This is a genomic window from Streptomyces minutiscleroticus, from assembly GCF_014650875.1.
In the GTDB taxonomy this organism is placed as follows: domain Bacteria; phylum Actinomycetota; class Actinomycetes; order Streptomycetales; family Streptomycetaceae; genus Streptomyces; species Streptomyces minutiscleroticus.
Genome location: NZ_BMVU01000006.1, coordinates 55,629 through 170,427, shown reverse-complemented (window position 1 = coordinate 170,427; position 114,799 = coordinate 55,629). Strand labels below are relative to the sequence as shown.

The window sequence follows — 114,799 nt, the reverse complement described above, 5'->3', positions numbered from 1 at the left end:
ACTCCAGGCAGACCCTGCTGTGCACCTACTTGTCCGCCGTCCTCCTGCTGGGCCTGGTCCTCGACGCCGCCCTCGGCCAGTCCTGGGCCGACCCGATCGCCGCCCTGGTCATCGCAGCCGTAGCCGTCAAGGAAGGCCGCGACGCATGGCAGGGCCGGGGCTGCTGCGCGGCCCCGGCCGGCACGGTGCCACCGCCCGCCGCCACCGAGGCCGACCCGTGCGGCTGCCGACCCGGCTGCGCCTGCTGCGACTGAGCCCCACCGCCGAGGAACGCGCGCTCCCGGCCGCGGACGGCCGGACCGGGGCCCCGGCCGGCCCACCCCTCCGGACGGGGCCGCCCCATGATCACCCTGTTGGCCGAGCATGGGGCGGCGGGACCGGGAGATCCGACAGTGGCATGGTGCGGGATTCTCCTGCGCGTGCGTGGGGTGGTCGGTGCTGCGGCCGGTTTCCTGGGCCGGTCGCAGCACCGCCGACCACCGCCCGCCACGGTGCGCTCCTCCGGGCCGTTCCGAAGCGCTCACCAGGGGAAACGTCCCGTGATCGGGTTATTCTCGTTCACATGACCGACACCGCCTCCCACAGCACCGATGCCCCGTTCGATCCGTTCGACTTCCCGGCCGACCTGATCGCCGCGCAGCGGGAAGCGGCCGAGCTGCACGCGGAACTGCACCGCTTCCAGGCCACACTGCCGTGGTCGCGGGAGCCGCACGAAGGGTGGGAGGCGCCCGAGCAGAACGGCGGACCGCAGGGCCGCCGGTCGGCCCGGCCGGCCACGGAGGGCTGGACGGAGGAGCAGGCGGAGACGTACGACACGCTGTGGAAGCGGTGGCGCGACAAGAGCACCGAGGTCCACATGCACGCACACTGGAAGCGGTGCACCGGCGCCGTCGCGTACGAGGCCCGGCAGGCGCTGAAGCGTCTGCCGGAGGCCCGGCCGGTCGTACCGGTGGAGACGGCGGAGCCGACACAGGACGATGTGACACTGACCCGCTGAGCACCCGCAGACGGCCTCGGACGGCGACGTTCCGGAGCCCGGCCCGCGAAGCCCGCCCCTTCGGGCGTCCCCGCCCTTCGGAGTGGCCCCCGACCGGACCCGGAACACCCTCCGGCGCGTGCGCAAGGAACATCACCGGAGAGGACACGGCCGAGGAGAAGCAGCCGACAAGCCCGCGGATCCGGGCCCGCCGGGCTCCCGGCCCGCGGGGCTCCGCTCTCCCGGCGTACCTGCTCACGGGGTCGCCCACGCGACGGCACCGGACCCGGGTCCTAGGTCTCCGGCCCGTTACGGCACGGTGGCGCCTCGCCCAGCGTTCGCGCCATGGATACGACAGGGACCCTGGACGAGGCGCTCCAGCGGCTGCACGGCTCGGGGCCCGAACGGCTCGGGCGGCTCACCGACCACGCGCCGATGGCCGTCGAGGCCCTCGCCGCCCGCGGCCCGGCACGCGCGGTGCACCGCTGGCTCGATCTGTACGCCCGCAAGCTGGAGGAGTTCCCGTCCGGCGTCGCGCCGGTCACGGACGCCGACTGGCGCCGCGCGCTCGGTGATCCGCGCCGCGTCGCCGACTGGATCGCCTACTTCGAGCGCGAGGTCACCGAACACCCCGGGCGCGAGGTGCTCGCGCGGTGGTGGCCCCGTCTGCTGCCCGGCCTGTACGGCGGCTCGACGCACCCGGTGATCCGGGTGGGCCACGCCGTACGCACTCTTCCGGCCGGTGAGAGCACCGCGCCGCGTCTGGCCGAACTCGCCCACGGCCTCGGTTACTGGGCCGCCCGCCACCGCCCCGGCCGCGTACACCCCGCCGGGCACCCTCACCGCGGAGGAGGTCTTCGGGCAGGCCCTCGCGCACGGCGACGAACACGTCATCAAGCTGACCGACACCGCCCTCGACGTCGGCGACGAACAGGCCCTGGCGGCGGCCCTGCGCTCCGTCGAGCTGAGCGAACCGTCGGGGTAGGCGGCCGGCGCCGAGCCGGAGGAGGCGGAGGCTCCCGCGACCCCGCCTACGCGGGCACCGCCCCGCTCCGTTCCGCCCTGCGGTGGCGCGCGGTGAGGCGGGAGCCGGACTCGCGGCGGGCGGATCGTCGCGGCGGTTCCGGCGGGGCGCCCCCTGGCGGAACGGCGGCGGGTCACTCTGCGGGACCTGGCCGCCCGCCCGATCGTGTGCATGCCCCCCCGGTACGGGGCTGCGCACGGTGCTCGACCGCGCCTGCGCCGCGCAGGGCCTTGAGCCCTCGATCGCGCTGCAGGCCAGTGCCGCGGACGCCATCGCCGACCTGGCCGCCCGCGGACTCGGCGTGGCCGTCCTCAGCGCCTCGATGGCGGAGGGCCACCGCGACCGGCTCACCACCCTCACCGTCGAGGACATCATCACGCCGGCCCTGCTCGCCCTGGTCTGGAAGAGCGCGCACAGCCCCTCGGTACGTGAGCTGCTCGTGCACAGCCGACGGGCATTCACCGACCCCGCGTCCGCTCGGGATCAGCCCTTCGGGATCTGCCCGGCCGCCCGCGGAGGAGACGGCGACCGGGGCCGAAGAGGCGGCCGACGTGGTGGCTGCGCGGCGCGAGGCCGCGCTGCGCGGGTCCGCCGGCAACGAGCACTTGGACGTACGGCGGTGCATCGTCCCTGGGCTGCCCCGTGACTACGGCGCGGGCCGGTTGCCGCGGACGTGTACGGCCCGGTCCGGTTCGCCCAGGCCGGAGCGGTTGATCCGTCCCCGGCCCCGGACGACGCCCTCGGCCGCCAGGCGCTCTTGCACCTCGGGTGGCGCGAGCGGGTCCTCGAAGCCCTCGCCGAGACCTCGGCCCGTGTCCGCGTACTCGTATCGGACGGCATACACCTTTCCGGCGTGCAGCCATTCACGGCGGACCAGAGGCCGCGCGAGGATCGCCTCGAACCAGTCGGCCGCCCGGTTCGCCACGGCCACCGCATCTCCGGTGGCCGCGAGGGCGAACTCCGTCGCGAGCCGCGGAAGTGCGAAGTCCTGGTTGTGGAGCTTGTCCCCGCGGACGGTGCTGCCGTCGAAGTGGCAGCCCACGGTCAGAACACCTCGGTCGCGCTCCGGGCCGTCGATGTCCAGGTAGGCCATCAACCGGCGGTACGGGGTACGGGGCGCAGGCATCAGGACGGTGCTGAGCGGATCCACGTTCCACGAGCCCGCGCGGTCGGCGAGAACGTCCGCGAACGCGCGTTGCGTGGCGTCCAGGTCGTCCTCGTCGTACTCGGACCAGGGAATCGTCTCCTCCATGGCCGCACCCTACGTGTGAACCGGCCCGCCCCCGCTGAGGGCGGAGCCGTGGAACCCGGGCGGTCGCACGGTGCGGTCCGCCCGCTGCCACGGTGTGATCCGGGGCCTACCGGGGCAGTTCGAGCGACATGTGCGCGGACAGGGCGCGGAGGAAGTCGGGTGCGTCGAAGAGCGCGCCGGCGGATGCGACGCCGACCGTCCTGGTCCGTCCGGTGAGGACGCGGTGGACCGCCTCCACCGCGAGCGGCGCGCTGACGGCGTAGATGTCCCGGCCGCTCACGGCGGCGCGCCGTTCCGCGCCGCCGGAGCGCACGACGACGTCGACGAGGAAGGTCTGCGCGGACCGCCCGCGCCCGTCGGCCGCGGTCGGCGCCGGTGTGTCCGGGGCCGCCAGGTCCCCGGCCGCCTCGACCGTCATGTAGGTGCACACCTCGGGGACGCTCAGGTGACTGGGGACGGTGACGACGTCGGCCATGGTGAACTCCCCGATCACCGTCCGGGTGCCCATCGGGTCGGGGAAGGGCCACTTCAGGGTCGGCGGGGCGTCGTCGCGGTACTCCAGCCGCCCTTGGTGGTAGCGGACACGCCGGCCGTTCCTGCGCTCCCGGGAGACCGTGCCCGAGGCGCGGGTCCCGGCCGTGGGGTGCCAACTGCTCAAGCCGTACGCGATGTGCGCCTCGTCGGCCGCCGTCCAGTCGCCCATCGCCGCGGTGACCAGCAGGTCGCCGAGGCCGCCGAAGAAGGCCATGGCGGGGACGACCACGGTGCCCGCGGCGCGAGCGGGGTCCGCGAAGCGCGTGAACGTGTCGAGGTTGGCCTCGATCTCGGCCGCCACGTCCACGTACGGGATCCCGGCGCGCAGCGCCGCCTCGACCACCGGCCCGGCGGTCGCGGCGAAGGGGCCGGCGCAGTTGACCACGGCGGCCGCGCCGGCCAGCGCGCGGTCGAGCGAGGCCGGGTCCTCGGCCGAGGCCGGCCGGGTGTCGAGCCCCGGGTGCGACGCCGCGAGCGCCCGCAACTTGTCCGCGTCGCGTCCCGACGGCAGCGGGACGAACCCGCGCTCCCGCAACTCCCGCACCACGAAGCGCCCGGTGTGCCCGTAGGCCCCGAAAACCGCCACCGTGTGACCCGATCCCATCGTCTCTCCCACCGTCCTCGAAGAACCGAACGCGGACATCCTGATGCCCGCGGCCGACCGGGGCGAGTGTCCGGAACGACAGGGCACGTACACTTTCGGACATGGGCACTGTCGCGCTGGCCGTCACCGACGGGATGCTGCACTTCGAACTGTCCCTGGCCTACGAGGTCTTCGGCGCCGGCCCGTCCGGCACGGCAGATCCCTGGTACGACCTCGTCGTCTGCGGACCGGGAGCCGTGCGGGTCGGCCGGTTCCGGCTGGAGCCCGACCACGGACTCGACCGGCTCCCGCACGCCGACACGGTGATCGTCCCCGGGTGGGCCGACGCCGACCAGGACCCGCCCGCCGACCTGGTCGACGCGGTACGCGCGGCCCACGAGGCGGGCGCGCGCGTGGCCTCCCTGTGCACGGGCGCGTTCGTGCTGGCCGCGGCCGGCCTGCTGGACGGCCGACGCGCGACCACGCACTGGGCGCACACCCGGGCCCTCGCCGCCCGCCACCCCCGGGTGACGGTCGATCCGGACGTGCTCTACGTGGACAACGGCAGCGTGCTCACCTCCGCCGGCAAGGCCGCCGCGATGGACCTGTGCCTGCATCTGGTCCGCCTCGACCACGGCTCGGCGGCCGCCAACGCGGTCGCCCGCCGCCTCGTCGTGCCTCCGCACCGGGCCGGCGGCCAGGCCCAGTTCGTCCCCGCCCCGGTGCCCGCCCGGGAGGACCACCCCCTCACCGACCTGCTCCCCTGGGTGATCGAACGACTCGACCGGCCGCTGACCGTGGAGGACCTGGCCCGCCGGGCGAACATGAGCGCGCGCAACCTGAGCCGCCACTTCAGGGCGGCGACGGGCACCACCCCGCTGCGGTGGCTGCTCACCCAGCGCATCCGGCGCGCCCAGGAACTGCTGGAGACAGGCGACGACAGTGTCGAGGCCATCGCGGCGGCCACCGGCATGGGCACCGCCACGACACTGCGCCGGCACTTCAACCGCACGGTCGGCGTGCCCCCGGACACCTACCGCCGCACCTTCCGCGACGCGCGGTCCGGCACGCGCTGACGAGCCGCCACCGCGCTCGCCGGGGCCGCACCCGGCCCGCGCACCGGCACGGGCGGAGGTCCCGCGTCACACGGCGGGACCTCGCCTCCGCCGCCCGTCCGCGGGGCCGGGACAGGGCGGGTGGTGCTCCTCCCGCCGTTTCATTCCGTGGGCCGGGGAACTCCGGGAAGGACTGACTCAGCTGCTACGCCGGAGGAATTCCATGAAGAAGGCGTTGTGGGCTCTGCCGGTCGTCGCCGCCGGGGTCGCGGTGGCGCGGAAGGCCCTTCCGGCCGGCCGCGCCGACGACCGGGCGGGCGACCGATGGCTCACGGTGACGATCAACCGTTCACCCGCGGAGGTGGGGTCCGCGGGAAAGCCGCCCGCCCCGCTGGACCGGTTCGGCGAGGACATCGACGTGCGGGTCCGCCCGGCGCCGGGGGACCGCGGCACGGAGCTGGCGGTCCGGCTGAAGGAGCCGCCGTCCGCCCTGGCGTCCTCCGCGCCCGCGCGGCTCGCGGGCGAGGATCCGCGCCAGGAGGTCCGGCTCGCGCTGCGGGAGGCCAAGGCGCTGCTGGAGGCCGGTGAGGTGATGCTGCCCGACAGCCCGCCCACGACGCACGCGACACCGGGCGGCAAGGCGCTCGGACTGCTCGCCCGCAGGTCCGGTGGGGAGGGAGTGCTGTGAAGGCGCTGTGCTGGGAAGGCGTGAACAAGCTGTCGGTGGAGAACGTCCCCGACCCGGAGCTGCGCAACGACCAGGACATGATCGTACGTCTCGTGGCGGGCACGACGTGCGGCTCCGACCTCCACCTGATCGGCGGCTACATCCCGGCCATGCGCGCCGGCGACGTCATCGGGCACGAGTTCATCGGAGAGGTCGTGGAGACCGGCCCGGGCGTGCGCCGCCACAAGGTGGGGGACCGGGTCGTCGTCTGCTCGTTCGTCGGCTGCGGACGGTGCTGGTACTGCGCCAACGACCTGTGGTCCCTGTGCGACAACACCAACACCAACCCCGGGATCGGCCAGGCGCTCTTCGGATACGAGACGGGCGGCATCTTCGGGTACTCGCACGCCATGGGCGGCCTGCGCGGCAGCCACGCCGAGTACGTCCGCGTCCCCTTCGCCGACTACGGGGCCTTCCCCGTCCCCGAGGGCATCGACGACACCAGCGCCCTGTTCGTCTCCGACTCGGTGCCCACCGGGTGGATGGGCGCCGACCTGGCCGGGGTGAAGCCCGGTGACGTCGTCGCCGTGTGGGGCTGCGGCGCCGTGGGCCAGATGGCCGCCCGGGCCGCCATGCTGCTCGGCGCGGAGCGCGTCATCTCCATCGACCGCATCCCCGAGCGGCTGGCCATGACCGAGCAGCACGTCGGCTCCGAGACCATCGACTACACGAGCACGGACGTCGCCGCCGAACTGCGCGAGCGCACCGGCGGCCGCGGTCCCGACGTGTGCATCGAGGCGGTCGGCATGGAGGCGCACAGCGACGGCCCGATGCACCTGTACGACCAGGCCAAGCAGCAGCTGCGGCTGCAGACCGACCGGCCGACCGCCGTACGCCAGGCCATCCACGCCTGCCGCAAGGCGGGCACCGTCTTCGTCCTGGGCGTCTTCGCGGGCGCCGTGGACAAGTTCCCGCTCGGTGCCGTGATCAACAAGGGGCTCACCCTACGCGGCGCGCAGCAGCACGGGCAGCGCTACATCCCCATGCTGCTGGAGCGGATGGCGGCCGGCGAGCTGAAGACCTCGCACCTGGCGACCCACACCGTGTCGCTGGAGGAGGCGCCGAAGGCCTACGACATGTTCAAGCGCAAGACGGACGGCTGCGTGCGCGCCGTCATCCGTCCGGGGGCGTAGCGCTCCCGGACACGGAGCGTCACGGCTTCTCGTGTCCCGCCCCTGGGACCGCACCCTCCGTTCGGCCCCAGGGGCGCGACATCCCGGCGCGGGAAGGGCCGCGCACCCTGCGAGCCGGTGTCGGCGGTGTGCCAACGGTGCGGGCCGGTGTCAGGGGCGGAGACGGCCGGGGAGGTCGGCGAGCAGACGAGCGAGCGTCTCGGCGCCCTGGAGCAGCGCCTGTACCTCGGCCTTCTCGTCGGAGTCGTGCCAGTGGTCCTCGGGCAGGCCGGTGCCGTAGAAGAGGACCGGTGTGTGCAGGGCCGCGGCGAGCAGGGCGGCCGGGGCCCCTCCGCCGTTGCGTATGCGGCGCGCGGGACGCCGCAGGGTCCTGCTCATCGCGTCCTCCAGCGCCGCGAGCGCCGGGTGCCCGGCGGGGGTGGCGTAGGGGTCCTGGCTGGTGGGGGAGATGGTCAGCTCGTACTCGAAGCCGTCCCGGATCCGCTCGTCCACCCACCGCCGCAGCTGTTCCACGACCTGGTCGGCGCGCTGGTCGGGGACCAGGCGCAGGGTGAGGTCCGCGGAGGCGACGGCCGGGATGACGCCGCGGCTCGGATCGCCGGGGTCCCCGCCCAGGAGCGTGACCACTTCGGCCGCGGGCCGGGCCCATACGCGTTCCAGCACACTGTGGCCGGACTCGCCCTGCACACTGCGGCTGCGGGTGCGCTCCAGCCACGCGTCGGTGTCGAAGGGGATCGCCGCGATGCCCCGGCGCTCCTCGTCGGACAGGGGCGCGACGGTGTCGTAGAAGCCGGGCAGGGTGATCCGGCCCCGGTCGTCGTGGAGCGTGCCGGCCAGGCGGCAGATCTCGGTCAGCGGGTTGGGCGCGCTGCCGGCGACGACACCGCTGTGGACGTCCCTGCGCGGGCCGCGCACCTCCAGGTGGGCGCCGACGGAGCCGCGCACCCCGGTGCAGACCGCGGCCTCCTCCAGCGACCACAGCATGGTGTCCGACACGATGACGACGTCGGCCGCCAGCCGGTCGGCACGGGTGCGCACCAGGTCGGCCAGGTGGGGGGAGCCGATCTCCTCCTCTCCCTCGATCAGGTACTTCAGCGTGACCGCGGGCGCCGTGCGGCCGGTGGCCTCCAGGTGGGCTCTGAGCGCCCAGACGTGGCACAGCACCTGGCCCTTGGCGTCGGAGGCACCGCGCCCGTACATGCGTCCCTGGCGCAGTGCCGGTGCGAAGGGCGCCGTCTCCTGCCACTCCTGGTCCTTGGCGGCGCGTACGTCGTGGTGGCTGTAGACGAGCACGGTCGGCGCGTCGGCGTCCTCGGCCGGCCAGTGGGCGAAGACGGCCTGCAGCCCGTCGGTGTCCCACTCCTCGACCTCGGGGAACCCCGTCTCGAGCAGGTGGGCCCGCAGCCAGCGCGCCGAGCGCGTCACGTCCCGCTCGTGGGCCGGATCGGCCGACACGGACGGGACGCGCACCCAGTCGGCCAGGTCCTCCAGCAGTACGTCGATCCGCTCGTGCAGCCAGTCGTGGACCGCGTGATCGGGTTCCTTGTCCATGGTGATCCCTCCACCACGTGAAGCCGCGCAGGCCCGCTGGCCACTGTGGGGATGCGGTGTCCTCGAGCCTGCACAAGATGTTGTGATCACGTTCCCGCGAGCGGAACAGGTCTCCCGGGTACCCGTCGGGTGCCATGCGTACCACGAGGAGCGGGGCGAACTTCGTCACCGGCCGGTACCGGACCCCGAGCCGCGCCGGGCACGCCGGGCGCGACTCCCGCTCCCCACGGTTCGGGCGGAACAGCCGCGGGACCGGGGCCGTGAAGCGTCGGCAAAAACTCTGTGGAAGCGGTGTCGGTGGGGACCTTCGTCCTGCTCCGGACGATCATGCGGACCAGGGGAGGGCGCGGCATGTTGGGCAAGCTGTTGGGCAGGGGCGGAGAGAGACCGGAGGCGGATCCGCACGCCCTTCCCGCCGTGCGCAGGCGGAAGAACGGGACGTACACGCTGCGCGCGCTCGGGGACGCGCGGGTGCTCGCGCTGGTGGAGGCGGCCGACGCGGGCGCCTGGGAGGCGGTCAAGGAGGCGCTGGTCCCCTTCGACCTCGGGCGCGACCACCATGTCCTCGGTGAGCTGGCCGATCTGGACGGTGTGCGGGACTGGATCGGCCGGGCCGTCGAGGAGGACGAGGAGCACCGGGCCACGGCCCTGCTGATATCCGGGGTGCGCCACATCGGCCGGGGCTGGGAGGCGCGCACCTCCGCGCGTGCCGTGGACGTCACGCGGGAGCAGTGGCGCGTCTTCCACGAGCGGCTCCGGATCGCCGAGGAGCAGCTGTTCGAGGCCGCCGAACTGCGGCCGGAATGGATCACGCCGTGGCGCCGCCTCCTCACCTCAGGCCGCGGCATGTCACTGGGGCCCGCCGTCAACGAGACCCGGCGAGACGCCGCCCTGCGCCGCGACCCGCTGGACCTGGAGACCCACATCGAGTGGGTGTCGCAGCTCCAGCCCCGCTGGGGCGGCGAGCCCGGCCAGGCCCTGGCGTTCGCCCGCGAGGCGCTCGCCGCGGCGCCCGAGGGGCACCGCCTCGGCTGCGTGATCGCCATGGCCCACATCGAGGAACGGGTGGAGTCGGGGAACGAGGACTGCCTCGACACGCCCGAGATCCAGGCCGAGCTGCGGGACGCGGCCAGGCACAGCGTCCTCCACCCCGCCTACGAGCGGCGCCCGGGCTGGCAGGTCGACTTCAACACGTTCGCCATGGCGCTGTCGCTGGCCTCCGAGAGCATCGTCGTTCCGCGCGTCTTCCACGAGCTGGACGGCGCCTGCACCGCGTGGCCCTGGAGCTACATGGCGCAGCCGGAGAAGACGTACGCCCGCTTCCGGCGCGTCGCCTGAGCCCGCCGCCCCACCTGCCACTCCCCGTTCACCCCACCCCGGACTCCCCATGACTCTGCCCGACCCCGCCGCAGGCCCGGCCGGCGCCGCCCGCACCTTCCAGGTGGATCTGCGCGGCCTCGTCGGCCTCCTCTCCCACCACCTCTACTCCAGCCCCCGCGTCTACCTGCGCGAACTCCTGCAGAACGCGGTGGACGCCCTGACCGCCCGGCACGGCCTCGAACCCGCCGCGCCCGCCGGTGCCTTCGGTATCCGCCTGTACGCCGACGGCTCGGTGGTACGCGTCGAGGACGACGGTGTCGGCCTCACCGAGGCCGACGTGCACACCTTCCTCGCCACGATCGGCCGCAGCGGCAAGCGCGCCGCGGGGATCCCCGCGGACGAGCCCGTCCCGGGCTGGGGGAGGATCGCCGAGCAGCGCGGCGACTTCATCGGCCAGTTCGGCATCGGCCTGCTCTCCTGCTTCCTGGTCGCGGACGAGATCCACGTCCTGAGCCGCTCCGCCCGCACCCCCGACGCGCCCGCCGTGGAGTGGCGGGGGCGCGGCGACGGCAGCTACACCGTCCGTACCCTGCCCGCCTCCGCCCGCCCCCGGCCCGGTACCACCGTCACACTGACACCGCGCGCCGACGCGGGGGAGTGGACCCGGCCGGCGCAGGTGCACGCGCTCGCCCGGCACTCCGGCTCCCTGCTGCGCCACCCGGTGACCTTCGACGACGGTACGGGTGCCACGGGCGGCCCCGGTGCGGCCGTCAACCCCGAGCCCGCGCCCTGGACGCGCACGTACCCCACGCCGGGGGCCCGCTCCCGCGCGCTGGCCGCGTACGGCGAGGAGGTCTTCGGGTTCGTACCGCTGGACACCATCGAGCTCGGCCTGCCGGCCGTGGGCCTGAAGGGCATCGCGTGCGTGCTGCCCGAGGCGGTGCCGGCCGGGCGCCGCCACGGCCACCGGGTGCACGTCAAGGGCATGCTGCTGTCCGAGCAGGCCGAGGAGATCCTGCCCGAGTGGGCGTTCTTCGTGCGCTGCGTCGTCGACGCCGAGAGCCTGCGCCCGACCGCGTCCCGCGAGTCCCTGTACGAGGACGACGCGCTCGCCGCCGTCCGCGACGCGCTCGCCGAGCGGCTGCGCGCCTGGATCGCCCGGGCCGCCGCCAGCGACCCGGACCTGCTCGGCCGCTTCCTCCAGGTCCACCACCTGGCCGTGAAGTCGCTCGCGGTGCACGACGACGAGATCCTCAGGATGCTGCTGCCCTGGCTGCCGTCCGAGACCACCGACGGGCACACCACCCTCGACGAGTTCGCGCGCACCCACCGCACCGTGCTGGTGACGTCCAGCGTGGAGGAGTTCCGGCAGGTCGCGGCGATCGCCTCGGCCGCCGGGCTCGGCGTCGTCAACGGCGGCCACACCTACGACCGCGAACTGGTCCACCGGCTGCCCGAGATCAGGCCCGAGGCCACCGTCGCCGACCTCGACCCGGCGACCCTCACCGCCCACCTCGACCCCGTCGACCGGGAGACGGAACTGGCCGCCGCGGCCTACCTCGCCCTGGCCCGCGACGCCCTCGCCGTCTTCGACTGCGACGTCGCGCTGCGCACCTTCCAGCCCGCCTCCGCCCCCGCCCTTCTCGTCGACAGCCGCGAGGCCCGGCACGAGCGCACCCGCTCCCGGCTCGCCCGCGAGCAGGAAGGCGGTCTGTGGGGCGACATCCTCGGCGCCCTGCGCCAGGAGGCACCGCGGGCTCAGCTGATCCTCAACCAGCTCAACCCGCTGGTGCGCACCGCCGTCGCCATCGACGAGCCCGAACTGGCCCGCACCAGCGCCGAGGCGCTCTACGGGCAGGCCGCGCTGCTGTCCCGGCGCCCGCTCAGGCCCGCCGAGTCGAGCCTGATCAACCGCTCCTTCCCCGGCCTTCTCGCCCACGCTCTGCGCAAGGACAGCTGACGATGCCGACCGCACCCCACGCCCACCCCCAGAACACGGACGAGCTGTACCAGGCGCTGCGGGAGAACGACCGGCGCCCCTACGGCCGCACCCGCACCGTCACCGCCGAGGAACTCGTCGACGCCGCCGAGCGGTTCGAGGAGCCTCTCCCGCTCGTCCACGCCCTCCTCGAACTCCAGGAGGCGTACACCTACGGCGCCGAACCCCGGAAGTCGCCCGTCGTCTTCGCCCGCCTGCTCACCCTCTTCGACGAGCAGCCCGACGTCTTCGACGAGCGCCTGCGCCACACGCTGTTCTGGCGGTTCAAGTGGGTGGCCGGCACCCTGCGCGCGCTGCCCGAGATACCGCTGACCGCCCTGCGCCAGTGGCTGACGGAGATGCGCGACCGGCTGGCCGAACCGGACGTCGCCGCCGGGGAGCTGGACGACCGGCTCGTCGCCCAGCTGCGCCTGACCCGCGCCCGCGCGCTGCACGCGGGGGAGGGCCTCAAGGCCGCCACGGCGGAGTTCGTCGCCCTCGCGGCCGAGTCCGCCGACTGGGACGACGACCCGGGGAGCCACGTCATGATCGCCGCGGAGACCGCCGTACTCCTCGGTGAGTCCGGCGCGTTCGGCCGGGCCCGCGAAGCCGCGGACCAGGCGCTCGCGGCCCACGCCCGGACCCCGCGCCACGAGCAGCTCAGCAACTGCCTGCGCGAACTCGCCCGCCTCCAGGCCCAGCAGCAGGGCGCCGACGGCCTGCCCGGCGCCCGCGCCTTCCTCGCCGACGCCGGCCGGATCGCCGACGAGGCGCGCGCCGCCGGGTACGAGGCCCGCGGCCGCTCCCTGGACAGCGCCCTGGCCTACGAGCACGGGCGGGTCGACGCCTACGCCGGTGCGTACGAGGACGCCCTGGCCGCCCTGGAGAAGGCACTCGCCCTGCTCGGCGAGCCGGGACCGGAACAGGGCGGCGTCGGCGAGCGGGCCGAGTGCGTCCGTCTCGCGGGTGTCGTGGAGGGCGTCTACCTGGAACGCCCCGCCCCTGCCCTCACCCGCCTCGACGCGGCCGTCTCCCGCCTCACGGCCCTGGGCCACACCGAGGAGGCCGAAGCGCTGACCTCCTTGGCGGCCCGGCTGCGCGACGAGGAGTGACGGGACGTCATCGGTGCCGGGGCGACCGCTCGCCCCGGCACCACGGGTACCGCAGGCCGTGGCCGACCGGCCGTCGCCGGGCGACGCCGTACGAGCTGACCCCCGGCCACTGCCCGTGCCCTGGTCACGGCCCATGCCCCGGTCGCTGTCCATGTCCCGGTCACCGTCCGCTCCGTCGTTGTTCATCGCCGGCACCACAACTCCGCCGTCGGCTCCCTGATCTGACCGGGTGAACGCACGCACACGACGTACCTCCGTTCCGAAGGGTCACTTCCGTATGCGCACCTACCGCACCATCGGCGTCACCGCAGCTCTCACCCTCGCCCTCGGCGCGACCGCCTTCGCGGCGCCGGCCGTGCAGGCGGCCCCAAACGGCACGGCCGTCGTCGTCCACGAGGACGGCGAGCTCTGGTACAAGGCGGCCCCCGGCCAGCAGAACCGGCTGACGGTCGACGAGGAGACGGAACAGCGCGGTGAGTTCGAGTCGTTCTACGTCCTGACCTTCCGCGACCGGTACGACATCGCCATCGACCCGAGCGCGGCGGAGCTGGACGAGTGCTCGTACCCGGCCCAGGACGACCGCACCGTAGTGCGCTGCGCGGTCGGGATCCCGCTGAACTCGGACGACTCCGACGACTACGACGTCGACCTCGGTGACGAGGACGACACCGCGACGCTCGGACCGGACAGCGACGCGTGGGCCGGGGTCCACGGCGGCGCGGGCGACGACGTGCTCACGGGGTCCGCGTCCGCCATGCTCCACGGCGAGGACGGCGACGACCGCCTGAACGGTGGCGGCGGCCCGTTCGGCTTCGGCTCGTACGGCGGCCCGGGCGACGACGTCCTCACCGACTGCGGGCAGGACTGCTTCGGCGGCACCGGGAACGACTCCCTGACCGGCACCGGCGAGGAGAACAACCTGCACGGCGACGACGGCGCCGACGTCCTGTACGGCCGGGGCGGCGCCGACGTCCTCTACGGCGGCAAGGGCGACGACGAGCTGTACGGCGAGGACGGTGACGACACACTGTGGGGCAACAGCGGTGACGACGTCCTGTGGGGCGGCCCGGGAACCGACCGGCTCTCCGGCGGCCCCGGCAGCAACGAGGTGCACCAGAACTGAGCCCGGTCCCTGCCGTGGGGAGGGGCCCCGGACCGGGCCGGTGACCCGTCGCACGTCGGTGAGAACCCGTGCGCGCCGGTCCGCCGGGGCGCGCCCGGTGACATGGCGGGCCCCGGGCCCGCCACGGCCGGCCGGAACAGCCGGCCGGCCGGAACAGCCGGCCGGCCGGCCGTGTCCGCCGGGTCGGCTGACACGGGCGGTCACCGCACGCCCGGGGACCGACGACGGGGCGCCGGTGCGCAGGACGGCGGCACGGCACCGTCCTCGCCGGACGGGCCGTTCCCGGCCGCCCGGTGGTCAGTGCCGGTACCGCCGCGCCCGCTCCAGCAGGATGTCGTGCAGATCCCGTGCCGCGCGGGGGTGGGAGGCCGAACGGCGGCGCTGGACGACCATGAGCACCTCGGTGTCCGTGTCCGTCCCGTCGTCGACGAGCGGGCGCCAGGTGAGGGCGCCGCTGCGCTCCAGCGGGTCGCCGATGACACTGAAGTCGGGCAGCACGGTGGCACCCAGCCCCTCCGCGACCATCAGCTTGCCCATCTCGGCGCCGTCGGTGGAGTACGAGAAGGCGGGGCTGCGCCCGCGCAGCAGCCGGTGCACGTAACGGTGCATCACATAACCGGCCCGCATCACGACGAGGGGCTCGGACAGCAGCGCGTCGACGGTCACGGCGGAGTGGGCGGCCAGTGGGCTGTCCGGGCGGACGCAGACCACCGGGCGGCCGCGCAGCAGCCCGGTGGACTCCAGGTCCGGCGGGAGGTCGTCCCCGGTGAGGTAGTTCACCAGCCCCAGGTCGAGGCCGCCCTCGGACAGCAGCCGATGGATCTCGGCCTGCTGGGCGGTGACCACCTCGACCTGGGTCTGCGGATGCGCCTCGCGGAAGTCGTGGACGGTGGGGACGAGGAGGGGGACGGTCGCGGCGTGCACGGTGCCGAGCCTGACCGTGCGGCTGACCCGGTGCTGGCGGTCGGCGGCCTGGCGCAGCCGGTCCACCGCCTCCAGGACGGCGGCGACGTGCGGCAGCAGTTCGCGCCCGGCGTCGCTGGCCCGGGCGCCGGACCGGCGGCGGTCCAGCAGCCCGACGCCGAGCTCGCGCTCCAGATTGCGGACGGTCTCGCTGAGCGCGGGCTGCGAGAGGTGCAATTCCTCGGCGGCGCGGCGCAGGGAACCGAGGCGCGCCACCGTCTGGAAGTACTCGAGCTGTTCGATCCGCATGAAAGGGGAACCCTATCAGGGCATCGCGGATCCGTGACGGTGCCGTACTCGACGGGTCCGCCCATGACCTGCTTGAATCGTGGCCATGATGATGCGCAACGACCTCACGCGGCGACGCCACGTCGACCTCGTGCGTGTGTCCAGCGCCCTCTGTGCGTGCTGTCGCGCCGCGCGCTGACGCGCCCCGCCCCCGCGCTTCCCCCCGCCGGCGGCCGCCTGCCCTGACGGGCTCCGAGGAGTCCTGACCCCCGGCATCCGCCGCAAGTCCGCCGTCCTGCCTCCCGGCCGGGAGGTGTCTCCGCCTGCCCGCCCGCTCTCCGGGGCGCCCGCGTGCCGTCGGGCGACACCGAACCCGTTCGCGGCCGCGGTGCCGTCCGGGGCCGCGCGCTTCGTCGCCCGGCCCCGGAGCGCGTGCGGCCGGCCGGCACGCCGACCCGTCCCGCGGACGTGCCGGGCGTCCCGCTGACGGGGCGGGCGGACGCGCCGGGCGCCGTGCCCGCGCCGGCTGCCGCGCCCGCGTCGGAGTCAAGGACACGCGCGGGGCGGACCGGCCGCCCCGCCCCGCCCCGTTCAGTACCGCTCCGCATCCCGCCCACCCGACCAAGGAGTGCTCCCTCATGCCCGTCGTGCTCTCCGTCTCCGGAAGTCCCTCCCCGGTCTCGCGCACCGGCCGTCTGCTGCGCCACCTCGACACCCGGCTGACCGCGCAGGGGCACGAGGTGGTCCCCCTCGACGTGCGCGCCCTGCCCGCCGACGCGTTGCTCGGGGCGGACCTGACGCATCCGGAGATCCTGGACGCGGCCCGGCTGTTCGAGCGCGCCGACGGCGTGGTGATAGGGACACCCGTCTACAAGGCCGCCTACTCCGGTCTGCTCAAGACACTCCTCGACCTGCTGCCGCAGTACGCGCTGGCCGGCAAGGCCGTCCTCCCGCTGGCCACCGGCGGCAGCCCGGCGCACATTCTGGCCGTGGACTACGCACTGCGGCCGGTGCTCAGTTCCATGGGCGCCGACCATGTGCTGCCCGGCAGGTTCGTACTGGACCGACGGATCACCGTCGCCGCCGACGGGGCGGTGTCCCTCCCGCCGGAGACCGCCCGCGAACTGCACCAGGTCGTCGACGGGTTCTCCGCCGTCCTCGCGGCCCGCCGCCCCCTCGCCGTCGCCGGCTGACACCGAGGCGTCCGCGAGCCGGCGCCCGAAGGACCGGCGACGACCGGTCCGCACGATCCGCCACGACGACACCCACACGGCCCGCCAAGACGACCGGCCCACACGGTTCGCCACGACGACCGGTCCGCACGATCCGCCACGACAACACCCCGCCCGATCCCGCCCTCCGCACCCGACCGGAGCCTCCCAGCCGTGACCAGCACAGTCCCCTCCGCCGCCACGGTCATCAGAACCGATGACGAAGCGCTGGCCGCCGCCCGCGCCCTGGCCGCCGAGTTCGCCGCCGGAGCCGAGCGCCGCGACGCCGAACGTATCCTTCCCACCGCCGAACTCGACCGGCTCTCCGCCGCCGGCCTGCTCGGCATCACCGTCCCCGCCCACTACGGCGGGGCCGACGTCTCGCTCACGACCCTGGCCGAGGTCTTCCGCCTGCTCGCCGCGGCCGACCCGAGCCTGGCGCAGATCCCGCAGAGCCACTTCGCGTACGTCAACGTGCTGCGCGACCGGGGCACTCCGGAGCAGCAGCGCTTCTTCTTCGCGGAGATCCTGGCGGGCAAGCGGTTCGGCAACGCCCAGTCCGAGGCCGGGACCAAGCACGTGCAGGACTACCGGACGCGGCTGACCGCCGGCCCCGACGGGGACCACGTCCTCACCGGCACCAAGCACTACAGCACCGGCGCGCTCTTCGCGCACTGGGTGCCGGTGCTGGCCCGCGCCGAGGACGAGCTGCTGTACGTCGCCTACGTCCCCCGGGACGCGCCCGGCCTCACCGTGGTCGACGACTGGGACGGGATGGGCCAGCGCACCACCGCCAGCGGCACGGTCCACCTGGACGGTGTCCGCGTACCGGCCGGACACGTCGTCCCGCACCACCTCACCTTCGACGGACCGCAGGTGCACGGCGCGGTGGCGCAGCTGCTGCACGCCGCGATCGACGTCGGCATCGCCGGGGGCGCGCTCGCGGAGGCCGCGGAGTTCGTCCGCACCCGTACCCGCCCCTGGTTCGAGGCCGGGGTCGAGCGGGCCACCGAGGACCCGCTGCTGATCCAGCGCTTCGGCGAGCTGGCGGTGCGGCTGCGCGCGGCCGAGGCGCTGCTGGAACGCGCCGCCCGTGAGGCGGACGCGGCCCGGGCCGACCTCACCGACGCCTCGGCGGCCGCCGCCTCGATCGCCGTGGCCACCGCGAAGGCCTTCGCCGACCCGGTCGCGGTGGAGCTCTCCTCCGCGCTCTTCGAGGTCTCCGGCACCCGCTCCGGCCTGGCCTCCCTGAACCTGGACCGGCACTGGCGCAACGCCCGCACCCACACCCTGCACGACCCCTCCCGCTGGAAGGTCCAGCACATCGGCCGCTACGTCCTCAACGGCACCCCGCCGCCCCGCCACGGACTGCTCTGACCCGCCCGCCCCACCGACATCCGGCCACCGACATCCGGCCACCGGCCACCGGCCACCGACCACCGACCACCGACCGAGGATCCCGTCATGTCACTCACCTTCCACTGGTTCCTGCCCACCAACGGCGACAGCCGCGACATCGTCGGCGGCGGCCACGGCGTGCGCACCGGTGCGGCCGGCGGCGACCGCCCGCCCACGACCGCCTACCTGGGCCAGATCGCGCGCAGCGCCGAGCAGCTGGGGTTCGTCGGCGCGCTCACGCCCACCGGCGCCTGGTGCGAGGACGCCTGGCTGAGCACCGCGATGCTCGTCGGGGTGACCGAGCGGCTGAAGTTCCTGGTGGCCTTCCGGCCGGGCCAGATATCGCCGACCACCTCGGCCCAGATGGCCGCCACCTACCAGCGCCAGTCCCACGGCCGCCTGCTGCTCAACGTGGTCACCGGTGGCGAGTCGCGGGAGCAGCGCGCCTACGGCGACTTCCTGGACAAGGACGCCCGCTACGCCCGCGCCGACGAGTTCCTGGGCATCGTCCGCGCGCTGTGGCGCGGCGAGACGGTGAACCACGAGGGCACGCACCTGCGCGTCGAGGGGGCGCAGCTGCACCGGTTGCCCGAGACGGCCCCGCCGATCTACTTCGGCGGCTCGTCGGCCGCGGCCGGCCCGGTCGCCGCCCGGCACTCGGACGTCTACCTCACCTGGGGCGAACCCCCGGCGCAGGTCGCGGAGAAGATCGCCTGGATCCGCAAGCTGGCCGCCGGGGAGGGCCGGGAGGTCCGGTTCGGCATCCGGCTGCACGTCATCACCCGGGACACGGCCGCCCAGGCCTGGGCCGAGGCCGAGCGCCTGCTGTCCCGCATCGACCCGGACACCGTCGCCCGCGTCCAGGCCGGCCTTGCCCGCAGCGAGTCCGAGGGCCAGCGCCGGATGCTCGCCCTGCACGGCGGATCCACCGCCGACCTGGAGATCCACCCCAACCTGTGGGCGGGCGTCGGCCTCGTGCGCGGCGGCGCGGGCACGGCCCTGGTCGGCAGCCACACCGAGGTCGCCGACCGGATCGCCGAGTACCACGCGCTGGGCATCGAGGAGTTCGTGCTCTCCGGCTACCCGCACCTGGAGGAGGCCTACTGGTTCGGCGAGGGCGTGCTCCCGCTGCTCGCCGCGCGCGGACTGTGGCGGCACCCCGCCGGGCCGCGGAGGGCGGAGCCCGCGACCGTCCCCTTCGCGGGCCGCTGAGCGGCGCGGACCGGTACGGACCGCACAGGGAGACGGCACCTCGGCATACCCGGGACACCCCGCACCCTCCCGGCGCCTCCGACGCCTTCGCGGTCGGCGCTTCGTGGCGCGACCGATCGGGGACCTGCCGTCCGGCCGCACCGGGGACCGGATCGGCCGGCGGCGGACCGGTCTTCGCCATGGGCCTGATGGGCGCCTCCACCGCGTTGATCGGCCCCCTGCCGGTCCACCAGCGGCGTGGTCGTCCCTTCGTGCGAAGCTGTGCGCCATGGAGCGCTCGACAGTCCGTGGACTTGCCCTGCCGGGCCTGCTGACGGCCCTGATGGAACGCGGCCTCTGGCGTCATCCGGGTGACGAGGTACTGGCGGAGGCCGTCCCATGGTTCCAGGACCCGCTGGTCCTCGTGTCGAGCGCGGAGCAGATGGAGTCGGCGTCCCGCTCGATGGACATGTTCGCCGACGACCCGTACTGCGCCTTCTTCCGCGAGGCACGCGGGAGCAGGGCGGACACCCCGCTCGAACTGCCCTGGCTCGACGTCGAGCAGGCCGTGCTGATCGCCGTCACTCGCGACCCCGGCGCCGACGGTGCCCTGGCACTCGACTACCGCACCGATCCCTCGGATCCCCGCGTCGTCGGCAGTGACTTCTGGACGGACCCCCTCCTGTGCCGGTGGCGGGTCGTGGCGCCCACCTTCTCGGCCTTCGTCACGAGCATGGGCCTGTAGATCTCTCCGGCCCTGCCGGTGGGGGCGGGAGGGGCGGCGGCCCGGGCGCCCGGGCCGCTCAGCCGACCCGCAGTACCGCCTTGAGGACCTCGCCGCTCCTGGCCGCGGCGGTGGCGTCGTTGATCGCGTCGAACGGGTAGTGCCGGATCAGCTTCTCCAGCGGCATCCGGCCCTGCAGGACCAGCTCGACCAGGGCGGGCAGGAACAGCTGCGGGACGGAGTCGCCCTCGGTGATGCCGACGATGCCGCGGCCGTTGAGCAGGAAGTTGACGTCGAAGGCGGCCGTGGTGCCCGCGGCCGGGGCGCCGATCACACCGATGGTGCCCATCGGGGCCAGGGCCCGGATGCCGGCCTCCAGCAGGCGGGCGAGGCCGGTCGTCTCCGCCGCGTACTCCACCCCGCGTCCACCGGTGAGGTCCTTCAACGCTGTCTCCAGGTCGGTCTCGCCGGAGTTGACGACGTGGGTGGCGCCGAGTTCGCGGGCGAGTTCGAGGCGGGAGTCGACGAGGTCGGCGACGATGATGCGCCGGGCGCCGGTGAGCGCGGCGGCCATGACCGCGGACAGCCCGACCGCGCCGGCGCCGAGGACGGCGATGCTGCTGCCCGGGGTGGGTCTGAGCACGTTGAAGACCGCGCCGGCGCCGGTCTGCACGCCGCAGCCGAGCGGGGCGAGCACCGCCAGGTCGGCGTCCTGGGAGACGACGGTGACGTTGCGCTCCTCGGCCAGCGCGTACGTGGCGAAGGACGACTGGGCGAAGAAGTGGGCGTTGAGGTCGCCGTCGGCACCGTGGACGGGGCTCGAACCGTCGGGACGGGCGCCGCCGACCAGGTTGCGGGGCAGGAACGTCTCGCAGTAGGCCGGGTGACCGGCCAGGCAGTTGGGGCAGGTGCCGCAGCTGGTGAAGGTCAGCAGCACCTTGTCGCCGGGGGCGGCGGTGGTCACCGACGAGCCGACGGCCTCGACGACGCCGGCGCCCTCGTGGCCCAGTACGCCGGGCAGCGGGAAGGGGATGTGCCCGGCCTGTACGCCCATGTCGGTGCCGCAGACGCCCGCGGCGACGATCCGGACGAGGACCTCGTCGGGACGCGGGTCGTCGAGGGTGACCTCCTGCAGGGCGAACGGCTGCCCGGTGGCGGGCAGGACGGCGGCGGTGGCCGTGGTGCTCATCGGTGTTTCCCTCCTTGCGGCGGGCCGGGTCGCCGACCGGGCCGCGTGCGATGGTGGACGGGTTGGGCGTGGCGGCCGGGGCCGGACCGGGGTGCGGTGCCCGCGCCGGTGGAGCGGAGCGGCGGGGCGGCCGCCGGCCGGGGCGTCGAGCGCGGTGGGCATCCGGGCCGGGGAGCCGGTTCCGCCGCTGTGCGCGGGCGAGCGCGGTGATCGCATGATCCGCGGGGCGGGCGGGGGACAGGACGCGGCGGACGAGGTGACGGGGGAGGTCCGGGGCCCGGCGTCCATCAGTATCAGACGGGTGCGGGGTCCGGTGTGTGCGACGCGCACGCCGGGACGGTGCGCGCGTCGCACACACCGCGGGCGACGGCGTGGGCGGACGGCCGCTGGGCGTTCCGCCGCGCCGGACGACCGGGCCGGACGACTTCCTCGTGTGTCGGGCGGCTCCGGGGACGCCCCGCGGACCGCGTCCCGAGGAACGGGCAGCCCGGACGGCCCCCTGGCCCATCAGGGACTTGTCAGGGGCTCGGCACCGGCGAGCCGGCGCCGCCGGCCGCCCGGCGCCACGACCGGTGCTTCGGCCGGCCCGGTGTTTCGGCCGGGGCCGGTGCTTCAGCCGATGCGGGTGCCCGCGCCGCCGACGCGGACGCGCGGGTCGTCCGCGCGCAGCGTCACCGTGAGCTCGCCGGGGCGTCCCAGGTCCTCGCCCTGGTGCAGGGTGAGGACGGCGTCCTCGGGTACCAGGCCGAGCTCACGGGCGTACGCGCCGAACGCGGCGGCCGCGGCACCGGTCGCCGGGTCCTCGACGACGCCGCCGACGGGGAAGGGGTCACGGACGTGGAAGACGGTGGCCGACTCCCGCCACACCAACTGGACCGTGGTCAGGTCCAGTCGGTGCATCAGGGCCTCGAGGCGCGCGAAGTCGTACGCGAGGTCCGCGAGGCGGGCGCGGGTCGCCGCGGCGAGAACGAGATGGCGGGCACCGGCGAAGGCGATACGGGGCGGGAAGGCCGGGTCGAGGTCGGCGGCCGGCCAGCCGAGCGAGGCGAGCGCCTCGTCGAGGAGATCGCCGGCGATCTCCTCGACGTGCGGCTCGACGCTGGTGAGGGTGGCCCTGACGGTCCCGTCCCGCTCGGTCACCTCCACCGGCACGGTGCCGGCGGGTGTCGCGAACAGCAGCTCCCCTGGGCCCGTGCGCTCGGCGAGCGCGACGGCGGTCGCCACGGTGGCGTGCCCGCAGAACGGCACCTCGGCCTTGGGGCTGAAGTAGCGGATGCTGTACGCCCGCCCCTCCCGGCCGCCGAGGCCCTCCGGGGGCGCGGTCAGGAACGCGGACTCCGAGTACCCGAGGTCGGCGGCGATGGCCAGCATGTCGCTGTCGTCCAGGCCGGTGGCGTCCAGAACGACACCGGCGGGGTTTCCGCCGTCGGGAGTGCTGGAGAAGGCGGTGTAGCGCAGCACCTCGGGCCGTGGCGCGGTCGTCGTCATGCCCGTGGCAACGCGGGGCGGTCCCGCGGCCATTCCCGGACGCGGGCGGAGGCGAGGGCCGGCGGCCGAGGGGGCACGGCGGTCCGCCCCGCCGGAGGGAGCGTTCCGCTACGCACCGGCGGACCGCTTCCTCAGCCATGCGTCGAACTCCGTGGCCACGATGCGCTCCCCGGTCACCCCCTCGGCGTCCGCGGAGCACAGCCAGCGGATGGGGGCGGCCATGACGGCCGGGTCGAGCAGCGAGTCGGCGACCTGGGCGTACGTGTCCTCCGGGATCATCCCGGTGGCCGTGGCACCGCCCGGCAGCAGGACGTTGACGGTGACTCCGGACCCGGCGAGGTCGGCCTCCATGATCGCGGACAGGGACTCCGCGCCGGCCCGGGACGGACCGTACGGCACGAAGCCCCGGCGCCGCATGGTCTCGTGGTTCATCGAGATGTTGACGATCCTGCCGTGCCCCTGCGCGACGAAGCGCGGCGCGATCTCGCGGGCGACGAGGAAGTAGCCGGTCAGATTGGTGTCGACCACGTCACGGAAGCCCTCGGGCGCCACCTCCCAGAAGGGCCGCGGTTCGGTGAGGAAGCGGGGATTGACGTGCCGCATCCCCAGGCCGGCGTTGTTCACCAGCACGTCCAGGCCGCCCAGTGTGCGCCACGCCTCCTCGGCGCCGCGTCGCACCGAGTCCTCGTCGCGGACGTCCATGACGATCCCGTCCGCCCGGCCGGTGCCCCCGGCCAGCGAGGACACCGCCGCCCGCACCCGCTCCCCGCCGCGGCCCGTGATCAGCACCCGGGCGCCTCCGTCGACCAGGGCCCGGGCCATCGCCAGCCCCAGTCCGCTGCTCCCGCCCGTGATGAGTACGCGCACATGCGCCAGGTCCGACACGGCACTCTCCCCTTGCTCGGAGTGGTCCGCCCCGGTCCTGCGCAGGGCGCGTCCACTGGTGCAAAGGTACGTGACGCGCGCTGAGCCGGCTCTCTGCGCGGAGAGGGACACGGTGTTCGCTGGAAAAGCCATCCGTGCAGCTCAACGGTTCGCCGGGCGAGGGCTGCAAGGCGGTCGGCCTCGTCCTGCGTCCGGCGGCGGCCGGCGTGCGCGACGTGTCGCGCCCGGTGCGGACGACCGGCTCGGCGGGCACTCCCGGTCGGGCGCGTCACCGCTTCGCCGCGCTCGTCGGCACACCCCCGGTCTCCAGGCCGGCCAGCGCGGACTCGCCCCGGTACAGCAGGTGTCCGCCCCGGCTGACGGTGAGACGGATCCGCGCCGTCAGATGCTGCCGGGAACGGGCATGACGGCGTTCCCGCGGCACCGGGACGGGCAGGAGGAGCGGTCGCGCACCGTCGCCGCGGCCTTCGACGCGTACGCGGTATCTCGCGTCCCGGGCCCGGAGGTGCCATCCGGTGCCGTCGGAGGCGCCGTGGACGACGGCGAGGGGCGGCACCAGGCGCAGGACCCGGCTGCCCAGGCGCACCACGACGCCGTTGACGGCCGTCTCGAAGGGGCCCAGCGCGAGGTGGCCGCCCGCGAAGGCGACGCACACGTCCTCCCGGTCGAAGCCGTGGGCCTGACCCCACCACCAGGCGGTCGGAAAGCCCCGGCCCCAGCTCTTCTCCGCGTAGACGTGGCACCCCGACAGGTCCCAGACGTCCGCGCCGACGCGCGCCCACCCCGTCACCCGGGCGTCGAAGAGGTACGGGTGCCAGTAGTGGTTGAGCCCCGGGACGAGGGAGAAGACGCCGCTGCCGTGCAAGGCCCTGCGCGGCCAGGCACGGGTGGCGGCGAGCCGCACGTCGAGCGAGGCCTTGCGGCCGAGGTCCGCCGTCAGCCTCCCGTCTTCGTAGCGCAGCGTCCGCCCGGCACGCACCTGGTGGCGGTCGGGGTGGCTCCAGGCGTGGTCGTCCGTGGCCGAGACGACCGTGCCGCCGGGCTCGGCGGCCAGGACCACCGTGCCCCAGGGGCCGTCGGCGTGCCGGTTGACGCCGCAGGCCACCACCAGTACCCGGCGGCGCGGGGGATCGGTGAAACGCCACAGGTAACCCTCCATGTGCGCGCCGTGCGAGGGGAGGGGATCGCCGAAGGGGAGGTCGCAGCCGGTCCTGCGCCAGGTGCGTCGAACCGTGTTCCACACGTGGTCAGCCCGCCTTTCGGAAGCCGTGCGGGTGGTTCACGGGGTGGCCGTGTCCTGGGCGGCCGTGTCCGGCACCGTGTGCGGCCGGTCGTGCTTCGGGACGCGCGCCGTGCGCCACAGCCAGATCGTGAAGACGGCGATCGTGACGGTCTGGACGGCCAGCCAGCCGGTGCTCGCCGGGCGGTGGTGAAGAAGGCCGTCGGCGGTGAGTCCGGCCATCAGCGCGCACGAGGTGAGCGGCATGTGCATGGACGCCCAGAACGCCACCGCGTCGGCCCGCCGCTGGTCCTTCGGCGCGGCGCCGTACAACTGCCGGCCCACCCACCCGGGTACGGGAAGGAGGACGAACAGGGCGATGCCGACGGCGGCGGGCAGGACGTGCGCCGCCGTCATGGCGGCGATCGCGAGATGGACGCCCACCTGGCCCGCGCCGTAGACGTGGGCGACGCCCCGCCTGCCGAGGGCCCCGGCGCCGGTGCGTTTGCCGACCTCCTGGTCGCCGGCGATGTCGGACAGGTTCATGATCAGACACCGCAGGACCTGGAGCGCGAAGAGTACCCCCACGCAGGCCCACAGGGCGGGTGGCATGCCTCCGCCCTGCAGCCGGTGGGCGAGGACCGGTCCCAGGGCGTACAGCACGGTCGCGCAGGTGACCTCGCCCAGCGCGTGGTAGTTCAGCCGCAGGGGCGGTGCCGTGTAGAACCAGGCCAGTGCCGTGATGGCCACGGCGACGAGACGGTCGGCGGTGCCGGGCATCACGGCGATGAGGACCAGCGCCGTGAACAGCAGGACGAAGGCGGCGCCGAGACCGGCCACGGGCGGCAGCAGGCCGCGCACCAGGATGCGGCTGCCCCCGGTCCAGGAGGTGGGCGTGCGGTTGGCGCGGTCCGCCTCCAGATCGAAGTACTCGTTGCAGTAGTGCGTCATGAGGTGGGTGCACCAGGCGAACCCCAGGGTCAGCGCGTACGCGCCGGCGCCGAAGCGGACGCCGGTGTGCACGGCGACGGCCACACCGGCACCGGTGACCAGCATGCTCTGGAAGAGGAACTTCGGCCGCCCCAGGGTGACGAAGAGGGCGACCCGTTCGGGGAGGACGGTCACCGGGGCGGCTGCTTCGTGGCGATGATCAGGCCGTGCGGCGTCCATCCCGGGCAGGTGACGCGCCGCGGCTCCGCGAAGCCCGCCTCGCGCAGGGCCTCCTCGTGCTGCGCCCAGGAGTAGATCATTCCGCCCTCGGCCGGCAGCGAGGCGAAGTAGACGCTGTCGAGCGCGGCGACGACGGGGCCGTCGCCGGTGTCGTCGGACATCGAATTGAAGATCACCACATGGCCGCCCGGCGGCAGCGCCTCGTACGCCTTCCGCAGCAGCAGCACGTTCTCCTGCGGGGTCCAGATCACCAGTTGGTGGGCGAAGAGCACACAGTCGTGCCCTCCGGGAAAGGCGTCGGCGAACATGTCGCACGGAACGACCCGCACCCGGTCACCGGCACCGGAATTGATGATCTGCTTTTCGGTGACCGGTACGGAGTTGGCGATTTCCAGAACCGTGACCTGAACACCGGGGAGAGAGCGGGCCAGGGCGAGTGCGTTGACGGCGTCACCGCCACCGCAGTCCAGGACGCGTTCGACGCCGATTTCCCGCAGGGCGTCCGTCAGATGCTCATTGGCCAGCTCGGACCAGGAACGCATGTACCGGTAGAAGACTCTTTCCAGCCGGGGATGGCCGGCGAGCCGGTGGTACAGGTCCCGGCCCTGCCCGGAAATGCGCCGCAGCCCCACGTTCGAGTTCTCCCGCAAAGACTCGGTGAAATCCGCCTGGGCCTCGTACACGATGTGCTGTTCGAAGGCGACGGTGTCCTTGAACCGCTGCCAGTCCCCGGCGTCCAGCAGGGAGCGGATCGCGTCGCCGAGCGCGTAGCGCTCGCCGGACTTCCCCAGGAGCCCCAGTGACGTGCAGCCGAGCAGCAGGATGTCAGCGGCGCGCCCTTCGAGGCTCAGAGCGGGGCCGATCTCCCGCTTCTCCAGCGGCCCGCGGTCCGCCAGCAGGTCGAACAGGCCCAGTTCGCATCCGGCGTTGAGGTACTGGAATGCGGCGTGCCCGAAAAGGATCCGCGCGAGCGGTTCCATGACGGCCGGATCCGGTGTTCCACGGTGCTCGGCGGTACCGGCCGTGACATTGAGGCCCATGGGCGGTGCTCCTTGGCGGAATGGGTGGGGGCGGCCCGCTTTTCGAAGTCGGCAAAAACGCTAGCAGTCGCGTGCGACGGGCAGAGGGATGTCGTACTGCGCGTCCCGGCAAGGCGAAAACGCACTTATCCATACTTACTCGCGTGCGGTCGGGTCCCGCGCCGGAAAGGGGCCGCCATGTGATTGGTTTCGAATGCCCTGCCGCGATCGTCCGTGCCGAGATCATGAGGATCACCCGTGCTCGAGAACGTCACCTCCGCCGACACGCCGACCACCACCGCGTCCTTCGAACTGAACGGCATCGACCACATCCGCTTCTGCGTGGGCAACGCGCAGCAGACGGCGTTCTACTACACACGCGCCTTCGGCATGAGCCCGACCGCCTACCGCGGACCCGAACACGGACCGTGCGACCACGCCGAGTACGTCGTGGAGGCGGGCCAGGTGCGTTTCGTCCTCGCCGGCGGAGCCCGGCCCGGCGCCCCCGCGGCCCGCTGGGCCGCCGAGCACGGCGACGGCGTCAGCGACATCGCCCTGGACGTCCCGGACGTCGACGCCGCCTACCGCCGCGCCCTGGCCGGCGGCGCGGTCGGACTCACGGCACCGCACGACCTGACCGACGCGTACGGGACGGTGCGGACCGCGGCCCTCGGCACGTACGGCGAACTGCGGCACACCCTGGTCGACCGGTCGCGCTACCGGGGCCCTTTCCTGCCCGGCTACACGGCCCGGCGGGGGGACCCCGCCGCCCGCCCGCTGTTCCACCGGATCGACCACGTCGTCGGCTGCGTGGAGGAGGGGCGGATGGACCACTGGGTCGACTTCTACCGCAGGGCCATGGACTTCACCAACATGGCGGAGTTCGTCGACGGCGCCATCACCACCGACTACTCGGCGCTCATGAGCAAGGTCGTCGCCGACGACCGGCGCCGCGTCAAGCTCCCCCTGAACGAGCCGGCCGCCGGGCCCCGCCGCTCGCAGATCGACGAGTACCTGGAGTACCACGTGGGGCCGGGCGTGCAGCACATCGCGCTGGAGACCCCCGACATCCTCGCCGCCACCGACGCGCTGCGGGCCGTGGGGGTGGACTTCCTGGCCACCCCCGACACGTACTACGACGATCCCGGGCTGCGCGAGCGCATCGGCCGGGTGCGCGTCCCGATCGAGGAGCTGAAGCGCCGCCGCGTCCTGGTGGACCGCGACGAGGACGGCTACCTGCTGCAGATCTTCACACGGCCGCTGCTCGACCGTCCCACCTTCTTCGTCGAGCTGATCGAACGGCACGGCTGCGAGGGGTTCGGCAAGGGCAACTTCAAGGCCCTGTTCGAGGCCGTGGAGCGCGAACAGGCAGCGCGCGGCAATCTCTGACGCTCGCGCGGCCCTCCCCGGCACTCCCGCCCGCCACCGTCCACCGGAGACAGAATGAACGCCCGCCCCCGTGTCCGCACCCCCTCGGCCTCGAAAGCGCCGGCGGCCGCCCCGCCGCCCGGAGCGGACGACCGCGACGAGGCCCAAGTGATCGTGGTCGGGGCGGGGCCCGGCGGTTCCGCCGCCGCCTTCCACCTGGCCAGGCACGGCGTCGACGTGCTGCTCCTGGAGAAGAGCGAGTTCCCCCGCGAGAAGGTGTGCGGCGACGGTCTCACCCCGCGCGCGGTCCACCAGCTCGTCCGGATGGGTGTCGACACCGCCGCCGAGGGCTGGTCGCGCAACCGGGGGCTGCGTTTCGTCTCCAACGGCCGCCAGCTGGAGGTGGACTGGCCCGAGACCGCCCGCTTCCCCGGCTACGGGCTGACCCGCACCCGGCACGACTTCGACGACCTGCTGGCCCGCCGGGCGGCGGGGGCCGGTGCCAGGCTCCGCACCCTGACGAAGGTCACCGCGCCGGTGTGCGACCGCACCGGGCGCGTCGTCGGCGTCCGGGCGCTCGCCGGCACGGAGCGACGGGAGGTCACGCTCACCGCACCGGTGGTGATCGCCGCCGACGGCGCCTCCGCCCGCCTCGCGCTCTCCCTCGGGCTCGAACGGCGCAAGGACCGCCCCGTGGGCACCGCCGTGCGCCGCTACTACCGCAGTCCCGCACGCCACCAGGACGACTACCTGGAGTCGTGGCTGGACCTGCGCCGGCGGGAGGACGACCGGGTCCTGCCCGGGTACGGGTGGATCTTCCCGCTCGGCGACGGCCGGGTCAACGTCGGCCTGGGCGTGCTGAACGAGTCCCGCACCGGCACCGGTGACACCCGCCGGATGATGGACGACTGGCTGGTCCGGACACCGCCCGAGTGGGGACTGCGGGAGGAGAACGCCGACGGGCCCCTGCGCGGCGCCGCTCTCCCCATGGGCTTCAACCGCGTCCCGCACTACCTGCCCGGCATGATGCTCATCGGCGACTGCGGCGGCATGGTCAACCCCTGCAACGGAGAGGGGATCCCCTACGCCATGGAGGCGGGGGAACTGGCCGCGGAGATCGCCGCGCAGGCGCTCGTACGGCCCGAGGGGCCCCGCCGCGAGAGGGCGCTCGCACACTACGCACAGGAGATCAACCGCCGCCACGGCGGCTACTACCGCCTGGGCAACGCCTTCTCCGCGCTGATGGCCCGTCCCCGGTTCACCTCGGCGGTCACCCAGAAGGCGGTGAAGTCCCCGGCCGTCACCCGGGCCATGGTGCGGATGCTGTCCAACCTCACCGACGACCCGGCCGCCGACGCGACCGACCTCCTGATGCACGTCCTCGTCCGCGCCGTTTCCACCGCGGCCCCGGCACGGCACGCGTCCGCGCGCTCGAACCCGCGTGCGGTCACGCGATGACAGGCTTCACGGAGGCGGCCGCCGAGGGCGGTCACCCGGCCGGTGTGAACCTGTGGGGCAAGCGGGACGACATGGTGGTGCACGAACGGGACCCGTTCAACGCCGAACCACCGCGCACCGCGCTGGCGGGCCGGGCGACCACCCCCACCGGCACCTTCTACAGCCGCAACCACGGCCCCGTCCCGGACATCGATCCCAGCGAGTGGCGGCTGCGCGTGGACGGCCTGGTCGAGCGGCCGCTGGAGCTGTCCCTGGAGGAGCTGCGGACCGGGTTCGAGGAGGTGGAGACGGTGGTCACCCTCCAGTGCGCCGGAAACCGGCGGGCGGGACTGAACGAGGTCCGCGACATCCCCGGCGAGGCGCCGTGGGGGCCGGGCGCCACCGCCACCGCCCGCTTCGCCGGAGTGCGGCTGGCCGACGTCCTGGCCCGCGCCGGCCTGCGGCCCCGGGCCGCCCACATCGCCTTCACCGCCCCCGACGTCTCCCGGCTCGCCGACCCGCCGCAGCCCTACGGCGGGTCCGTCCCGGTCGGCAAGGCGCTGGGGCCGGAGGTGCTGCTGGCCCGGGCCATGAACGGGGCGCCGCTGCCCCGTGTGCACGGGGCGCCGGTGCGCGTGGTGGTGCCGGGCTGGATCGGCGCCCGCAGCGTCAAATGGCTCACCCGCGTCACCGCCCGGAGCGAACCCTCGGAGAACTACTTCCAGGCCGTCGCCTACCGCGTACCGCCTGCCGACGCCGATCCCGGCGGGGCCGGAGCCGCGGACGGCGTCTCCCTCGGTCCCCTCGCCGTGAACTGCGACATCCTCGATCCGGACGACGGCGCCCGCCTGCCGGCCGGCCCCACCGGCGTCACCGGCTACGCCCTGGCGGGGGAGGAGCGCACCGTGGCACGGGTCGAGGTCTCGCCGGACGGCGGCCGCTCCTGGGTCCGGGCCGACCTCGACGAGCCCGCCGGGCCGTGGGCGTGGCAGCACTGGCGCACCACCCTGGACCTCCCCGCCGGCGAGGCGGAGGTCGCCGCCCGGGCGTGGGACTCCGCCGGCGCGGTCACGCCCGAGTCACCCGCCCTTCTGTGGAATCCCAAGGGCTACGCCAACAACTCCTGGGCACGCGTCCGCCTGACCTGCCGGTGAGCGACCGCGGCAGGACGTCCTCGGCGGGCTCCCACCGTCTGCCACCGGGCACGTGGGAGCGGGTGGGCCCCCGGGGGACACGCCCCCGGGGGCCGCAGGACCCGGACCCGCCGGAACGGGTCAGGGGAACTGCACGACCTTGGAGGGGACGGTGTCCGTTCCCGACGTGGCCGCTCCCGTGTCGTTGACGACGTGGCGGTACTGGCCCTTGCCGCCCAGGGAGATCACCATCAGGTGACGCATCTTGATGCCCGGTCTGACCGGCACCTGGAAACCGTGGTGCTGGACGATGGTGTCGTCGCTCGTGTAGTTGCAGTAGCTTCCGAGCGCCCAGGCCTCGTGCTCGTTCACCGTGTCGGCGACCTTGTAGGCCGCGTACCCGACGATGCCGTCGTGGGTGATGGCGGCCGCGTCGGGCGCGTCGTACGCCTTCTCGTTCTGGAAGAAGATCGTGCGGCCGCGCTCTCCGCTCCAGACCACGTCGTACTTGTTGAAGTGCTCCACGAACAGGCCGGTGGTGAGCACGTCGTCGCCGTTGACGCGCAGCCCGTAGTCGGCGCGGTTGGTCTCCCAGCCGACGCCCTCACCGTGGTCGGCGCGCCAGATCCAGGTGTGGTCGATCAGCACGTCGTCACTGTTGACCACGACGGAGTCGGTCGCGCGCCCCGGTCCCGCGCCGCCGATGCGGATGAACACGTCCTGCATGGTGGTGGGGTTGGCGGAGTGGTCGGCGGACGCGCCGGGCGGTCCGATCCGCAGCAGCGTGTCCGAGGTGGCCGGGCCGGCGTCGATCAGGAAGCCGGCGAGCCGGACACCGTCCACGTCCGCCACGTGCATGGCGTCGACGCCGCCGTCGGGGACGATCGTGGCGAGCCCGAGACCGAGCACCACGGTGTCGGCGCGGTCGATCTCGATGGTCCGGTCGATGTGGTAGACGCCGGGTGTGAACAGCAGGTTGAGGCCCTGGTCGAGGGCCGCGTTGATGGTCGCGGCCGTCGCGCCGGGCTTGACCACGTAGAACCGGTCCAGCGGCAGGGACGTGCCCCCCGCGTTGGCCGGCCAGGACACCCCGCGGGAGCTGGTGCGCTTGGCGGGCACGAACACCTTGTACGTACTGCCGTCCAGGTAGAGGAACGGCTTCTCCCGGGAGATCGGGGTGGTGTCGAACGTGGTGTACGGTCCGGTGGCGAAGTCGGTCGCGGGCGCGCCCTCGACGCCGGTGAACGTCATGTTCCACACACCGTTGGTCCAGCCGCCCACGGAGCTGTTGCGCGTGTACCACTGCTGCTGCGAGTAGGGGCCGACGGTGCCGTCGATCTTCGAGTCGGCGATGTAGCCGCCGGAGGCCCAGCCGTAGCCGTTCGGGGCGAGGTTGAGGCCGCCCTTGACGTGGATCCGCCGGAACGGCGCGGCCTGGGCGACCGCCCACCGGTCGGTGCCGTTGACCGGGTTGAGGGCCAGGTTCTCGGCCGAGCGCCAGAAGTTCTGCGTGGCGTTGCCGTTGAACCAGCCCGCGTCCACGGTGATGTCGCCGTTGATCTGGACGTCGTCGGGGTTGAGGCCGAGCCCGGAGACCGAGGTGTAGAAGCCCAGTTGGGCGTTGAGGCCGTTGTAGGTGCCCGGCTTCAACAGGAACTGGTAGCGGCCGTCGCCGAACTGACTCCTCTCCTGCTGCGCGAAGACCTGGTCGAACTTCTGCTGCAGGCCGGGCGTGGACGGGTCCACCACGATGACGTTGGGGCCCAGGTCGCCGCCGCCCTGGATGGGACCGGTGCCGCCGGTGGTCCCGAAGACCTGGAACTCCCACAGGGAGTAGCCCCACTGCGTGGCCCGGTGGAGTCCCTGCATCCGCACGTAGCGGGCCTGCCCCGACACGTCCACGGTGTCGACGCCGCCGTCGCCGCCGGTCACGGTCCCGGCGTCGCGCCAGCTGCTGCCGTCCGGCGAGAGCTGGATCTTGTAGTCCTTGCCGTAGGCGGTCTCCCAGTCGAGGACGACACGGGTGACGGAGGCCGTGGTGCCCAGGTCCACCTGCAGCCACTGGTCGTCGCTCGCGGCGGAGGACCACCTGGTGCCCTTGTCGTCGTCCACGGCGTTCTGCGCGGGCGTCCCGGCGTTCTCGGTCGACGACGAGGTGGCCGTCCTGCCCTGGGACAACGGGGTCTCGGCCGCCGCGGCGGGTGTCGGGCCGGGGAGGGTGACGAGCGCCGCGGTGGCGATCAGCGCGACGCCCAGGGATCCGCGTCTGAGGCGTCTTGTGAGATTCGTGTGTCTCATGCGTCAGCTTTCTGCGGGTGCGATGTGGGGTGCGGGCGGGCCCGCCGTGTGCAGTGCAGGATGAGCGCTCCGGTCCTGTTCCGGGACAGGCCGGGTGAGCAACACGGCGACGCGGCCGCTTAGTTCATGCTTTGATTTAAGTCATGACACAAAAGGTGGGCAAGCCCTCGGACGCAAATTGCCGCGCCCGCCGCGAAAACCGTGGGTGGGACGGGCCCGGCGGGCCGCCCCCGCCTCTTCGTCTGGACGGCCGTCATCGGTCATCCACGTTCGGAAGCCGAACGCGCGCCGAGGAAGGGCCTGCGTGCCGGCGCATCGACCCCCCGATGCGGCAGCCGGGCACTCGGCGGGTGTCACGGACCGCGCGAGCACGCTGCCGCGTCGGACCCCGGGGACGCGTGTGACGGCGTTCCGGCCGACGGACGCGGAGCCGGAGGGCAGAATGGCCGCATGACAAAACTGTCCGCGCGGTCGACCTGTCGCACCTCCTCCGGCTCGGTGCTGTCGCTGTGGTCGCAGGACTCCGTGCTGTCGATCGGCTCGGTGGGCTCGGTACTGTCCATAGGGTCGGTCGGTTCGGCCCTGTCGGTCGGCTCGATCGGAAGCGCCCTCTCGGCCGGCTCGATCGGTTCCGCCCTGTCACTGGTCTCGACCGGGTCGTGGCTGAGTACGGGGTCGTTGTTCTCCGCGCACTCGCGGTGGTCGGTGCTGTCCTGGCGCTCCTCCGGCGGTTTCCTGGCGGCCGGAACGGTGGGGGCGGCAGCCGGAGGCGCCCTGCTGCTGGCACGGGCCCTGCACAGGACCGGTACCGCCACCGGCCGGAGCTGACGGCCGGCGCGGCTCCCCGCCCTGCCGCCCGTGTGTCGGCTCGCGGGGGAGGGCGGGACGCGCGTACGCGGTGGGGGCATCTCGCGGGACCGGAGAGAGGTGTTCCCCGGAGGCGGATGCCGCCTCCGGGGAACCGGTGGTCACGTCGGGTTCACGGCCCGAGGGGCCGTGGGGCCGCTCGGCCGGTCACGGGACGATCTTCAGCAGCCGGTTCGGGGAGCCCGTGCCGGGGCTGGTGACCTTGCCGGCGGTCGCGCCGTTCGTCAGGGCCGTGGCGACCTGGGCCGGGGCGGCCGAGGTGTGGTTCGCCAGGTAGACGGCGGCCGCGCCCGCGACGTGCGGGGTCGCCATCGAGGTGCCGGAGATGGTGTTGGTCGCGGTGTCGCTGGTGTACCAGCCCGCCGTGATGGAGGAGCCGGGCGCGAAGACGTCGAGCGCCGAGCCGTAGTTGGAATAACTCGCCCTGGCGTCCGTACTGGTGGTGGCGCCGACCGTGAGGGCCTCGGTCACGCGGGCGGGGGAGCAGGAGGAGGCGTTGGCGCCGCTGTTGCCCGCCGCGACGGCGTAGGTGAGTGCGCGCGGTTGCTCGCGGCGCCGGGCCATCGTGGGCTCGGTTCGCCCGCGGTCCTGGGGTCGGGCCGCCGGAGTCCGTTCCGCGCGGACCGCGTCGGCGTCACGCCGCGGGAGCGCTCCGAGGTCGCGCGCCCGGCCGCCTCGGCGTGCGCGGGTGCGGCGGGCGCGAAGCGCGTGTGGACGGCATTTGACATTAGATCCGCTTATGGTAAATAAAGGAGCTGCTTTGGCCATCCATTCGCGAAGTCGATCCTCGCCGGGAGGCCGACGGTCCGTCTACGCGAATGAGGTCGACCTTGTCCCACGGCACCACCGCTCCGTCCCCCGCCGTCGCGGAGTGGCAGGCCTGGCGCGCCCGGCGCCACCAGGCCCTGACCTCGGCCACCGGTAACCTCGCCCTGGTCGAGACCCGCTGGCTGCCGTCCGGCGAGCTCCCGGACGCCGAGGCGGCCCGCGCCGGGCAGCCCGGCACCGTGACCGTCACCACGGTCCAGCGGTCCGACCTCGTCAGCGGCGAGCCCGAGCACGGCCTGCGCTTCTGGGACGCCGACTCGCCCGCCGTCCGCCACTTCGACCGGGTCGACACCTTCCCGTACGACCCGGCCTGGGTCTTCGAGGCCGCCTACGTCCCGGTGCCCGGCGCCCGGCGGGTGCCCTTCGAGCACATCCGGGACAACGGCGGCACCCGCGACCTGGTCGTCCCCGGCGACATCACCCTCACCGTCGACGGCCGCGCCTACACCCTCAGCGCCTTCGACGACGACGGCACCCTGCTGCTCGTCTTCGGCGACCCCACCAACGGGGACACCACCTACGGAGCGGGCCGTTTCCTCTTCGTGGAGCGCACCGACGACGAGAGCCGGGTCGTGCTCGACTTCAACCGGGCCTTCGTGCCGCCCTGCGGATTCTCCGATCAGTACAACTGTCCGATGCCGCCGCGGCAGAACCGCTTCCACCTGCCCGTCGAGGCGGGCGAGAAGCTTCCCCTCTTCCGCGACGGCTTCTCCGCCCAGCACTGATCACCCCGCAGCTCCGCACGAAAGCACCCCGAGACCATGAGCACCAAGAAGACCTCCCTGTTCGGCACCGCCACCCTGGCCGCCCTCGCCGTGACCCTGACCGCCTGCGGCGGCGGTTCCGGCTCCGGCGGCAGCGCCTCCGGCGGTACCTGGGACAAGAACGCCACCGTCGACATCGGCTCCCTCTACGAGCCGCAGAACCTCGACAACACCGCGGGCGGCGGCCAGGGCGTCACCGAGGCCCTCAACGGCAACGTGTACGAGGGCCTGTTCAGGCTCACCGACGACGGCGACGTCGAGAAGCTGCTCGCCCGGGACTACAAGGTCGGTGACGACGGCCTGACCTACACCTTCACCCTGCGCGACGGTGTGAAGTTCCACAGTGGCAAGGAGCTGACCAGCCAGGACGTCAAATACAGCCTGGAGAAGGTGCTCGCGGACGACTCCCAGTCCGCCCGCAGGAGCAACCTCGAGGTCGTCAAGGACATCGCCACCCCCGACGCGCGGACCGTGAAGGTCACCCTGTCGAAGAAGTCCATCTCCTTCGTCTACAACCTCTCCTACGTCTGGATCGTCAACTCCGAGGCGAAGGACCTGAAGACGAGCGAGGACGGCACCGGCCCGTACAAGCTGAACAAGTGGACCCGCGGCTCCGCACTGAGCCTGGACCGCTACGCCGGCTACTGGGGCGACGCGGCCGCCAACGGCAAGGTCGTCTTCCACTACTACAAGGACGCCACGGCGCTGAACAACGCGCTGCTGACCAACGCCGTCGACGTGGTCACCAGCGAGCAGTCGCCCGACGCCCTGGAACAGTTCAAGAGCAACCAGAACTACAAGGTCAACGACGGCGACTCCACCACCAAGCTGCTGCTGGCCTTCAACGACAAGGCCAAGCCCTTCACCGACGTCAAGGTGCGCCGGGCGGTCTCCGCCGCCATCGACGACAAGAAGCTCCTGGAGTCCGTCTGGGGCGGTCACGGCAAGCTCATCGGCTCGATGGTCCCGCCCACCGACCCCTGGTACGAGGACCTCACCGACGTCAACGCCCACGACGTCGCCGAGGCCAAGAAGCTGCTCGCCGAGGCCGGCTACGCCAAGGGCTTCGGCTTCACCCTCGACACCCCCAACTACGACCCGCACCCCACCGCCGCGACCTTCATCAAGTCGCAGCTCGCCAAGGTGGGCATCACCGTCGAGATCAACACGATCACGCCGGACGAGTGGTACACCAAGGTCTACAAGAACCACGACTTCACGGCCACGCTCCAGGAGCACGTCAACGACCGCGACCTGGTCTGGTACGGCAACCCCGACTTCTACTGGGGCTACGACGACAAGCAGGTCACGAAGTGGGTGGAGCAGGCCGAGGAGGCCGACACCACCGCCGAGCAGACCGAGCTGCTGAAGAAGGTCAACCGGAAGACCGCCGAGGACGCGGCCAGCGACTGGCTGTACCTCTACCCGCAGATCGTGGTCGCGAGCAGCAAGCTCTCCGGCTACCCGCTCAACGGCCTGAACTCGCAGTTCTTCGCCTACGACATCAAGAAGAAGGGCTGATGGCGCGCTACCTGCTGCGCCGGCTCGCCTTTCTGCTGGTGTCGCTGGCCCTGGCGAGCGTGGTGCTGTTCGTGCTGCTGCGCATGCTGCCCGGCGACCCGGCCAACGCGCTCACCTCCGTCGGGGCCAGTCCCGAGCAGATCGCCGCGGCCCGGCACTCCATCGGCTCCGACCGGCCGCTGCCCGAGCAGTTCACCCACTGGCTCGGGCAGCTGGCGAGCGGCGACCTCGGCACCTCCTTCGTCAGCTCGCTGCCCGTCGGACCCGAGGTCGGCGCCCGGCTGAACGTCACCGTGCCGCTCACCCTGGCCGCGTTCGTGCTGGCCGTCCTGGTCGCCGTACCCGCCGGGTTCGCCGCCGCCCACAAGCGGCACACCTGGTACGGGGCGCTGCTGAGCGGCGTGTCCCAGCTGGGCATCGCCGTCCCGGTGTTCTGGCTCGGCATGATCCTCATCGCGGTGTTCGCGCTGAACGCGGGCTGGCTGCCCTCGGGCGGCTTCCCGCAGGACGGCTGGGCCGCCCCCGCCGAGGCGGTCCGCTCCCTCGTCCTGCCGGTCGTGACCATCGCCCTGGTGATGAGCGCGTCCCTGATCCGCTACGTCCGCTCCGCCACCCTCGACGTGCTCGGCAGCGACCACCTGCGCACCGCGCGCGCCCTGGGCTCCTCCTTCGGCCGCGCCATGTGGCGGCACGGCCTGCGCAACGCCTCCGTGCCGGTGATCTCCGTACTCGGCATCGAACTCGCCTCGACGCTGCTCGGCGCGGTGGTCGTGGAGTCGGTGTACGCGCTGCCCGGCCTCGGCTCCCTGCTCGCCACCGGCATCGCCCAGCACGACTACCCGGTCGTCCAGGGCGTGCTGTTCCTCTCCACGCTCGCGGTGCTGCTCATCGGCTTCGCCGCCGACCTGGTCCAGCGCATCGTCGACCCGCGGCTGCGCGGACGGCTCTCCGGAGGCGCCCGATGACCACTCCGGACGTACTCCGGCCCGTGGAGCCGCAGACGGTGCCCGGCCGCCGCCGCACCCGGCGCTCCGTCACCCTCGCCGTCGGCTGCGTCCTGGCCGGCCTGATCGCGCTGCTCGCCGTGGTGTCGCTCCTCTGGCTGCCCTACGACGCCGACGACACATCCGGCGGACGCCTCGCCGGCCCCGGGGACGGGCACCTGCTCGGCACCGACAAGCTCGGCCGCGACCTGTTCACCCAGCTGATGACCGGCTCGCGCATCGCGATCGGGGCGGGCCTCGGCTCGGTCCTCGTCGCCGCCGCCCTCGGTGTCACGCTCGGCGTCCTGGCCGCGTTCGCGCAGGGCTGGCTCGACGACACGCTCTCCGCGTTCCTCGACATCCTGATCGCCTTCCCGACGCTGCTGCTCGCGATGCTCATCGTCGCCGCGCGGTCGGCCACCCTCGGCTCGGCGGTCCTCGCGATCGGCCTCGCGCAGGGCGCCGTCGTCGCCCGGCTCACCCGCATCCTGGTCAAGCGGGTGCTGGCCCAGGACTACGTCACCGCCGCCCGCACCTCGGGCACCTCCTGGCCGCGTACCGTCCTCGGCCACGTGCTGCCCAACGTCTGGCCGACCCTGGCGGTCAACCTGGCCCTGCAGTTCGGACTCGCCGTCCTCGCCGAGGCGGGCCTGTCCTACCTCGGCCTCGGCGCACCGCCGCCGAACGCCTCGTGGGGCCGCATGCTCCAGGAGGCCCAGGCCACCTTCACCACGGCCCCGGCGGGCGCGCTCGCCCCCGGCGTCCTGCTCGTCCTGCTCGTCATCGGCGTGAACCTCATCGCCGACGGCCTGCGCGACACCCTCGACCCCGCGACCCGGCGGAGGAGCACGTGACCCTCCTGGACGTACGCGGCCTGACCGTCCGCACCTCGGACGGCCGCACCCTGGTCGACGACCTGTCCTTCACCCTGGCGGGCGGCGAGCGGCTCGGCCTCATCGGCGAGTCCGGCTCCGGCAAGTCGCTCACCACGCTGGCCGTACTGGGGCTGCTGCCCGATGGCATGAGCGCCGCCGGCAGCGTCGAGCTCGCCGGCGTCCAGATCGTCGGCGTCCCCGAGAAGCGGCTCACCGGCGTGCGCGGCCGGGACGCGGCCGTCGTCTTCCAGGAGCCGCTCACCGCGCTCGACCCGCTGATGCGGGTGGGCCGGCAGATCGCCGAACCCCTCGGCCGGCGCACCGGCCTGAAGGGCAGGGACCTGCGGCGTGCCGTCGCCGACGCACTCGCGCAGGTGCGGCTGCCGGACCCCGACCGCATCGCCCGCGCCTTCCCGCACGAGATCTCCGGCGGTCAGCGCCAGCGCGTCGCCCTCGCCATGGCCCTGGCCTGCGAGCCGAAGCTGCTCATCGCCGACGAGCCCACCACCGCTCTGGACGTGTCCGTGCAGGCGGAGATGCTGGAGCTCATGGACACGCTGGTCCGGGAGCGCGGGATGGCCGTGCTGTTCGTCAGCCACGACCTCGCCGTCGTCGCCCGGATCACCGACCGGGCCCTGGTGATGAAGGGCGGCCGGGCCGTCGAGGAGGGCACCGTGGACGCCCTGGTCCGCTCGCCCCGCGAGGAGTACACCCGCACCCTGGTGGCCAGCGCCCGGCGCCTGGAGTCCGCCCTGGACCTGAGGAGCAGCCGATGACGCCGCCCGTGCTGGAGCTGAGGAACGCGGGACTGCGCTACCGGGGCGGCGCGGCCGACGTCGTGCGGGACGTCTCGCTCACCGTCGGGACCGGGCGGAGCCTCGCCCTCGTCGGCGAGTCCGGCGCGGGCAAGACGACCCTGCTGCGCCTGCTGCTGGGCCTGGCCCGGCCCACCGCCGGGAGCGTCCGCTTCGACGGCGACGAGCTGTCCCTGCGCGACCGCGCGCAGCTGCGCCGCTTCCGGCGCAGCGTCCAGTGCGTCTTCCAGGACCCCTACTCCTCGCTCGACCCGCGCCGCCGGATCGGCGCGATCGTGGCGGAGCCGCTGCGCTCCCTCGGCATCGACGGCAGGGCCGGCGCCGTGCCCAAGGTGGCCGCCGCCCTGGAACGCGTCGGTCTCCCGGCCGACGCGGCGGACCGCTACCCGCACGAGTTCTCCGGCGGTCAGCGCCAGCGCATCGCCATCGCCCGCGCCACCGTCTGCGACCCGCGCGTCCTGCTCGCCGACGAGCCCGTCAGCGCGCTCGACGTCACCACCCGCGTCAAGGTCGTCGACCTGCTCGCCGAGCTCAAGCAGGAACGGGGACTGACCCTGGTGATGGTCTCCCACGACCTGTCGGTGGTGGCGTCGCTGTGCGAGCGCACCGCCGTGCTGGAGGGCGGGCGCGTCGTCGAACAGGGTGACACCGGGCAGGTGCTGGGCGCCCCCGCGCACCCGTACACCCGCCGTCTGATCGACAGCGTGCCGCGCCTGCCCTCCTGACCGTGCGGCCGGGCCGGGCCGGTCACAGGCAGGAGCTGCCGCCGTCCGCGCTCCACGTCACGTCCGTGACGAAGACGGGCACGACGAAGTAGCTGCCGCCCTTCGCGCCGACGCAATCCGTGTACACGCGTCCCTGCCCCCCGTCCCGCTGGAGGACGTACGTCATCGTGGCGGCCCGGGACGTGTTGTTGTAGAAGATGTGGGCGGGAGCGCTGCCGGACCAGTCGCTGTCGATCGTCAGCGACGGGGTCTCGTCGGTGTCGCCGTACCAGTAGTTCTGCCAGGTGCAGAACTTGTCCTGCGGACAGTTGCCGGGTGCCCACGCCGACGCGGTGGGCGCGGCGGCCATCACACCCAGGAGGGCGGCGGGTACTGCTGCGAGGGCGATCGACTTCACACGCATGGGGGGCTCCGTTCTCGAGACGTCACGGTGACGCTAACGACGAAGATATTGAAAGGTCAAGTATCAGGTTTCCGACTTTTCGTCCTTCCCGGGAGCAGTCAACTTCTCTCTTTCACCCCGGTGTTGAGGACGTCCGGCCGGGCTCCGGTGGGGCGCGGAGTCGTTCGAGACGGTGACGGGCGGCCGGCAAAAAAAGTGACCAGACAACGTCTGGTCACTTTTCGGCGTCGCGTGGAGTCGCCCGGCGGCGACTCGTGATCCGTCCGTGGACTACCGGGCGGTCCGGGCGTCGGCGCGTCCACGGGTGAGCGCGGCGGCCAGGCCGATCATCCCCAGGCCGAGCACGAGGTGCAGCCAGTTGTCGGCCGTGTTCAGCGGCACGAAGTTCGCGGCGCTGTCGTGGTCGATGATCAGTCCGTACAGCCACAGCACCAGGTAGACGGCCCCGCCGGCGAAGAGGTACATCGTGGCCTGCGACGCGGTGCGCGACAGTGCCAGCCCCGCGACGCCGAAGGCCAGGTGCACGAGGTTGTGCAGGATCGACACCTGGAAGATGCCCAGGAGCTTCGCCTCGGAGTGGTGGGCCGCGAACTGCATGGTGTCGTAGTGCGTCGTGATGCCCGGGATGAAGCCGAGGATGCCGACGAGCAGGAAGACCGCTCCGACCACCAGTGCCGCCTGCTGGACCGGCGTTCGGGAGGTACGGGTGGCGTGGGTGGTGGACATGGGCGGTCTCCTTCTCGAGTGCGGGGCCGACCGGTCTTCCGGCCCGCAGGGCCACCACCGGGTATCCCCGGGGGTCGCAGACATGCCATGCATCTGTTGCCGTTCGGCGAGAACGGGCGGCGACGGGCCCGCCGTCCGGAACCGTCCCGGTCGGCAGGCGCCGGTCCGCCCACGCCGGGCCCGCCCGCGCGCCGACGGCCGCCGGCGGGCCGGCCGTCCGCCCTGGGGGGACCGGCCCGGGGAAGCCCTGGGGCGGACGGCCCGGGAAGATGAGTACGACGACTCAGGCCCGGCCGGCGGCCGGCCTCGATGATGAAGATCAACACTGTCGAGACCGGGAGCACGTTCATGCTCAGCCGCATCGCCGACGTCCTGGTGCCCGCCGTCGGCCGCCTGTCGGTGACCACCGACCCCGGCGCCGCGTTCGCGCCGGGCAGCGTCGTCGCCGCCAACCACACGTCCCTCGCCGACCCGGCCGTCGTGCTCGCCGCCCTGCACCGCCTCGGCGTCGAGCCGGTCGTCATGGCGGCCGCGGGGCTGTGGCGCATCCCGCTGCTGGGGCCCGCCCTCGCCCGCGAAGGGCACATCCCCGTCGTCCGCGGGGACCGGCGCGCCGCGGCCGCGCTGGACGCCGCGGCCGAGGCCCTGGAGCAAGGGCGGCTGGTCCTCATCTACGCCGAGGGGGGCCTGCCGCGTCGCAGGGACGCGGCGGAGGCCGCGCCCGGCGCCTTCCGCAGCGGTCTGGCCCGGCTCGTCGAGCGCACCGGCGCCCCCGTCGTGCCCGTCGGCCAGGCCGGCGCCCGCCGGGTCACCTCGGGCGGCGCGGTCAAGCAGCTCGCCGGCCTGGCCACGGCGCCTCTGCGCCGACCTGAGCTGCACGTGCACGTGGGCGCGCCGGTGGTGCTGACCGGCGACCGCGCCGTCCGTACGGCGCGGGCCCGCGGCGCGGTGACCACCGCGTGGCGGACGGCCGCCTCCCGCCTGGGCGAACCGGCCGCGCTCGCCGCGTAGGCGCCCGTCCTCGTGCGACGGCACCGCCCCGGTGCCCCCTGCCGCCGTCCCGGCACCCGTCGTTCCCTCCTGCACCGGCCCTCCTCCGCCGGGGCGCCTGCGGCGCGAATTCGAAGCGGTCATGCGCCGAACGGGGCGCGTGGTTCGCTGTGCGCGCCGTGTGCCACAGCGCACTCCTCTTTCGTCACGACATGTACGCGAAATCAACGTTCTGTAACTCAGTGTGAGAAAGGGTGGGGGAAAGTGATGATGAGTCCGAAGGACGGCTTATGAAACCCCCCACCCGACGCAAGGTCCTGCAGGCTCTCCCGGCGGTCGCCGGCGCCGCCGCCGTGGGAGCGGCGTCACCCGCCGCCGGTGGAAGACAGGCGCCGCTCCAGCCCTTCCCCCAGCCCGAGACGCGGCGGTCGCACCCTGGCACCGGATGCCTGCGGACCCGGCTGACCGTCCGGTTCACCGAGCGGGTGATCCCCGGGGTCGGACGGGTCTGCACCCGGACCTACGAGGACTCGGTCCCCGGACCGACCCTGCGGGTACGCCCCGGGGACCGCATCGAGATCACGCAGGTGAACGCGCTGCCGCCCAACGCGTCGCGCCAGGGGAAGGACATCAACGTCCCGCACCACTTCAACACCTTCAACCTGCACACCCACGGCCTGCACGTCGCCCCGACCGGAGACGCCGACAACGTCTTCCGGACCTTCGACCCCGCCCCGGAGGCGGGAGGGGAACCGCCGGTCTACCACAGCAGCATCACCATCCCGGACGACCACCCGGCCGGCACTTTCTGGTACCACCCGCACCACCACGGTTCCACCGCGACCCAGTTGCTCAACGGCATGGCCGGAGTGCTCGTCGTCGAGGGCGACGTCGACCGGGTCCCCGAGGTCGCCGCGGCCGAGGACATCGTGGTCTGCGTCACCGAGATGAAGCTGAAGGACGGCCGTGTTCCCGACCTGACCTCGGAGCACGTCTACTCGGACCTCGCCTCGACCTTCCTCGTCAACGGCGCGTACAACCCCACCCTCGTCCTGGCCCCCGGTGAGGTGCAGCGCTGGCGCCTCGTCAGCGCCGCGGCCCTGACCGCCCTGCCGCTGTCCCTGGAGGGACACACCCTGCACCCCATCGCCCGTGACGGCATCGCCTTCGCCGGGCCGACGAGCGCGGACCAGGTGGAACTGCCGATGGGCGGCCGGGCCGACGTCCTGGTCCGCGGCGGCAGACCGGGCACCTACCGGCTCACGGCCCGGGGTGTCGAGCAGCCGCTGATGACCGTCGTCGTCACCGGCGCGCCACGGACCGCCCCCATGCGGCTGCCCACGGCCCTGCCGGGCCGGCCCGCCTGGCTACCGCGCCCCCAGGGCCGACGAGAACTGACCTTCCTCAGTTACGACCGGACCTTCGCCGGTGCCTACCCCAGCGCCCACCGCATCCTGGGGACCGGCGAGACACCCCCCGTCGACCGTTCCGCGGGCAGACAGGACCACCGCTGGGGACGCTTCGACGCCGCCTTCGTCAACCACCGGCTACGGCTGGGCGACGTCGAGGAGTGGACCGTGCGCAACCACTCCCGCAACCACGACAACCATCCGTTCCATCTGCACACCAACCACTTCCTGGTCACCGCCGTCAACGGCACCGTGCTCGACACCCCCGTCTGGCACGACACCATCGGCATTCCGCAAGGAGGCGACGTCGTCTTCCGCGTCCGCTACGAGGACTTCACGGGCAGAAGCCTCCTGCACTGCCACCAGCTGCAACACGGGGACGAAGGCATGATGCAGGTCGTCGACTACCTGGCATGACGCGGCCGGGCGGGCGGGGCCGTCGGCGCACACACGTACTCGCCGGCGGTGGCATCAGCTCCGCGGGACGTCCTTGACGAACACGATGCCGTCGCTGTGCGCCAGGTGGGCCGGGTCGAGCGGGGCGTAGCCGAACCAGGGGGACACCCGGGGCGCGGGCCGCGCGCCGCCGAGGGCGGCGGCCAGCCGCGGGGCGTCGACGACGCAGCGGTCCTCCGGGAGCGCGTACAGCAGTCCTTCGACGGTGTCCGGCGGCGGCGTGCCCACCCCCCGGTGCCGGATCGTGCCGAGGGCCGTGGCCACGAAGGCGTACTCCTCGCCGAGCCGGGCGTTCACCAGCGCACCGGCGCTCCACCACTCCAGCGGCCTCCCGCCCATGCGCATCGTGCTCTTCTCCCGCTGGAAGTGGGAGTTGTGGGCGTGCGCGAGTACCGGGCCCCGGGCGGCGAGGGCGAGGAGGTTGCGGGCCATCATCCGGTCCCGCAGGCCCGTCAGCCGGGTCATGCGGGCCGGTGAGGCGTCGGCCGTCCAGAAGTGGTAGCCGAGCAGGCCGGTGGCCGTGCGCCCGTACAGGCGCGCCCGGTCCCGTTCGTCCCGCGAGGCCGTGGCGATCAGGTGGGGCGTCTGCTCGTCGAGCAGCGTCACCAGATCGTCGGCGAGCAGCCGCAACTCCGCGGCCCCGGCCGACCGCCCCACGGACCGGGACGGGTCCGTCATCACGGCGGGGTCGGTCCACCGGTCGTCGGCGCCGAGCAGGCGGTCGAGCGTCTCCGCGGTGCAGGGGAGCAGGTCCGCGTCCACCCGGGCCGCGAGGAAGCCGTGGAGCGCGGTGAGGGCCTGCCGGGGGCTCGCGGCGTGGGTGATCTCCAGCGGACCGTCGAAACCGGCGAAGCGGAGCCGCTCGGACGCGGGCCGGCCGTCGCGGTCGGCGCGGACGTTGTGGGCGCGCATCCAGCGCACGAGTTCGCGGTTGGCCGCGGAGGCGCCCCAGCCGTGGCCGAACCCGTGCTCCATGACCTCGTCGAGGGTGCCCCTGCCCGAGGTGACGTGGTCGTCCACGACCAGGCCCCTCACGCAGTCGCTCTCGATCGCGATCGTCCGGTAGCCCTCCTGCTCGACGAGCCGCCGGAAGAGTTCGTTGCGCAGCTCGAGCAGGGCGTCCTCGCCGTGCGTGGGCTCACCCAGGGCGAGCAGCCGGGGCCGGGCCGGGAGCAGCCCCATGACGGCGGCGGCCTCGACGGCATGAGCGGTGTCCTTGATGTCCGTAGCCATGGCTTCGACGGTATCGTTGAACCTTCGGTGGAAACTTTTGCGCGATACCGTCGGTGGCATGGGGCGAAACCTTCAAAGCGGTGAGCGACTCAGACCGGTCGACCTGGCGCGCGGGCACGGTCTGTCCACGCAGGCGGTCAGGAACTACGAGGAGGCCGGTGTCCTGCCGGCCGCCGCCCGCACACCCCACGGCTACCGCGTCTACACCCCGCTGCACGCGCGGGCCCTGCGCACCTTCCTCGCCCTGGTACCCGGCCACGGCCACCGGACGGCGACGTCGATCATGCGGGCCGTGAACCGGGGCGCGGTCGACGAGGCGTTCCTTCTCATCGACGAGAGCCACGCCCAGCTCCTCGACGACCGGCGGACCCTCGGGGCCGTGGAGAGCGCCCTGCGCGACCTGGAGCCCGCCGCAGTGCCCGGGCCGGACACGTCACCCGGGCCGGCCGTACGGGGCGGTGCGCCCGGCGGCACGTTCATCGGGCCGCTGGCGAAGCGGCTCGGGATCCGGCCCGCGACGCTGCGCAAGTGGGAGCACGCCGGGCTGGTGCGCCCGGGCCGCGACCCGCGGACCGGGTACCGCGTCTACGAGGAGGCCGACGTACGGGACGCCCGGCTGGTCCACCAGCTCAGGCGGGGCGGCCACCTGCTGGAGCAGATCGCCCCGCTGATCGCCCAGGTGCGGGCGGCCGGCGGGCTGGAGCCGCTGGAGGCCGCGCTGCACGACTGGCACGGCCGGCTGTCCGCCCGCGGCCGGGCGATGCTGACCGGGGCCGCAGAGCTGGAGGCGTACCTCCGCGAGCGCGGATGAGACGTCGGCGGCGGACCGGGGAGGAACCGGCCGGCCGCGCCTTCGGCGGTGTCCTCGACCGCCTGTCGGAACCCGTACCGTCGCGTGGCGCGGCAGCCGAAGCCCGTGCCCTCGTCCTGGGCCACGACCTGCTGCGCGGCCGCGGCTGCGCACGTGCCGCGGCGGTGACGGCTGCCGGGACGTCCGACGATGCCGTCGCCGCCCTCCGCGCACCGGCGACGACGGGCGGGGATCAGTCGAGCACGACGCCGGTGAGGCTCTCCAGTGCTCGGATCAGGCGGGCTTGGAAATCCTCGTCCCGCGATGCGGGGTGAGGTGCCTGCGTCCGCTGGTGGTACCAGTAGCCGCCGGTGCTCGGGGTCACGTCGTGCCGGGTGGCGAGCAGCACCTGCGTCCGGTGCCCGGCGGTCAGGTCGTCCGGTGCGCCGGCGCCGCCCATGCGCGTGGGGACCCACCCGGGATCGACCGCGTGGCTGGAGGTTCCCTCCCACCGGGACGCGAACGCCAGGGCGAGGGCGGTGACCCACAGCTTGCTGTCGCTGTAGGTCGCTGTGCCGTCGGTCAGCCGGCGCAGGTCGGTGGAGCCGCTCCGGTGCATGGAACTGCTGAGGTGGACGAGCCTGGCAGGCTTGTCCATCAGGGCCGTCAGCATGTAGGGCGCGACGGTGTTGACGACGGACACGGCGGGGGAGTGCAGCACGCCGGCGTTGTGGACGACGGCGTCGAAGCGGCCGAACCCGCGGGCCTGCCGGGCGACACCGCGGATCTCGTCGGGCTCGGCGAGGTCCCCGGTGACGACGCCTTTCCACCGGCCGGTGTCGCCCGAGCCGGTGAGGCGGGCGGGGTTGCGGACGTGGACGACCACGTCGTGCCCGTCGTCGGCCAGTGCGTTCGCCGTGTCGAGCCCGAGCCCGCTGGAGGCCCCGGTCACCAGAATCAGTGCCATGCCGTTCGTCTCCCGTCCGTGGTGAGGAGTGCGGTCACCCGGTCCCCGAAGCGCCCGCCGCCTGCCGATTCGTGCGTGCAACGGCCCGCTCGCGCCACGTCCCGCCGGCCCGGCCGGTCCGCCCGCGGTGGAGGCGGACCCCGGCGGTGCCGGAGAACGTGACGCCCCGCTCGACGGCGCCGCGCGGGACCTGGATCATCTCCTGCCGGCCGCCGGCGTTCGGTCCGCAGCCCTGGGACACGCCCACGCGGCCCAGGCCGATGGCCGATACCCCAAGGCCCCGGCCGGGAGTACGGGTGCGCACGAGCGGACTCCTCACGGTGTGAGCGGCAGAGACGGGGTGTTCGCGTGGGTGCGGCGGCCGGGAGACCCGGCCGCCGCACCCACGGGCGCCGCTCGGGCCGCACCTCTGCGGCCAGGGCCGCGTACCGGCCGGTGCCCATCACGTCGGAGCAGGCCCGCGACGGGTCGGGTGGGACGGGTACCGCGACGGGTCGGGTGGGACGGGTGTCGCGACGGGTCAGACGGCGCGGGTGCCGCGGCGCGGGCCGCCGTACTCGTCGTCGACGTGCTCCAGCCAGTCGACGTCGTCGGTACCGCGGTGGGTCACGTCCGCCCAGGCGTCCCCGGTGAACCACTCCGTCGGCAGCTTCGCCGTCGGCTGCTTCTTCAACAACTCCATGATCTGATCTCTCCGTGCTCGTACGTGTCCGGCGGCCGTGAAGGCGGCGGGCGCTCCCCAGCGCTCGGGCGGCGACGCTCAGGCGCCGCGTTCGCCGGCGATTCCCTTCAGCCGGGTGATCGCGGACATGGCGTTGGGCCGGCCCGCGTAGAAGGCCAGGTGCGTGATCGCCAGAGAACCGCAGGTCAAAAAGGTGGAGAAGGGCCTGGCATTACAGGTACTGACAGAACCCCCCCCAACGGGCGGGCCGTCCGACGCGGTCTGGAGCGCGTGAGGACGGAGCAGCACTGTCCGCGTGTTCCCGGCCTCCCGACGCGCCAGGACCGTCCCTCAGCGGGCCGGGCTGCCCCGCCCACCGGCGCCGGCGCGACATCCCCGGGCGCCGCCTCGGCCGGCCCAAGGACTTCCGCGACACCGTCATTCGGCACTTCGGCACTTCGGTACGACAAGACCGCCGCCTCCTGCGGAGCGGCGGTCCGTGTCGCATCGTTCCGGCCCCGGGCGGGATCCGCCCCGGGACACAGCTCAGTCGCGGGAGCCGACGTCGCCCCCGCTGAGACCGTAGCTGTAGTTGTCGTAGTCGTATTCGGCGATGTCGTGCACTTCCGCCTCGAATCCGTCGAAGTCCTCGCTCGCCGGGGACGCTGCGACGCGGGCGCTGTCCAGGTGCGCGGGGGAGGTGTGCGGTGCGGCGGCGGCCGCACCGGCGGCCCCGAGGAGTGCCGCCGAGCCCAGCAGGGCAGCGGTGAACGCGGTACGCAGGCGCATGTCTGGCTCCGGTCTGTCGAATCCGTACTGTCACCGGCATCCGTAACCACCGCCCCATGCCGTCATCTGCTGCCGGACCACGGTTCACCCCAGCGGTCCCTGCGCTGTACCGCCTGTGAGCGGACCGCTTGAGCCGTCCGGCCCAGCGCGGAGAGCGCGCCCTGTTCCGCCCTGCCGACGGTCCGTCAGGAACGGGCCGTACCAAGGCCGTCAGGAGCGGGCTGTGCCCGGTTCCGAGTGACCGTCCGTGAGCAGCTGCATCCCTATCACGGACAGGAGTGCCAGGCGGTCGGCGTCCTCGGTACCGGGTCGGGCCGTGTAGACCATGATGCGCAGGTCGCTGCCTGCGACGCTGAGGACGTCGCAGTCCAGGGTCAGGGCGCCGACGTGGGGGTGGTCGACGGTCTTGCGGGCCGCCTGGTGCTCGCCCACGGCGCCCGACTCCCACAGCTCCTCGAAGCGGGTGCTGAGGCGGCGCAGGTCGGCGATGAGGGACCGCAGATCCGGGTCGTCGGGGTAGCGGCCGGCGGTGCGGCGCAGGTCGGCGACCTGCGCCGCCTGGAGCGCGCCCCTGGACTCGGGGGTGTGGCGCACGCGGCTGTGGGGATTGAGGAAGGCGCGCCGGACGGCGTTGAGGTCGTTGCCGTGCCGTTCCCCCATGAGGGCGGTGTAGAGGGGGTTGGCGAGCAGCTGGGTCCAGACGGCGTCGAAGACGGCGACGGGCGTGCCGGCCAGACGGTCCAGCATGCGGTGGACGCCGGGAGTGATGTGCCGCGGAACCGTGCCGGGACCCGGCGGGGCGAGGCCGGCCAGGCGGAAGAGGTGGGCCCGTTCGTCCTGGGTGAGCCGCAGGGCGCGGGCCAGGGCCTCGACGACCTGGGGCGAGGGGTTGGCGGCGCGTCCCTGCTCCAGCCGGATGATGTAGTCGGCGGAGACGCCGGCCAGCTGGGACAGTTCCTCGCGGCGCAGCCCGGCGGCGCGCCTGCGTCCGCCCGTGGGCAGGCCGACGGCCTGGGGCGGGACGCGATCGCGCCAGTGGCGCAGGGCCGCGCCGAGTTCCGTGGTCGCCATGCCCTCGATTGTGGCAAGGGAGGCGTCGGCGTGTCCTGGTACTGCGCTTCCCAGGAAAACGGGTCTACTACCTCACCAGGCGTTTCCCGCCGACCGTGGAGGCATGACAGAAGTACGGACGGCGGCGCGGTCCGTCGCGGCGGCCGCCGGACCGAGCCGGATCACCGGCGGTGGCACCGGCTCCGTACGCCGGAACCGGGTTGTGGCCGGGCGCGGCGGCCACGCGGTGCGCCGGCTCGGCCCCTCCGCCGTCGCCCGTCGCCCGTCGCCCGTCGCCCGCACCGGCGACCGGGCCCCGGCCGAGCCGTCCGACTGCCGGCTGTCCCGCCGGCACACGGTCTGGTACCCGACCCCCCGAGGCCGCACCACCGTCGATCACCCTCCGAGTGACGGCCGGCGCGAGGCCGCCGCGGAGCAGTACCGCGCAGAGCGCACCCGGACCCACCGGAGCCCCACCCCGGCCACTCCGGCCACCTCGGCCACTCCAGCCACCTCGGCCACTCCGGCCGACCCCGAAAGGAACACTGCTCATGAACAAGCTCGCCCTCGTCACCGGCGCGACCTCCGGCATCGGCAGGGCATTCGCCGAACGCCTCGCCGCGGACGGTCACGACCTGATCGCCGTCGGCCGCGACAGGAACCGTCTCGAGGAGCTCGCCGCGGCCCACCCGGACGTCGCGGTCCGCACGGTCGTCGCCGACCTGTCCACCGACGACGGAGTCGACGCCGTGGCCGGGATCTGCGCCGACGAGCCGCTGACCATGCTCGTCAACAACGCCGGCGTCGCCCACTACATGCCGCTGGCCGAGCTGCCCGCCGACAAGGCCCGCGAACTCGTCCACGTCAAGGTCGTCGCCCCCACCCTGCTCACCCGCGCCGCCGTCGCCGGCATGCAGGAACGCGGCGAGGGAAAGATCGTCAACGTGGCCGGGATGATCGCTTTCAGCGGCCCCGCCGACAAGTCCGTCATGCCGCGCCGCGCCGTCTACGCCGGCTCCCTGGCCCATCTCGTCGCCATGTCCCAGACCCTCAGTGCCGAGCTGGCGGACACCGGCGTCCAGGTCCAGGCCCTGTGCCCCGGCGTCGTCGCCACCGAGTTCCACTCGCGCCAGGGCATCGACATGAGTGTCGTGCCCCGCATGAGCGCCGACGACGTGGTCACCGCCGGTCTGCGCGGCCTCGAACTCGGCGAGGTCGTCTGCGCCCCCGGCGTCGAGGACACCGGCCTCCTCGACGCCGTCTTCCGGGCCGACCTCGCCGCCTTCGGCGGACAGAGCCCCGAGCTCGCCTCCCGCTACCGGGCCGGCTGAACCAGTTCCCCTGTCCCCCTGTTCCGGCGGCGGAGTCCGCGGCGCGGGACGGTCCGTCCCGCCTACAGGTCGAACTCCACGTGCTCGATGTCGGTGAAGCGGACCTCCTCCAGCTGGCCCGCGCGGCGGCCGCCGTCCTGGAAGTACACCTCCTTGAGCGCCTCGGCGGTGATCTCCCTGAGCTGCTGTTCGCCGGCCCCGGCCTGCTGGGCGTCGAAGAGGCGGGCGGCGTACCGGGGCGGCAGGGCCACGGTCAGGTGCCGGACGCGGTCCTGGTCGGTGGAGCCGATCGGAGCGGTGTAGCCGAGGCGGGCGCGGGTGTCGACGACGATGCCGTCGGTCGTCGCCGCCTTCCGCCGGGCCCTGGCCCGCACCTGCGGCTGCCACCGCTTGTTCACCTCCCGCTCCAGCCGCGCCGCGAGGTCGGGGCGCGGCTTCTTGATCTGGTCCCTCACGTACCGCTCGACGGTGCGCTGGGAGATGCGCAGCATCCGGGCGACCGGCTTGGTGCCCTTGAGCTGCTTGACCAGGTACCGCATCTGCGCGCCCGCGCTCTTGGGCACCGGGCGCGTGAACGACTTCTGCACCGCGGCGTCCAGGCCGTCCCCGAACAGACTCATCTCGGTCTCCTACTCCCCGTTGTCGGCGTCGGTGACGGTGCCGTCCTTGATGTACCGGGCGAGGTTGAGCTCCGGGGCGTCGAACTGCTCGCGGACGCCCTCGCCCCACAGAACGGTCTGGGTGCCCTCGTGCTTGACCAGGCCCGGGTTGACGCCGAGCTTGAAGCCGCCGGGCAGCGGCTTGCCGTCCCGGTAGGGCAGGAAGTCCAGCGGCGACGCCCCGTCGGCCGCGTACACGACGCAGTCGGAGAGGATCGCGACCGGGTACTGCCCGGTGAACGCCGCATGCTTGACGATCTTGCGGTGCAGGTTGATCCGCGTGCGGGAGATGACCGCCGCGCGGATGTCCGGCCGCCAGGTCGGCCGGGACAGGGCCCGCCACGGCTCGCCCGGCCGCCAGCCCTCGCCCCGCGGCCGCTCGCGCAGCTTGCCCAGGCCGCCCTTGACCGTCGCCTTGATCGCCGAGACGACGACCGCCAGCTCCGGGTCGCGTTCCTTGTAGCCCTCCATGGCCGCCAGGAAGTCGGCCGGCGGCAGGTCGGCAGGCACGCCGAGGTCGGCCATGGTGGCGAGGTAGGCGTCGCGCAGCCGGTTGTACCAGGCGTCCAGATAGCGGCCGTTGTCGTGGCGCACCCATGCCTCGATCGGGTGCACCTCGTAGCCCAGCTCCACCGCGTAGGCGACGGTGGGCGTCGCGTACCAGGCCGGGCCCTCGGGGCGCTCGCCCTTCGGTGTGAACGGGCTGGGCAGCAGGCCGGCGTCCAGGTCCGCCCACCTGTCCTTGGCGACCCTCACCCGGGACAGGTCGACGTGGGACAGGTCGACCAGCCACGAGCCGGGCAGCTTCGCGTCGAACACCGGGGCCCTGACGTGGGTCGGTGCGCCGAGGCCGACGACCAGGCCGTTGGCGCCGGCGGCGAAGGCCATGTTCACGTCGATGCCCACCAGGTGGCGGCGCAGGCACTCGTCGTCGGTCAGCGGGCGCGCCCAGTCGTACGCCTCCTCGAACAGCTTCTCGCCGGGGCCGCGCACGTGGAAGCGGGGGAGGTCCTTGAGGAGCGGGTGCCCGTCCGGGGCCTCGCACGGCGCGCAGTCGACCGGGTCCTTGCCCAGGCTGCCGGGGTTGTGCTCGGAGTGCCGCCTGCCGTCGGCGTCGGGTGCGGAGGCGCGGGTCGGCGGGTGCAGGGCGGTCATCAGCTCCAGGCCGGTGACGGCGGTGGAGCCGCGCGGCGTCATCACCCGGGACGCGTACACGCCCAGGAGGCGGGCGAGTTCCGCAGGCGGGAGCCGGTCGGCCCCGCCCCAGTGGCGGCTGTCGAGCGCGTGCCAGGACGGGATGCACAGCTGCACGCAGGCCCGCTCCGAACCCTGCGCCGGACGGTAGATCCGTGCCCACGGGCCGAACCCGCGCTTGGTCAGCTTCCACTCCGTGCGCGCCAGTTGTTTGACGACCTTGTGATTCTCCGGGATCCGCCCGGCGAGCCGCTCCTTCTCCGTGAGGGCGACCGGCAGGCCGTAGCGTTCCAGCGCGGCCTCGGTGAGCACGAGCAGCGGGTCGGCGTCCTTGCCCGGTCCGGACAGCCTCGGCTGCCCGAGCCTCGCCTCGCGCAGCGTCCAGTCCACCAGGGCCGGGAGGCTCCTGGCGGGCACGTCCAGGACCAGACCGCCGGGGCAGTACGCCAGTACCCGGCCGTCGGGGTCGACGTCGACGACGGCGAGGGGGCCGTTCTCGAAGCGCGGGTCGGTGCCGGCCGCCGGGGTGGCGGCCGGGGCGGCCTTCCGCGCGCCCGGGCGGCGTGACGCCGGCGTACGCGTGGCGGTGCGCGCCGGACGCGGAGCGGTCCGCGCGGCGGAGGCGGCGGGGGCCGGGGCGGCCTGGATGTTCTCGTGTCCGGCCGTGGCCGCGGTCGTGGCGCCGACGGCCGGACCCGTGGGCGGAGCCGGCTCCGCCGGGGCGGGCGTGCCGGTGGACGTGCCCGGCTCCGGTGCAGCCGCCGGCACAGGGACAGCCGTCGGTACGGGGGCGGTCGTCGGTACGGGGGCGGTCGTCGGTGCGGGGGCAGCCGTCGGTTCCGGTGCGCCCGCCGGCTCCGGCGCCACGGCCGGGGCGGGGTAGAGTTCCGCGAGCTTGTTCAACAGCCGTGCGTAGGCCTCACGTTCCGGACCGCGCGGCTCGACCGGTTTCTTGGCCGACTCCCAGCCGGACACGGTCGCCCGGCGCACCTTCAGCGCGGCGGCCACCTGGTCCAGCGTCAGGCCGTGGGCCTGGCGCAGCCGCTTGCGCTCCTCCGCGGGCGGCAGCGGCGAACGGGACGCGACCAGCGCGTCGACCGCGTCGAACAGCTCGGACATGCAACACCTCCTGACCGGCACCCTATCCCGTGGACCGTACGCGTCGCGTACTTACACCGTACGTGTCGCGTACGGGATCCAAATGGTGCGCTCCAGTCCCAGGCGCGGCCCGCCCGGCCTCTCCCGTCTCCGCCCCTCGGACCCGCCGACGGGCCCGGTGCGGAGCGGCGCGAGGCGCTCTTCCGGATGATCTAGAGTTTCCGCACGCGGCGGGCGGCCGGCCCGCCGCTCCGACACTCGCATCAGGGGTGGGGATTGATCACTTCGACATCGGCTGCTGCCTCGCAGCGGCACAGACCCCCGACCGCACGGCGCACGGCCGCCGCCGCGGCGGCCGGGGGCATGGCGATGGTGAGCTGGGGGCTCATGACGCCGACCGCGCACGCGGCCGAGAGCGACATCTCGTTCTCGAACGTGGTGCTCAACAACGGCAAGCCCATCGTCGTCGGCACCAGTGCCGTGGTCGAGGCGCCGTTCACGTACACACTGAAGAGCAAGGTGGCGCTCGACAGCTGGTGGGTCAACGCCTACCGGGGCACCTACGGGAAGAACGAGTACACGCTCGCGATCTACACGACCCGGTGGGGCTGTGCCAAGTCCTCCGCGGGCGGCTACACCTTCCACGACTGCGACGAGACGATGTCCATCGACCCCGACGACATGCCGGGCGGCAACGGCAACCGTCTCGTCAACGGTGACGCCGCCGTGTGGAAAACCTTCGGTACGGCCATCAAGAAGAACGGCGGTTACGACACCGACCTGCTCTCCGCGACGGTCCGCCTCCAGCGGGCCTCGCGCATCCAGAGCATGAACGCCTCCCCGGAGCCCGTCGCCAAGGGCAAGAAGATCACTGTCACCGGCACCGTGCAGCGCGCCAACTGGAGTGCGCACCGCTACGACAACTACGGCGGCCGGTCGGTGAAGCTGCAGTTCAAGCCCGCCGGTTCCAGCACCTACACCACGGTCAAGTCGGTGACCGCGAGCAGTACCGGCCACCTGAAGACCACGGTGACCGCCTCCCAGGACGGCACGTGGCGCTGGCAGTACAGCGGCAACACCACGACCGGTGCCAGCAACTCCTCCGGTGACTTCGTGGACGTGAAGTAGCTCTCAGGAGCGCTTCCGGCCCGTGCCCCGGTCGCCAGGCCGGTCAGCCGGCGAAGGCCCCGCTCCGGCGGGGCCTTCCGCACGCCGGGGCGCGGCTCCCGCTCCTGACCGCCCGGTGCGCCCACTGCCGGACGCCGCCCTTCCTCGTCGCACACCATGTCGTGCTTGCGCCAGGTCCGCACCGCCGGCCGGACCGGACACCGTTCCGGCGATCGCTGTGCTGCGCGTCGGCTTTTCGGGTCTCATGGTGGTGGTAGGAAGCGCCGCAGCCGGGCACCGGACATGCCGGACATGTCCGAGGGGCGTCGAACGTGCCCGGGTGGGCACCGGTGTCCTTGCCCCCTCTTGTCTGGAGTCGTTCATGACCACTGCGCGGGATTTGATGATCGTCGCCCTGGAGGAGCAGCCCGGCAGCCCGGTGGAGCAGGGCGACCTGTCGCTCGCCCTCGCGGGAGCCGAGGTGCTCGACCTCCTCGACGCCAAGGTCCTCACCGTCGACGGCGACCGTGTCGTGCCCGAGCCGCACCGAGGTCCGGACGACAGCCTGCTGGCGGAGGCCGTCGCCGCCCTCGACCGGCAGAAGCCCTACGAGACGGTGGAGGAATGGCTGTGGCGCCGGGGGCGCGGGCTGGCCGCGAGGTACCTCGCCGCCCTGGAGGAGGACGGTGAGGTCGAGCGCCGCTCGCGCTGGATGACGCTGCGGGCCGAGCGGCCGGTGCTGACCGATTCCGGGGCCCGCCGCCGCGCGAGGGAGCGCTGGGCCTCGCACGATCCCGTGCTCACCCACCTCGCGGCCGCGGTGGGGGTGCGCAGGGAGCCCGCGCAGGACGGGCAGGACATCGCCGACGACCGGATCCTGGCGGTGCTCGCCGCGGTCGGCGACGCGGTGGTGCAGCTGGAAGCCGTGCGGCAGCAGAAGACCGTGGAGGAGGCCGCCTTCGACAACGTCTGGCGGGGCGGAGGCGACTGACGCACCGCATCGCCCTGCACCGCATCGTCCTGCCTCGCACCGCCCTGCACTGCGCGGTGCGAGGCCCGCGTCCGGTGTTCGGCCGTCACCGTCCTCGGGCGCGGCGTACGGTGCCTGTGCGCCACCAGGCATGGTGGCTTCCGTACCGGGCACCACGTAGGGGACCCGCGCAGAGCACGGCGCGGGTCAGGGCACACAGGAGTGGAGGAACGTCCGTGGACTGGCTGTTCATCGTGAAACCCGCGGACAGCCCTCCGGGAGACGGCTCCTCCGCCAAGGACCGCATGCTGGAACTCGCCGAGACCGCGCCTCGCCGGGACTGGTGCCTGTCCAGGTGGCGGCGCATGGCACCCGGCGACCGCTTGTGGATCTACTTCGCCTCCCCGGTACGGGAGATCGCCGCGGTGGCCGAGATCGAGGACGAGCCGTACGAGGCGGCCGGCAGCCCTCGCCAGCCGTGGCGGGTCACCGCGACCCTCGATCCGGAGGCGACCCGGCGGCTGCACCGCGACCCCGTCCCGCTGCACGTGCTCTCCAACCGGCACCCGCAGGGGGTCACCCGGGTGAAGGAGGAGGATCTGAGGCTGCTGCTGGACCACGCGGGCCTGTGACGGCGCTCCGGCCGTGCCCCCGACCCGCCTCGGCCGCGTCTCCCGCGTCCAGCGCTACGGCTGCCGCGGCCGATCGGGCGAGGCGCGCGAGCACGGGCGCCCGGACGCCGGCCGCCGACCCCGCAGGTCCCGTCGGCGGCCGACCCCGCAGGTCCCGTCGGCGGCCGGCCTCGCAGGTCCCGTCGGCCGCCGACTCCGCCGGTCCTGTGGCCGGTCCCTACGGGCGCGGCACGTTGCGCAGGTTGGAGCGGGCCATCTGCAGCATCCGGCCGACCCCGCCCTCCAGCACGATCTTCGAGGCGGACAGGGCGAACCCGGTCACCATCTCGGCGCTGATCTTCGGTGGGATGGACAGGGCGTTGGGGTCGGTGACCACGTCGACGAGGGCGGGCCCCCGGTGCCGGAAGGCGTCCTTCAGCGCGCCGGCGAGGTCCTTGGGCTGCTCCACGCGCACGCCGAAGGCCCCGCAGGCGCGGGCCACGGCGGCGAAGTCGGGGTTCTTGTTGGCGGTGCCGTGCGAGGGCAGCCCGGCGACCAGCATCTCCAGCTCGACCATGCCCAGCGAGGAGTTGTCGAACAGGACGACCTTCACCGGCAGGTCGTACTGCACGAGGGTGAGGAAGTCGCCCATCAGCATGGTGAAGCCGCCGTCGCCGGACATGGAGACGACCTGCCGGTTCCGGTCGGTGAACTGGGCGCCGATCGCCATGGGAAGCGCGTTGGCCATCGAGCCGTGCGAGAAGGAGCCGATGATGCGGCGCCGCCCGTTGGGCGTGATGTAGCGGGCGCCCCAGACGTTGCACATGCCGGTGTCGACGGTGAAGACCGCGTCGTCGTCGGCCACCTCGTCCAGGACCGCCGCCACGTACTCGGGGTGGATCGGAACGTGTTTGTCGACATTGCGGGTGTACGCCCTGACGACCCCCTCCAGCGCGTCCGCGTGCTTCTTGAGCATGCGGTCGAGGAACCTGCGGTCGCGCTTCTCCCGCACCCGGGGGACCAGGCAGTGCAGGGTCTCCTTCACGTCGCCCCACACCGCCAGGTCGAGCTTGGAGCGGCGGCCCAGGTGCTCGGGGCGCACGTCGACCTGGGCGATGGCCACGTCGTCCGGCAGGAAGGCGTTGTACGGGAAGTCGGTGCCCAGCAGGAGCAGCAGGTCGCACTCGTGGGTGGCCTCGTAGGCCGCGCCGTAGCCGAGCAGGCCGCTCATGCCGACGTCGAAGGGGTTGTCGTACTGGATCCACTCCTTGCCGCGCAGGGCGTGGCCCACCGGGGATTTGATCCTCCCCGCCAGTTCCATGACCTCGGCGTGCGCGCCCGCCGTGCCGCTGCCGCAGAACAGGGTGACCTTGTCGGCGGAGTCGACGAGCTCGACGAGCCGGTCGATCTCGGCGTCACCGGGACGGACGGTGGGCCGTGAGGTGACCAGGGCCGTCTCGGTGGCCCTGTCCGGGGCGGGCTCGCCCGCGACGTCACCGGGCAGGGAGACGACGCTGACGCCGCCGCGCCCGACGGCGTGCTGGACGGCGGTGTGCAGCAGCCGGGGCATCTGCCGGGGGCTGGAGATCATCTCGCAGTAGTGGCTGCACTCCTGGAACAGCCGGTCCGGATGGGTCTCCTGGAAGTAGCCGAGACCGATCTCGCCGGAGGGGATGTGGGAGGCGAGGGCGAGGACGGGGGCCATGGAGCGGTGGGCGTCGTACAGGCCGTTGATCAGGTGCAGGTTCCCGGGACCGCAGGAGCCGGCGCACGCGGTCGGCTTCCCGGTGACCTGGGCCTCGGCGCCGGCGGCGAAGGCGGCGGTCTCCTCGTGCCTGACGTGCACCCAGTCGATGCCGCGATGGCGCCGGACCGCGTCGACGACCGGATTGAGGCTGTCACCGACGACACCGTACAGGCGTTCGACTCCGGCGCGGACGAGGATGTCGACGAACTGCTCCGCGACGTTCTGCTTGGCCATGGCTCGCACATGCCCCTTCGGTCTCCGGCGGTTCCCGGGAGATCTCCTGGATCTCCCGGGGTTCCCTCTGCCATCCATGGAGGCACAGGGAGGGCCGTCATGCCCCTCGAACGGTGGCAGCCGGGCGGAGCCGAGCATGGTTGCCGCAGGTCGGAGTGGGTTTGCGGCGAGGATCGGGCGTCCTCTCGTGTGAGCGCTCCGCCGACGCGGCGCGTGAGCCCTACGGTGTCGCCCGCTGCGACCTTTTTCACATCGACGCCGGACCCGGCGGGCGACCGCGGGCGCCGGCGTTCCCGGAGCGCGGCGTCGGAGGCCCGCGCATCACGGCATCCGCCGTCCGCCCGGCGCGAGCGCGGGCCGTTCCGGCGGGGACGGGACCTCGCCGCCGGGCCGGGCGCGCTCCGGCGCGGTCCCCGCGACCGCGGACATGCGGGAAAATAGTTGCCTGAAGAAACTATGGCGCGTGAAAGGTCCGTCATGCCGCACCTCACCATCGACTACTCCGCACAGCTGGCCGACGTCCTCGACCGCGCAGCCCTGGTCAGGGAACTGCACCCGCTCGTCCTCGAGGAGACCGGGTCGACAGGCGTGTGCAAGACCTTCCTGCGCCCGGCCGAGACGTACGTCGGCGACGCCACGGGCGAGGAGAGGGCCTTCGTGCACGTGGAGGTCGGTCTCATGCCGGGACGTCCTGAAGCGCTCAAGGCGCACCTGTCCGAGGACATTCTGGCCCTGGTCGCCAAGCACCTGCCGGTGAGCGGCGTGGACGGGGTGGTCCTCTCGGCGGAGGTGCGGGACCTGGCCGGCTCCTACCGTCTGTCTCCCGCCGCCCGGCCGGACGCGGGCGCGCACGACACCGGCCCCGTACGCCGGTCCGCCCCGCCGGCGGCCGAGGGCTGAGCGCACCGAAGGCCCGTTGTCGGCCCCTTCTCCCCCGGGAGACCGTCTGCGAGAGGTGCAGCGGTCGAACGCCCACTGTGTGCGGACACCCTGCCGTACGTGGGACACACTGCCGTGCGCGGGCGCCCTCGTGTGAGGGGCGCACTGCCGTGTGATGGACACCCTGCCGTGCGAGGGGCGCAACACAGTCTCTCGTCCGGAGCCGAACACGCGATTTTCACCGACGGTGCGTCAGGTGCTGCGAAAATGATCAAGTGTGTTGCTCGTCGGCGGGGCGTGGAGGCGTGCGCGTGTTCCGGTCCGTGGCGGGCATGTCGGCGGATGGGACGGCAGGAGGCTTCATCAGTGCGCGGTAGGCTGCGGAACCGGTTCCGCTACTGGTTCGACGGCACGATGGACAGGGGGACGCCGGCGCTGATCAGCTGGCTCGCCCTGGCCTCGGTCCTCCTCATCACGGTGATCACGACATTGGCCATGGCGCTCACCGCGACCGACGCCGAGCAGAACGGCGGCTGGCTCGGCGTGGCGTGGATGAGCCTGCTGCGCACCCTGGACCCCGGCACCATGGGAGGGGACACCGGCGGACCGGTCTTCCTGATCCTCATGCTGACGGTGACCATCGGCGGAATCTTCATCGTCAGCGCCCTCATCGGTGTCCTGACCACAGGTCTGAACTACCGGATACAGGAGTTGCGCAAGGGCCGGTCGCGCCTGATCGAGCACGGGCACACGATCGTGCTGGGCTGGTCGGACCAGGTGTTCACCGTGGTCGCGGAGCTGGTCGAGGCGAACCAGAGCGAAAGCCGCTCCTGCGTGGTGGTCCTCGCCGACCGGGACAAGGTCGACATGGAGGACGCGATCCGCTCACGGATACCCGTGACCGGCCGCACCCGCATCATCTGCCGGTCGGGCAACCCGCTCGTACGGGCCGACCTGGAACTGGTCAGCCCCGACACGGCCAAGGCGGTCATGGTGCTGCCTCCGGTGGGCGACGACAGCGACATCGACGTCATCAAGGTCCTGCTCCTGCTGAACAGCCGGAAGTGGAGCGGTCCCCGTCCCACGGTCGTGGCCGCCGTGCAGGACTCGGACAACGTCGCAGCGGCGCGCCTGGCCGCCGGGGACACGGCCCTGGTGATCGACGCCGACGACATCGCCGTCCGCCTGGTCGCCCAGTCGCACCGGCAGACGGGGCTGTCCAGCGTCTTCAACGAGCTGCTGAGCTTCGTCGGCAACGAGTTCTACTTCCACGACGAGCCCGCGCTGGTCGGCTCGACCTACGGCGAGGCACTCAACGCGTACGAGCTCGGCATCCCGGCCGGGATCCGCAGGAGCCACGGAGAGACACTGGTCAACCCGGCGATGGACACCGTCATCGGCGCCGGCGACCAGTTGATCCTCCTCGCGGAGGACGATCTGCTGATCCGGCCGGCCAGGACCCGGCCGACCATTGTGGAGTCGGCCATCGCATCGGCCCCCAGCCCCGCGCCGAAGCCCGACCGCACGCTCCTGATCGGCAGCAACTCCCGTGCGGCGAAGCTCGTCGCGCTGCTGGGCAGTTTCGTCGAGCCCGGCTCGGTCCTGGACATCGCCGCGCCCCGGCCGCCGAGGGAGGAACTGCTCGGGGACCTGGGCAACCTCACGGTGGGGTACAAGCACTGCGAGCCCACCCGCAGGTCGTCGCTGGAGGCACTGGACCTCGGCGGCTACCAGAACATCGTGGTGCTGGCCGACGACAGCATCGCACCGGGACCGGCCGACGACCGGACGCTGGTGACACTGTTGCACCTGCGCGACATCGAGGACCGGCTCGGGGACCCGTACTCGATCGTCACCGAGATGAACGACGACAGCAATCGCGAGGTCGCCCAGGTCACCAAGGCCGACGACTTCATCGTCAGCACCAAGGTGATCAGCCTCATGCTGACCCAGCTGACCGAGAACCGCCATCTCGACGCCGTGTTCAGAGACCTGTTCGACCCCGAGGACTCGGAGATCTACCTCAAGCCGGCGTCCGACTACCTCGTACCGGGAACCGAGGCCAACTTCGCCACCGTCGTCGAGGCCGCGCGCAGACGAGGAGAGACGGCCATCGGCTACCGTCTGGCCCGGCACGGGGACGAACCGCCCCTGTACGGGATCTTCCTCAACCCCTCCAAGACGGCTCCGCTCGTGCTCGCCGAGGACGACGCGGTCGTCGTGCTGGCCGAGCAGTGACGGGGGAGGAACCCCACTGTGCGGGGAACGCCGGCACAACGTGCTCGCGCCGGTGGGCTGAGCGGCGGACGGGCGGCCCCGGCCGGCACGACGTGTCCCGGCCGTGTCCCGGCCGTGGCCCGTCGCCGCTCCACTGGCCCTGTCAGCGGCCGGTGAAGGCGGCCACCACCAGGTCGGTGAGCAGGACTCCGGCGGTCCCGTCGGGGTCGAGGCCGGGGTCGTAGACAGTGGTGTCGAGCCCGGCGCAGCGCGGGGACCGGACGAGCGGGCGCAGCAGCGCGGTGAGTTCGCCGGGCATCAGGCCGTCGGGGTCCGGACTGTCGACGTCGTAGCGCGGTGGCACGACCACGCCCCCTTCGGAGGCGCCGAGCCTGCGCACGATCCCGTTGTCCCGCAGTGCTCCGGCGAGTTCGTAGCATCCGGGAACGGTGCCGGGCGCCGGCGGACGCAGGCCGAGGTTGGACGGGGCGTCGATCACCACGATGTTCCGCATGGGGCCATCCTCTTCGCCCGAAGGCCGCTCCACGACAAGCGCGGCGCAGGGAGGAGCGCCGCGACGAGGCGTTTCCGGGAGTCCGCGCGCGAGGGATCCGGGCCGGTCCCCGTGCCGGTCAGCCGGTCCGGTCCGTCGGCAGCAGCGCCAGTTCCGCGACGACGGCCCGATGGTCCGTGCCCGGCAGGGTGTGCTCGCCGACGGAGACCCCCGCCAGGCCGGGGCCGTGCAGCACGTGGTCCAGCTGGACCAGGGGCGGCACGAGAGTGTGACCGGCGGGCCAGGTGCGGACCCATCCGCGGCCGAGTTCGGCATGGGTGTCCGTGAGGCCGGCCGCCAGCAGGGTGCGCATCGGGGCGTGGTCGAGGGTGGCGTTGAAGTCGCCCAGGAACACGGTGTCGGATCCGCCGCGCCGGGCGAGGGAGGCGAGGGCGGTCATGTCCCGCGTCCAGCGCCCGGCGTCTCCGAGGGGGTAGTACGTGTGGACGGCGACGAACCGCACCGCACGCCCGCCGACGGTGGTCTCGGCGGTGGTCTGGGGCCAGGCGGTGTCGGCGCGCGTCGTGCCACCGTGTGACAGCGGCCGCCGCGAGTAGAGCGAGGAGTCGTACTCGGGGTGGAGCTCGCGGTGGGGCAGGAGCGCCTGGAGACCGGCCCTGTCGAGGGCGGCCGCACCGCCCGACGGGAGCTCTTCCAGAGCCAGCACGTCGATCCGCTCACGGCGGACCAGTTCCACCAGTGCGTGGGGGTCGGCACCGCCGCGCCCGGTGTTGAGGGTGGCGACACGCAGTGTCGCCGAGCCCGGGGGAACGGGCCGGTCCTCCGCGGTGAAGCGCGGCAGGAGCAGCGCCAGATGGGACACCGCCAGGAGCGCGGCGACGGCGACGGCCCCACGCGACCGCAGGGCCGGAACGGCGGCCGTCACGCCCAGCACCAGCACGCTGAGGACGGCCGAGCAGGGAAAGAGCGCCATGGGCACGGCGAGCGGGGTGCCCGCGTCGGCCCCCGTCAGCCGCACGAGGAGCAGGGCGGCGGACGCGGCGAGCACGACGCCGCAGACCGGCAGCCCCCACCTGCGCCCGCGCCGGCCGCGCGTCGACCGCCGGCCGGCACGCGGAACCTCGACAACCGTGTCCTTCATCTGTCCCCGTCCTGAAGCAGCGCCCGGTGGGACGACCATGATCACCGGCCTTCCGGTACGGGGACGCGGGGACGGTGCCCACGGTTCCGGGAGGCGGCGGCCGCCGGAGCCGTTCCGGGGGACACGGGCCGTTCAGGGCCGCTCCCGGCCGCGGCGCCGGCCGGCGGGCAGGGGCACGGGCTCGGCACCGGGGACGACGGTGTTGGTGAGGGTGCCGATGCCCTGGACGGTGAGGTCGACGGTGTCGCCGGGCCTCAGCGGCGGCGGGGTCCGCTCGCCGCGCACGCCCCACAGCTCGGCCAGGCAGCCGCCGTTGCCGCAGGTGCCCGAGCCGAGGACGTCGCCCGGCACCACGCGGGTGCCGCGGGAGGCGTAGGCGGTCATCTCCTCGAAGGTCCAGCTCATGTTGGACAGCAGGTCCTCGCCGACCGTCTCGCCGTTGACCCGGGCGGTCAGGGCCAGGCGCAGGAAGCCGTCCGCGTCGCGGTGGGGCTCCAGTTCGTCGGCGGTGACGAGGTACGGGCCGAGGGAGGTGGCGGTGTCCTTGCCCTTGCAGGGGCCGAGGCCCACCTTCATCTCGGCGGACTGCAGGTCGCGGGCGGACCAGTCGTTGAGGACGGTGTAGCCGACGATGTGGTCGCGGGCCCGCTCGGGTGTGAGGTCGCGGCCCTCGCGGCCGATGACGGCGCCCACCTCGAGTTCGAAGTCGAGCACGGCCGAGCCGGGCGGCACGGGGACGTCGTCCTGGTGGCCTTGGACGGCGTGCGGATTGGTGAAGTAGAAGGTGGGGGCCGCGTACCACTGGTCGGGCACGCCGGCCGCGCCGTCGACGGAGCGCCGGACGCCCTCGACGTGCTCCTCGAAGGCCACGAAGTCCCGTATCGACGCGGGCCGGAGGGGAGGCAGCAGCCGCACCTCGCAGACGTGGGGTCCGGGCGGCGCGTCGAGCGCCGCCGCGCCGGCGGCGAGCAGGCCGGGCAGGCCGTCGGTCCGCCGGAGGAGGTCGGTGAGCGAGGTGACGCCGGGCAGCGGGCGGAGCGTGCCGTCGTCCTCCACGACGGCCACTCGGTGCTGGCGCTGGTGTTCGTAGGCGGCGAAACGCATGGTGCGGCTCCGGTGAGGGGGAGTCGGTGGAGGGGGGCCGGTGGCCCGCGTCCGTGTCGGCGCGGGAGCTGCGGGCGGCCGGCGCGGGGCGGTGGGCGGCTGCTGTGGGTCGGCGGGTCCGGAGGACACGGCGTCCGGAGGGCATGGCGGTCCCGTGTCAGGGCGTTCGACGGGGCGGCCGTGCCCCGGCGCCGGACCGGTCCTCGGTAGGGGAACGGTCCTTTGGTTCGAACCGGTCCACAATGTCGGACCGGTCCTCGGCGTGGGGCCGGTCCTCGCTGTCGGACCGGCCGCGGCGCCGGGCCGGTTCTCGCTCAGACCGGCGGGGCGACGAACACGCCGCGGTCGGGGTCGTTGAAGGACTCCTTGGCGACCAGCTCGTTCATCGGGTTCGCCGTGCCCCACTGGTCGGTGACCTCGGGCTGCGAGAAGTCGTAGATGTGCGGGTGCCAGGTGTCCTCGTCCAGGCACTCCAGCTCGGTGGTGTACTCGACGGTGTTGCCGTGCGGGTCGAGGAAGTAGGTGAAGGTGTTGTCGCCGGCCATGTGCCGGCCCGGGCCCCAGATCTTGCGGAAGCCGGCGCGCATCACCCGTCCCGAGCCGCGCATGTACTCGTCCAGACCGCGCATCTCGAAGGAGACGTGGTGCAGGGAGGTGTGCGGGCCCTGGGCGATGGCCATGGAGTGGTGCTGGGTGCTGATCCGCATGAAGTGCATGACCTCGCCCATGTGCGGCGAGCTGAGGGTGTCGGAGAGCCGGAAGCCGAGGTGCCGCTCGTACCACTCCCGGGTCCTGTTCAGGTCGGGGGAGTTGAGGACGACATGGGACAGCTTGACCGGGACGGACTCGCGCTCCTCGATCCTGCGGTGCCGCCGTACCTCGACGTCGGCGGAGACCTCGACGGTGCGGCCGTCGACGTCGAAGAAGCGGAAGCCGTAGCCGCCGCCGGGCGTGTCGACCGTGCCGGGCTGCGATATCAGCTGCACGCCGCCGGCGAGGAGCCGCTCGGCGAGCGTGTCCACGTCGGCCGGGCTCGCGGCTCCGTAGGAGACGAGGTCGAGGCGCTTCTCGTCGGCCTTGCGCAGCCGTATGACGTACTGCTCCGGCGAGCCCTCGGCGGCCAGGAAGGAGATGCCGGAGTCCTCGGCGACCTTGGTCAGGCCCCAGACGCCGGAGTAGAAGCCGAGCTGCTTGTCGTAGTCGGGCACGGCCAGGTCGACGTGGCGCAGGTGGGTGAGCAGACGGGCGCTCATCGTGGGTTCCTCCTCAGGAGAGGGCGAGGTCGAGCAGGGCGGAGGCGTTGGCGCCGCGGACGGCGTCGAAGTCGGCCTGGGGGAGGTGGGCCGCGCGCAGGGCGCCGACGGGGTCCTCGGTGCCCATGTCGAAGGGGAAGTCGGAGCCGAGCAGCACCCGGTCGGCGCCGGCGGCCCGGACCAGTTCCCGCAGGACGTGCGGGTCGTGGACGAGGGAGTCGAAGTACAGCCGCCGCAGGTAGCTGCTGGGCGGGTGGGCGCAGCCCGCGCCCGCGTCGGGGCGGGCGGACCAGGCGTGGTCGGAGCGGCCGATGTGGGTGGGCAGGTAGCCGCCGCCGTGCGCCGCGACCAGCTTCAGGCCGGGGTGGCGGTCCAGGACCCCGGAGAAGATCAGGTGGGAGAGCGCGACGGCGTTCTCGGTGGGCTGGCCGACGGTGTTGGACAGGTACCACTGGTCCAGGCGCTCGTCGAGCGTGCAGCCGAAGGGGTGCAGGAAGACGATGGCGCCCGTCTCCTCCGCCCGGGTCCAGAAGGGCTCGTAGGCCGGGTCGGACAGTTCCCTGCCCGGTGCGTGGCTGGAGATCTCCACCCCGGCCAGCCCCTGGTCCAGGGCGTGGTCGAGCGCGCGCACCGTGTGCCCCGGGTGCTGGAGCGGTACGAGGCCCAGGCCGCGCAGCCGGCCGGGGGCGGCCGAACAGTGTGCGGCCGTCGCCTCGTTGGCCAGCCGGCACACCTTCTCGGCCGTCTCCTCGTCCGTCCAGTAGTGGTAGTGCGAGGGAGAGGGGCTGACCAGCTGTACGTCCACACCTTGGGCGTCCATCGCCGCCAGGCGCACGGTGAGGTCGGTCAGCCTCGGTAGGCGCTCGCGCACCATGGGACCGCTGACGGCGAGGGCGGCGGGGCCGTTGCGGCGGGCGTCGAGCGCCCGCGCCTCCCCGTGGCCGGGCAGACCGGCCACGAGCGCCTCGACCTCGGGCAGCAGGACGTGGGCGTGCACGTCGACGGTGGGCGCGGCCGAGGCGGCGGGGGCGGTCACGGCAGCTCCTTGAGCATCGCCATGGTGCGGCCCATCAGCGCGGGCAGGTCGGCGTCGCGCACACCGTCCAGCTGCCACTGCCCGATCTGCACGGACGCCTCCACCACGGGGCGCACACGGGCGATCCGGCGCTCGTAGTACGTCCGGAACAGGGCGTCGTCCCACCGGTCGGCGGCGGTCAGCAGCTGGGCGAGCACCCAGGCGTCCTCCAGGGACAGGGCGGCGCCCTGCGCGAGGGTGGGCGGGCAGCAGTGGGCGGCGTCGCCGGCCAGCACGACGCGCCCGCGGTGCCAGGAGCCCTCGACCAGCAGCCGGTCGAACCAGGTGTAGTTGACCTTCGCCGGGTCGGTGATGTGCGCGGTGATCTCCGGCCAGTGGCCGCCGTAGGCGGAGGCGAGCCGGCGCATCTCGTCGGCGTAGGTCCCGGGCGGGATGGACGCGCGGTCGCGGTTGGCCTCGACCACGTACGCGTAGATCGTGTCCTCGCCGGTGGGGCAGTAGCCGGCGATGTAGGCGGGGCCGCCGTAGGTGAGGTCGGTGCGCGTCACTCCCGCCGGGCGCGGCGCGGCGACGCGCCAGATGGCCATGCCGGTCGGCTCGGGCCTGTCGGGGACGCCGATCGCCGCGCGGGTCGCGGAACCGAGTCCGTCGGCGGCGATCACCAGGTCGTAGCGGCCCTCGGTGCCGTCGGAGAAGCGGACCGAGACGCCGTCCGCGTCCTGGTCCAGGCTCTCGGCGGTCGTGCCGAGGCGGACGGAGGCGCCGCTGGCGCGCACGGCGTCGATCAGGACACCCTGGAGCCGGGGGCGCTGCATGCCGACGGTGGCGGGCAGGTCGTCGCCGCCGATGCGGATGTCGCGCTGGACGTGCAGCACGGTGCCGTCGGGGGCGGTGATGCCGACCTCGTCGAAGCCGTGTCCGGACGCCCGCACCCGCTCCCACACGCCGAGTTCGCGCAGTACGCGCAGGGCGTTGCCCTGGAGGGTGATGCCGGAGCCGGCGGTGGCGTTCCAGTCGTCCCTGGCCTCGATCAGGTCCACGGCGAGGCCGGCCCGGCGCAGCAGGATCGTCGCGGCGTTGCCGGCCGCGCCGCCGCCGACGACGAGGACCGTACGGGATGTGCTCATGGGGAACCCCTTTGTTCCACGCGTCACTTGACGGCGATCGGGTTGACGGGCGAGCCGACGGCTCCGGTGACGGGCAGCGGCGCGGCCGTGAGCCAGAACTCGTACACACCGTCGGCCGCGCAGTCCTCGGCCAGTGCGTCCAGGTCCCACATCTCGCCGATGAGCAGGCCGATGTGGGGGATCGCGACCTGGTGCAGCGGCTGGAAGGCGTGCTCGAACTCGTTGGGCCGCACCTCGAAGCCCCAGGTGTCGGTGGCGATCGCGGCGATCTCGGTGCGGTGCAGCCAGCCCGCCGCGGTGAACGACAGGCCGGGGGCGGGGCCGCCCGCGTAGTCGCCCCAGCCCTCGCGCCGGGCGCGGGCCAGCTGCCCGGTGCGGACCACGACGATGTCACCGCGTCCGACGCGCACACCGTGTGCCTCGGCGGTCGCCGTCAGGTGTTCCTCGGTGACGGCGAACCCGTCGGGCAGTTCTCCGCCGCTCCCGGCCTCCGCCCCGCTGCCGTCCGTGCCGATCACGCGGCCCACGTCCAGCAGGACACCGCGCCCGGCGACGTGCGGGGCCATGTGCTCGATGCCGGTGACCAGGTCGCCGTCGGAGGTGACGACCTTCTCGGCGGGCCGCCCGTTCCACGCCTTCCCGTGGTCGAAGATGTGGCCGAGCCCGTCCCACTGCGTGGAGCACTGCAGCGGCATCGTGATGACGTCGTCGGCGCCGCCGATGCCGTGCGGGAAGCCCTGGTTGCCGAGCGCGGCGTCGGTGCCGGTGTCGAGCATGGTGTGCACCGGGTTGGTGCGCCGCCGCCAGCCCTTCTGCGGGCCGTCCATGTCGAACCGCTGGGACAGCGAGAAGCTGACGCCCCGGCGGACGAGCGCGGCGCCCTCGCGGCGCTTGGCCCCGTCGAGGAAGTTCAGGGTGCCCAGCCGGTCGTCCTCGCCCCAGCGCCCCCAGTTGGAGTACGCCCCGGCGGCCTCGGCGATCGCCCCCTCGGGGTCGTGGCGGTCGGGCGTCACGACGCGGCCTCCGCCACACACCGGGTGCGCTGGGCGCCGAGGCCGGTGATCGTGCCGTCCATGACGTCGCCGTCGCGCAGCAGCCGGCCCCAGTGCATGCCGTTGCCGGCCGGGGAGCCGGTCAGCACCAGGTCGCCGGGCAGCAGGCGCGCGGTCTGCGAGGCGTAGGACACCATGCGCGCCACGTCGAAGATCATGTCCTTGGTGGACTCGTCCTGCATGGTCTCGCCGTTGAGCCTGAGCGTGACGCGCAGGTCGCCGGGGTCCGCGATCGACTCGGCCGGCACGATCCACGGGCCGAGCGGGGTGAAGCCGGGGGCGTTCTTGCTGCGCAGCCAGTCGGTGCCGATCTGCGGCATGTCGCGGCGGAAGACGGTGGCACGGTCGGTCAGGTCGTTGGCGATGGTGTACCCGGCGACGTGCTCCAGCGCCTCCTCGACGGACACACGGTGTGCGGGCCGGCCGATGACGGCGGCCAGCTCCAGCTCCCAGTCCGGCTTCTTTGCCCAGGAGGGCAGCACGACGTCGTCGTACGGGCCCGTGATCGCGCTCGGCAGGCCGATGAAGACGTAGGGAAGGTCCTCGGCCGCCCGCCGGTCCATGATCTCGGCGGCCTCGGCGCGGCGCTCCTCCTCGGGCCGGTCGTCGGCCGGGTCGCGGTGTGCGACGTGCAGGTCGATGACGTGCCGGCGGTAGTTGGCGCCGGACTGGAGGACCTGGCGCGGCTCGACGGGGGCGTGCACCCGGAAGTCCGCCAGCGGTCTGCGCGCGGGACCGCTCCCGCCGGCCAGCGTCCGCAGCCGCGGCAGCGCCGTCTCCCAGCGTTCCAGCAGGCTCCGGACCGTCAACCACGCCTCGTCGAGGGCGACTCGCAGGTCGAGCACCCGGGCGTCGGGCGTGACGAGGGCGGGGAAGGCGGGCCCGTCCGGGGCCGACAGGGTCGCCAGGGCGAAGGGCCCGGCGAAGGGCGCAGACACGGGTTCAGGTTTCACGTACATGTCCTCCTGATTGCGGTGGCACTAATCTGGACCGCGCACCTGTGATCAGGGAAATAGATTCCGTGGATGATCGGCATCCACCGCGTTTATCCGCCCTGATCGGCGCCGTACCGCAAGGGGGAGTCCCGTGAATCTGGCCCGGCTGGACCTCAACCTCGTCGTCGCCCTGCGCGCCCTGCTGGAGGAGCGCAACGTCACCCGCGCCGGGCGGCGCGTCGGACTCAGCCAGCCCGCGATGAGCGCGGCCCTGGCCCGGCTGCGCCGCCACTTCGACGACGACCTGCTCGCCCGCGTCGGCGGCCACTACGAGCTCACCGCCCTGGGCCAGGTCCTCCTCGACCGCACGTCCACCGCCTACGACCTGCTGGAACGCCTCTTCGCCAGCCAGGCGGACTTCGATCCGGCCGAGGAGAGCCGGGAGTTCAGGCTTCTGGCCTCCGACTACGCCGTCGCCGTCTTCGGCACCGAACTGGCCCGCGCGGTGCACGAGGAGGCCCCCGGCATCCGGCTGCGCTTCAGCCAGACGCCGAACACCGTGACGGACGACACCGCCACCCTGCTGAGCGCCGCCGACGGGCTGCTCATGCCGCACGGCGTCATCAGCGGCTTCCCCGCCACCGACCTCTACGACGACCGCTGGGTCTTCCTCGTCGCCGCCGACCGCCCCGGTGTCGGCGACCGCCTCACCCGCCAGGACCTGGCCCGGCTGCCCTGGGTCACCTACCAGCGCACCTACGACGCCCCCGCCGTGCGCCAGCTCGGCATGCTCGGCGTCGAACCGCGGGTGGAGGTCTCCGTCGACAGCTTCCAGCTGCTGCCCCTGCTGGTGGCCGGAACCCGCCGCATCGCCATGGTCCAGGCCCGCCTGGCCCGGCTCCTCGCCCCGCTCGCCGCCGTACGCACGGTGGAGCCGCCGTACGAGGCGGTACCGCTGCGGGAGGCGATGTGGTGGTACCCGGTCCACACCCACGACGCCGCCCACATCTGGCTGCGCGAGACGGCCGCGCGGGTCGGCGGGCGACTGGCCGACCCGCGGACGGTGTCCTGACGAACGGGGCCCGGCGTTCGCGCGGTCCCCTCGGCGGGGACCGGACGGCGGGCGGAGGGCCGCTCAGGCGTCGGCGTGCTCCGCCGGGCGGCGCGAGAGGCGGGCCGGGAGGCGCATGCCCTGCCACACCGTGTGGTCGGGCGGGAAGCCCATGGCGGTGAGTGTGTTGATCAGCATGCCGTGGGCCCAGAAGACCGTGGTGCTGCCGGTGTCGGTGCCCAGGGGCCGGTGGACGGTCTGCCAGAGTCTCGTCCAGCCGGTCCGCACCGCGTGGGCGAACGCGTGGTCGCCCTCCGCCTCGATGGCCGCGACGGTGACGTAGGTCTGCATCTGCATGTGCAGTGTCTCCGGGTGCTCGGCGACCAGCCGCGCATAGGCGTTCGCCATGGCGTGCAGCGCCTTCTCGCCGCTCAGTCCCCGGGCCGCCTCCTCCAGGACGAGGCGCGTGTCGTCGACGGCGCGGAGCGAGGCCGCGACGAAGATCTCCTTCTTGTTCCTGAAGAGGCGGAACAGATACGGCTGCGACACGCCCACCCGCCGCGCGATCGCCTCGGTGGAGGTGCCGTGGAACCCCTTGCGCGCGAACTCCGCGACCGCCGCGCGGACGACGCTCTCGCGCCGCTCTTCTGCGCTCATCCTGACCATGGCAAGAAGTTGGTGATCATCGGCTCACAGTGTCGGAGGGTGGTCCCGCGTACGGGGTGCGGCGGCGGGCGCCGTCGCGCGCGCCACCGCACCCTTCGCGGGTGTTCACACGGTCACACGGTTTCGTGCGCCGCGGCGGACCTGTCGTCCGCTTCCCCGGGCGCCGCCGCGGGCCGCGGCCGGCGCGGGATGCCGAGGGCGCACAGCGCGCCCACGAGGACCACCGCGACGCCGACCCACACCGCCGGGCGCAGTCCGTCCACGAACTGCTGCGGGCCCTGGGTGCTGCCGTGCGCCACGAACACGGTGCTCAGCACCGCGATGCCGAGGGCGCCGCCGATCTCCCGGACGGTGGTGTTGGCCCCCGACGCCTTGCCGGCGTGTTCGCGGCTGACCGACGCCAGGACGACGGCGGCGGTCGGCGCGAACACGAAGCCCATGCCGATGCCGGCCACGATCATCGGGCCCACCAGGGAGGAGTAGGCGGTGTCCGTGTCCGCGACCAGGTTGATCCAGCCCAGGCCCACGCCCTGCAGGAGCAGGCCGAGCGCCATGAGGCGGCCGCCGCCCACCTTGTCGGTCAGCAGGCCCGCTACGGGGGCCACGAACATGGGCATCAGGGTCCAGGCCAGGGTGCGCACCCCCGCCTCCAGCGGCGTGCGCGGGGGCACGATCTGCAGGTACTGCGAGAGCAGGAAGATGGAGCCGAAGACGCCGAAGTACATCGTGGCGGAGACGACGTTGGTCAGGGTGAAGGCGCGGGCGCGGTAGAACGACAGGGGGAGCATCGGCGCGGGGACCCTGGCCTCCCACACGACGAACGCGGCGAGCAGCACCGCGCCCGCGCCGAACGCGCCCAGCACCTTCGCCGACGTCCAGCCGTCCGTCTCGCCGTGCACGATGCCCCACACGACCGCGAAGAGCCCGGCCGAGGCCAGCAGCATGCCGACCAGGTCCAGACGGGTCCCGGCCAGCGAGCTCTCGCGCAGCGTCATCAGCACCAGCGGCACGGCGACGACGCCCACGGGCACGTTGATCCAGAAGATCCACCGCCAGTCCAGGCCGTCGACCACCGCGCCGCCCACCACCGGGCCCATCGCGACGGCCAGGCCGCTGATGCCCGACCACAGTCCCAGGGCGAGGCCGCGCATCCGGTCCGGGACGGCCTGCGACAGCAGGGTCAGCGACAGCGGCATCACCGCCGCCGCGCCGAAGCCCTGGACCGTCCGCCAGGTGATCAGCTGGGCGCTGGTGTCGGCCAGTCCGCAGCCGACGGAGGCCAGTGTGAAGATCACGATGCCGATGGCGAACAGGCGGCGGCGGCCGAACCGGTCACCCAGTGCGGCGCCGGTCATCAGCAGGCAGGCGAAGCTGAGGACGTAGGCGTTGACGAACCACTGCAGCTGCTGGGTGGACGCGTCGAGGTCCACGGCCAGGGTGCGCAGGGCGGTGGAGACGACCAGGTTGTCCAGCGCGACCATGAACATCGGCACGCTGCAGGCCACGATGGCCAGCCACAGCGGCACGTGCCGTCCCTCGCGCTCCGGGGCGGCGGCCGGCTCGTCCAGGGCCGGCTTCTTCTCGGACAGGGTCATGGCGGGGCGGTCTCCTCGGGGATACGTGTCCAAAAAGGGTGGGGAAGTGCGGGTCAGACGGCGGCGGTGCCGTCGGGGGCGCCGTCGGCGCGCTCCTGCTCGGCCAGGCGGCGCCGTGCCTCGGCCCAGTCGACGGGCAGGTCCGCCGCCGGCGCCTGCCAGAAGGTGAAGACCGAGCGGCTCATCGTCGGCCGCAGGCCGTTCATGATCGTGCGGTGCGGTTCGGCGCGGGCGTAGGCGTACACGGCCTTCTCGTCCTCCCAGGCCGACAGGGTCCAGAAGGTGCGCTTGAGCGGCTCGGCGACCAGGGAGGCGCCGAAGGCGCCGGGTGCCCCCTTCACCTGCTTCCACGCGGCCAGCGAGCGCAGGAAGAAGCGCGGTACGTCGGCGAGGGAGCGCACCTCCAGGCGGGAGGCCATGACGACGGCCTCGGTGCCGGGCGCGGGGGTGTTGTCGGTGGTCCAGCGCAGAGTGGGCATGGCTGCGGCCTTTTCGTGCGGAGGCAGGACGAGGGGAAGGCATCATTGGATACCTTCACTATCTATGTTAGACAGTTGAGGTATCCAATTGCCAGAGCGGAGCCGTACCGATGCGCATGTCCGAGCTGAGCCGCCTCAGCGGCGTCCCCGTAGCGACGATCAAGTACTACCTCCGTGAGGGTCTGCTGCCCGCCGGACGGCAGCTGTCGGCGACCCAGGCCGAGTACGACGAGCAGCACCTGCGCAGGCTCCGGCTGATCCGCGCCCTCATCGGCGTGCGCGGCCTGTCCGTGAGCACCACCCGCGAACTGCTGGGCGCCCTGAGCGAGTACACCGGCGACACCCACCGGCTGCTCGGACTCGCCCTGGGCGCCATCCGGCTGACCGAGGACACCGAGCAGGACGTCCCCGAGCTGGCCGACGTGGAGGCCCTGGTCACCGAGCTGGACTGGAACGTCCACAAGGCGGCACCGGCCCGCGCCACGCTGGCCGAGACCCTCGCCTCGCTGCGCACGCTCGGCGTCCCCCTGGACCGGCACACCCTGCTGCCCTACGCGCGGCTGGCGGAACGGACCGCGGTCCTCGACCTCGACCAGCTCCAGGGGATCGAGGACCCGCTGGAGGCGGCCGAGCGCGCCCTGCTGCTGACCGTCCTCCTGGAGCCCGCGCTCATGGCGCTGCGGCGCATGGCCCAGGAGAACGAGTCGGCGCGGCGTCACGCGGAGGCCGGGGACTGACCGGGTCAGCGGCCGCCCAGCTCCCGCAGCAGCTGGGCGGCCGCCTCCTTGCCGGAGGAGAACGCCGCCTCGTGCGAGCCGATCTGGTCGTGGTACTGCTGCTTGGAGTGGAAGTAGGAGCCGCAGAGCTTCACCCGGGTGCCCTCGTTGACCCGGTAGATGGTCTTCTGGGCGTCGCGCATCGCCATGTCGATGACCGGGTGCTCGTAGCGGAAGGTGCGGATCACCGAGTCGGGGCGGACGTCCAGCGGGTAGTCGAGCGTGACGATGTAGTCGGTCTCCGACTCGAAGCCGTGCAGCTTGTTCATGTAGTACGCCACGTAGGTGCGCGGCCTGCCGTCCAGCGTGACCTTGCCGTAGTTCCACGCCTCCCAGCGGGAGCGGTCCTCGGGCAGGACGGAGGTGTCGGTGTGCAGGACCACGGTGGAGGCGTTGTAGCGCAGCGGGGCCAGCAGCTCGCGCTGGGCCGGGGTCGGGTTCTCCAGCAGGTCGCGGGTGGTGTCGGCGTGGGTGGCGACGACGGCGTGGTCGAAGCGCTCCTCACCGGACGCGGTCCGCACCAGCACCCCGTCCCCGTCCTGCCGGACGCCGGTGACCGGCTCCGACAGGCGGGCCTTGGGATCGATCGCCGCGATCGCCTTGCGCACGTAGGAGACCGAACCGCCGCCCACGGTGCGCCAGTCGACGCGCTTGCCGCCCAGACCGCCCTCGTCGTGGGCCATGAAGAAGGCGATCACCGTGGTCGCGGGCATCTCCCAGATCAGCTCAGCCGGCACCGACCACACGGCGCTGCACAGCAGGATGAAGTAGCCGTACCGGAACTCCTGGCTGTAGCCGTTGCGGTCGAGGTACTCGCCCATCGGCATGTTCGTCCGCTTGCGGAAGAAGTCCCGGCGGCCCTCCTCGTGGAACCGGCGGGCCTCGCGGAAGACGGTCCGGAAGTGCTCGGGGTAGCGGTCGCGGACCTCCTCCTCCGGCAGATCGATCTCGTCGCTGCCGAACTGGATCCCGCTGTCCTGGTCGAAGAAGTTGAAGCCGCTCAGCAGCCGCTTGCGTTCGACCCCCAGCTCCTCGAAGAAGGCGCTCAGGTTCGGATAGGCGGGCTCGTTGAAGACGACGAACGCGGTGTCGATGCCCAGGGTGCGGCCCGCGTCCCGCACCTCCACGGTGTTGGCGTGGCCGCCGTAGTGGTCCTCGCGTTCGAACAGGGTGATCTGGGCGTGCTCGCGCAGGGCGTAGGCGGCGGAGAGGCCGGCGACTCCACCGCCCACGACGGCGATGCTGGGCTTGTCGGACATCGGAACTCCTTGTGAACAGGGGTGGCAGGGGGCGTCAGCCGGACAGGACGGTGGTGCGCAGTCCCGCCGGTCCGGCGTGCTCGGTGGCGACGGCCACCACGTGGTGCGGGGTCGGACGGATCAGGTCGAAGTGCCAGTGCTCGGCCGGCCGTTCCGGGTCGTGCAGCCGGACCGGGGGAGCGGACGGGCGGGTGAAGGCGAAGGAGGACGGCTCGCGGCGCAGCCCGGTGCCCAGCGCCTTGAGGTAGGCCTCCTTGAGCACCCAGTACTCCGCCACGCGCGCGGCCCGCGCCGGGCCGTCCGCGACGGCCGCCAGGTCGGCCCGTTCCCGCCCGGCGAGCAGCCGCGGCAGGTACGTCACCGCGTCGGCGCCCGCGGGGCAGGTCTCGGCGTCCACGCCGCAGGCGCGGCCGCGGTCGGTGACCACGCAGACGATCAGGCCGTCGGTGTGCGAGACGTTGAAGCGCAGCCCGGAGCCGGCGGGCAGGACCGGCTCGGGCCTGCCGTCCGCGGTGGTGCGGAAGCGCCACGAGCCGGCCGGACGCCCCGAGAACGCGCTCAGCGCGTGCCGGGCCAGCAGCCGCCCGGCGACGCGGCGCAGCCGGACGTGCGGCGCGAGCGCCCGTTCGCACCGGGCCCGCTCGTCGTCGTCGAGCAGGACCGTACCGCCCAGCCGGGCGACGAACGCCTCGGCCGCGGACTCCGGCAGGAGCCACAGGCGGCGGTCGCCGGACGAGGGCCGGCCGTCGGCCGCGACGTGCTCGGGGCAGGCGCGGCACGCCGTGTCGCCGATCGCCGTGTGCCCGGGCCGGGCGGGCGCGGCCGGGCCCGGGCCGGTCCCGCCGCCGGTGGCCGGTCCGGCCGGCCGGAGGTCGTGAGGGGTGCGCATGCGACGCTCCGAGGGGTCAGCGGCGGGCCGCGGACAGGTCCCCGCGCTCGGCGAGCGGGAACTGCCAGTAGGAGAACAGCCGGTTCTCCCGGTACAGGTGCCGCAGCACGCGCATCACCTCGTCGACGACCGCCGCGTCGGTGACGGCCTCGTGCGGGCGCAGGTGCCGGCGCAGCCGCTCCAGCTGCAGGAGCAGCAGCGCGCCGCTGGGCAGCGGGTCGTCCAGCGCGGCGGCGGAGTGGACGTGGGTGTGCACGCAGGCGGCGGTGGCGTGCAGCAGGCAGTACTCCTTGGCCAGGTCGAACAGCTCGGCGGACTGGCCGTGGGCGCGGCCGAGCGAGGCCTTGAGCGCCGCGAGCCGCTCCCGTACCGAGACGGCGTGCCCGAGGAGTTCCTCCGCCACGGCGACGGACCGCTCCAGCCACGTACGCTCCTCGCGCTCGGCCTCCCCGGCGAGCCCCCGCAGCCGGTCGAGGGCGGCGGGCGCGGCCAGCAGCGCGTCGTCCCGGCCGCGGCTGAACAGCTCCTGGTCCCAGGGCCGGTACAGCGGCAGCTCGCGGTCGATGCCGAACAGGACGGGCGCCCGCTCCTCCGCCTCCGCGCGCGCCGCCGGCTCCGGCCCGGCGGCCATGGCGAGCAGTCCCTCCAGCTGCAGGGCGATGTTCTTGAGGTTCACCACCGTGTTGCCGTCGGCGAAGTTGGCCACCGGGAGGTCGCGCAGCATCTTCTGGTGGATGGCGTAGTGCGGGTGGTCGCGCAGGTAGAAGCGCGCCCCGAGCACCACGTTGAGCTGCGAGAAGGTGCGCTCCAGGAGCGTCGGCACGAAGTACTTGACCACCGACGACCACACGCTGGTCTGCTCCGGGACCACCTGCAGGGCCCGCACCGCGCCCAGGCTGACCGCGTCGGCGACCATCAGATCGGCGAAGCACTCCGTCAGCTGGCGCCGCGAGTACGGGATGTCGCTGACGGTGGTGCCGAAGACCTCGCGGCCCTCGGTGAAGTCCAGCGTCACCCGCAGCCCGGTGTCCACCGCGGACAGCGCGATCCCGCTGATCAGCGCCCGGGCCGTCTGGGAGGTCTTGAGCGCGATCTCCAGGCCCTGGCCGGGGCGGCCCAGCAGGGCCGAGTCCGGGACGAAGACGCGGTCCAGGCGGAAGCCGCTCATGTCCAGGCCGCGCAGGCCGTGCATGCGCTCGCGCGGCAGCTCGTCCACGGAGCCGGCGGGCGCGCTGCGCTTGTCCAGGACGAACACCGAGTAGCCGCCGGGGCCGCCGCGCGGGTCGGTGCGGGCGTGGACGCTCAGGCCGTCGGAGACCCGGCCGTTGCCGATGAGCCACTTCTCACCGGTGAGCAGCCAGCCGCCGTCGGTCTTCTCGGCGGTGAGCTCGTTGGCGGTCAGGTCGCTGCCATGACGGCGCTCGGACAGGCCCCAGGCGTACCGGGTCCCGCGCTGTACGGCGTCCACCATGCGCCGCTTCTGCTCGTCGGTGCCCGCGATCCAGGCGGGCATGAAGCTGAGGCTGGTGATGATGAAGGCGGTGGCGGTGGTGGGGTCGCGGCGGGCGATCAGCCGCATCAGGTTGAAGCCGATCTCCACGTCGCCGGCCTTGCCGCCCTGGGCGCGCGGCAGCGAGTGGTCCAGGCCGCCCCAGCGCTGGAGGAGATTGACGAACTCGTAGGGGTAGTCCTCGCGCTCGTCGTACTCCAGCACACGGGCGTACGGCATCCGGCTGCCGGTGTCGTGCGGGTCGCCGAGGTGGAGCTCCAGCCGCCGGGCCAGCTCCGTCAGGTCTGCCTTCGGCACGGGTGTTTCTCCCAACAGGTCAAGAGGGGCGGGCGAGTCGGACGGGCAGGGCGGAGAACAGCAGGCCGCGCTCGCGCAGTCCGGCGGTGACGTCGGCCGCGGGCAGCTGGGCGGCCGCCTCGCGGCGCGGGTCCACCCGGTCGGCGCGGGCCAGCAGGTGGGCGAGGCAGGCGCCGAGCCAGGCGGCGGAGCCCGGCTCGGTGCCGAACAGGGACCGCTCGGGGTTGGCCCACCACAGGTACAGGCAGCAGGCCGCCGCGTGCAGCCAGGCGAACCGCTCCGCGAGGTCGGCCAGGCCGGTGTGCCTATCGGCCGCGGCCGCCTCGGCGGGCAGCCCGCCGGCCGCCGAGACCAGCCGCGTGACCAGGTCCGCCGTGCCCGCGTCGCCCTGTGCCGCCAGCCGGGCGAGCGCCTCGGGGGCGACCGTGCCGAGCGCGGCGGTCACGGGGTCGCGTCCGCGGGCGCTGAGGTCGAGGCGCTCGGGCGCGTAGGGCGGGAGCGGGGCGTCCAGGTCGAAGACCCTGCGCACCAGGGACACCGCGTCCCCGGAGTCCGCCGCGCCGACGAGCGTCGGCAGCTGACCGGCGTACGAGCGCAGGTTGGCCAGCGTGCTGGTGTCCACCACCCGCACGACCGCCGCGTCCCGCTGGAGTTTCTGGAACAGGCCGCCGCCCGGGCCCTCGGTGCGCAGCACCGCGCGCGTGGCCAGCACCGTGCCGCAGCGGCGCATCAGTTCCTCGGCGCTCTCGGCCACCACGTGCTTGGCCGCACAGCCCCACACGCTGAACACCTCGGGCGCCACGTGGATGCCGCGCGCCGCGGCCAGCGCGGTGACGTCCGCGGCCAGCAGCGCGGCCGAGGCCAGGGCGAGCTCGCGCCGGGGGTGGGGGGAGTCCAGCACGGTCTGCCGCCCCACCCGGCGCCCGGCGGCGAAGTCCAGGGTGAGCCGCAGCGCGGTGTCGGCGCAGCCGAGGCTGCCCGCCATGCTCATCACCCGCACCACCTGCTGCGCCTTCATCACCGACTCCAGCGCCTGGCCCTCCCGGCCCACCAGCGCGTGCGCCGGGACGGGGAAGCGGTCGAAGCGCAGGTGGGCGAAGTCGATGCCGCGCATGCCGCCGACGGGGACGGCCGGGCCGCGGTCCACGTCCCGCTCCGTCAGGTCCAGCAGCACCGCCGAGAACGCCCCGGGGCCCCGCTCGCCCGTCCGCGCGACCACGTAGACCGCCTCGCACCGGCGGCCGAGGCCGACCAGCCACTTGTCGCCGGTCAGCGTCCAGCCGCCGTCGGCCGGCTCCAGGCGGGCGGCGTTGGCCAGCAGGTCGCTGCCGTGCTCGGCCTCGGAGAGCGCGAAGCCGACCGCGCCGCCCCGGCCGAGCAGGTCGGCCGCGTGTTTCTGCTGCTCGGGCGAGCCGTGCAGGGCCAGGCAGGTCGCGGCGGTGATGCCGAACATCGTGCCGGGCATGACGTTCAGGTCCCGGCGGGCGGCCGTGCGCACCAGCAGCATGCTGCGGTCGAACGACTCGAACCGGCCGCCCCACTCCCGCGGCAGGTAGTTGAGGTGGAACCCGGCCCCGCGCAGCGCCGCGACCAGCTCCTCGGGGAAGGCGTCGCGCTCGTCCCGGGCCACGGCCGCCGCGAACCCGTACGGGTTGGCGCCGTCGTAGGGGTCGCCCAGCAGCTCCTCCAGCTCCTCCGGGCTCATGCCGCCTCCGCCGGCGTGCCCGCGGACGCCTCCAGCGGCACCGGCCGGTAGTCGGCCGCCGAGGCCGGGACGCGCACGCCCGCCAGGCGCAGCTGCGCCAGTCGGGTCTGGAAGGCGGCGCCCCGCATCAGGTGGTGGGCGACGTCGGTGACCTTGCGGTTGCGCGGCGCCTTGAGGTAGCTGGCGGTGACCCAGTCGTTGAAGGCGCCCATCGCGGGGCCGCACCACACCTGGTAGTCCAGGACGCGGTCGGGGTCGCCGACGGTCGACCAGCGCGAGGCCATGCCCAGGTACCAGCGGAAGACCAGGGCCATCCGGCGCTTGGGGCTGTCGGCGGCGCGGGCGAGCTGCTCGGGGTCGCGCCGGGTGAAGTAGCGCACGCACTCCTGCCAGACGTCCTCCAGGGGGCGGCGCAGGATCTGCTGCTCCAGCTTCGCGCGCTCGGCCCCGGGCAGCGCCTCCAGGCCGTCGTAGGTCTGGTACAGCTCGTACAGGCGCTTGGCCCGCATCGGGAACAGGGTGCCCTTCTTCAGCACCTGCAGCTCCACGCCCATCTCGAACATGTCGGCGGCGGGCGCCATCTCGAAGTCCGCGATCCCGGCGTCGGCGAGCAGCGCCTTGGTGGCCTTGGACGCCCCGGACTCCACGCAGGACTGGTTGACGGAGCCGGTGACGACGTAGGCGGCGCCCATGGCGAACGCGGCGGCCACCGAGGTGGGGCAGCCCAGGCCGCCCGCCGCGCCGACCCGGACGGGGGTGGGGTAGCGGTGCTCGTGCTGCACCGCGTCGCGCAGCCGCAGGATGGTCGGCAGCAGCGCGGTGAGCGGCCGCCGGTCGGTGTGCCCGCCGGAGTCGCCCTCGACGGTGATGTCGTCCGCCATCGGCACGTACTTGGCCAGCTCCGCCTGCTCGGGGGTGATGAGCTGCCGGTCGAGGAGCGCGCTGACCAGCCCGGCGGGGGCCGGGCGCATGAAGCGCTCGGCGGTCTCCGGGCGGGAGACCTTCGCGATCACCCGGTGGTCGCAGACGACGGCCCCCGACGGATCGCGGCGCAGCCCGGTGAGCCGGTAGCGGACCACGTGCGGGCTGAGGTTCATGAAGGCGGAGGCCTCCACGCACCGCACGCCGTGCCTGAGGAACAGCTCCACCGCCTCGCGCTCCAGGCGCTCCTCGCTGGGGCTGTGGATGAGGTTGACGGCGTACGGCAGGCCGGGGATCTCCTCGGCGAACCGGGTCAGCGCCTTCCCGATGGTCTCCGGCAGCAGCCCGGCCGCGCCGTAGGAGGCGAGGAACCCCTCGCGGGCCAGCGCGATCACCATGTCGGCGGAGGCGATGCCGCCGGCCATCGCGCCCGCCATGTAGGCGTGCCGGACGCCGTGGGCGGCCAGGAAGGCGGGGGAGCCCAGGTTGCGGGCGGGCAGCGGGGCGGCCGCCGCCAGCAGGGGCAGGCCCTGGCCGGTGCCGACCCGGCCGCCGGAGGCCGCGCCGATGCCGTCGGGCGTCCGCACGACGAAGCAGGGGCGCTCCAGGTCGGCCAGGACGCGGTGGACGCCGGCCGGGTCGGTGCTCGGGCCGCTGCCTCCGTGCCAGCGCAGCGGGGTGGTCTGGGTGTCCATGGGCGGTGGTGTCTCCTCTGGTCCTTCAGGCCTGGTCGCCGGTGTCGTCCGGGCGGACCTCGATGGCCACGTCCGTCAGCTCGTAGATCCGCAGTCCCGGCTTCCACAGGTCGGCGTCGGCGATCACCAGCAGCCGCTCGCCGTCCCGGCGGACCTCCTTGACGTGCACGTCGAAGCTCAGCTCGCCGTCGTGGCGCAGGATCTGCCCGCGGTACTTCCAGCTCATGGGCACCTCGCGGGCCAGGGCGAACCGCGGGCTCGCCATGCCGTCCGCGAGGCCCTCCTCCAGGACGTACAGGCGCAGCGCCTGCAGGACCGCCTCCACGCCGAGGGAGCCGGGCATCACCGGGTCGCGGTGGAAGTGGCAGTCGAAGTACCACTCGTCGGGCCGGATGCGGCGGTGCCCGTGCAGGTAGCCCCTGCCGTGCCGGCCGCCGTCCTCGACCAGGTCGACGTGGTCGACGAGGTGGAAGTGGCCCGCGGGCAGGTGCAGCCGGCCGCCCGAGGGGTCGGTGAACTGCGAAGCGCCGTCGGGCAGTTCGATCCGGCGCACGGCGGAGGGGCGGTGCTGCTCGATCCAGGGCGCGACGTACGCGCCGTTGTCCAGGCCGACCTGGTTGGCGAGCGCGGCCTCGCTGAAGTAGCCGAAGAGGGACTCGCCGGTGTAGAACACCTCGCCGTCGGCGGAGAGCTCGTAGCGGAACTTCTGCAGGACCGCTCCCGACACCGCGCTGGTCATCAGCAGCGTCGAGTGGTGGCGCACGGTCTTTCCGCGCAGGTCGACGTCCTTGACGAGGGTCGCGGTGCCGTCGAGGTTGCGGATGGAGTACTCGGTCTCGGGCTGCTTGAGGGTGGCGCCGAGGTAGTAGCCGAGCAGGATGGCCGCCTGCAGCGAGGTCTCCATGTACACGCAGTTGGGCATGTGCGGGTGGGAGTTCTCGGCGTAGTACCAGGCGTCGGCGGGGGAGTCGTACTCCGTGACCATCTCGGCGCCCGGCTTCAGCTCGCCGCGCACGCCCTCGAGCCGCATGATCCGGTCGACGAACTGGAAGTCGCCGTTGGGGATGTAGGGGGCGCGGCTGTCCTTGTAGACGTCGAACTCCGGTCCCATCGCCGTGCCGAGGTCGCCCTTGGCGGCGTGCGCCAGGTGCAGCTCGTTGATCATGGCGGGTTCGCCGGCGCGGTTGCGGCGGCCCAGGAACTCCGGGACACCGCCGAGCGGGGGCCGGTACGGGGTGCCGTCCTTCTCGCGGATCTGGATGCCGAAGTCGCGCATCCGGATCACCGGCTTGTCGCCCAGGTACACCAGGACGTCGGCGATCACCGAGGGGCGCGGGAGCAGGGTCAGCTCCATGACCTCGATCTCGTAGCGGATCTCGGAGTGCGCGGGCGTGATCTGGCCGCGCACCTGCACCTCGGTCTCCAGCCCGACGATGGTCTGGAAGCGGGCGTCGGGCAGCACCAGGTGCATGCCCTGGTGCAGCAGGTAGGCCTGGAGGGTCTGGACGGCGCCCTCGGCCACCATGGAGCCCGCGAGGACGGGGTCGTCGGGGAAGTGGCACTCGAAGTACCAGGCGTCCGGCTCCAGCCGCTTGTACGCGGTGACGGCGCCGATGCCGCGCGGCCCGCCGGTGCGGTCGATCACGATCTCGTCGACCATGCGCAGCCGGGCGTCCGGCAGCCGCAGCGCCGGGTTCAGGCCCGCGTCCTGGGCGTGGTGCGGCCCGAAGACCTCGCCCGGCCTGCCCTGGGCCAGCAGTTCCAGGTCGGCGGCGGTGAGGTGGTTCTTGTCGGTGTACGCCAGCGGCTTGAACCACGTCTTCGTCAGCTCCGCCCGCCGCCGCCGGTCCTTCTCGGTGATGACGACGCCGAGCGGGGTGTCCAGCTCCGCCTGGCTGAAGAAGCCGGCGCAGGCGTCCTTGAGTTCGAGGATCAGCTCGCCGTCGGCGTAGCAGAGGTAGCTGAAGAAGAACAGCGTGGTGTCGCCCTGGCGGACGAAGCGGTTGATGGAGATGTCGTAGCGCAGGGTCTGCCCGGTGCGCGGCAGGTCGCCGTGGAAGACCAGCTTGCTGTCCAGCAGCCGGTACACGCGCTCGCCCTTGTTGCGGAAGTCGATGCCCAGGTAGCTGATGAGCAGCAGGTCGCACTGGCCGGCCTCGATGGCCACCGCCGGCGGCACCCCGCCGTCGACCGCGTACCAGGCGTCCTCGGGCACGTCGTACTCGGTGCGGACGAACGAGGGCTCGTAGACCCCTGTCTCGGCCTCGAGCGCGGTCACGCGGGTGACGAAGTGGTACGGCGGCGCGGGCAGCCGGACCCGCTTGGCGTAGGCGTCGATCGGCGCGAACTCGGGGCCGAAGACGTCCGCGACCTTGCCCGTGGCGAAGGCGAGGAGCTGCTCCTGGTCCCAGACGACACCGGACGGCTGCGGCGCGGGCACCGGGCGCGCGGGGGCCGGCTCCGCGGGAGGCGGCGGGGACGCGGGGCGCGGCCCGGTGGCGGCCGGGGACGGGGCCGCCGGGGACGGGGCCGCCGGGGACGGGGCCGCCGGGGAGGCGGGCAGGGCGGGCGGTCCGGCGGACGGCCGTCCGCCGACCGGCGCGGGGGCCGCCGCGGGCGGGGCGGCGGGCGCCGCCGGTGCGTCGAGCAGTGCCTCCGCACGCGCCAGGGTCGCCTCCTGGAGCACCCGCTGGGTCTCCATCACGACCGAGTGGGTGGCCACCATCTGCTCGCGGATGTCCCGCACCAGGTCGGCGGCGGCGAGACCGGAGGGCCCGGTGGGGACCGCACCGGCGCCGGACGGGGGCGCGGTTCGGACGGCGGGGGCGGACGGCGCGCCGGGGCCGGCGGGAGCGGGCCGCGCCGGCGGTGCCGGGGCCGTGGCCGCCGGCGCCGGCTCCGCGGCCTCCGGCTCCGCCCAGGGCAGGAACGCGATCGGCTCGCCGTCGAAGGTGATGCGTTCGGCGTCGTCGAGGGTGGGGTCGGCGGGCATGGGGTCGGTTACCTCCAGCGGGACGGCCGCCGCGGGGGCGGGCCGCGCATCCTTGACGTCGGCTGAGGGCGTGGCCGCGGCGCGTGCGGGCACGGGCGCCGTGACCGTGGGCGGCGCGGGCCGCGGCGCGGGTCCCGCGGTGAGGGCGGGCAGGGCCTTCGCCCGCTCGGCGATCCCGGCCGGGACGGGCGCGCCGCCGCCGACCGGCACCCGCAGCCGGGACGGCCGGGCGGCGGTCACCGGGTCGGGGCCGAGCAGCGCGGCCAGGTCGACCGGCAGCCCGTGCGCGGCCAGCCGGGCCGCCAGCTGGGCCACCGAACGGGCGGCGGGCACGCCGCGGCGGTCGGTCGCCACCGCGACGTGCGGCGCGTCGCCGAGGGTGTCGTGGACCCAGCGGGTGCAGGTCGCGCCGGGGCCGGTCTCGACGAAGTACCGGAAGCCCCTGTCGTAGGCGGTGCGCACCAGGCGCGGGAAGTCGACGGTGGCGCGCAGCGTGCGGGCGATGCGCCGGGCCGTCCCGGACCGCTCCAGACCGGTGACGGGGCCGTAGCCGTAGGCGCTGAACAGCTCCAGGTCCCCCGGCGAACCGGTCGGGTGGTCGTTGAGCTCGGCGAGGTCGTCCAGTTCGCCGTCGACGACCGGGCAGTGCATGACCGAGCCGACGGGGGAGCGGGCCGAGGGGCAGCCCAGCTCCTCGATCAGCGCCCGGCACCGCGCCGGGTCGCCCGCGATCACCGCCTCGCCGGGGGTGTTGACGTGGGTGAGGAACACCCGGTCGTGGCGGGCGAGCGCCTCGGTGATCCGGTCCGCCGACTCCAGCAGCACGTAGCTGCCCCACACCTTGTCGTCGGGGGTGTCCTCCGGCAGGCCCCACAGCTCGCGGACGGTGCGGCGCGGGCCGGTGAGCCGGTCGCGGAACAGGGGGGTGGCGCTGATCCGGTCGTCGCGGCGGGCCGAGCGCAGCCAGCCGCCGGTGGCGAACAGCATGCTGGACTCGCCCAGGCTGTAGCCGAAGGCGCCGTGCGCGGGCACGCCCAGCAGGTCGCGGACCAGGTCGGTGTAGAGGATGGCGAAGGTGGTGCCGGTGGCGAGCATGAAGGGGATGTCCTCGCCCAGCTCCGCCTCCAGCGCCATCAGCGCCCGCCGGTCGGGCGTGGTCTGCGTGCGCGGGTACAGCTGCGCGGCGCGGAACATGCGGTCCGGGTCGGTCGCCTCCGCCTCGAAGCGGCTGAGCAGCGAGGGGAAGGCCCGGAACAGGTCCTGGCCGAGCCCGGGGTAGGAGTTGAACGCGCCGGGGTAGACCAGGGCGACCTTGGCGTCGGGACCGAGGGGGCGCGGCGCGAAGCAGCTGCCGGCCGGGGTGGTCCACTCCTCGCCCCGGGCGTACGCCTCCGGCAGGTCGCGGCGCGCCGATGCGAGCTGCTGCCGCAGCTGCGCGCCGTCGCGGCCGACGAGGACCGCGCGCAGCGCGCTGCCCGGCAGCCGCTCGGCGGCGGCGCGGCCCAGCCGGTAGGGGTCGGCGCCGTCCGCCAGCAGCTCCAGGTGCCGGTCCACCTCGGCCAGCAGACCGTCCAGGTCCGCCGCGCCCAGCGGCAGCAGGACGGGGGCACCGGCCCGGCGCCAGTCCGAGGGCACGTCGTCGCCGCGGGTGCGCTCGGCGGACAGCACGACGTGGCCGTGGGCGCCGTCGGAGCCGATCACGTTCACCGCCGCGTACCGGCGGGCGCCCTGCGCGGCGCGCAGCCACGGCCGCGACGCGTCCGGCACGTGGCAGGCGGAGCCCGCCAGCAGGCCGGCCAGCTCGGGGTCGGGACCGCGCCAGCCGGGGACGCCGGGCACGTAGCCGTGGTGCAGGCACAGCACCGCCCGCAGCAGGCCGGCCATCGCGGCGGCGCAGCCCGCGTCGCCGAGCTGGGCCTTGGCGCTGCCGAGCGCGACGGCCCCGGAACCGGCCGGGTACACCCGCGCCAGCGCCTCGAGCTCGGCGGAGTCCTGCGCCGCGGTGCCGCCCGCGTGGGCCTCCAGGTAGCCGACGTCGGCGGAGGTGATCCCGGCGGCGGCCAGCGCCTGCCCGGCGGCCTCGGCCAGCGTGGCGGCGTCGGCCTCCGGCACGGCGCCGTCGACGGGGGCACTGTGCCGCACCGCGACGGCGTCCACGCGGGCGTAGGCGGGCCGCGCGCCCTCGCCGGGGCGGGTGACGACGACCGCGCCGGCGCCCTCGCCGATGCGCACGCCGCGCTGCCCCTCGCCGAAGCTCAGACCGGCGCCGGACACCGGGCGCACGCCGCGCAGCAGCAGGTTCTCCGGCGAGCCCGCGAGGTCCACGGCCCCCACCAGGACCGCCTCCACCGTCTCGTCCAGCAGCAGGAGCTGGGCGATCTGCAGGGCCTCGGCGGTGGCCGCGCCGTCGGAGGAGACGGTGAAGGAGGGGCCGGTCAGGTTCCACAGCGAGGAGATCCGGCTGGCCATGATGTTGCCGATGTAGCTGAGCACCTCGTTGGCGACGATCGGCTCGTGCACCGCGTCGCGGGCGACGGCGGCGAGCGCGGCCCGCTGCTCCTCGGTCAGGTCGAGCCCGGCGTCCGCGTAGGCGCGGCGCAGGAAGTCGCCCAGGCCGTGGCGGGCCAGGTGCAGGTGGGCGCTCGGTTCGATCTCCATCGCCACCACGACGGCGACGCGGCGCGGCCGGGGCGCCTTCTCGCCCTTCGGCACGCCGCGGTCGTACCCGGCGTCGCGCAGCGCCTCGTCGGCGACCTTGGAGACCAGCGCGTGCTGGAGGTTGTAGTTGCGCAGGTCGGCGGGCGGGATGCGGTGGTCGGCCGGGTCCATGTCGACGCGGTCGACGAAACCGCCCTCGGGCAGCGCGGCGCGGGTCAGGCCGGCCCGCTCCAGGGTGCCGCCCGTGACGTCCTCCAGACCGCGCCAGCGGTGCTCGGGCAGGGACTGGAAGGCGTCCGTGCCGTCGTGCAGGGCGCGTTCGAACGCGGCGGCGGAGTCCAGGGTCCCGAAGTGGGCGCCGAGGCCGACGACGTCCAGGGTCGGCGGCACGACGGGGTCGGCCGCCGCCTCGGCGGCGTCCTCGGCGGCGGCCTCCTGGGAGACCACGACGTGGGCGTTGGTCCCGCCGAACCCGAACGCGGACACGGCCGCCCGGCGGGGCCCGGGGCGCTCGTCGGGCCAGGCCCGTCCCTCGCGCACCAGCGGCAGCGCCTCGGTGAGCGGCTGCCGCACCCCGATCGTCGGCGGCACGTGCCCGTGCCCCATGGCCAGGATCACCTTCAGCAGACTGCTCAGGCCCGCCACGGTCAGCAGGTGGCCGAGGTTGCCCTTCACGGAGCCCAGCGGCGGCACCGCGCCGTGGGCGCCGAACCAGGCGGCGACCGACTCGGCCTCCGTGCCGTCGCCCACGGGCGTGCCGGTGGCGTGGCACTCCAGGTAGTCGACCTGCTCGGGGCCGAACCCGGCCCGCGTGTACGCGAGTTCGTAGGAGGCGAGCTGCCCGGCGGGGTTGGGCACCAGCAGGTGGCGCCCCGCGCCGTCGTTGGACAGGCCGATCCCGTCGACGACCGCGTAGATCCTGTCGCCGTCGGCGAGGGCGTCCGCGAGCCGGCGCACGGCGACCATGCCCGCGCCCTGCCCGGTGAGGATGCCGGTGGAGCGGGCGTCGAAGGGCTGGCTCACACCGTTGTCGGGATAGGCCTTCAGGTCGGAGAAGGACAGGTGGATCAGGGTCGGGTCGGGCGCGCACACCCCGCCCGCGAGCACCAGGTCGGCCTGTCCGGCGGCCAGGTGGTCGCAGGCCAGCTTCAGCGCGTACAGGGCCGAGGAGCAGGCGGCGTCCAGGGCGTAGCGGGGGCCGCCCAGGCCCAGCGCGGCGGCGGCGACGCGGGCCGGGGCGCCGCTGACCCGGGCGTCGGCCGGCGACACGGCGGCCGGGTCGAGGAGCGGCGCGGCGGCGGGGGCCGGCCGCCCGGAGCGGCGCAGGCCCTCGAGGACCGCCTCGTGCACGAGGGGCAGGCTGATCCGGGCCGAGGCGGGCGTGGGGAAGGAGTAGTCGCCGATCACCAGGCCGGTGCGGGCCAGCATGTCCGGGCGGTCGGCGTGGCCGCTGTCGCGCAGCGCCTCGCGGGCCACGTGCAGGGACCAGTGGAAGACGCGGTCGAGGCGGCCGATGTCCTCGGCGCGCAGCAGGAACCCGGTGGGGTCGAACGCGAAGTCCGTGACGAATCCGCCCCGTACGCAGGTGACGGCGTGCGCCGGGTCCGCGTCCCGGGCGTCCGCGGCGGCGCCGAAGACCTCCGGGCCGCCCTCCGTGCGGCTGTCGACGCCGGCGCGCAGGTTCTCCCAGTAGGCGTCCGGACGGTGCGCCCCCGGGAAGAGACACGACATCCCGACGATCGCGAACTTGCTCATGGCGGCTGTTTCCTCCGAGGTGCCGGTCCCGGCGGGCGGAACGGGTCCGCCCGCCGGGACCGGCGGTCCGTGGGTCTGCTCAGCGGCTCGCGAACTTGGCGGCCAGCTGCGGGGTGGACACGAGGGACACGTCGGCGAACCGGAGCAGGACCCGGCCGTCGGGGGCGCACGCGGTGACCGTGAGGTTCGCACCGGTGCCGTTCGCCGACACCGGCTCCACCACCACGACGAACGGCTCGCCGTCCGGCAGCGCCTCGTACAGGTCGGCCCGCGCCACCGACGTCGGCAGGCTCGCCGTGCCGCGGTTCAGCCGCATCCACACCAGCGCGGCCTGCAGCAGCAGGTCGGCGGTGCCGGGCGCGTAGCGGCCGCTGCCGAAGGCGCCGCCCTCGGGCCGGTGCTCGTCCAGCGCGCACTCGACCACGAGCCGGGATTCGTCCGACTCCAGCACCCGGCGCAGGCCGCGCAGCGAGGCGCCGTGGAAGAGGGTGCCGTCGGTGTAGAAGCCCTGCGCGTCGGTGCCGCCGCCGAGGGCGGGCAGCGTGGTGATCCGCGGTGCCTCGCCGGCGGGGGCGTCGAGGATCACCCGGGCCGCGTAGTGCGGGCGCGGGCCGCCGTCGCCGCCCACCGAGCGGATCGTGACGTCCGCCTCCCTGCCGTCGGGCGTGGGGTCGACGCCGAGCCGGAACGTGCGGGTGTCGAGGCCCCCGTCGAAGACGACGCCCTTGTGCACCGCGAAGTCCCGGATCTGCGCGACGGTCCGGCCGGTCAGCCGCTCGACGGCGCCCGCGGTCCAGCCGAGGGCCGCCGTCGCGGGCAGCACCGGCGCGTCACCGATGACGTGGTCGGCGACCAGCGGCTGGGAGACCAGCGCGGTCAGGTCCCGCTCCAGGGCGACCGGGGACGCGGGCGCGGTCGCCGCGCGCTCCGACAGGGGGGTGGTGGGGCCGAGCACGGTGACCAGGTCGCCGGCCCGCTCGGGCGCGAACTGCTCGGTGAACAGGCGGGTCCCCGTCCCCTCCGGGATCAGCGTGATGCCGCGCTCCTCGAAGACCGCCTTGATCTGGGGCGACACCATGCCGCTGTCCCAGGCGCCCCAGTTGAGGGAGGTGACGTGGGCCCCGGGGTGGCTGCGCCGGAAGGCGGCGGCCCAGGCGTTGAGGGTCTCGTTGGCCATGGCGTAGTCCGACTGGCCGCGGTTGCCGAAGAACCCGGCGACCGAGGAGAACAGCAGGACGTGGCGCAGCCGGTCGGCCGGCAGGGCGGCGACGACGGACTGCAGACCGCCGAGCTTGACGGAGAGGACGCGCTCGATCTCGGCCGCCTTCTTCGCGGAGATCAGCTGGTCCGCCAGGACTCCGGCGCCGTGCACCAGACCGGTGACCCGCTCCCGGTACGGGGCCAGGGCGGCCGCGGTCGCGGCGGCGTCGGTGATGTCCACCGGCAGGTACTCGACCTCGCTGCCCGCGGCGCGGACGTCCGCCAGGGTCCGCCGGATCTCGCGCTCGCCGACGACCGCCTGGTACAGCTGCTCCACCCGCTTGGGCGTCGGCTTCTCGCCCGTCTGCTTCAGATGGGCGGCGGCGGCCGCCTTCAGCTCGCCCGCGTCGGCCAGGCCGTGCGCCCAGGCCGGCTCCTCGCCCAGCGCCGTACGGCCCAGCAGGAGCAGCCCCGGACGGTGCGCGGCGGCCAGGGCCACGGCGCAGCGCGCGGTGATGCCGCGTCCGCCGCCCGTCACCACCAGCAGGTCGTCGGGGCCGACCGGGACGGCCGGTGCGGAACCGGTGCCGTCGAGGGGCTCCTCGCCCAGGGTGAGCGCGACCCGCCGGGTGCCGTCGCGGCCCACCTGCACCGGGACGCCCGCCGCGTCGTACACCTCCTCCAGGACCAGGCCGGCGGCCCGGTCGGCGTCGAGCGCGGGGGCCAGGTCGACGGCGCGGCAGAAGAGTTCGGGCGCCTCCACCGCCAGGGTCTTGACCAGACCGCCCACGCCGCCGGCGGGCGCGGCGTCCTCCGGGACCCCGGTGAGGCCGAAGGCGCCGTCCAGGCGAGTGACGGTGACGAAGGAGGCCCGCCGGCCGCCGGCCGCCGCGCCGGTCAGCGGGCCGACCAGGTGGCGGGCGACGAGCAGTGCGTGCGCGAGCCTGCGCACGCCCTCGGCCCACGGCAGGCCGTCCGCGGCGGCGAAGCCGAGCACGAGGTGGACCGGCTCGCCGTCCAGCTCCTTCACCCGCGAGGCCAGTTCGTTGGTGCCCCAGTTGGCGAGGGGCAGGTCCGCCGCTCCCTCGACGCGCTGCTCGACGCCGGGCAGGCGCAGGACGCGCACCCGCCAGCCGGCCGTGCGGAGCCGGTCCGCCGTCGCCCGGGCGACCTCGCTGCCGTCGTCCACGAGGAGCGCGGTCGCTCCCTGCGGGTAGGCGTCGACGATCCGGTCCGGGAGCGGCAGGTCCACGAGAGCGGCCTGGCCGCGGCCGATCGCGGCCGGGGCGGCGGCGGGTTCGGCCGTCGCGCTTCCGGTGGTGGCCGGTGTCCGGGGGGCGGGGGTTGGGGAGAGTCCGGTGACGAAGTCGACGATGTCGCCGAGGGTGCGCAGTTCGGCGAGCTGTTCGGGGCCGACGGGGGTGGGGCTGGGGAAGGTTTCCTGGAGGACGCCCATGATCTCGACGCGCTTGATGGAGTCGATGCCGAGGTCGGCTTCGATGTTCATGTCGAGGTCGAGCATGTCGGCGGGGTAGCCGGTCTTCTGGGCGACGACGTCGAGGAGGGCGGCGCGCACGTCGTCCCTGGCCGTCGGGGCGGCCGGGGCGGCGGGGGCGGCCATGGTGATGGCCGTCGCGCTCTCCGGGGCGACCGGGGCCGCGGACCGGGCACCGGTGCCCCCGAGTTCCAGGACGAAGTCGACGATCTCGTTGAGGGTGCGCAGTTCGGCGAGCTGTTCGGGGCCGACGGGGGTGGGGCTGGGGAAGGTTTCCTGGAGGACGCCCATGATCTCGACGCGCTTGATGGAGTCGATGCCGAGGTCGGCTTCGACGTCCATGCCGAGGTCGAGCATGTCGGCCGGGTAGCCGGTCTTCTCCGCCACCACGCCGAGCAGGGCGGAGGCGACCGCGTCGGTGTCGAAGGCGGGAGCGGCGCTCGCGGGAGCCGTGGCGGCGGCGGTCCGCTCGTGGGCCGCGGACCCGCCGAGGCTGAGCACGAAGCCGACGATCTCGTTGAGGGTGCGCAGTTCGGCGAGCTGTTCGGGGCCCACCGGAGTCGCGCTGGGGAAGGTCTCCTGGAGGACGCCCATGATCTCGACGCGCTTGATGGAGTCGATGCCCAAGTCCGCCTCCACGTCCATGCCGAGGTCGAGCATGTCGGCCGGGTAGCCGGTCTTCTGCGCCACCACGTCGAGCAGCGCCTTCGCCACGTCGTCGGCGGAGGGACCCGACGGAGCGGTCCCCTCGGGCCGGGGCGCGGCCGCGGCGGTCGGTTCCGCGGCCGCCGGTGCCGGTACGGGGGCCGGCGCCGGGGCCTGGGCCTCGGACGGGACCGGTCCGGCCGCGGGGGCCGGGGCCGGCGGGAGGGCCGCGGGCGCCCCGGCCCGCGACCCGGCGGCGGGCACCTCGTGCACGGGGGAGGCGAGGACCGCCGGTGCCTGGGCCGGAGGCTGCTCGGCGGGCTCGCTCACCGGTGCCGAGGCCCCCGCCTCCAGCGCGGCCAGGTCCCGCAGGATCTCGTTGGCCCGCAGATGGGTGCGGCCGATGGCCAGGCCGTGCTCCTTGACGGAGGCCAGGCCCGGGACCACCGCGTCGGCGCGGCCCTGCTCACTGGCGCGCTCCAGGAGCCCCATCATGCGCCGGGCGCTGGAGAGCTGGCCGCGCAGGTACTCGTCGTGCAGGGCGAGGTGGTCCGCGATCAGCGAGGACAGCCGGTCGTGGGCCGGCGCGGGGACGGAGGGCTCTTCTGGCACGGACTTGTCCTCCGGGACGTCTGCGGGAACGGGCAGGGGCGCGGACGCCGCCCCGGCCGTCGCCCCCGGCTGCGGGTACCGGCCCGCCGGGGCGGTCGCCGCGGCGGGCTGCGGGGTCTCCTCCGGGCCGGAGGAGGGGACGTGGCGCACGGGGTGCGTGTCCTGGGCGGCCGGCGCCGGCCCGTCGTGCCGGGCGGCCGGTAGCGGCTCCTGCGGGGCCGGCACGGGCACCCGGTAGCCGTTGTCCAGCGCGTCGCGGTACGCCGCCCTGCGGGCCTCGGACACGTGGTTGATGCCGTTCAGCGGCACCGTCATGCCCTTGACGGGCTCGGCCACCGGGGGCGGGGCCACGTAGCGGTCCCGGGTCGCCAGCGGCAGCCCGAGCACGGCCAGCTGGGCCACGGCCCGCTTCAGGGTGAGGTCGGCGTCGCCGCCGCTGCCCGGGTCGAGCTGCACCGCGAAGTGCTCGCGGTCGCCGAGGATGCGGCCGACCAGCCGGGTCAGCACGCCCTTGGGACCGAACTCCACGAAGGTGCGGAAGCCCGCCGCGTACATCTCCTCCACCCGGTCGGCGAACTCCACGGGGCGCACGAGCTGGTCCACCAGCGTGCGCCGGTTGGCCTCGACGTCCGCGCCGTAGGAGGCGCCGGGGGCGTTCGCGAACACCGGACGGCGCGGCTCGCGGATCTCCGTCTCGGCGACCCGGCGGCCGAACGCCTCGACGGCGTGCGCGACGAACGGCGTGTGGAAGGCCGCGGACACCGGCAGCCGCTGCGCCCGCAGACCGGCCGCGCCCGCCGCCTCGACGAACCGCTCCACGGCGTCGGTGGCGCCGCCGACCACGGTCTGGTCGGGGGCGTTGCGGTTGCAGACGGCCAGGTCGGGGTGGGCGGTCAGCAGCTGGTCGAGCTGTTCCCGCGAGGCGGTGACGGCGGCCATGGCGCCCGGGTCGAAGTCCGGGTCGGCGGGCGGGGCCATCGCGGCGCCGCGCGCCCGGGCCAGCGCGAAGTACGTGTCGTCGTCGATCGCGCCGGCGGCCCACAGCGCGGCCAGCTCGCCGAAGCTGTGCCCGAGGAACCCCTCGGCGTCGAAGCCGAGCTCGGTCAGGTAGCGGTACTGGCCGGCCGCCAGGGCGCCGATGGCGGGCTGGGCGTACTCGGTGCGCCGCAGTTCGCTCTCCTGGGCCGCGCGCGTCGCCTCGTCGAAGGCGGGCGGCGGGAAGGCGACCCGGGACAGCGGGCGGTCGTGGTCGGCCCACGCCGCGTTCGCCCGGTCGAAGGCCGCCCGCAGCGGCGGCAGCGCGAGCACCGCGGTGCGGCCGGGCTCGACGTACTGGCTGCCCTGCCCGGCGAAGAGCGCGGCCACCTTGCCGGCCGGCGCCTGCGCGCTGCGGAAGTAGACGCCCTTGGGGTGCGACCAGGACCGCGCCGAGGGCTTGGCGCGCAGTTCGGCGGCGGCGAGCGCGCGCAGTTCGGCGAGCTCCGCGTCGGTGCGGGCCACCAGGGCGAGCCGCGGGTGGCCGTCCGGCGCGGGGACGGTCTTCGGCTCCGCGCCCCCGTCCAGCGCCCGGACCAGACCGTCCACGTCGGGCTCGTGCCAGAGGTGCACCTGGGCGGCGGGGAACATCACCTTCAGGTCGTCGCCGTCGCCGTGCTCCTCCAGGACCATGTGGAAGTTGGTGCCGCCGAAGCCGAACGAGGACACGGCGGCGCGGCGCCGTGGGCGGTGCGGGTCGCGGATCCAGGGGCGGGTGCGGGCGCTGACGTAGAAGGGGCCGCTCTCCCAGTCGATGGCCGGGTTGGGCTTGTCCACGTTGATCGTGGGCGGGAACAGCTTGTGGTGCAGGGCGAGCGAGAGCTTGATCAGACCGGCCGCGCCGGCGGCGGCCTTGGTGTGGCCGATCTGCGACTTCACACTGCCGACCGCGGCGAACCGCCGGTCCTCGGTGTGCTCCGAGACCACCGCCGTCAGGGCGGACAGCTCGGTCGCCTCGCCGACGGCCGTGCCCGTGCCGTGCGCCTCGAAGAGCTCGATGCTGTCCGGGGAGACGTCCGCGTCCTCGTACGCCCGGCGCAGCGCCGTCATCTGCCCCTCCTTGCGGGGCGCGTAGATGGACTTGAAGCGGCCGTCGCTGGAGGAGCCGATGCCGCGGATCACCGAGTAGATCCGGTTGCCGTCGCGCTCGGCGTCGGAGAGCCGGCGCAGCGCCAGCATGCCGATGCCCTCACCGATCAGGGTGCCGTCGGCGTCCTCGTCGAACGGGCGGATGCGGCCGCTCTTGGAGAAGGCGGGCGTCTTGCTGAAGCACAGGTACATGAAGATGGTGTTCTCGGCGTCGCAGCCGCCCACCAGCATCGTGTCCGCGCGCCGCTCCAGCAGGTCGCTGATGCCGGCCTTCACCGCGCCGAGCGAGCTGGCGCAGGCGGCGTCGATCGTCATGTTGGTGCCGCCGAGGTCGAGGCGGTTGGCGATGCGGCCCGCGACGACGTTGCCCAGCATGCCGGGGAAGGAGTTCTCCTCCCAGGGCGCGAAGGCCAGCTTGAACTTCTCCGCGATCTCCTCCGCGTCCCGCTGCGAGAGGCCGCAGGAGCGGACGACCTCCTTGAGCACGGGCGTCTGCAGGCGCGCGGACAGCGGCTGGGTGAGCTGGTTGGCGCCGGTCACACCGAGGACGACGCCGGTGCGGGAGGCGTCGTACCACTCCTGGTCGGCGCCCGCGTCCTTGAGCAGGTCGCGGGCCACGACCAGGCTCAGCAGCTGCAGGACGTCGGTGACTTCGAGGGTGTTCGGCGGCAGACCGAACTCCAGCGGGTCGAACGGGACGGACGGGATGAAGCCGCCGCGCTTGGAGTACGTCTTGTCGGGTACGGAGGGATCGGGGTCGTAGTGCTCCGACACGTCCCAGTGGGTCGCGGGGACGTCCTCGATGCAGTCGGCGGCGGAGACGACGTTCGCCCAGAACTCCCTCAGGTCGCGGGACTTGGGGTACAGGGCGGACAGCCCGACGACGGCGATGGGGTCTCGGGCGAGCCGGCGGTCGAGGTCGGCAGGGTGCGAAGCGTTCACGGCGAGGCTCTCTTGGTCGGACGGCGGGGCCTGGTGGGGCCCGGTCGGTCAGCGGCCCTGCGGGTGACGCGCAAGGGTTGACGAAGGAGGGCTGCGACGGTGTGACGTCGCGTCAGGAAGCGGTCAGCAGCGGGACGATCACATCGAGGGAGTCGGGGCGGCTGAGCATCGTGTAGTGGTCCCCGGGACAGCCGCGGACCGTCAGCCCGTGGGCGGCGAGCGACGGCCACCCCAGCGTGGCGTCGCCCGGCACCAGACTGCGTTCGGCCTTCACCAGCAGCAGCGGCAGGGGAGCGGGCTCGGGACGGTGCGGAGCCGTCAGGCGGTTGTTGCGCAGCAGGCCGTCGACGTAGGTGTCGTAGAGCTTGCGCAGGCCCGGCAGCGGCGTGTCCGCGGGGAGCGCCCCGGCGGCGACCGCCGCGTCGAGCACCGCGACGAGGCCGTCGTCGGTCCCCCGTCCGGACAGTGTGTCCCGGGTCACCTCGATGTCCCGCTGCCGCTTCGCCCCGAGGTACATGGCGAACCAGTCCAGCAGGAGGGCGGGGTCGAGCGCCTCGTCGGGCTGCTTGTACCCGTCGACGGGCGCGATGCTGTCGAGGAGCACCAGGCGCTCGGGCCGCCGCTCCGCCGGCATCGCGTGGACCATCGCGAGCGCGAGCACGCCGCCGAAGGACCAGCCGGCCAGGGTGTGCACACGGTGTGCCGGCCGCAGGGCGGCCAGCAGCCGTTCCGACAGGGCCTCGACGGTGGTCGCGGCCCTGCCCCCGGTCAGCGCCGCCTCCGCGTACTCGGGCACCGCCCCCAGGTCCAGTACGGTCAGCCCGTCGTCCTCGGGCAGCGCCTCGGCGAGCCCGCGGTAGACCCGGGGCGCGAGCGCGCCGGGGTGGACGACGCAGACCGTGCGCCCGCCCGGCCGGGCGGACTTGAACTCGTGCGCGACCGCGGGCCGCGCGTCAGGCAGCGGCCGCACGCTGAGCGCTCTCCTCGGCTATGTAGGACGCCAGGTCCTTGATCGTGGGGTGGTACCACAGCGTCGTGGTGCTGAGCTCGAAGCCGAGCCAGTTCTCCATCTCGCCCGCGAGGATGAGCGCCTCGGTCGAGTCGAGGTCCAGCTCGTCGAAGTACACCTCGCGCGAGACCTCCCCGGTCGGCACACCCAGGCGGTGGGCGATCTTCTCGATCAGCCACTCCTCGGCCTGTTGAGCGGTCACTGCGGTCACTGCGGTCATGGTGTGTCGTCCTTCCTCGTGTGCGGTTCCGGCGGATCCGGAAGAGGGGCGCACGGCGGTGTGCCGACGCCGGCTCGGTGGCGGCCGTGGGCGGGAGGCGGTTCCGCCGAGCGCGTTCCACGGCAGGGCTCATCGGCCGGACCGGCTTTTCGGCCGGTCGGTGCGGTGAATTGCGGCGGGGCCGCGAATCGGTGAGTGCGCGGAAAGCGCCGGGGCGGGTCGGTGCTCTTGTTCCGCGTTCTCGTGACCGACGCGGCAAGGAACGAATACTCGCCCGGTAAGCCAACTTGCGGGTAGGTCAACTCGCGGTGGTCCGGCTCGCCTCCGGTGGATCGGACAGGTGGATTCACTACGCCTGTTGTCGGTGTCTCGGGAGTGGCCGCCCCGGGCACGCAGGCGACAGTGTTGCCGCGAAGCGATGGCTTAAACAACCACTCTTCCAGAGAGTGAAAAAGCGGGCCGTGCCATGGGCCCGGGTGCCTCGCGCGGGCGCGTAAAAGCCAGGTCAAATGCCCTGATCGCGCGGCGGCGCGGGCTCGTCGGCGTCCTTCCTCCCCGCTTCGGAGGTCCCGTGCCCGCGCGACGAGCGGCACTCGTACGTGTCCCACGGAGGGCTTGACGCGGACAGCCGGCCCCGGCGGCGGGGGGCCGGGCGCGGGTGCCGCCTCCCGTGTCCGGTCCCCTTGCCGGCACCGGACGCGGTCGCGGTGGCCGCCCCGCCCCGCGGGCGCCGCGTCCGGTGCCGTACGGAGAGGACGCCGGACCGCGTGGGCGGCGGTCGCGGCGAGGGGAGGGTGGGGCCGGGGCGGATCCGGGCAGCTCGCGGCGGACCCCGCGCGGCTCGCGGCGCAGGGACGGCGAAGGGGCGAGGGAGAGCGGTCTTTAGTGAAATGCCAGTATCGAAGTGAAGTCCTTGATAAGCCACTTGATTGTTCAATAATGGACGTGGCCGCCCTGACCGGAGATTTACCGGTGCGTGCATGTGCAAAGTAATCACGACGTGCAGGTGAAGGGAATTGACGGGATGACCACCCCACACTCCGGTGTGCCCGAACGCTCGGTCGTCGACAGGACGCTTCGCATTCTCGGAGCCTTCGACCGGGAGAACCGGAACCTTACGCTGAGCGGCATCAGCAGGCGCTCGGGCCTTCCCGTCGCCACGGTTCACCGCATCGTCGCCAAACTTCACGCCTGGGGCGCTCTGGAGAAATGTGCGGACGGCACCTACCGCATCGGACTGCGGCTGTGGGAGACGGGCGCTCTCGCACCGCACGCGGCGTTGACGCAGGCCGCCCAGCCACACCTGGTCGACCTGCACAGACGGACCTCGGCCGCGGTGATGCTCGCGGTCCGCGACGGAGTCGACAGTGTGTGCGTGTCCTTCCTGTCCGACGACGCACACGGTGTGACGCGCCGGGACGAGGTCGGGTCCCGGACGCCGCTGCTCGACACGACGGTGGGTCTGGTCCTGCTTGCGCACGCGAACGAGGCGGCCAGAAGGGAGTCCTGCGCGGCCGCCGAGGCCGCGCACCCGTCGCGCGGGACCGTGGACGCCGCCGCACTGCGGACCCGCCTCGCCAAGGTGAGGCAGGAGGGGTACGCGATCACCGCCCCGAACCCGCGCCTCGAAGGGCACGGTGCCGTCGCGGCTCCGGTGTGCACCGGTCACGGGACCGTGACCGCCGCCGTGGCGGTGATGACACCCGCCCGGTTCCTCCAGCCGATGAAGCTGGTGCCGCAGGTCCGTGCCACCGCGGAGGCGGTGTCGCGGTCCGTGCGGACCGACGGCGGGCGGATGGTGAGGATCGGGGCCTGACCGCCGGGCGGGCGCCGTTCTCCCCGGAACGCCGGCCACGGGCCGTCGGACACGGACCCACCGGAGCGGCCGCACGCTCAAATGCCGTGTGGAACAAGGGCGTTGGGGGAGTGGGAGGAGGCGCGAGGGGTAGCCGGTGCCGCACAGCCGTGAAAGGAAGGACGAACTCATGAGTGACAGCACACGGTGGACCTTCGTCCCCGCCACCCGCCTGTACGCCGTGGTGGTGCTCCTGCTGGGGATCGTGGGACTGACCAGTTCGGCGCGTTCGCTCAGCGACGGTGGCGCCGCCGTGCTTCCCGTGACCGCCCTCGTGCTCTCGGTCGTCGTGACCGTCCTGGGGGTCTGGGGTCTGGCCACCGCCCGCCGCAACCGCTGATCCCCGCCCTTCGCGGACGCCGTCGACGCGTCGCCTCGTCGGCCCCGGTTCGGCCGCGGCGGCGGAACGCGGGTGCCGGACGCCGGCCCTCGGCCCTTCGGCCGGGCCGGCCCCGGCCGGGGCTCCGCAGAGGGCGGGGAGCACGGCGTCCGCCGGAGCCGCGCCGCGCCACGGACGGGCCCGCCCCGAGGAGCCGGAGACGGTCGTCCAGGTGGTGTGCGGGACGGAGGCGATCGGTGGGACCCCTGATGCACGGGGGCGCGGCGGGGTACCCGGCCGTGCATGTCCAGCAGTGAGCGTGCCGAGCACCGTGTCCGCGCCGACGGGACCGGGACCGCCGAGCGCCGTGCCCGCGGCGACGGGACCGGGAGCGCGGTGCGTCAGGTCCGCCGCGACCGGCTGGGCCCGGGCACGACGGTACGCAGCGTGCGGGTCGGTACGGGCGGCGGTCCGCAGGTCGTCCTGCTGCCCGGACTGGGGGCCGTGGGCTACCTGATGAGGACCGCGGACGCGTGTGCCGCGCGGGGCGGCACGCTGCGCCTGCTCGACGTGCCGGGCTTCGGCGACCGCGCGGCTCCGCCCTTCCCGGCGACGATCGAAGCGCTCGCCGATGTCACGGCGGACTGGCTCGCCACGGTCCCCGAGGGGCCGGTCGTACTGGCCGGGCACTCCACCGGCGCACAGATCGCCCTGCACGCGGCCCTGCGGGTGCCGGACCGCGTACGGGCCCTGGTGCTGCTCGGACTGACCTTCCCGCCCGCCGCGCGCGATGCGGGGGCGCTGCTCGGGGCCTTCACACGGACGGCCCTGCACGAGGCGCCCTCGGTCCTGCCGCACGTGCTGCCCTACTACGCGCGTGGCGGGCCCCGCCGGCTCGCCCGCCTGGTGCGTTCGGCGCAGCGGGACGCCCCCGAACGGCTGCTGCCGGCGGTGTCGTGTGCCACGGTCGTGGTGGGCGGCCGGCACGACGCCATCGCGCCGCCCGCCTGGATCGGCCACGCGGCACGCCGGGCGCCCCGAGGCCGCGCCCTGGTCCTCCCGGGAGCGCACAGCTTTCCGTTCACGCAGCCGGCCCGCACCGCCGAGGTCCTGGTCCGGGCGGGCCTCCGCACCTGACGGTCCCCGGTGCGCCTCCGCCGCCGTGATGTCGCCCGACTACTACACACGGCTGGAGCAGCGCCGCGGCCCCCAGCCCGGCGAGCACATGCTGGCCTCGATCGCCCGGGCGCTGCGGCTGGCGGGCGACGAGCGCACCTGCCTGTACCGGATCGCCGGGCACAACGCACCGGCGTCGCTGTCGGCCTCGGCGCATGTCGCCCCCGCGCTGCTGCGGGTCCTCGACCGCCTCGACGACACCCCGGCGCTCGTCCTGACCGAGCTGGGCGAGACGCTGGTGCAGAACAGGATGGCCACCGCCCTGTCCGGGGACGCGTCGCGGTGCACCGGACCGGCCCGCAGCGCGATCTACCGCTGGTTCACCGATCCCGCGGAGCGGCTCGTCTACCCCGACGCCGACCGGGACCGGCGGAGCCGCGCCCGGGTCGCGAACCTGCGTGCCGCCCACGGGCTGCGCGGCCCGCGGTCGCGGGCCGGTGACCTCGTGCGGACCCTGCAGAAGGCGAGCGAGGAGTTCGCCGAGCCGTGGGAGCGGCACGAGGTCGCCCAGCGCTTCGAGGACCACAAGACCCTCATCCACTCCGAACCCGGCGCGATCGAGCTGGACTGCCAGGCCCTGTTCACCGAGGACCAGTCCCAGACACTGCTCGTCCTCACCGCCCCACCACGGCCGGGGCCTCGGCCGGTCACCGCACCGGACTCGGCGGCGCGGCGGCGCGGCGGCGCGGCGGTGCGTTCACCCGCCTCCGCACGCTGCCGTGCCCCGCCCGTCAGGCGTAGTGCCGGTAGACGGCCTGGGCCACGCAGGCGGGCCTGGAGCCGCCCTCGACCTCGACGGTGAAGGTCAGCCGCATCTGCACCCCGTCGCCCTTGACCTCCTCGACGGAGTCGACCGCGCCGTGCAGGCGGATCTTCGCGCCGACGGGCACGGGGCTGGGGAAGCGCACCTTCTCCAGGCCGTAGTTGACGCTCATGGAGATGCCCTCGATCCTCAGCAGATCACCGAACAACGGGATGACCAGGGAGAGGGTGAGGTATCCGTGGGCGATGGGTCCGCCGAAGGGGCCCTGCTTCGCCCTCTCCGGGTCGGTGTGGATCCACTGGTGGTCGTCGGTGGCATCGGCGAAGGTGTGCACGCGCTCCTGCGTGATCTCCAGCCAGTCGGTGCGGCCGAGGTCGCGGCCGGCGAGTGCGGTGAGGCCTTCGAGGCCCTGGGCGGTGGTCGGCACGGGGTTCTGCCCTTCGCTGTGTGTGAGGAGTTGTTCAGGGGCCGGTCGGCTCGGCGGGGCCCGGTGCGTAGGCCTTCCGCACGGCCGGTTTGAGGATCTTCCCCGAGGCGGTCCGGGGGAGGGAGCCGGCGAAGGCGACGGTCCTGGGGATCTTGTACTTGGCGAGCCGGCCCCGCAGATGGGCGAGGATGTCCTGGTCGTCGGCGCGGGCACCGGGCTTCAGGACGACGACCGCGTGGCCGACCTCCCCCCACACGGTGTCCGGCACCCCGATGACGGCGCACTCCCGGACGGACGGGTGACCGAGCAGGGCGTCCTCCACCTCGGCCGGGTAGACGTTCTCCCCGCCGGAGACGAACATGTCCTTGACACGGTCGACGATGTAGGCGTAGCCGTCGTCGTCCGTCCGCGCGACATCGCCCGTGCGCAGCCAGCCGTCGTCGGTGAAGGCGGCCGCGGTGTCCTGCGGGCGGCCCCAGTAGCCGCTCATGACGTTCGGGCCCTGGACGAGGATCTCGCCGCTCTCGCCGGGCCCGGCGGTGCGGCCGTCGGCCAGTGCGATCCGGGTGTCGGTGAAGAAGTGCGGCACCCCGGCCGAGCCGGCCTTGGCCGAGACCTGCTCCCGGCCCAGGAAGAGCACGCCGGGGGACGCCTCGGTCATGCCGTACCCCTGGCTGAAGGCCAGCCCGCGCGCGAGGTAGGCGTCGATGGTGCGCGCGGGCACCGGCGCGCCGCCGCAGCTGAGGGAGCGCAGGCTGGACAGGTCGGCCTCCGGCCACCGCGGCTGGGCGGCCATCGCGTCGTACATCGTGGGGACGCCGAACATGTACGTCACGCGCCGGCTCTCGATGACGTCGAGGACGCGTCCGGCGTCGAAGGCCTCGAGCAGGACGACCCGGCCGCCTTTGAGGAGGGTCGGCAGACAGGTCATGTTGAGCCCGGCGGTGTGGAAGAGCGGGGCGACGACCAGGGTGACCTCGTCACCGGCCAGGTCGGTGTCGACGAGGACGTTGACACTATTCCAGGTGATGTTGGCGTGGGAGAGCACGGCCCCCTTGGGCCGTCCCGTGGTCCCCGAGGTGTACATGATGATGCAGGGGTCGTCCGGGCCGACGGGCTCGTCCAGCGGTCCGGTCCCGGCGCCGGCGAGCAGGTCCTCGTAGCCGAGGGCGCCGGCGCCCGCCGCGCCGAGGGTGATGCGGTGCCGGACGCCCGCGTCCGCGCAGGCCGCCGCGGCCGTCTCGGTGTGCCCGGAGCCGTGGACCAGTACGGTGCTGCCCGAGTCGGAGAGGTTGTACGCCAGCTCGGGGGCGGCCAGCCGCGTGTTGAGCGGGACGAAGACGGCACCGAGCGCGCCGGCCGCGAACAGTGTCTCCAGGAAGGCCGGGTGGTTGGGGCCCAGGTGGGCGACGCGGTCCCCGCGGGCCACCCCGAGGGAGCGCAGTGCGTGGGCCAGGCGCAGGACCCGCTGGTGCAGTTCCCGGTAGGTGAGTTCCGTGTCCTGGTGGACGATCGCCGTGCGGTGCGGTGTCCTGCGGGCCCGGCGCGCGGGCCAGGAGCCGATGCCTTGGTTCAACACGGCGTCCCCCTCAGTCCTTGAGGAGCCCGAGCAGACGGGCGGCGTTCTCCTTGAGGATCTTGGGCCGGACCTCGGGCCTGATGTCGAGTCTGTCGAAGTCGGCGAGCCACCGGTCGGGGGTGATGACCGGGTAGTCGGACCCGAAGAGCACCTTGTCCTTGAGCAGTGAGCCGGCGTACCGCACCAGTTGCGGCGGGAAGTACTTCGGCGACCAGCCCGAGAGGTCGATGTACACGTAGGGCTTGTGCGTGGCGACGGCCAGGGCCTCGTCCTGCCAGGGGAACGAGGGGTGCGCCAGGATGATGCGCAGTTCGGGGAAGTCCACGGCGACGTCGTCGACGAGCATGGGGTCGGAGTACTTCAGCCGGATGCCGCCGCCGCCCGGCACGCCGGCGCCGATGCCGGTCTGGCCGGTGTGGAACAGCGCGGGCACACCGAGTTCCTCGATCGCCTCGTAGAGCGGGTACGCCATCCGGTCGTCGGGCGAGAACGCCTGGATGCTGGGGTGGAACTTGAAGCCGCGTACCCCGTGCTCCTCGACCAGGCGGCGGGCCTCGCGCACACCCGCCCGGCCCTTGTGCGGGTCGACGCTGGCGAACGGGATGAGCACGTCGCCGTGTTCGGCGCAGTTCTCCGCCACCTCCTCGTTGGGGATGCGGGGGTGGCCGGTGGCGTGCTCGGCGTCCACGGTGAACACCACGGCCGCCATGCGGCGCTCCCGGTAGTACGCGGCCGTCTCGTCGATGGTCGGCTGCCGGTGGCCGTGTGCCTTGAAGTACTCCTCGGAGGCGCCGAGGAGTTCCGGGCTCAGCGCTCCGTGGCCGCTCCTGGAGACCTCGGCGTGGGTGTGGACGTCGATGGCGGTCAGGGCGGTGACGTCGATGGCCTGGTCGCTCATCTCACGCCTCCGGGGCCTTGGGCGCCGGGATGCCGTACGTCTCGGGCTCGGCTCCGACGCCGTCGTGCCACTGTCGCGCGATCGCGTCGGCGCTCCAGCCGCCGTCGGCGAAGGCGACCGACTTCTCCGCGGGGTGGGACCACAGGGCGAGGCGGTCGCCGCCGACGCCGATGGCCTGGCCGGTGACGTCCTTCGAGGCGTCCGAGGCGAGGAAGGTGATGAGGCCCGCCACGTCCTCCACCGTGCCGAGGCCCTCGTCCTTGCGCAGCCGATCGGGCAGGGGGGCGCCGGTGCGCTCGGCCTCCTCGATGGCCGGCGCGAAGGCCGGGACGGTCCTGGTCATCTCGGTGGCCGCGACCGGGACGACCGCGTTGACGGTGATGCCCGCCCTGGCCAGCTCCATCGCCCAGGTGCGGGCCATCGCCACGATGCCCGCCTTGGCGGCGGCGTAGTTGGTCTGGCCGAAGTTGCCGCGCTGACCCGCGGGCGAGGAGATCAGCACGAGGCGGCCGCCGGTCCCCTGTTCGCGCATCCGCACCGCGGCGGCGCGGGCGCAGGTGAAGGTGCCGCGCAGATGGACCTTCACGACGGCGTCGAAGTCGTCGTCGGTCATCTTCCACAGCACCCGGTCGCGCAGGATGCCGGCGTTGGTGACGAGGACGTCCAGGTGCCCGAACTCCCGCACCGCCGTCCCGGTCAGCCGCTCGGCGGCCTCGCTGTCGCCCACGGCCGCCACGACGCCGACCGCCTTGCCGCCGGCCGAGGCGATGGCGTCGACCGCGGCGTCGACCACGTCGGCGTCGATGTCGTTGACGACCACGGAGGCTCCGGCGGCGGCGAGGGCCCGGGCGTAGGCGAATCCCAGTCCGCGTCCGCTTCCGGTGACGACGGCGACCTTCCCGTGCAGATCCATGACAGTGCCTCTTCCTGTGTGCGGTGGTGCCGGCAGAGCTGTCGCCCATGAAAGATCGACAGGATTCCTGTTGGTTGGACTCAGTGTTCTCGTTCAACAGGATTCCTGTCAATGCCTTGAACGGGCCGCGAGGACGTGCGGGCCGGCTGCCACGGGAGGCGTGGCACGGCACGACGAGGACGGTGGGGTCCGCGGCGGCGGACGAGGAGGGGGCGGGCTCCTAGCCGCTTCACCTGCTCAAGCGGACGGAACCGTCGTGCGGGCCCGCCTGTCGGGGAACGCATGGCCCGTGGCCCGGGCCCGCCGGCGTCGAGCGCCCGCGGACCTGCCCGGAGAGCGCGCACCGGGCCTTGCCCTGACGCGCGCGGGCGGACCGGCGGAAGCGGACCGCGCCGAGGTCGACCGGCGTGCGGGGCCGCGTCGGAGCCGACGGGTGTACGGGGGCGTCGAGGTCGACCGGCGTGCGGACCGACGCCCGGATCAGACGGGACGGGTGGGACAGGCGGGGCGGCCGGAGCGGGCGGGGAATCCTGCGGGAGCACTCCCCGCGGCCGGCCGGCTCACGGCTTCGAGCGGGTCGCCTCGTCCAGTCTGCGTGCCTGCGCCGCCTGTTCGAACGGGGTGTCCCCGTGCGGTCTGCGGTCGCCGAGCGAGGCGTACAGCTCGGCTATGGCGGCGGAGTCGTGGTGGCAGGACAGTTCGGCCAGTTCGGGCGAGACCGTGGCGAGGATCTGCCGGAACCGGATCTCGGCGAGCGGCCCGAGGCGGTCGTGGATCTGGACGAAGACGCGCTGGGCGCGGGGGCGGTCCCAGCCGGCCGGCAGCAGTTCGGCCGGCAGGTCCGGGTCGCTCTCCGGGAAGCGCCGCCAGGCCACCCGCAGTTCGGTGCGCGTCCGCAGCGCCTCCGCCGGGCTGATGCGGCCGGCGTCGAGGTGGTCGAGCACCGGTTCGTAGCGTTCGGCGAAGCTGCGGTACTCCTGGTTCAGCGCGCTCAGGTCGAAGGCGGACACCGGGTCGCCCTGCCGGGTCCCGCCGGGCACCGTGGTGGAGCGCAGCACGGTCGCGGTCTCGATGCCGAGCTGCCGCAGCAGGTCCTGGGCGTCCTCGCCCAGGTCGCGCGGCGACACCCACATGCCGTCGTAGAGGGCGGCGAATCCCAGTACGCGCAGCCGTGAGCGGAGCGCGGTCCGCAGGGCGCGGTCCCGCTCGGGCACGGAGAACGCGACGACCGTCCACCGGCCGTCCCACTCGGGCGCGGTGACCCCGAACGTCAGCATGCGGTGAGTGCGCTCGACGATCACCTCGGAGGTGCGCGGGGGGATGCCGTACGCCGTCGTGCGTCCGCTGCGCGAGGTGTCCAGCAGGCCGCGGGCCACGAGGCGGCGCATGGCCGCCCTGGCGCCGTCCGGTGTCACGCCGAAGTCGGCGAGCAGTCTGACCAGTGCGGTGGCGGGGATGTGCTCGTCGCGCCAGTACCAGAAGTCGCCCAGCAGAGAGGTCAGCAGGAGCTGGGGCTCCGCCCCGCTCTGAGCCCGGGGCAGCTCGGCCTTCGGCAGGTCCTTCCCCATGGCACCTCGGTTCCTGGGCGGCCGTCGTGTCGCGTCGAATGTATCGCACGACCCTTGTCATTGGTGACACCTCATGCGACGCCCAGCGGCGATACCGACAATGACGCGGATCTCGCTCCATGCAAGGGAACGCCCTCATGCGCACCTCTCGATCCCACCGGCGGTGGCGAACGCCACGGCACACTGACCACCGCGCTCATCTCCGTGCCGGCCCTCGCCGACCGCGGCGCGTCCGGGGAGGACGGCGTTCCGTCCCCGTCCGCCGAAGCGGTGCCCGCCCTGCATGACGCCCTGCCCGGGTCCGTCAAGGACCCCGGTGTCCCGCGGTTCGCCGGCGACTCGCACCCGTCCTTCCGCTCGGTCGGCGCCGACGGTTCCGTGACCGGCGTCGACAGGGACCTCCAGGAAGCCCTCGGGAAGGTGCTCGGAGCGCGGACCGAGGTCAAGATCGTGAACAACCTCCCCGCGGCGCAGCAGGGCATGCTCGGCGGGCGCTACCAGGCGTTCGACGGGCCGGTGCAGGCCACGGCCGAACGCGAGCGGCAATTGGGGCTCCGCGCCCCGCAGGCTCACGGCGACGGCCCGGCGAAGACCTCTTGACGACGTGCTTGTCCTCTTTTCCCTGGTGCTGAGCGTGGTGCGGGAGAGCGGGCCGCCGGCCCCCGCCGGGGTGCCCCCGTACCGAAGCCCTTCGACGTGACGCCCCGGCCGTCCGCGGTGCACGGGCCGCCGCGGCCGGGTTCGTCGTACGCGCCGACGGCCACGGCGGCGCGACCATGGGACGGCGCGTGCGGGCAGGCGGACGGAGCGTTCCACGGTGTGGCCTCTCCGCCGGGCTTCCTGAGGACCTGTCAGGTGCCGCTCACGGCGCGCCCGGAACAGAATGGTCTTCTTGCGATTCCCTCGTCAGTATGAGTGTCTCCTTTATTTCGTGCGCGCTGTACCCGGGCGTCCGGCCGGGACCGGTCCCGCTTCCTGCCGGAGAACGGTCAGTTGTGCACGAGTCCCAGGTCGTACAGGCTCTCCGCGGTGTCCACGAGGGTCGTCGCCACGTCCCTGGGGTGCCAGCCGAGGACCGCGCGGGCCTTGTCGGTCCGCAGGACCGGGACCTTGCCCAGCTGACCGGCCGCCTCCCGCAGGGCGGGGTCCGTCCGGGCGGCCTCGCGCACCTGGTCCGCGGTCAGCTCCCGGGTGGGCACCCGGGCCGCGCGCTCGCCCAGGTGCTCGGCGAGGAGGGCCGCCATCCGCAGGAAGCTGATCGCGGTGTCGCTGCTGACGAGGAAGCGCTCGCCCGCCGCGTCCGGGTGGGTCATGGCCCGCAGGTGGGCGTCGGCGACGTCGCGGACGTCCGCCACGCCGAAGTACTGCGGGGCGACCACCGGCAGCGCGCCGTCGAGCATCGCCTTGACCAGGGCCACCGACACCGACAGGCGGGGGGTGAGGAGCGGGCCGAAGATGCCGGTGGGGTTGATCACCGCCAGTTCCGTCCGCCCGCCCTGGGAGGCCATGAAGTCCCAGGCGGCCCGTTCCGCCACGGTCTTCGATCTGATGTAGGGGGTGAGGTCGTCGTCCGGGTCGGTCCAGTCCCCCTCGTCGTAGGTGTCGCCGGGCTTGCGGCTGTAGCCGATCGCGGCGAAGGAGGAGGTCAGCACCACCCGTTCCACCCCTTCGTCGCGGGCTGCCCGCAGCACGCGCAGGGCTCCGTCCCGGGCGGGCACGATCAGCTCGTCGGGGTGCCGCGGCACCCCGGCCGGGAACGGCGAGGCGACGTGCAGCACGTAGGTGCAGTCGCGGGCGGCCTCGGCCCACCCGGCGTCCGCGGACAGGTCCGCCCGGACCACCTCCAGCCGCTCCCCGGGATCGGCCGCGCCGCCCGCCGCTGCTGCCGCCCGGACCTCGGCCGCCCGCTGCGGTGAGCGGACCGTGGCGCGCACGCGGTGACCGGTGTCGAGCAGCCGCCGGACGACGTGTGCGCCGAGGTAGCCGTTCCCTCCGGTCACGAGGACGAGTTCACCGCTCCGGGCGGGCACCGGGCCGGCCGGAGATGCGTAGGGGTCGTGCGTCATGTCCTGCTCCTGGTCGTGTCGGCGGCCGTGCGCGCGGTCAGCGCAGCTCCCGCGCCGTGTGCGTGATCTTCTCGACGGAGCGGTGCTCCGCCTCGGCGTCCCCGCGCTCGCGCGCGTCCCAGAGGTCGGCCTTCAGCCGCAGATAGCGCAGCCGGACGCGCAGGTGCCCGATCTCCTGCTCCACCCGCTCGGCGTTGCGCTCGAACAGCGCGCGCATCCGGGCCGCGTCGCCGTCGGCCCCGTCCAGGTGGCGGAGGTAGGCCCGCATGTCCTGGACGCTCATACCGGTGGCCCGCAGGCAGCCCAGTGCCTGGATCGTCTCCACGGCGGGGCCGCCGTACCGGCGGTGCCCGCTGCTCTCGTCGCGCGGCACCGGGGCGATGAGGCCGATCTTCTCGTAGTAGCGCAGCGTCGCCTCCGACAGGCCGCTCAGCCGCGACACGTCCTGGATCGACACCGAGGCCGCGTCCGCGGCGGTGGCCTTCTCTGTCGTTGCCATGACCCCAGCTTCGGACACATGAAGCGCTTGAGGTCAAGCCCGCCCGGCCGGGGAGCCCGCGAACGGGCGCGGGGCCGGTGCGCCGCCCCTCGGGGCGCCGCACCGGCCCGTCCTCACCTCACCGTTCCCGGCGGTGGCCTACGGGGCCACGCCGCAGCTCTTGCCTCCGAGGGTGAAGGCCCGCGGATCGGCCGGCGAGCCGCTCGCCGTGCCGTTGAAGCCGAAGTTCACCGTGGCGCCGGGCGCGAGGGTGGTGTTCCAGCTCTCCGGCCGCGCGACCACGTCCCGTCCGGTCTGGGTGACCTTGGCGCTCCAGGCCTGGGTGACGCGCTGGTCGTCCGCGAAGGACCACTTCAGCTCCCAGGGGCTGACCGCGCTCCTTCCGGTGTTCTTCAGCGTCACCTGGGAGGTGAAGCCGCTGTTCCAGCGGTACGAGTGGTAGGTCACCTCGCACACCTCGTCGCCGCCCGGGTTCTCACCGCCCGGGTTGCCTCCCCCGAGGTCGTCCAGATACGAGGCGACCCAGGCCAGCGGGGCGTTCCAGTTGATGGTGATCTCGTTGGTCGCCCAGGACTCGATGTCGTCGATGTAGCACATGGCGGGGGCGCAGCCCTTGAGCTTGTCCTGGGCCACCGGGTCCTCGATGCCGACGTTCGGGCCGCCCGCGACCGAGCCGGGCGCCGGGTTCGGCAGCGAGGCGTCGAGCTGGTGCGCCCAGAAGCGGTGGTGCTGGTTGTGGGAGTCCCGCTCGCCGTAGCCGGTGATGTACGACTGGTTGAGCGGGTTGCGGCCCAGCAGGTACTCCATGCCGTGCAGCACCGCGTCCCGGTAGCCGGTCTCACCGGTCAGGTCGTGGGCCGTCGCGAGCACGACCATGTTGTTGAGGACCTGGCTGTTGGAGCCCCAGACGTAGGCGTCGTCCTCCGGTGCGTACGGCACGCCGTAGGCCGAGTTGCGGGAGTCCGCCGCGTAGCCGTCGGCCGCCTCCAGGACCATCGCGCGGACCGAGGAGAGCTGGCTGCCGGTGAGCTCGTTGGGCACGGTGGCCAGGCTCAGCGCGCCCAGCCCGGCCGTCGCGCCCCAGGACAGCCCGCCGCGCGGGAAGACCGCGTCGGTGTCACCGTGCAGCGGGGAGTCCAGCACCGCCTGGCGGAAGGTGTCCTCGCCCGTGGTCACGAACAGCTCGGCCGCCGCCCAGTAGAACTCGTCGCGCACGTCGGTGTCGGGATAGGCGCCGCCGCCCACACCGTCGTTCGGGTCGGCCAGCACGTCCGGGTGCGCCTTCGCCGCCGCCCAGGCGCTGCGGGCCGTCTTCAGGCACTTCGCGGCGAACTCCGCGTCGTACGCCTTGAACAGCCGGGCGCACTGGGCCGCGGTGGCCGCGACGTTCAGGGTCGCCGCGGTGGTCGGCGGGTGCAGCTCGCGGGGCTGCGGGTCCGCGGACGGGAGCAGCGGCAGCCCGGTCCAGGCGCGGTCATGGATCTTGTGGTGCACCATGCCGGCCAGCGGCTCGCCCTCGGGCACCTGCATCCGCATCAGGAAGTCCAGCTGCCAGCGGGCCTCGTCGAGGACGTCGGGGACGCTGTTGCCGCGCTCGGGGACGCGCAGCTTCCCGTCGCCGAGGGCCGTGCCGTCCGCGCCCTCGGTGTGCAGGGTGCGCTCGTAGGCGGCCATCACCTGGGCGACGGAGATACCGCCGTTGACGACGTACTTGCCGTGGTCGCCCGCGTCGTACCAGCCGCCGGAGACGTCGAGCCGGTAGTCGCAGTCGCCCGCCTGGCACGGCACGTCGGTGTCGCCCTGGTTGGGGGCCACGCCGATGTGACCGGCCGGGCGCGCGTACTCCTCGCCGACGAGGTCCGCGTCGATCTCGATGCCGCTGCGGTTGTGGTAGAAGTACGCGAGCGCGTCGCCGCGCAGGTCGGAGTAGAGGTCGTCGCCGATGGTGAACGGCTCGCTGGTCTCCTCGCCGATGCTGACGGTGTAGCCGTCACCGGCCTTGGTGACCGACGTGAAGTCGAAGGTGTGGACGTTCTGCCGGGAGGTGGAGTCGACCCCTGCCGGACTGGTCCTCCCGCGCGCCCGCTCGGTGCCGGCGCCGTCCTTCAGCACCCAGGTCTGCGGCTCGGTGCTCTCGGTGACGAAGGTCCCGGTCTTCGGCCCGCCGGTGAGGTAACCGACCTGGTTGACCCGCACCGGCGAACCGGTGTCCGGCTCGTAGACGGGCGGCTCCGCGCCACCGGTCAGCGAGACGTCGTCCACGCAGAAGGTGTACCCCCCCTCGCCGCCGCCCACCTGGAAGGCGAGCTGGGCCGCCGTGTGGTCGGCCTTGGCGGTGAAGACGTGCTCGAAGGTCTCCGCCGTCGCCCCGACCGGATCGGCCGCGGACAGCTCGGCGGTGTACGGGTCGGTGGCCATCTGCACGTTGGCGCGGATGGTGAGCGGGGCGGTGGCGGTGGCGGTGTAGCGCAGGGTGTAGCTCTCGCCCGTCGTCAGGGGCAGGCCGTTCTGGCCGAGGATGGCGTCCCAGGGGTTGGCCGTACCGGCGGGGACGTCGGCGCACAGACGCCCGTCGGCGATGCTGCCCGGGCTGTTCTCGGTCCACCACCAGCCGGTGGTGCCGGCCGAGAAGTCGCCGTTGGAGACGAGTTCGGGGCCGTCCGCGGCGCGGGCCTCGGCGGCGGTGGCGGACCCGGCCAGGGCGCCGCCCAGCAGTCCGGCGACGGCGACGGCGGAGAGCACCGCGTGTCTGCGGCGGTGCGTCCGTCCGCGCCGGGCCGGCGCGGACAGCGGGGATCGGGGGAACGGGAGGTGGGGCACGGCTCTGTCCTTCCGCGCGGGAGGGGCGGGGCAGTGGTGGCATAGGTCGGGTCATGGGGCGCTGGGAGCGCTCCCACGGCATCGTGGTGCCGCATCGGGCCCTCGTCAAGGTGTCGCGCGCACGACAATTCTCGGCCGAAAACAGTGTGGACGGGAGCCTGCCCCTTGCGGGTCACGTCATCCGGGGACCCTCCGGACGGCCGTCGGCGCGCGAGCCGGAGAGGCCGGCGTGCGGACCGGTCCCGGGGCCGACGGCGGCCACGAGGACGAACCGCTCGGCCTCCTGCTCCGGTGCCCGGGACAGGTTCCAGTGGCTTGCCAGCGGCGAAGGTGCACGAGCCGGGACCCGATCCCGACGAGGCGTGGAGTGCGGCCGGGAAGTGCTCGACCACGGCATCGGGTCCCGCCGCCGCACGCCTTCGGCGACCGCGGTGACGCCGACGCCGCGCCGGCGTGTCCCGGCCGGCCGAGCGTCGGCCCGTTGCCGGTACTGCCGCTGGTACGCCGCGAGGGGACTCCGCGCGGGCCCGCTCGATCAGCGGTGCCGGCCGCCGGCTGCCGGCTCCGTCGGCACCGGGAGGGCGGGGCCGGCCGGCTCTCAGGTCCGCCCTCCCCGTTCCGCGCTCATCGCGGTGCCGTGGCGCCGGCCGGCGGCTCCTCGGTGTCCAGGGCGTCCGCGGGGTCCGCGGCGTCCATGCGGAACTCGGGCGGTTCCCGGCGCAGACCGCGGGTGAGCACGAGCAGGTACACGACGCCGAGGACGAGCCAGGCGACGCCGAGCAGTACGGCGGTGTGGTTGAGCCTGGTCAGCAGGTACACGTCGGCGACGGCGCCGAGGACCGGCAGGACGACGTGGGTGAGGACGGGCCGCGTGGTGCCGTTCCCGCGGTGCGCCCGCCATGCCGCGATCACGCAGAGGTTGACGAGGGCGAAGGCCAGGAAGGCGCCGAAGTTGATGAACGAGGTGGCCGTGTCCAGGGACAGCTTGGTGGCGAGCAGCCCGATGACGGCGATGACCAGCAGGTTGAACAGAGGGGTGCGCAGCCGCGGGTGCAGCCGGCCGAAGGTGCGGCGCGGCAGCACCCCGTCGCGGCCCATGACGTACATCAGCCGGCTGGTGCTGGCCTGGATGGCGACGCAGGAGGCCATGCCCCCGACGAGGGTGATGGCGTTGATGACGTTGGCGAAGCCCTTGCCGCCGGCCAGGACCGCCACCTCGTACCCGGCGGTCGACTCGTCCTGGAAGGAGGCTCCGGGGTGCACCCACTGCAGCAGGAACGAGATCACGAAGAAGACGCCGCCGCCTACGAGGACGGTGAGCAGGATGCCGCGGGGGACGGTGCGCCGCGCGTCGCGCACCTCCTCGCTGAGGGTGCTGATGGCGTCGAAGCCGAGGAAGGAGTACGCGGCGATCGCCGCGGCCGCGGTGACGGTGCCCAGCGAGGCGGCGGGGTTCCACAGGGCGTGTGCGCCGTCCGCCGTGGGCGCGCCGCCGACCGTGTGGACGCAGACGGCGACGAGCGCCAGCAGCCCCACTGCCGTCAGGCCGAGCAGGACCTTGTTGACGCGGTCGGCGATGACGATGCCCAGGGCGTTGACGAGCGTGGTGACGGCGATGACGACGACCAGCCAGCCCCAGGTCGGCAGGGACGGGAACTGCACGTGGAGGTAGAGGGCCTGGATCAGCCACGCCACCATCGGCAGGAAGAGGTAGTCGAGCAGCAGGGCCCAGCCGGCGAGGAAGCCGATGCGCGGGCCGAGCAGCCTGCGCGCGTAGGTGTAGACCGACCCTGAGGCGGGGTGGTCGCGGGCGAGCTTGCCGTAGCTCAGCGCCGTCAGGGTCATGGCCAGCGTCGCCACGAGGTACGCGGTGGGGGCCACGCCGGCCGAGGTGCCGGCGATGACGCCGAAGGTGGAGACCACGATGGCCGGAGCCATGTAGGACAGGCCGAAGACGACGATCGACAGCAGGCCGAGCCGGGGGACGAGTCTGCCGGAGGTCTCAGGGGCTGAGGTCATGCCGTTTCCGCCGTTTCGTCGAAGGGGTGCCGGAGGCCGCCGGTGCCCCAGG

The 114,799-nt window shown here is 73.7% G+C and carries 91 protein-coding genes and 5 pseudogenes (2 of these 96 only partly in view); 42 read left to right on the top strand and 54 right to left on the bottom strand.

The genetic code is table 11. The annotated features are described in order from the left end of the window. The 4 genes and pseudogenes from IE271_RS10780 to IE271_RS41835 all read left to right on the top strand — a co-directional run. On the top strand, window positions 1-254 hold the 3' portion of the coding sequence (locus IE271_RS10780) for a cation efflux transmembrane domain-containing protein (protein WP_190190008.1). 475 nt of this gene lie to the left of the window's left edge; 254 of the gene's 729 nt are visible here — the last part of the coding sequence; its start codon lies off the left edge, out of view; it ends in the stop codon at window positions 252-254. A 308-nt stretch (window positions 255-562) separates the two neighbouring features. Continuing rightward, window positions 563-997, top strand: coding sequence for a DUF8825 domain-containing protein (locus IE271_RS10775; protein WP_190190007.1), 435 nt, complete (start codon window positions 563-565; stop codon window positions 995-997). A 324-nt stretch (window positions 998-1,321) separates the two neighbouring features. Beyond that, window positions 1,322-1,961 (top strand): annotated as a pseudogene (locus IE271_RS10770) (questin oxidase family protein). Between the two features lie 120 nt (window positions 1,962-2,081). After that, window positions 2,082-2,469, top strand: a pseudogene (locus IE271_RS41835) (LysR substrate-binding domain-containing protein); the annotation flags it as partial. Window positions 2,470-2,646: 177 nt separating this feature from the next. Here the strand turns inward: IE271_RS41835 and IE271_RS10760 are convergent. Further along, complete coding sequence (locus IE271_RS10760) at window positions 2,647-3,252, bottom strand: hypothetical protein (protein WP_190190006.1); 606 nt, start codon at window positions 3,250-3,252, stop codon at window positions 2,647-2,649. Between the two features lie 106 nt (window positions 3,253-3,358). After that, window positions 3,359-4,390, bottom strand: a complete 1,032-nt coding sequence (locus tag IE271_RS10755) for a saccharopine dehydrogenase family protein (protein WP_190190005.1) — start codon at window positions 4,388-4,390, stop codon at window positions 3,359-3,361. A 101-nt stretch (window positions 4,391-4,491) separates the two neighbouring features. On the opposite strand from IE271_RS10755, the gene IE271_RS10750 reads away from it, so the two are divergent. The 3 genes from IE271_RS10750 to IE271_RS10740 all read left to right on the top strand — a co-directional run bounded on the left by IE271_RS10750 (window position 4,492) and on the right by IE271_RS10740 (window position 7,284). Then, the gene (locus IE271_RS10750; protein WP_190190004.1) at window positions 4,492-5,445 is read left to right on the top strand and encodes a helix-turn-helix domain-containing protein; all 954 of its coding nucleotides are present in this window, start codon (window positions 4,492-4,494) and stop codon (window positions 5,443-5,445) included. Window positions 5,446-5,647: 202 nt separating this feature from the next. Continuing rightward, entirely contained in the window at window positions 5,648-6,112 is a 465-nt protein-coding gene (locus tag IE271_RS10745) for an SRPBCC family protein (protein WP_190190003.1), read from the top strand. Then, window positions 6,109-7,284: a zinc-dependent alcohol dehydrogenase gene (locus IE271_RS10740; RefSeq protein ID WP_190190002.1), complete on the top strand. Its 1,176-nt coding sequence runs from the start codon at window positions 6,109-6,111 to the stop codon at window positions 7,282-7,284. The genes IE271_RS10745 and IE271_RS10740 overlap by 4 nt, the downstream gene beginning before the upstream one ends. Before the next feature lie 150 nt (window positions 7,285-7,434). Here IE271_RS10740 and IE271_RS10735 read toward each other — a convergent pair whose 3' ends face one another. After that, complete coding sequence (locus IE271_RS10735) at window positions 7,435-8,835, bottom strand: M20/M25/M40 family metallo-hydrolase (RefSeq protein WP_190190001.1); 1,401 nt, start codon at window positions 8,833-8,835, stop codon at window positions 7,435-7,437. A gap of 351 nt (window positions 8,836-9,186) precedes the next feature. Here IE271_RS10735 and IE271_RS10730 point away from each other — a divergent pair, with 351 nt between their 5' ends. From IE271_RS10730 to IE271_RS10715, 4 genes and pseudogenes are all read left to right on the top strand, one after another. Beyond that, window positions 9,187-10,173: a hypothetical protein gene (locus tag IE271_RS10730; protein WP_190190000.1), complete on the top strand. Its 987-nt coding sequence runs from the start codon at window positions 9,187-9,189 to the stop codon at window positions 10,171-10,173. A gap of 49 nt (window positions 10,174-10,222) precedes the next feature. Then, window positions 10,223-12,115, top strand: coding sequence for an HSP90 family protein (locus IE271_RS10725; RefSeq protein WP_190189999.1), 1,893 nt, complete (start codon window positions 10,223-10,225; stop codon window positions 12,113-12,115). A gap of 389 nt (window positions 12,116-12,504) precedes the next feature. After that, window positions 12,505-13,245, top strand: a pseudogene (locus IE271_RS10720) (hypothetical protein); the annotation flags it as partial. A 277-nt stretch (window positions 13,246-13,522) separates the two neighbouring features. Next, entirely contained in the window at window positions 13,523-14,368 is an 846-nt protein-coding gene (locus tag IE271_RS10715) for a calcium-binding protein (protein WP_190189997.1), read from the top strand. A gap of 297 nt (window positions 14,369-14,665) precedes the next feature. Here the strand turns inward: IE271_RS10715 and IE271_RS10710 are convergent, their stop codons facing one another. Next, complete coding sequence (locus IE271_RS10710; RefSeq protein WP_190189996.1) at window positions 14,666-15,580, bottom strand: LysR family transcriptional regulator; 915 nt, start codon at window positions 15,578-15,580, stop codon at window positions 14,666-14,668. An 85-nt stretch (window positions 15,581-15,665) separates the two neighbouring features. On the opposite strand from IE271_RS10710, the gene IE271_RS43905 reads away from it, so the two are divergent. The 5 genes from IE271_RS43905 (at window position 15,666) to IE271_RS10690 (ending at window position 20,104) form a co-directional block, all read left to right on the top strand. Then, a complete protein-coding gene (locus tag IE271_RS43905) occupies window positions 15,666-15,758 on the top strand; it encodes a putative leader peptide (protein WP_351279507.1) in 93 nt (30 codons plus the stop codon). Between the two features lie 439 nt (window positions 15,759-16,197). Next, the gene (gene ssuE, locus IE271_RS10705) at window positions 16,198-16,752 is read left to right on the top strand and encodes an NADPH-dependent FMN reductase (RefSeq protein WP_190189995.1); all 555 of its coding nucleotides are present in this window, start codon (window positions 16,198-16,200) and stop codon (window positions 16,750-16,752) included. Window positions 16,753-16,944: 192 nt separating this feature from the next. Beyond that, window positions 16,945-18,147, top strand: a complete 1,203-nt coding sequence (locus IE271_RS10700; RefSeq protein ID WP_190189994.1) for an SfnB family sulfur acquisition oxidoreductase — start codon at window positions 16,945-16,947, stop codon at window positions 18,145-18,147. An 87-nt stretch (window positions 18,148-18,234) separates the two neighbouring features. Next, entirely contained in the window at window positions 18,235-19,380 is a 1,146-nt protein-coding gene (locus IE271_RS10695) for an LLM class flavin-dependent oxidoreductase (RefSeq protein WP_190189993.1), read from the top strand. A 268-nt stretch (window positions 19,381-19,648) separates the two neighbouring features. Then, entirely contained in the window at window positions 19,649-20,104 is a 456-nt protein-coding gene (locus IE271_RS10690; RefSeq protein WP_190190036.1) for a hypothetical protein, read from the top strand. A 58-nt stretch (window positions 20,105-20,162) separates the two neighbouring features. On the opposite strand, the gene IE271_RS10685 is transcribed toward IE271_RS10690, so the two are convergent. From IE271_RS10685 to IE271_RS10660, 6 genes are all read right to left on the bottom strand, one after another. Next, complete coding sequence (locus IE271_RS10685) at window positions 20,163-21,272, bottom strand: NAD(P)-dependent alcohol dehydrogenase (protein ID WP_190189992.1); 1,110 nt, start codon at window positions 21,270-21,272, stop codon at window positions 20,163-20,165. A 612-nt stretch (window positions 21,273-21,884) separates the two neighbouring features. Continuing rightward, window positions 21,885-22,760, bottom strand: coding sequence for a PhzF family phenazine biosynthesis protein (locus tag IE271_RS10680; RefSeq protein ID WP_190189991.1), 876 nt, complete (start codon window positions 22,758-22,760; stop codon window positions 21,885-21,887). A gap of 108 nt (window positions 22,761-22,868) precedes the next feature. Continuing rightward, window positions 22,869-23,645 carry an SDR family NAD(P)-dependent oxidoreductase gene (locus IE271_RS10675; RefSeq protein WP_229919242.1) on the bottom strand — a complete coding sequence of 259 codons (777 nt, stop codon included), beginning with the start codon at window positions 23,643-23,645 and terminating at the stop codon, window positions 22,869-22,871. Window positions 23,646-23,913: 268 nt separating this feature from the next. Beyond that, window positions 23,914-24,804, bottom strand: coding sequence for a tocopherol cyclase family protein (locus IE271_RS10670; protein ID WP_229919241.1), 891 nt, complete (start codon window positions 24,802-24,804; stop codon window positions 23,914-23,916). A gap of 120 nt (window positions 24,805-24,924) precedes the next feature. Continuing rightward, complete coding sequence (locus IE271_RS10665) at window positions 24,925-25,989, bottom strand: prenyltransferase (RefSeq protein ID WP_229919240.1); 1,065 nt, start codon at window positions 25,987-25,989, stop codon at window positions 24,925-24,927. Continuing rightward, on the bottom strand, window positions 25,986-27,074 hold the full coding sequence (locus tag IE271_RS10660) for a methyltransferase (protein WP_308435170.1): 1,089 nt from the start codon (window positions 27,072-27,074) through the stop codon (window positions 25,986-25,988). The genes IE271_RS10665 and IE271_RS10660 overlap by 4 nt, the downstream gene beginning before the upstream one ends. A gap of 237 nt (window positions 27,075-27,311) precedes the next feature. Between IE271_RS10660 and hppD the strand changes: the two genes are divergently transcribed. From hppD to IE271_RS10645, 3 genes are read left to right on the top strand one after another with little or no spacing between them, the layout of a single operon-like run. Further along, window positions 27,312-28,442: a 4-hydroxyphenylpyruvate dioxygenase gene (gene hppD, locus IE271_RS10655; protein WP_190189987.1), complete on the top strand. Its 1,131-nt coding sequence runs from the start codon at window positions 27,312-27,314 to the stop codon at window positions 28,440-28,442. 54 nt (window positions 28,443-28,496) lie between these two features. Beyond that, the gene (locus IE271_RS10650) at window positions 28,497-29,879 is read left to right on the top strand and encodes a geranylgeranyl reductase family protein (protein WP_190189986.1); all 1,383 of its coding nucleotides are present in this window, start codon (window positions 28,497-28,499) and stop codon (window positions 29,877-29,879) included. Then, complete coding sequence (locus IE271_RS10645; protein ID WP_229919239.1) at window positions 29,876-31,012, top strand: sulfite oxidase; 1,137 nt, start codon at window positions 29,876-29,878, stop codon at window positions 31,010-31,012. Before IE271_RS10650 ends, IE271_RS10645 begins: the two co-directional genes overlap by 4 nt. A gap of 120 nt (window positions 31,013-31,132) precedes the next feature. On the opposite strand, the gene IE271_RS10640 is transcribed toward IE271_RS10645, so the two are convergent. After that, window positions 31,133-33,289, bottom strand: a complete 2,157-nt coding sequence (locus IE271_RS10640) for a discoidin domain-containing protein (RefSeq protein WP_190189985.1) — start codon at window positions 33,287-33,289, stop codon at window positions 31,133-31,135. Window positions 33,290-33,739: 450 nt separating this feature from the next. Here IE271_RS10640 and IE271_RS10635 point away from each other — a divergent pair, with 450 nt between their 5' ends. Further along, the gene (locus tag IE271_RS10635; RefSeq protein WP_190189984.1) at window positions 33,740-34,117 is read left to right on the top strand and encodes a hypothetical protein; all 378 of its coding nucleotides are present in this window, start codon (window positions 33,740-33,742) and stop codon (window positions 34,115-34,117) included. Between the two features lie 186 nt (window positions 34,118-34,303). On the opposite strand, the pseudogene IE271_RS44445 reads toward IE271_RS10635, so the two are convergent. Further along, window positions 34,304-34,690 (bottom strand): annotated as a pseudogene (locus IE271_RS44445) (S8 family serine peptidase); the annotation flags it as partial. A gap of 284 nt (window positions 34,691-34,974) precedes the next feature. Between IE271_RS44445 and IE271_RS10625 the strand changes: the two are divergent. The 6 genes from IE271_RS10625 to IE271_RS10600 are packed head-to-tail and all read left to right on the top strand — an operon-like array spanning window position 34,975 to window position 40,667. Beyond that, window positions 34,975-35,709, top strand: coding sequence for a DUF1684 domain-containing protein (locus IE271_RS10625; RefSeq protein WP_190189983.1), 735 nt, complete (start codon window positions 34,975-34,977; stop codon window positions 35,707-35,709). Window positions 35,710-35,745: 36 nt separating this feature from the next. Beyond that, window positions 35,746-37,269, top strand: a complete 1,524-nt coding sequence (locus IE271_RS10620) for an ABC transporter substrate-binding protein (RefSeq protein WP_190189982.1) — start codon at window positions 35,746-35,748, stop codon at window positions 37,267-37,269. Next, window positions 37,269-38,234 (top strand): ABC transporter permease, encoded by a 966-nt coding sequence (locus IE271_RS10615; RefSeq protein WP_190189981.1) that lies wholly within the window; start codon window positions 37,269-37,271, stop codon window positions 38,232-38,234. The genes IE271_RS10620 and IE271_RS10615 overlap by 1 nt, the downstream gene beginning before the upstream one ends. After that, complete coding sequence (locus IE271_RS10610; RefSeq protein WP_190189980.1) at window positions 38,231-39,106, top strand: ABC transporter permease; 876 nt, start codon at window positions 38,231-38,233, stop codon at window positions 39,104-39,106. Before IE271_RS10615 ends, IE271_RS10610 begins: the two co-directional genes overlap by 4 nt. After that, window positions 39,103-39,903, top strand: a complete 801-nt coding sequence (locus IE271_RS10605; RefSeq protein ID WP_190189979.1) for an ATP-binding cassette domain-containing protein — start codon at window positions 39,103-39,105, stop codon at window positions 39,901-39,903. The genes IE271_RS10610 and IE271_RS10605 overlap by 4 nt, the downstream gene beginning before the upstream one ends. Next, window positions 39,900-40,667 (top strand): ABC transporter ATP-binding protein, encoded by a 768-nt coding sequence (locus IE271_RS10600; RefSeq protein ID WP_190189978.1) that lies wholly within the window; start codon window positions 39,900-39,902, stop codon window positions 40,665-40,667. Before IE271_RS10605 ends, IE271_RS10600 begins: the two co-directional genes overlap by 4 nt. Window positions 40,668-40,689: 22 nt before the next feature. On the opposite strand, the gene IE271_RS10595 is transcribed toward IE271_RS10600, so the two are convergent. Both IE271_RS10595 and IE271_RS10590 read right to left on the bottom strand, forming a co-directional pair. Then, window positions 40,690-41,070, bottom strand: a complete 381-nt coding sequence (locus IE271_RS10595; RefSeq protein WP_190189977.1) for a hypothetical protein — start codon at window positions 41,068-41,070, stop codon at window positions 40,690-40,692. 270 nt (window positions 41,071-41,340) lie between these two features. Next, window positions 41,341-41,796 carry a DUF4383 domain-containing protein gene (locus IE271_RS10590; RefSeq protein WP_190189976.1) on the bottom strand — a complete coding sequence of 152 codons (456 nt, stop codon included), beginning with the start codon at window positions 41,794-41,796 and terminating at the stop codon, window positions 41,341-41,343. A gap of 348 nt (window positions 41,797-42,144) precedes the next feature. On the opposite strand from IE271_RS10590, the gene IE271_RS10585 reads away from it, so the two are divergent. Together IE271_RS10585 and IE271_RS10580 are read left to right on the top strand one after the other, a co-directional pair. Continuing rightward, a complete protein-coding gene (locus IE271_RS10585) occupies window positions 42,145-42,807 on the top strand; it encodes a lysophospholipid acyltransferase family protein (protein ID WP_190189975.1) in 663 nt (220 codons plus the stop codon). 269 nt (window positions 42,808-43,076) lie between these two features. Then, a complete protein-coding gene (locus IE271_RS10580; RefSeq protein WP_190189974.1) occupies window positions 43,077-44,612 on the top strand; it encodes a multicopper oxidase family protein in 1,536 nt (511 codons plus the stop codon). 54 nt (window positions 44,613-44,666) lie between these two features. Here the strand turns inward: IE271_RS10580 and IE271_RS10575 are convergent, their stop codons facing one another. Next, complete coding sequence (locus IE271_RS10575) at window positions 44,667-45,884, bottom strand: erythromycin esterase family protein (protein ID WP_190189973.1); 1,218 nt, start codon at window positions 45,882-45,884, stop codon at window positions 44,667-44,669. Window positions 45,885-45,942: 58 nt separating this feature from the next. On the opposite strand from IE271_RS10575, the gene IE271_RS10570 reads away from it, so the two are divergent. Next, window positions 45,943-46,695, top strand: coding sequence for a TioE family transcriptional regulator (locus IE271_RS10570; RefSeq protein WP_190189972.1), 753 nt, complete (start codon window positions 45,943-45,945; stop codon window positions 46,693-46,695). 232 nt (window positions 46,696-46,927) lie between these two features. Here IE271_RS10570 and IE271_RS10565 read toward each other — a convergent pair whose 3' ends face one another. From IE271_RS10565 to IE271_RS10545, 5 genes and pseudogenes are all read right to left on the bottom strand, one after another. Beyond that, window positions 46,928-47,641 (bottom strand): SDR family NAD(P)-dependent oxidoreductase, encoded by a 714-nt coding sequence (locus IE271_RS10565; protein ID WP_190189971.1) that lies wholly within the window; start codon window positions 47,639-47,641, stop codon window positions 46,928-46,930. Between the two features lie 520 nt (window positions 47,642-48,161). Further along, a complete protein-coding gene (locus IE271_RS10560) occupies window positions 48,162-48,323 on the bottom strand; it encodes a hypothetical protein (RefSeq protein WP_190189970.1) in 162 nt (53 codons plus the stop codon). Between the two features lie 78 nt (window positions 48,324-48,401). Next, window positions 48,402-48,500: pseudogene (locus tag IE271_RS10555) on the bottom strand (carboxymuconolactone decarboxylase family protein); the annotation flags it as partial. Between the two features lie 348 nt (window positions 48,501-48,848). Then, on the bottom strand, window positions 48,849-49,091 hold the full coding sequence (locus IE271_RS10550; RefSeq protein ID WP_190189969.1) for a hypothetical protein: 243 nt from the start codon (window positions 49,089-49,091) through the stop codon (window positions 48,849-48,851). A 210-nt stretch (window positions 49,092-49,301) separates the two neighbouring features. Next, window positions 49,302-50,162: a helix-turn-helix transcriptional regulator gene (locus IE271_RS10545; RefSeq protein WP_190189968.1), complete on the bottom strand. Its 861-nt coding sequence runs from the start codon at window positions 50,160-50,162 to the stop codon at window positions 49,302-49,304. 530 nt (window positions 50,163-50,692) lie between these two features. Between IE271_RS10545 and IE271_RS10540 the strand changes: the two genes are divergently transcribed. Continuing rightward, window positions 50,693-51,472, top strand: a complete 780-nt coding sequence (locus tag IE271_RS10540; protein ID WP_190189967.1) for an SDR family NAD(P)-dependent oxidoreductase — start codon at window positions 50,693-50,695, stop codon at window positions 51,470-51,472. Window positions 51,473-51,534: 62 nt separating this feature from the next. On the opposite strand, the gene tpg is transcribed toward IE271_RS10540, so the two are convergent. The 3 genes from tpg to IE271_RS43280 all read right to left on the bottom strand — a co-directional run bounded on the left by tpg (window position 51,535) and on the right by IE271_RS43280 (window position 54,812). Then, window positions 51,535-52,092, bottom strand: coding sequence for a telomere-protecting terminal protein Tpg (gene tpg, locus IE271_RS10535; RefSeq protein ID WP_190189966.1), 558 nt, complete (start codon window positions 52,090-52,092; stop codon window positions 51,535-51,537). A 9-nt stretch (window positions 52,093-52,101) separates the two neighbouring features. Beyond that, window positions 52,102-54,444: a telomere-associated protein Tap gene (gene tap / locus IE271_RS10530; RefSeq protein WP_190189965.1), complete on the bottom strand. Its 2,343-nt coding sequence runs from the start codon at window positions 54,442-54,444 to the stop codon at window positions 52,102-52,104. Window positions 54,445-54,686: 242 nt separating this feature from the next. Continuing rightward, entirely contained in the window at window positions 54,687-54,812 is a 126-nt protein-coding gene (locus IE271_RS43280; RefSeq protein ID WP_268256183.1) for a hypothetical protein, read from the bottom strand. Here IE271_RS43280 and IE271_RS10525 point away from each other — a divergent pair. The 3 genes from IE271_RS10525 to IE271_RS10515 all read left to right on the top strand — a co-directional run bounded on the left by IE271_RS10525 (window position 54,811) and on the right by IE271_RS10515 (window position 57,132). After that, window positions 54,811-55,551, top strand: a complete 741-nt coding sequence (locus IE271_RS10525) for a hypothetical protein (RefSeq protein WP_229919238.1) — start codon at window positions 54,811-54,813, stop codon at window positions 55,549-55,551. The genes IE271_RS43280 and IE271_RS10525 overlap by 2 nt on opposite strands. Window positions 55,552-55,912: 361 nt before the next feature. Beyond that, window positions 55,913-56,521 (top strand): GOLPH3/VPS74 family protein, encoded by a 609-nt coding sequence (locus tag IE271_RS10520; RefSeq protein ID WP_190189964.1) that lies wholly within the window; start codon window positions 55,913-55,915, stop codon window positions 56,519-56,521. Window positions 56,522-56,736: 215 nt separating this feature from the next. Beyond that, the gene (locus IE271_RS10515) at window positions 56,737-57,132 is read left to right on the top strand and encodes an EVE domain-containing protein (RefSeq protein WP_190189963.1); all 396 of its coding nucleotides are present in this window, start codon (window positions 56,737-56,739) and stop codon (window positions 57,130-57,132) included. Window positions 57,133-57,349: 217 nt separating this feature from the next. Here the strand turns inward: IE271_RS10515 and IE271_RS10510 are convergent, their stop codons facing one another. After that, window positions 57,350-59,092 (bottom strand): pyruvate dehydrogenase, encoded by a 1,743-nt coding sequence (locus tag IE271_RS10510; protein ID WP_190189962.1) that lies wholly within the window; start codon window positions 59,090-59,092, stop codon window positions 57,350-57,352. A gap of 456 nt (window positions 59,093-59,548) precedes the next feature. Here IE271_RS10510 and IE271_RS10505 point away from each other — a divergent pair, with 456 nt between their 5' ends. Both IE271_RS10505 and IE271_RS10500 read left to right on the top strand, forming a co-directional pair. After that, window positions 59,549-59,992: a 5-carboxymethyl-2-hydroxymuconate Delta-isomerase gene (locus IE271_RS10505; protein ID WP_229919237.1), complete on the top strand. Its 444-nt coding sequence runs from the start codon at window positions 59,549-59,551 to the stop codon at window positions 59,990-59,992. Window positions 59,993-60,337: 345 nt separating this feature from the next. Further along, on the top strand, window positions 60,338-62,209 hold the full coding sequence (locus tag IE271_RS10500) for a CASTOR/POLLUX-related putative ion channel (RefSeq protein ID WP_229919236.1): 1,872 nt from the start codon (window positions 60,338-60,340) through the stop codon (window positions 62,207-62,209). A gap of 142 nt (window positions 62,210-62,351) precedes the next feature. Here IE271_RS10500 and IE271_RS10495 read toward each other — a convergent pair whose 3' ends face one another. From IE271_RS10495 to IE271_RS10460, 8 genes are all read right to left on the bottom strand, one after another. Continuing rightward, window positions 62,352-62,702 (bottom strand): hypothetical protein, encoded by a 351-nt coding sequence (locus tag IE271_RS10495; RefSeq protein ID WP_190189959.1) that lies wholly within the window; start codon window positions 62,700-62,702, stop codon window positions 62,352-62,354. A gap of 118 nt (window positions 62,703-62,820) precedes the next feature. Beyond that, window positions 62,821-63,843 carry an endonuclease/exonuclease/phosphatase family protein gene (locus IE271_RS10490; RefSeq protein WP_190189958.1) on the bottom strand — a complete coding sequence of 341 codons (1,023 nt, stop codon included), beginning with the start codon at window positions 63,841-63,843 and terminating at the stop codon, window positions 62,821-62,823. A 132-nt stretch (window positions 63,844-63,975) separates the two neighbouring features. After that, entirely contained in the window at window positions 63,976-64,947 is a 972-nt protein-coding gene (locus IE271_RS10485; protein ID WP_190189957.1) for a fumarylacetoacetate hydrolase family protein, read from the bottom strand. A 314-nt stretch (window positions 64,948-65,261) separates the two neighbouring features. Beyond that, a complete protein-coding gene (locus IE271_RS10480) occupies window positions 65,262-66,200 on the bottom strand; it encodes a VOC family protein (protein ID WP_190189956.1) in 939 nt (312 codons plus the stop codon). 13 nt (window positions 66,201-66,213) lie between these two features. Then, window positions 66,214-67,236 carry an amidohydrolase family protein gene (locus IE271_RS10475; RefSeq protein ID WP_190189955.1) on the bottom strand — a complete coding sequence of 341 codons (1,023 nt, stop codon included), beginning with the start codon at window positions 67,234-67,236 and terminating at the stop codon, window positions 66,214-66,216. Then, window positions 67,233-68,363, bottom strand: coding sequence for an FAD-dependent oxidoreductase (locus IE271_RS10470; RefSeq protein ID WP_190189954.1), 1,131 nt, complete (start codon window positions 68,361-68,363; stop codon window positions 67,233-67,235). The genes IE271_RS10475 and IE271_RS10470 overlap by 4 nt, the downstream gene beginning before the upstream one ends. A 23-nt stretch (window positions 68,364-68,386) precedes the next feature. Further along, window positions 68,387-69,376 (bottom strand): cyclase family protein, encoded by a 990-nt coding sequence (locus IE271_RS10465; protein ID WP_190189953.1) that lies wholly within the window; start codon window positions 69,374-69,376, stop codon window positions 68,387-68,389. Next, entirely contained in the window at window positions 69,373-70,374 is a 1,002-nt protein-coding gene (locus tag IE271_RS10460) for a fumarylacetoacetate hydrolase family protein (protein WP_190189952.1), read from the bottom strand. Before IE271_RS10460 ends, IE271_RS10465 begins: the two co-directional genes overlap by 4 nt. A gap of 127 nt (window positions 70,375-70,501) precedes the next feature. Here IE271_RS10460 and IE271_RS10455 point away from each other — a divergent pair, with 127 nt between their 5' ends. Continuing rightward, window positions 70,502-71,422, top strand: coding sequence for a LysR family transcriptional regulator (locus IE271_RS10455; protein ID WP_190189951.1), 921 nt, complete (start codon window positions 70,502-70,504; stop codon window positions 71,420-71,422). A gap of 63 nt (window positions 71,423-71,485) precedes the next feature. Here IE271_RS10455 and IE271_RS10450 read toward each other — a convergent pair whose 3' ends face one another. From IE271_RS10450 to IE271_RS10440, 3 genes are all read right to left on the bottom strand, one after another. Next, window positions 71,486-72,067, bottom strand: coding sequence for a TetR/AcrR family transcriptional regulator (locus tag IE271_RS10450; protein ID WP_190189950.1), 582 nt, complete (start codon window positions 72,065-72,067; stop codon window positions 71,486-71,488). 113 nt (window positions 72,068-72,180) lie between these two features. Then, window positions 72,181-73,662, bottom strand: coding sequence for an MFS transporter (locus IE271_RS10445; RefSeq protein WP_190189949.1), 1,482 nt, complete (start codon window positions 73,660-73,662; stop codon window positions 72,181-72,183). Window positions 73,663-73,715: 53 nt separating this feature from the next. Next, complete coding sequence (locus IE271_RS10440; RefSeq protein ID WP_190189948.1) at window positions 73,716-74,141, bottom strand: DUF3291 domain-containing protein; 426 nt, start codon at window positions 74,139-74,141, stop codon at window positions 73,716-73,718. 110 nt (window positions 74,142-74,251) lie between these two features. Between IE271_RS10440 and IE271_RS10435 the strand changes: the two genes are divergently transcribed. Then, on the top strand, window positions 74,252-74,878 hold the full coding sequence (locus IE271_RS10435; protein WP_190189947.1) for a MerR family transcriptional regulator: 627 nt from the start codon (window positions 74,252-74,254) through the stop codon (window positions 74,876-74,878). Between the two features lie 5 nt (window positions 74,879-74,883). On the opposite strand, the gene IE271_RS10430 is transcribed toward IE271_RS10435, so the two are convergent. The 9 genes from IE271_RS10430 to IE271_RS10390 all read right to left on the bottom strand — a co-directional run bounded on the left by IE271_RS10430 (window position 74,884) and on the right by IE271_RS10390 (window position 97,845). Then, window positions 74,884-76,176: an NAD(P)/FAD-dependent oxidoreductase gene (locus tag IE271_RS10430; protein WP_190189946.1), complete on the bottom strand. Its 1,293-nt coding sequence runs from the start codon at window positions 76,174-76,176 to the stop codon at window positions 74,884-74,886. Between the two features lie 34 nt (window positions 76,177-76,210). Further along, window positions 76,211-77,065 carry a 4'-phosphopantetheinyl transferase family protein gene (locus IE271_RS10425; RefSeq protein WP_190189945.1) on the bottom strand — a complete coding sequence of 285 codons (855 nt, stop codon included), beginning with the start codon at window positions 77,063-77,065 and terminating at the stop codon, window positions 76,211-76,213. Window positions 77,066-77,081: 16 nt separating this feature from the next. Next, the gene (locus IE271_RS10420; RefSeq protein WP_229919235.1) at window positions 77,082-78,872 is read right to left on the bottom strand and encodes an acyl-CoA dehydrogenase family protein; all 1,791 of its coding nucleotides are present in this window, start codon (window positions 78,870-78,872) and stop codon (window positions 77,082-77,084) included. Between the two features lie 19 nt (window positions 78,873-78,891). Continuing rightward, on the bottom strand, window positions 78,892-80,577 hold the full coding sequence (locus tag IE271_RS43275) for an acyl-CoA dehydrogenase family protein (protein ID WP_190189944.1): 1,686 nt from the start codon (window positions 80,575-80,577) through the stop codon (window positions 78,892-78,894). Then, complete coding sequence (locus tag IE271_RS10410; protein ID WP_190189943.1) at window positions 80,574-82,193, bottom strand: PfaD family polyunsaturated fatty acid/polyketide biosynthesis protein; 1,620 nt, start codon at window positions 82,191-82,193, stop codon at window positions 80,574-80,576. Before IE271_RS10410 ends, IE271_RS43275 begins: the two co-directional genes overlap by 4 nt. 25 nt (window positions 82,194-82,218) lie before the next feature. After that, a complete protein-coding gene (locus IE271_RS10405; RefSeq protein ID WP_190189942.1) occupies window positions 82,219-89,598 on the bottom strand; it encodes a beta-ketoacyl synthase N-terminal-like domain-containing protein in 7,380 nt (2,459 codons plus the stop codon). A gap of 79 nt (window positions 89,599-89,677) precedes the next feature. After that, window positions 89,678-96,616: a type I polyketide synthase gene (locus IE271_RS10400; RefSeq protein ID WP_190189941.1), complete on the bottom strand. Its 6,939-nt coding sequence runs from the start codon at window positions 96,614-96,616 to the stop codon at window positions 89,678-89,680. A 112-nt stretch (window positions 96,617-96,728) separates the two neighbouring features. Beyond that, window positions 96,729-97,586 carry a thioesterase domain-containing protein gene (locus tag IE271_RS10395; RefSeq protein ID WP_190189940.1) on the bottom strand — a complete coding sequence of 286 codons (858 nt, stop codon included), beginning with the start codon at window positions 97,584-97,586 and terminating at the stop codon, window positions 96,729-96,731. Beyond that, window positions 97,570-97,845 carry an acyl carrier protein gene (locus IE271_RS10390; RefSeq protein WP_229919234.1) on the bottom strand — a complete coding sequence of 92 codons (276 nt, stop codon included), beginning with the start codon at window positions 97,843-97,845 and terminating at the stop codon, window positions 97,570-97,572. Before IE271_RS10390 ends, IE271_RS10395 begins: the two co-directional genes overlap by 17 nt. 1,024 nt (window positions 97,846-98,869) lie before the next feature. On the opposite strand from IE271_RS10390, the gene IE271_RS10385 reads away from it, so the two are divergent. The 4 genes from IE271_RS10385 (at window position 98,870) to IE271_RS10370 (ending at window position 101,997) form a co-directional block, all read left to right on the top strand. After that, a complete protein-coding gene (locus IE271_RS10385; protein ID WP_190189939.1) occupies window positions 98,870-99,661 on the top strand; it encodes an IclR family transcriptional regulator in 792 nt (263 codons plus the stop codon). Window positions 99,662-99,830: 169 nt separating this feature from the next. Then, window positions 99,831-100,040 (top strand): hypothetical protein, encoded by a 210-nt coding sequence (locus IE271_RS10380; protein ID WP_190189938.1) that lies wholly within the window; start codon window positions 99,831-99,833, stop codon window positions 100,038-100,040. A 282-nt stretch (window positions 100,041-100,322) separates the two neighbouring features. Further along, window positions 100,323-101,156: an alpha/beta fold hydrolase gene (locus IE271_RS10375; RefSeq protein ID WP_190189937.1), complete on the top strand. Its 834-nt coding sequence runs from the start codon at window positions 100,323-100,325 to the stop codon at window positions 101,154-101,156. Between the two features lie 28 nt (window positions 101,157-101,184). Further along, a complete protein-coding gene (locus tag IE271_RS10370) occupies window positions 101,185-101,997 on the top strand; it encodes an MmyB family transcriptional regulator (protein WP_190189936.1) in 813 nt (270 codons plus the stop codon). On the opposite strand, the gene IE271_RS10365 is transcribed toward IE271_RS10370, so the two are convergent. The 5 genes from IE271_RS10365 to IE271_RS10345 form a co-directional block, all read right to left on the bottom strand. After that, window positions 101,927-102,385 carry a MaoC family dehydratase gene (locus IE271_RS10365; protein ID WP_190189935.1) on the bottom strand — a complete coding sequence of 153 codons (459 nt, stop codon included), beginning with the start codon at window positions 102,383-102,385 and terminating at the stop codon, window positions 101,927-101,929. The two genes, IE271_RS10370 and IE271_RS10365, sit on opposite strands and share 71 nt — an antisense overlap. A gap of 34 nt (window positions 102,386-102,419) precedes the next feature. Next, a complete protein-coding gene (locus tag IE271_RS10360; RefSeq protein WP_190189934.1) occupies window positions 102,420-103,964 on the bottom strand; it encodes an acyl-CoA synthetase in 1,545 nt (514 codons plus the stop codon). A gap of 10 nt (window positions 103,965-103,974) precedes the next feature. After that, window positions 103,975-104,862 carry an amidohydrolase family protein gene (locus IE271_RS10355; protein WP_190189933.1) on the bottom strand — a complete coding sequence of 296 codons (888 nt, stop codon included), beginning with the start codon at window positions 104,860-104,862 and terminating at the stop codon, window positions 103,975-103,977. A gap of 1 nt (window position 104,863) precedes the next feature. Next, entirely contained in the window at window positions 104,864-105,775 is a 912-nt protein-coding gene (locus IE271_RS10350; protein WP_190189932.1) for an SDR family oxidoreductase, read from the bottom strand. A gap of 560 nt (window positions 105,776-106,335) precedes the next feature. Continuing rightward, the gene (locus tag IE271_RS10345; RefSeq protein WP_190189931.1) at window positions 106,336-107,343 is read right to left on the bottom strand and encodes a PaaX family transcriptional regulator; all 1,008 of its coding nucleotides are present in this window, start codon (window positions 107,341-107,343) and stop codon (window positions 106,336-106,338) included. 204 nt (window positions 107,344-107,547) lie between these two features. Here IE271_RS10345 and IE271_RS10340 point away from each other — a divergent pair, with 204 nt between their 5' ends. Then, complete coding sequence (locus IE271_RS10340; RefSeq protein ID WP_190189930.1) at window positions 107,548-107,943, top strand: type 2 periplasmic-binding domain-containing protein; 396 nt, start codon at window positions 107,548-107,550, stop codon at window positions 107,941-107,943. A 389-nt stretch (window positions 107,944-108,332) separates the two neighbouring features. Here IE271_RS10340 and IE271_RS10335 read toward each other — a convergent pair whose 3' ends face one another. The 5 genes from IE271_RS10335 to IE271_RS10315 all read right to left on the bottom strand — a co-directional run. After that, window positions 108,333-109,409, bottom strand: a complete 1,077-nt coding sequence (locus tag IE271_RS10335) for an SDR family oxidoreductase (protein WP_190189929.1) — start codon at window positions 109,407-109,409, stop codon at window positions 108,333-108,335. Between the two features lie 37 nt (window positions 109,410-109,446). Then, window positions 109,447-109,908, bottom strand: coding sequence for a MerR family transcriptional regulator (locus IE271_RS10330; RefSeq protein ID WP_190189928.1), 462 nt, complete (start codon window positions 109,906-109,908; stop codon window positions 109,447-109,449). A gap of 138 nt (window positions 109,909-110,046) precedes the next feature. Beyond that, entirely contained in the window at window positions 110,047-112,650 is a 2,604-nt protein-coding gene (locus tag IE271_RS10325) for a glycoside hydrolase family 9 protein (RefSeq protein WP_190190026.1), read from the bottom strand. Window positions 112,651-113,352: 702 nt separating this feature from the next. Continuing rightward, complete coding sequence (locus IE271_RS10320; RefSeq protein ID WP_190189927.1) at window positions 113,353-114,747, bottom strand: APC family permease; 1,395 nt, start codon at window positions 114,745-114,747, stop codon at window positions 113,353-113,355. Next, window positions 114,744-114,799 carry the end of a carbon-nitrogen hydrolase family protein gene (locus tag IE271_RS10315; RefSeq protein WP_190189926.1) on the bottom strand. Its footprint extends 853 nt past the window's final position, so 56 of the gene's 909 nt are visible here — the last part of the coding sequence; the start codon falls outside the window, past its right edge — the gene reads right to left on this strand; the stop codon is at window positions 114,744-114,746. The genes IE271_RS10320 and IE271_RS10315 overlap by 4 nt, the downstream gene beginning before the upstream one ends.

Coding starts and splice junctions, on each gene's coding strand:
- IE271_RS10775 (WP_190190007.1), top strand. CDS start 563: ATGACCGACACCGCCTCCCACAGCACCGATGCCCCGTTCGATCCGTTC.
- IE271_RS10760 (WP_190190006.1), bottom strand. CDS start 3,252: ATGGAGGAGACGATTCCCTGGTCCGAGTACGACGAGGACGACCTGGAC.
- IE271_RS10755 (WP_190190005.1), bottom strand. CDS start 4,390: ATGGGATCGGGTCACACGGTGGCGGTTTTCGGGGCCTACGGGCACACC.
- IE271_RS10750 (WP_190190004.1), top strand. CDS start 4,492: ATGGGCACTGTCGCGCTGGCCGTCACCGACGGGATGCTGCACTTCGAA.
- IE271_RS10745 (WP_190190003.1), top strand. CDS start 5,648: ATGAAGAAGGCGTTGTGGGCTCTGCCGGTCGTCGCCGCCGGGGTCGCG.
- IE271_RS10735 (WP_190190001.1), bottom strand. CDS start 8,835: ATGGACAAGGAACCCGATCACGCGGTCCACGACTGGCTGCACGAGCGG.
- IE271_RS10730 (WP_190190000.1), top strand. CDS start 9,187: ATGTTGGGCAAGCTGTTGGGCAGGGGCGGAGAGAGACCGGAGGCGGAT.
- IE271_RS10725 (WP_190189999.1), top strand. CDS start 10,223: ATGACTCTGCCCGACCCCGCCGCAGGCCCGGCCGGCGCCGCCCGCACC.
- IE271_RS10715 (WP_190189997.1), top strand. CDS start 13,523: ATGCGCACCTACCGCACCATCGGCGTCACCGCAGCTCTCACCCTCGCC.
- IE271_RS10710 (WP_190189996.1), bottom strand. CDS start 15,580: ATGCGGATCGAACAGCTCGAGTACTTCCAGACGGTGGCGCGCCTCGGT.
- IE271_RS43905 (WP_351279507.1), top strand. CDS start 15,666: ATGATGATGCGCAACGACCTCACGCGGCGACGCCACGTCGACCTCGTG.
- ssuE (WP_190189995.1), top strand. CDS start 16,198: ATGCCCGTCGTGCTCTCCGTCTCCGGAAGTCCCTCCCCGGTCTCGCGC.
- IE271_RS10695 (WP_190189993.1), top strand. CDS start 18,235: ATGTCACTCACCTTCCACTGGTTCCTGCCCACCAACGGCGACAGCCGC.
- IE271_RS10690 (WP_190190036.1), top strand. CDS start 19,649: ATGGAGCGCTCGACAGTCCGTGGACTTGCCCTGCCGGGCCTGCTGACG.
- IE271_RS10685 (WP_190189992.1), bottom strand. CDS start 21,272: ATGAGCACCACGGCCACCGCCGCCGTCCTGCCCGCCACCGGGCAGCCG.
- IE271_RS10680 (WP_190189991.1), bottom strand. CDS start 22,760: ATGACGACGACCGCGCCACGGCCCGAGGTGCTGCGCTACACCGCCTTC.
- IE271_RS10670 (WP_229919241.1), bottom strand. CDS start 24,804: ATGGAGGGTTACCTGTGGCGTTTCACCGATCCCCCGCGCCGCCGGGTA.
- IE271_RS10660 (WP_308435170.1), bottom strand. CDS start 27,074: ATGGGCCTCAATGTCACGGCCGGTACCGCCGAGCACCGTGGAACACCG.
- IE271_RS10650 (WP_190189986.1), top strand. CDS start 28,497: ATGAACGCCCGCCCCCGTGTCCGCACCCCCTCGGCCTCGAAAGCGCCG.
- IE271_RS10645 (WP_229919239.1), top strand. CDS start 29,876: ATGACAGGCTTCACGGAGGCGGCCGCCGAGGGCGGTCACCCGGCCGGT.
- IE271_RS10640 (WP_190189985.1), bottom strand. CDS start 33,289: ATGAGACACACGAATCTCACAAGACGCCTCAGACGCGGATCCCTGGGC.
- IE271_RS10635 (WP_190189984.1), top strand. CDS start 33,740: ATGACAAAACTGTCCGCGCGGTCGACCTGTCGCACCTCCTCCGGCTCG.
- IE271_RS10625 (WP_190189983.1), top strand. CDS start 34,975: ATGAGGTCGACCTTGTCCCACGGCACCACCGCTCCGTCCCCCGCCGTC.
- IE271_RS10620 (WP_190189982.1), top strand. CDS start 35,746: ATGAGCACCAAGAAGACCTCCCTGTTCGGCACCGCCACCCTGGCCGCC.
- IE271_RS10615 (WP_190189981.1), top strand. CDS start 37,269: ATGGCGCGCTACCTGCTGCGCCGGCTCGCCTTTCTGCTGGTGTCGCTG.
- IE271_RS10610 (WP_190189980.1), top strand. CDS start 38,231: ATGACCACTCCGGACGTACTCCGGCCCGTGGAGCCGCAGACGGTGCCC.
- IE271_RS10600 (WP_190189978.1), top strand. CDS start 39,900: ATGACGCCGCCCGTGCTGGAGCTGAGGAACGCGGGACTGCGCTACCGG.
- IE271_RS10595 (WP_190189977.1), bottom strand. CDS start 41,070: ATGCGTGTGAAGTCGATCGCCCTCGCAGCAGTACCCGCCGCCCTCCTG.
- IE271_RS10590 (WP_190189976.1), bottom strand. CDS start 41,796: ATGTCCACCACCCACGCCACCCGTACCTCCCGAACGCCGGTCCAGCAG.
- IE271_RS10585 (WP_190189975.1), top strand. CDS start 42,145: ATGCTCAGCCGCATCGCCGACGTCCTGGTGCCCGCCGTCGGCCGCCTG.
- IE271_RS10580 (WP_190189974.1), top strand. CDS start 43,077: ATGAAACCCCCCACCCGACGCAAGGTCCTGCAGGCTCTCCCGGCGGTC.
- IE271_RS10575 (WP_190189973.1), bottom strand. CDS start 45,884: ATGGCTACGGACATCAAGGACACCGCTCATGCCGTCGAGGCCGCCGCC.
- IE271_RS10570 (WP_190189972.1), top strand. CDS start 45,943: ATGGGGCGAAACCTTCAAAGCGGTGAGCGACTCAGACCGGTCGACCTG.
- IE271_RS10565 (WP_190189971.1), bottom strand. CDS start 47,641: ATGGCACTGATTCTGGTGACCGGGGCCTCCAGCGGGCTCGGGCTCGAC.
- IE271_RS10560 (WP_190189970.1), bottom strand. CDS start 48,323: ATGGAGTTGTTGAAGAAGCAGCCGACGGCGAAGCTGCCGACGGAGTGG.
- IE271_RS10550 (WP_190189969.1), bottom strand. CDS start 49,091: ATGCGCCTGCGTACCGCGTTCACCGCTGCCCTGCTGGGCTCGGCGGCA.
- IE271_RS10545 (WP_190189968.1), bottom strand. CDS start 50,162: ATGGCGACCACGGAACTCGGCGCGGCCCTGCGCCACTGGCGCGATCGC.
- IE271_RS10540 (WP_190189967.1), top strand. CDS start 50,693: ATGAACAAGCTCGCCCTCGTCACCGGCGCGACCTCCGGCATCGGCAGG.
- tpg (WP_190189966.1), bottom strand. CDS start 52,092: ATGAGTCTGTTCGGGGACGGCCTGGACGCCGCGGTGCAGAAGTCGTTC.
- tap (WP_190189965.1), bottom strand. CDS start 54,444: ATGTCCGAGCTGTTCGACGCGGTCGACGCGCTGGTCGCGTCCCGTTCG.
- IE271_RS10525 (WP_229919238.1), top strand. CDS start 54,811: ATGACGCCGACCGCGCACGCGGCCGAGAGCGACATCTCGTTCTCGAAC.
- IE271_RS43280 (WP_268256183.1), bottom strand. CDS start 54,812: ATGAGCCCCCAGCTCACCATCGCCATGCCCCCGGCCGCCGCGGCGGCG.
- IE271_RS10520 (WP_190189964.1), top strand. CDS start 55,913: ATGACCACTGCGCGGGATTTGATGATCGTCGCCCTGGAGGAGCAGCCC.
- IE271_RS10510 (WP_190189962.1), bottom strand. CDS start 59,092: ATGGCCAAGCAGAACGTCGCGGAGCAGTTCGTCGACATCCTCGTCCGC.
- IE271_RS10505 (WP_229919237.1), top strand. CDS start 59,549: ATGGCGCGTGAAAGGTCCGTCATGCCGCACCTCACCATCGACTACTCC.
- IE271_RS10495 (WP_190189959.1), bottom strand. CDS start 62,702: ATGCGGAACATCGTGGTGATCGACGCCCCGTCCAACCTCGGCCTGCGT.
- IE271_RS10490 (WP_190189958.1), bottom strand. CDS start 63,843: ATGAAGGACACGGTTGTCGAGGTTCCGCGTGCCGGCCGGCGGTCGACG.
- IE271_RS10485 (WP_190189957.1), bottom strand. CDS start 64,947: ATGCGTTTCGCCGCCTACGAACACCAGCGCCAGCACCGAGTGGCCGTC.
- IE271_RS10480 (WP_190189956.1), bottom strand. CDS start 66,200: ATGAGCGCCCGTCTGCTCACCCACCTGCGCCACGTCGACCTGGCCGTG.
- IE271_RS10470 (WP_190189954.1), bottom strand. CDS start 68,363: ATGAGCACATCCCGTACGGTCCTCGTCGTCGGCGGCGGCGCGGCCGGC.
- IE271_RS10460 (WP_190189952.1), bottom strand. CDS start 70,374: ATGTACGTGAAACCTGAACCCGTGTCTGCGCCCTTCGCCGGGCCCTTC.
- IE271_RS10450 (WP_190189950.1), bottom strand. CDS start 72,067: ATGGTCAGGATGAGCGCAGAAGAGCGGCGCGAGAGCGTCGTCCGCGCG.
- IE271_RS10445 (WP_190189949.1), bottom strand. CDS start 73,662: ATGACCCTGTCCGAGAAGAAGCCGGCCCTGGACGAGCCGGCCGCCGCC.
- IE271_RS10440 (WP_190189948.1), bottom strand. CDS start 74,141: ATGCCCACTCTGCGCTGGACCACCGACAACACCCCCGCGCCCGGCACC.
- IE271_RS10435 (WP_190189947.1), top strand. CDS start 74,252: ATGCGCATGTCCGAGCTGAGCCGCCTCAGCGGCGTCCCCGTAGCGACG.
- IE271_RS10430 (WP_190189946.1), bottom strand. CDS start 76,176: ATGTCCGACAAGCCCAGCATCGCCGTCGTGGGCGGTGGAGTCGCCGGC.
- IE271_RS10425 (WP_190189945.1), bottom strand. CDS start 77,065: ATGCGCACCCCTCACGACCTCCGGCCGGCCGGACCGGCCACCGGCGGC.
- IE271_RS43275 (WP_190189944.1), bottom strand. CDS start 80,577: ATGAGCCCGGAGGAGCTGGAGGAGCTGCTGGGCGACCCCTACGACGGC.
- IE271_RS10410 (WP_190189943.1), bottom strand. CDS start 82,193: ATGGACACCCAGACCACCCCGCTGCGCTGGCACGGAGGCAGCGGCCCG.
- IE271_RS10405 (WP_190189942.1), bottom strand. CDS start 89,598: ATGAGCAAGTTCGCGATCGTCGGGATGTCGTGTCTCTTCCCGGGGGCG.
- IE271_RS10390 (WP_229919234.1), bottom strand. CDS start 97,845: ATGACCGCAGTGACCGCAGTGACCGCTCAACAGGCCGAGGAGTGGCTG.
- IE271_RS10385 (WP_190189939.1), top strand. CDS start 98,870: ATGACCACCCCACACTCCGGTGTGCCCGAACGCTCGGTCGTCGACAGG.
- IE271_RS10380 (WP_190189938.1), top strand. CDS start 99,831: ATGAGTGACAGCACACGGTGGACCTTCGTCCCCGCCACCCGCCTGTAC.
- IE271_RS10375 (WP_190189937.1), top strand. CDS start 100,323: ATGTCCAGCAGTGAGCGTGCCGAGCACCGTGTCCGCGCCGACGGGACC.
- IE271_RS10370 (WP_190189936.1), top strand. CDS start 101,185: ATGTCGCCCGACTACTACACACGGCTGGAGCAGCGCCGCGGCCCCCAG.
- IE271_RS10355 (WP_190189933.1), bottom strand. CDS start 104,862: ATGAGCGACCAGGCCATCGACGTCACCGCCCTGACCGCCATCGACGTC.
- IE271_RS10350 (WP_190189932.1), bottom strand. CDS start 105,775: ATGGATCTGCACGGGAAGGTCGCCGTCGTCACCGGAAGCGGACGCGGA.
- IE271_RS10345 (WP_190189931.1), bottom strand. CDS start 107,343: ATGGGGAAGGACCTGCCGAAGGCCGAGCTGCCCCGGGCTCAGAGCGGG.
- IE271_RS10335 (WP_190189929.1), bottom strand. CDS start 109,409: ATGACGCACGACCCCTACGCATCTCCGGCCGGCCCGGTGCCCGCCCGG.
- IE271_RS10330 (WP_190189928.1), bottom strand. CDS start 109,908: ATGGCAACGACAGAGAAGGCCACCGCCGCGGACGCGGCCTCGGTGTCG.
- IE271_RS10320 (WP_190189927.1), bottom strand. CDS start 114,747: ATGACCTCAGCCCCTGAGACCTCCGGCAGACTCGTCCCCCGGCTCGGC.